We start from the raw sequence: 115,343 nt of genomic DNA on the forward strand, positions 1-115,343 counted from the left end.
TACCCCGAAAGGCCTTACCGCTCGACTTGCATGTGTTAAGCACGCCGCCAGCGTTCGTCCTGAGCCAGGATCAAACTCTCCGTAAAAGACTCTCAACCACGCAGTCCGAAAACCACGCAATCAGTTCAAAAACCAAAGAGCCAAATCACTAGCAAAAAAAACTCAACTAGCAAAACAAATGTCCCCTCACCCCAGACGGGAAGAATGAAGCAAGAAGACGTCACACCCACACCCCAAAAGGCATGAGCGCCAAAAACATTCGGCACTGACATTCATCGACACACTGTTGAGTTCTCAAAGAACACGCGCACACCATCCACCCACAGACTCACGCCTGCCAGCATCAAGGGCAACTATTCCAGCCTATCCCAGCTTGGTCTCGGAAGCAAACTTCCGACTCTTGGGGGACACGCTATGTCAGGCACTCCGTACAACCTCGTTGTCTCCAGCCTCTCGGCTCGGAGTCGGTGTCCGTGTCGCTCTGACTCGACAAAAGTTACGCGACGAGTCGCAGAACTCCAAATCGCCTGGTCAGAGGCGGTAGGTCGCGAGGAGAAGCCGTCGGGCACGGTCGAGACGCCCCGAAACTACCGACCCCGCCCTACCGCGTCGACGACCTGAGCGCGTCGCGCGCGAACCTACGAGCCCACTGCGGCGCGTCCACGTCCGTTCGCCCCAAGTAGTACATCGGCCCGTGCGCGCCGATCAGGTCGAGGAACGCGACCGTCCTCTGTCCGGCGATACGTGCGTCCATCGCCCATCCCAGCGCCGCCATCGCATGGGTGGCCAGCTCGTCCCGATGCCGAGCCGACGCAGACGACGCGAGGGCTATCAGGAACAGCGTGCCTGCGTCCTTCTCCTGCGCCTCCCTGCCGATCGGCAACCGAGCGACGCAGTGCTGCCAGAGCCCGACATGGTCGTCGGCCAGGTGGGTGCCGGCTTTCGTTCTCACCAACGTGCCTTTCAGCACGCGTACCAGCCCCAGACTCCTCGCTGCGTCGCGAAGGTCCGTCACCTGGTGATGATCGACCTCTCGCAAGCTCGTTCCATGCCAGCCGATTCCCCAGTCCAGCTCGTCGCGAATGGCCTCGACCAGCGACGGAGGTAGATAGCCTGCCCCGGTGAGTTCGACGCCTCGCTCGCCGACGCGGTGGAGGAACCAAGCGAGTTTCGACATCGCGATCTCCGCGAGTGGGATGTCGACGGAACTCTCGATGGTCAACTCACGGCGAGGCAGCAACGCGGTCAGCTGCGGAACGTCGGTCGCTCGCAACCTGCGCAGCAGTCTCGCAACCAGGGGCGACTCGGCCGCGCTCTCCGTGTCGACGGACCGCGACATGCTGAGCGCGCGCATGCGGAGGTCGACGGCACCGCGGTCGAAGGCAGCGACATCGACGCTGTCGTCGCGATCCTCGGGCAGGCACACGTTTCGACCGTCGAGACAACGGGATCGAGGGTCGTCGACGTGAAAGACGATGTCCTCGAGTTCGACGGTGTGGACCTGTCCGCCACGCGCGTCGTAGGTGTAGTCGAGCGACGCCCCGACCTCAGCCAGCACCGCGTCGATACGCAGGTGACCGTGAGCTGTGTCGTCGTCGACCATGGGGTGTCCGGAGAAGCAGTGTGTACGACGGCCGGACCACCCCATCGCCGTCTGCAGAACCGTGTGCAGTTCCGGCAGCAGCAGGTCCGACCGCACGCGAATCCGGCGCCACACGGCAGGCTCGCCGTCGCGCAGAGTCACCCGCAGGACGAACTGCGCGTCCCGCAGCGGCCGGCCGGTTCTGGCAGCGGGGCCTGCCAACTCGGCCACCGTCGAACGACTCGATGAGTCGTCGGGAAGGTCCGGCACCACCCACAGGTGCCGCGCTCGTCCGCTGCGATTCGGCATGCACCCGACACTAGCGGCGTCGGGCGACAGGCCACGGCGTCACGAGATGTCGGTGAAGAGCCCGCTGTTGATCGCGTCGATGTCGAACGCCAGCTTGTCGATCTGGTCGGCCAGAACCGTCACCGTCAACTGCACGAGAAACTGCTCGTCGACGCCGACGACGGCGTATCTCGTCGTCACGGCCAGGTCCAGTTGCTCGGCAGCGAACGACCCGCGGATGAAGCGTGCAGGCCACGGTCCGAGGTTTTCGGCCTGCGCCTCCAACTCGACCCACCCCGGCATCACGCGAGCGTCGGTGAAACTGCAGTCCAACAGCGCCTGAGCATCGACCGGTTCGGAGAGCTTGCCGACGAGGAGGACGGCATTCGGCGCGAAACCGTTCTCGACTAAGCCTGGTTCGACGAGCACCTCGGTCGCTCCCGGGAACTGGCCCACCGGTGCTGCCTGCCACCCCGCCGGCGCCGACGCGGCGATTCCCAGCGTCGCCGCGAGCACACTGTCCGACGGAGTAACGGCGATCCCGTTCACCGACAGATACTGCGCGACGGTCAAGCCGCCGGATCCGTTGCCGTCTACCTCGGTCATGCGGTGGTCTCCTCGCCGTTCCACGAATTTGGTTGCAACACAGGGTTTCACGCGCGCAAACGCACGAGTTCCTCGAGATAGAGTGCGACGCCGTCGTCGTCGTTCGATTCCAGCACACGATGCGCCACGTTCTTGATCTCGGGCATGGCATTGGCCGTCGTGAGTGGAGTTCCTGCCCATTCGAGCATCGGGAGGTCGTTGAAGGCGTCGCCGACGGCGGCGACGGACTCACGGTCGATACCCAGTTCGGTGCATAATCGCGAGAGCGCACTCGCCTTGGACACACCCGCCGCCGACATCTCGATGTACGGCGCGCCCGAATGAGTCAGCTCGACGCCGCCCACCTCGGCACTCAGGACCGTGCGATACAGGTCGACGCTCGACAGTTCGGGGTGACGCGCGACGATCTTGACCGTCGACTCCTCCTCCAGAACCGTTGTGGAGACGACCATTTCGTGTGGGTGCCGATGATGGTCGGCGAACACGCACAATGCTGCGTACCCGTGTTCGGCAACGAACGCCGTCGGCCCGACCGTCGCGAACACGACGCCCGGAACGAGCTCGCGAACTCGGGTCATCGCGGCTTCGACGGCCGAGGCGTCGATGGCCGTCGTACCGGATATGACTGGGGTGCCGTCGGACAGATCGAGAACGACCGCACCGTTGGCGCCGATCGCTTTCCCGGTGAAGCCGCAGGACCCGGCGAGTTCGTGAATGGAGTGCCTCGCGCGTGCCGTCGCCCACACGATCTCGATTCCCGACGCCCTGGCCGCGGCCATCGCATCGGCGGTACGCGTCGACACCGTCCGTTCGGAGGTGAGAAGTGTGCCGTCGAGATCGGTGGCCACGAGTTGCACAGTCACACCGACGATGATGCCAAAGACGCTCTAGCCTGGACGAGGTGAGCACTCCGAATCTGACATTGAACTCCGGAACCACGATCCCGCAGCTCGGCCTCGGCGTGTGGCAGGCCGCCGACGCCGAAACCGAACATGCCGTTCGGTACGCGCTGGACGAAGCCGGGTATCGCCACATCGACACCGCGGCCGCATACGGCAACGAGGAAGCGGTCGGCCGCGGAATCAGCACCTCGTCCGTGCCGCGCGAGGACATCTTCGTCACCACCAAACTGTGGAATGCGGATCAGGGATACGAGCCTGCCTTGGCGGCGTTCGACGTCAGCCTCGGAAAGTTGGGCCTCGACTACGTCGACCTGTATCTCATCCACTGGCCCCTGCAGAACGACGACCGACTGCTCCGCACGTGGGATGCGCTGGAGAAGATCGCCGACTCCGGTCGAGCGAAGGCCATCGGCGTGTGCAACTTCGAGCCACGCCATCTGCAGATGCTCATCGATCGCGGCGGACGGCTTCCGGCCGTCGACCAGGTCGAGTTGCATCCGCACCTCACCCAGCAGGCCATCCGCGATCTGGCAGGGCAGCACGACATCGCCGTCGAATCCTGGAGCCCACTCGGCGGCACCAGCAACTCGGGGTGGGGTAACGCGTCGAAACCCAACACACTTCTGACCGACGACGTCATCACGCGCATCGGTGAGCGACACGGAAAGTCGGCCGCCCAGGTGTTGATTCGCTGGCACCTGCAGAACGGCTTGATCGTGATCCCGAAATCCGTTCACGACGAACGTATTTCGCAGAACATCGACGTCTTCGACTTCGAACTGACCGACGAGGATCTGAGCGAGATCGCAACACTCGACGACGGCGTACGCGTCGGCGCGCATCCCGACGAGTTGAACCTCGGCGCTCCGGACTAGCGGTTCGCGCGAGGACCGGCCGCACCGGTCGCGGTGATCGACCCCTCCACGTCGAGTGATGCGCGTCACGTGCAACCCACTGCAACTCTCGACGGTTCGTGCCCGCATGGAGTGTGCTGGATCACAGCACACGGACACGAACGAGGGAGTCTTCCATGACCCAGACCATCGAACCGCCGGTTCTCGCCTTGACCCCACAGGAACGCGTCGACGCCTGGTTGGCGGATTTCGAAGCTGCGCTGGCTGCCCGCGACATCGAGCGGGCGGCCGGCAAGTTCGCTGTCGACAGCTTCTGGCGTGATCTGGTCACGTTCACCTGGAACATCAAGACGGTCGAGGGCCGAGACGGAATCGCCGACATGCTCGGCGAGCGTCTGCACGACACGGACCCCACCGGCTTCCGGACGACGGAAACCCCGGAGGAGGCCGACGGCGTCACGTCGGCGTGGATCGAGTTCGAGACCGCCACGAGCCGCGGAAAGGGCCACCTGCGTCTGAAGGGCGACGAAGGTTGGACTCTCCTGACGACCATGCAGGAGTTGAAAGGCCACGAGGAGCGTCAGGGCAGGACGCGCATCAAGGGCGCGGTGCACGGATCGAACGCCGATACCCAGAACTGGGCGGAGAAGAAGGAGATCGAGGAGAAGGAACTGGGCTACACCGTCCAGCCGTACGCGCTGATCGTCGGCGGCGGTCAGGGCGGCATCGCTCTCGGAGCGAGGTTCCGTCAACTCGGGGTGCCCGCCATCGTCGTCGACCGCGGCAACCGGCCGGGAGATCAGTGGCGCGGACGCTACAAGTCGCTCTGCCTGCACGACCCGGTGTGGTACGACCACCTGCCCTACCTGCCGTTCCCGTCGAACTGGCCGGTCTTCGCGCCGAAGGACAAGATCGGCGACTGGCTCGAGATGTACACGAAGGTCATGGAGGTTCCGTACTGGAGCCGAACCACGGCCAAGTCCGCGACGTACGACGAGAAGGCGAAGGAGTGGACCGTCGTCGTCGATCGTGACGGCGAGGAAGTCGTCCTGAAGCCGAAGCAGCTCGTGATGGCGACGGGAATGTCCGGCAAGAAGAACGTCCCGAACTTCCCGGGTATGGACATCTTCGAAGGGGAACAACACCATTCGAGCGAACACCCGGGTCCCGACGCGTATGTCGGCAAGAAGGTCGTCGTGGTCGGCTCGAACAATTCCGCGCACGACATCTGCAAAGCCCTGTACGAAACGGGCGTCGACGTGACGATGCTGCAGCGGTCGTCGACGCACATCGTCAAGTCCGATTCGCTGTGCGAAATCGCCTTGGGCGACCTGTATTCCGAGCGTGCCGTCGAATCCGGAATGACCACCGGCAAGGCGGATCTGACGTTCGCGTCGCTGCCGTACCGGATCATGCACGAATTTCAGATCCCCGTGTACCAGAAGATCGCCGAGCAGGACAAGGACTTCTACGATCGGCTCGAGAAGGCCGGGTTCCAACACGACTTCGGCGACGACGGATCCGGACTGTTCATGAAGTATCTGCGTCGCGGATCGGGCTACTACATCGACGTGGGCGCATCGGAACTCGTCGCGGACGGGAAGATCAAACTGGTTGCCGGACAGGTCGATCACCTCACGAAGAACGCGGTCGTTCTCTCCGACGGCACCGAGCTCGAGGCGGACGTCGTCGTCTACGCGACCGGCTACGGCTCGATGAACGGATGGGTCGCGGATCTGATCGACCAGGAGACCGCGGACAAGGTCGGCAAGTGCTGGGGCCTCGGCTCCGACACCACCAAGGACCCGGGTCCGTGGGAGGGCGAGCAGCGCAACATGTGGAAGCCGACGCAGCAGGAGAACCTATGGTTCCACGGCGGCAATCTGCACCAGTCGCGGCACTACTCGCTGTACCTGGCGTTGCAGATCAAGGCGCGGTACGAGGGCATCGACACCCCGGTCTACGGGCTGCAGGAAGTGCATCACCTTCGGTAGGCGGCCTCGCCCCTCGTGAGTGGGAATGCGCAGCGGGCTACGCATTCCCACTCACGACCCTTGTGCTTTCGCGATCAACGCATCCTCCGACCGCACCTGGTCCAGATTGACGACACGCGTCGGCAGGATCGACGCATACAGCCAATCCGTCGCAACCCGCACGCGCGCAGCCGCCGTCGGCAAGGCGTAGAGGTGATAGCCACGCGCCACGAACTTCGCGACCGGCCCCTTCAGCTGCACCCCCAAAGGCTTTGCGACACCGTCGAAACCACCGAGATCGGCGACGAGTCCGAGATCCTTGTGGATGTACGGCTTCGCCTTTCCGACGCCGAGGCTCGCCGCGACATTGCGCGCCGCTCTGACGCCTTGGCGTTGCGCATGCTGGGCCGTCGGCGGCGTGGGTGCCGACGGGTCGGCGGCCAGGTTGGGCACCGCGGCCGCGTCCCCCAGCGCCCAGACACCCGGGTGGCCGGGCACGGACAGGTCGGGTTCGACGACGAGGCGACCCTTCTCGGTCGGCAACCCGAGCTTCGCGATCAGCGGACTCGGCGCGACACCGGCACCCCATACGAGCGTGCGCGACGGAACGACGGTCCCGTCGGTGAGCGTCACAGTGGTCTCCGTCGCCGACTCGACGGAGACTTCCAACCGGACCTCGACGCCGCGCTCGGCCAGTACGTCCATCGCCTCCTTGCCGAGTTGCTCGCCCAGTTCGGGAAGAACGGCGGGCGCGACGTCGACGAGCAGCCAGCGCACGTCGTCGGGATCGATACTCGCCCACCGTGTTGCGATGCCTTTGATCCAATTCTGCATCTGCGCAACGAATTCCGTGCCGGTGTAGCCGGCTCCGACGGCGACGACGGTGAGTCGTTCCACGCGCTCGGCGCGACCGGCGGGCGTGTCCGGGAGTGTGTCGGCCGCGTCGAGCTGCGCCAGAACGTGGTTGCGGATGAACGTGGCTTCACTGAGAGTCTTGAGCCCGTGCGCGTTCTCGGCGACGCCGGGGATGTCGAACTGCCGCGTCACCGATCCGGGCGCGAGAATCAGCTTGTCCCACTCCAATGCAGTCTCGGACTCGCGGCCCTTCACGCTGAGCCGTCGGCCGTCGAAGTCCACGGAACCGACGTGCCCCAGCACTGTTTTCGTGCGGCGAAGCGTCTGTCTCAGGGAGACGGCGATGTCGCGGGGGTCGAGCACACCCGTCGCCACCTCGGGCAGGAGTGGGCTGTAGAGCAAATAGTCGTTCGGCGCGACGAGTGTGAGCGTCGCCCGCTCGGGTTCGAGGAGTTTCTGCAGAGTTCGGAGAGCATAGAAGCCTCCGAACCCGCCTCCCACCACGACGATCTTCGCCGGCGAGGCCGGAAGCGGTGCTGACGTGCGGTGACGCTGTCGCCATGTGCGCATGAGAAAACCATAATGCGGCTTCGCCGCACGTGCGCGCGAATGTGGCGTAGAGGGCTATACATTCGCGCGCACGTGCGGCGTCATCCACCTACCGCCTCCAACTGCGGACGAATCCTGTCGAGCGAATACTCGATCGACGCCTTGGACGGCAGATTGAATCCGACGACCGTCGCGTAGTCCTGCACCGCGAGACCGCCACCGGCCACCGCAGGCAGAGTGTCGAACCCGGGGAGCGCTTCGAGATCCGCCGCGGTGCCGCCGTTGGGCAGCATGACGACGAGGTCGGCGCTCAGCTCGTTGATCCGTTCGGGACTGAAGACGATGCGACCACCCGTGACATCGGGCGATGCAGCCAGATCGGCCGGAACGCTCATCCCGATGCTGGAGAAGACCTTCGCAGCACCGTCGTCGGGGTTCACGACCGCGACGGCCTGCTGCGTGGCGACGATGTACTGAGCCAGGACGGCGGTCTTGCCGTCGAGCCCCGGGTACTGCTCGGCGATGCCGTTCGTGAAGTCCTGTCCCTCGGCGACGATCGCCGCCGCGTCGTCCTCACGATCGAGAATCCTGCCCAGGGTTTCGATCTGCCACTGCCAGCTGTCGACCGTTGCAGCCTCGGGGAATACCGTCGGCGCGAGCTGGTTCAAACCCTCGAACGGATCCGGGGACGCGATGCCGGACACCAGAATCAGGTCCGGTGCCAGTGCGGCGATCTCCTCGGTCGGTGGGGTGGCGTCGAGCGTGTCCACCGTCGACGAGTCGAGCATCGTCGCATCCTCGGCGAGGCCGGTCTGCCACGGAAACAGCTTGCGGTCGTCGCCCTGGGAACCTGCCGAGACGTAGCCGACGGGTGTGACGTCGAATTCGGCCAACGCGTCGACCCATTGCTGCCCGAGCGCCACGATGCGTTCGGGCGTGCCCTCGATGGTCGTCGACCCCGCCACGTGCTCGACGGTGACCGTCCTCGTGTCGGTCGACGCCTCGTCCTGACTCGCGCTACTGCAGGCCACCAGGCCCGCGACGACCACACCGGCAAGCACGATCCGCGAAAGGATGCGTTTCATGCCGAGGAAGTTAGCACAGCCTAGCCTTGCATGTACTTCTTCAGCTCCATCTTCGCGATCGCGCGCTTGTGCACCTCGTCTGGCCCGTCGGCAAGCCGGAGCGTACGCACGTGGGCGTACATCATGGCCAGCGGGAAATCGTTCGAGACGCCGCCGCCGCCGTGCACCTGGATGGCCCGATCGATGATGGTGAGCGCCATTTCCGGCGCTGCGACCTTGATGGCCGCGATCTCCGTGCGCGCTTCCTTGTTGCCGACGGTGTCCATGAGATGCGCGGCCTTCAGCGTCAGCAACCGCGTCTTCTCGATGTCGATGCGCGCCTCGGCGATCCAGTCCTGAATGTTGGCGCGCGCCGCGACGGGCTTGCCGAACGTGACGCGCGACGACGCCCTTCGGCACATCAGCTCGAGCGCACGCTCGGCGACACCGATGGTGCGCATCGCGTGGTGGATGCGGCCTGGTCCGAGCCGAGCCTGGCTGATCGCGAACCCCTCGCCCGGGCCTTTCAAGACGTCTTTCGACGGCACCCGCACGTCCTCGAACAGGATTTCGGCGTGACCCTCGCGGTCCACGTAGCCGAAAACGGGGAGATTGCGGACGACGGTCACGCCCGGCGCGTCGATGGGAACCACGAGCATCGACTGTTGCCGGTGCGTCGCGGCGTCGGGGTCGGTCTTGCCCATGACGATGAGGACGCGACAATTCTTGTGCATCGCGTTGGACGCGAACCACTTTCGACCGTTGAGGATGTAGTCGTCACCGTCGAGCACCATGCTCATCTCGATGTTGGTGGCGTCGGAACTGGCGACGTCGGGTTCCGTCATCGCGAACGCGGACCGAATGGTGCCGTCCAGCAACGGCTTCAGGTACTTCTCCTTGTGCTCGTCGCTGCCGAACAAGGTGAAGACTTCCATGTTGCCGGTGTCGGGAGCGTTGCAGTTGCACGCTTCGGGCGCCAACAGACTGCGTCCCATGATCTCGGCGAGCGGCGCGTATTCGAGGTTGGTCAGACCGGGCCCCCACTCGGGGTGTGGATGGAAGAGGTTCCACAGACCACGGCGTCGCGCTTCGACCTTCAGATCCTCGAGAATCTGCGGCTGCGCGTGCGGGTCACCCGCCTCACGCATCTGTTCCTCGTAGACCGCCTCGGCCGGGTATATGTGCGAGTCCATGAACTCGAGCAGATCGGATTCGTATTTCTTTGCGCGATCGGTTCTTTCGAAGAACGACACGTGAGATCCCCTCAGTTGGTCCGGCCCATCAATGTCTTCTGGTATCGCCGCATACCGTGCAGCCACCTGTCGTAGTCGGCTCCCTTGCGGCGGTACATCTCGAGCACGTCGGTGTGCGGCAGGATCAAGAACTGTTCGGCGTCCATCGCAGCGAGCACGATCTCGGCGACGTCGGACGGCTCGAGCACTTCGCCGGCGGACAACACAGCATTGGTCGCGGCGACGCCCAGAGCGTCGCCCGAATCCTTGCCCTCGTACAGCAGCTTCGTGTTGACGCCCATCGGGCACAGGCAGCTGACGCGAATACCCTGATCGCCGTACGTGACATTCAGCCATTCAGAGAATCCCACCGCGGCGTGTTTCGTCGTCGAGTATGTGGCAGAACCGATTTGAGTCAGAAGCCCGGCTGCCGACGCGGTGCTGACGAAGTAGCCCTCACCACGTTCCAACCATTTCGGCACGAGCAACTGCGCGGCCCTGATGTGAGCGCGCACGTTGACGTCGAAGGACAGATCCCACTCGGCTTCGCTCGCGTCGAGGCCGGGCGCGCCGCTGATTCCGGCGTTGGCGAAATAGAGGTCGACGGGCCCGTAGGTGTCCTCGGCCAGCGCGATGAGCGCGGTGATGTCCTCGGTCTTCGACGCGTCGCCACCCAGGGAGACCGCGACGCCGGGGCTCGTCTCGTCGATGCGTGCGACGACGTTCGACGCGGCAGTCGGATCGATATCGGACACGATGACACGGGCGCCTTCTGCGGCCAGCCGTTCGGCAAGGGCTCCCCCGATTCCACCGCCTCCACCCGTGACGACGGCAACCTTGCCTGTAACCTTCATCACCCAGGTATATCACCCCGATCTCCGCGGTGCCTCCGCCCCACGTGCGCGCGAGCCCGCGGAGTGACACGAGCACTACGCATTCGCATGCACGTGGCGAGTGAACGCCCGGACCGCGACACTCGGATTCGGCGACCAGACCAGTGCGAGAACAGCATCCACGACCGCGTCCGAGATGGGAACCGACACCAGCCGGTCCGTGAAATCCGTGCTCATCGACCGACTGAGAACCGCGACGCCCATACCCCGCGCGGCCAGATCCGCCACCGCCGCCGGGGCGCTGGCGGCGAACGCGATGTTCGGATTCGCGCCTGTGCGCGAACAGGATTCGTCGAACACCGACCGGATTCCCGTTCCCGGCGGCAGACAGACGACGGGATATGCGCAGAGCTCGCGAACCGTGACGTCCGATCGTCCGGCCAGCGGGTGCTCCGGCGGCACGCACGCCGCAAGCCCCTCCCGGATCAGGACGAGCGATTCGAGCTCGTCGGGCGGATCGGCGGCGGTACCCACCAAGGCGACGTCCAGTGAACCGGCGAGCACACGCTCGATCAGCACATCCGAATTGTCCTCGGACAGAGACACTTCGACGCCTGGATGTTCTCGATGGAACGACGCCAACGCGTCGAACAGCGGGGTCACGGTGCACGCGGTGACCATGCCGACATCGATGCGCCCACGCACCAACAGGTTCACCTCGTCGACGCTGCGCTGCAACGACTCCGCCGACGCCAGAGCTGCCCGCGCGTGATGCACTGCCGCCTTCCCTGCGACGGTGAGCGCGGCGACCCGGCTGCGGCGGTCGATCAACTCGGCGCCGACCTCGCGTTCGAGCGCTTTGATCTGAGCACTGATGCCCGACTGGCTGATGTTGACCCGCTCCGCTGCACGCGTGAAATTGGCTTCCTCCGCGACGGCGACGAAGTACTCGAGCTGACGGAGTTCCATAAGCTCTGATTCTAGTTTCCATCGGAACAATGCGTTGGACTTCTGAAAGACGCCCTTGCAGGCTGAAGAACATGACACAGAACAAAGCAATGACCCCGGAAGACATCACGCGACTGTTCGTCGAGCGCTCGAACGCAGGCGATGCGGACGGCGTCGCCGCCCTCTACGACGAGAACGCTGTCATGGCCTACCCCGCTGGTCGGACAACGGTAGGACGGGCAGCGATCCGCGACCTGTGGGCGTCCGTGTTGGCCCACGGCCCGCATTTCGAGTACGAGGAAGGCCTCCCGACGCTCGTCCACGGCGACATCGCCCTGACGTCGACAGCCCCGAAGGACGGGGCGGGCGCCCGAGCGCAGGTCGTCAAGCGTCAGGCAGACGGCTCCTGGGTGCGCATCATCGATCAGCCGGAGTTCACCCCGACCTCGTAGGGCCATTCCGTCGGCGCTCTGACAGTATTCCTCTCCGTGATACCGCAGCGGCTGACCCGGACCATCGATGCGGTCGCGCGACGGCTGGGCCGCAGCAGCGCCGCGCTGCACGATCAGGTCCAGGACTTCGGAAGCGACACGCACCCGTGGTTCCTCGGCGCCGAGGAACGCGGTAACCCCGACACCCGCATCGCGGCATGGACCGTCGGCAACCGCGTCACGACGCTCGTCCACGGCAAGCCGTATTTCGCGGCCCTCGCCGACGCGCTGGCCGTGGCCGGAGACGGCGATCTGGTGATGTTCACCGATTGGCGCGGCGACCCCGAGCAATTCCTCACCGACGACGGCGTCACCGTGGAGGACGCGTTGGCCGACGTGGCCGGGCGCGGTGGCGTCGTCAAGGGAATGGTGTGGCGGTCGCACATCGAGACGCTCGGTTTCACGGGCCCGAAGAACCGCAAGCTCGCCCTGAAGCTCGAAGAGGCGGGCGGCGAGGTGATTCTCGATCAACGCGTGCTGGCATTGGGCAGTCATCACCAAAAGTTCGTCGTGATCCGCTACCGGGAGGCCGACCGCTCCGACCTCGCGTTCGTCGGGGGCATCGATCTAGCCCGTGCCCGACGCGACGACGCGGATCATTTCGGTGACCCCGTCAGTCGGCCGTTTCCGCCCGAATACGGGGAGATCCCGGCGTGGCACGACATTCAGGTGCAGATCGAGGGCCCGGCGGTACGCGACGTCGAAGACGTCTTCCGCGAGCGATGGGAAGACCCAGCCGCGCTGTCGCGACTGCCCTGGCATGCGATTCCCGACGCCATCCGCGGTGCGACGCGTGAGCCGTCGGACCTTCCCGAGCAGCTGCCCGCGTCGGATCCGGCGGGTTCGTGCGCGATCCAGCTGTTGCGCACGTACCCGCGTCGACGCCCGGCGTACCCGTTCGCGACGAAGGGTGAGCGCAGCACGGCCCGCGCCTACGCGAAGGCGCTGCGCCGGGCGCGACGTCTGATCTACGTCGAGGACCAGTATCTGTGGTCGGTCGACGTCGCCGAGGTGTTCGCGGCCGCGTTGCGTCGGGCGCCCGAACTGCGGTTGATCATCGTCGTGCCGAAGCATCTCGACGACGACAGCGCGATCACCATTCCGTCTGCCCTGCTGGGGCATTCGGCCGCACTCGACGTCATTCGCGACGCCGGCGCCGACCGCGTTCTCGTGCTCGATCTCGAGAACGACCGCGGCATACCGGTATACGTGCATTCGAAGGTGTGCATCGTCGACGACGTCTGGGCCGCGGTGGGTTCCGACAACTTCAATCGTCGATCGTGGACCCATGATTCGGAACTGACCGCGGCGATCGTCGACGACGAGAAGGATCCGCGCGAGCCCACCGACCCATCCGGTCTCGGTGACGGCGCCCGGGTGTTTGCACGGGACTTCCGCCTCGAACTACTCCGTGAGCATCTGGGCCGCGACGTCGGGGACGACGACGATCTCGTCGACCCCGCGTCGTGCTTCGACACCGTCGCGGCGCACGCGGATCGTCTGGACGCGTGGCACGAGAACCCGTCCGGCGGTCCGCGTCCTGCCGGGCGGCTGCGGCGTCACGACATCGACGTGCCGCCCGTGTGGCAGCAGCGTCTCGCGTCGGTGGCGTACCGGTTGTTCGTCGACCCGGACGGCCGCCCTATCGGAATGCGGTTTCGCAAGAAGTTCTAGGGCGTCTGCGGCACCCGTGCGCACATGGTTGGCACGGGGTCCAACTTTTCACGCACGGGTGCGGAGCGCCTCCACCACCCTGTCGGCCAGCGGCTTGGTCGACGCAGGGTTCTGCCCGGTGTAAAGATTCCTGTCGACGACGATGTGCGGCTCCCACGCGTCACCGGACGAGAAGCGGGCACCCGACTCGCGGAGTCTGCTTTCCAGCAGCCAGGGAGCCTTGTCGGCCAGACCTGCCTGTGTTTCCTCTTCGTCGGTGAAGCTGGTGAGCTCGTAGCCGTCGAACACCCAGGTACCGTCCTGGCGCGTGGCCGGCAGGAACGCGGCAGGTGCGTGACATACCGCGGACACGAGCTTTCCTGCGTCGAGAAGCTCGGTGATGATGGCACCGACCTGCGGCGACACCGCCAGATCCTCCATCGGTCCGTGTCCGCCCGGGACGAAGATGGCGTCGTAGTCGCCCGCCTTCTGGTCTTCGAGCACCGCGGGGCTGCGCAGCACCGAATCGACGGACTCCAAGTACTTCTTCAGCTCGTCGACCTTGGCTTCGTCACCACCGTTGGCGTCGACAGCGAGAGATCCCTCGTCGACGACGGTCGGCTTTCCACCCGGCGACGCGACCGTCACGTTCCAGCCTGCCTCGACAAATGTGCGGTGAGATGCGACGAGTTCTTCGGCCCAGAAGCCCGTCGGATGTTTCGTGCCGTCCTTCAGAGTCCACTGATCGGCGGACGTGACTGCAAAAAGTAGATTCGTCATGCCCCGTCGCATGCCCGATGACGGCATCGCCCAATCGTGCCTGGCCGAGCGCGGACGGAACGGACGTCAGCGCTCCCGCGGCACCGCGGTCGTCCGGCGTCGGACCAACGTGGGCGCCAGCACGACATCCTCGGCCTGTTCACCTGCCAACCGAGCGAGCCCGCTGTCGACGGCCGCGTCGGCCACGGCGGCGACATCGTGCGAGATCGACGTCAATTGAATGTGCGCGATTCGCGACAGACGCGAATCGTCGTATCCCACAACGGAAATATCGCCCGGCACGTCGATGCCCCGTCGTAGAAGGTGATCGAGAACTCCGGTCGCCGAGTTGTCGTTGAACGCCACGACCGCCGTCGGTACCTCACCCGACGCCAACAGCTGCCGCATTCCCTCCGCGCCTTCGGTTTCCGTCATTCCACCCGCGACGACGCGAGCGTGCTCGTCGAGGCCGTGACGTCGAATGGCCGCGAGAAATCCCTGGCGTCTGTCCTCGGCTCCCGGCGCTGCAGCTCCGTCGATGTGCGCGATGCGCCTGTGCCCCAACTGGACGAGATGGTCGACCGCCGTGCCGATGCCGGCCACGTCGTCGCCGCGGACCGATCCGATGGCGTCGACGCCGCTCGACCGCAGCAGCGCGACGACGGGAATACGCGCGTCGATCTCGGTGAGTTCCCTTGTCCCCAAGCCGGATCCGAGCAGAAGCGCCACGTCGCATCGTTCGCGCACGAGTGCTTGCACCGCACTCTCTTCGTCACGGGTCGGGGCCACCGCACTGAGCATGACGTCGTAACCATGTCGTTCCGCGGCCGTATAGACGTGTTCGACGAGGTCGCCGTGGAACGGTTGCTGCAGATCGAAGGTCACCCCGAGGAGTCGCGACTGGGTCTGCCGCAGCTTCTGTGCCCGACGGTCCGGCACGTACCCAATTCGGTCGGCGATCGCCTTGACTCGGTGCCGAGTCTCATCGCTCGCCCCGGGGACACCACGCATGACGATGGACACCAACGCGGGAGAAACGCCGGCGATGCGTGCGACGTCGGCCATCGTGGGTCTGACGCCGTCGATCTCCTCGGCCACTCGTCGTTCCTTCCTGCTCGCTCCTGGGAAACGCTAGTGGACCGAGCCGTCCCGAACATCATCCGCCGGATTCGAACATATGCACTAACAGGGTGTGGATAGATCTGTGGAAATCTCGAGGACCGTCGGCCGGAAGCTGTGGATGGGCTGGGGATGAAACCGGGGTGGTCGGGCATTCCCCCAGCACAGGGCATGTGTACAAGAATTACACCCCTGTGAGTAAAGCCGTCGGCAGGGGTGTGGACAACCGTTCAACTACGAGGCGGGCCGCTGCTGCGGATTGCCGGAGAACAACTGACTGAGCGCGACACCCCGTCATCCCATCCCGGGTGGCGGGGTGTCGCCATGCCAGGTGACCGCCTCGACAGGCAGCGATCGTTCACCACGCACGATCGCGATGGCGTCGTCGAGGTCGAGCACGATATCCGCGTCGGCGGAATCGATTTCGTTGTCGTGATGCTCGATGTCACCGTCGGCAACCAGGACGTGGAACGTCGGCTCGCTTCCGATCCGCACGTTGACCGTCCCCTTTCCGACGCGTTCCGCGATCGCACGACCGATCGGGAACGCCATCCAATGCGCGCGGACGGCATCCTTGTCGCCGCGCTCGCCCAGACGGCCCGCACCCCATTCCGAGAGTGCCCTCAGCGCCGGCCGTAGGCCCTCCCCTTCCTCGGTGAGTTCGTACACCGAGGCATTGGTGGGCGGCCCGATCAGACGCTTCGCGACGACGCCGTCCGCTTCGAGGTCACGCAGACGAGCCGCGAGAACGTCCGTGCTGATTCCCGGCAGGTCGGCGAACAGGTCGCTGTAGCGACGGGGACCGCCGCAGAGCTCGCGCACGACGAGCAAACTCCACCGATCACCGACGATGTCGAGGGTTCGGCCTATGGCGCAGTACTGCTGATAGCTCCGACGTGGCATGCTTGCCATCGTAGACGGTCACTTGGAAAATCCAAGCGAAAACTTGGGCAAACCAAGTAGGTTGGGTGACTCCACCACGGAAAGGAACCTTCATGCAGGTCAGGCAGTCGAGCAAGCTCTCCGGTGTCTCGTACGAGATTCGCGGACCCGTTGCCGAACACGCGGCTCGCCTCGAGGCCGAGGGACACCACGTGGTGAAGCTGAACACGGGCAATCCCCTCGAGTTCGGGCTGGACGCACCGCAGGAGATTCTGTCCGACATCGTGCGTATGCTCCCGACGTCGTCGGGATACTCGACGTCCAAGGGGCTGTTGCACGCGCGCCGCGCCGTCGCGCAGTACTACGAGACCCGCGGAGTCCAGGACGTCGACGTCGAGAACGTCTTCCTCGGCAACGGCGTCTCCGAACTGGTGATGATGTCGATGACGGCGCTGCTCGAAACGGGCGACGAGGTGCTCATTCCTGCGCCCGACTTTCCGCTCTGGACCGCGGCCACGACCCTCAACGGCGGGCGCGCCGTGCACTACGTGTGCGACGAGGCGTCCGACTGGTTCCCCGACGTCGACGACATCGCGTCGAAGATCACCGACCGCACGCGGGCGATCGTGCTGATCAACCCCAACAACCCGACCGGCGCCGTCTACCCCGACGAGGTCCTGCTGCAGATACTCGAACTGGCGCGCCGGCATCAGCTCGTCGTGTTCTCCGACGAGATCTACGACAAGATTCTGTACGACGGCGCCACCCACACCAGCACTGCAGCATTGGCGTCGGACGTTCTGTGCGTGACGTTCTCGGGTCTGTCCAAGGTGTATCGGAGCGCGGGTCTGCGGGCCGGATGGATGGTGCTCACCGGTGCATCCGTCGACGCGTCGAGCTACATCGAGGGACTCACGATGCTGGCCGGTCTACGTCTGTGCCCCAATGTGCCTGGACAGCAGGCTATTTCGGTCGCCATCGGCGGGCGTCAGAGCATCTACGAGTTGACTGCACCCGGCGGCCGCCTCTACGAGCAGAGCACCCAGGCGTGGAGGTCGCTCAACGACATTCCCGGTATCTCCTGCGTCAAGCCCAAGGGCGCGCTGTACGTGTTCCCGCGCATCGACCTGGACTACTACCAAATCCACGACGACGAGAAGTTCGTCCTCGATCTGTTGCTGCAGGAGAAACTGCACATCGTGCAAGGAACGGGATTCAACTGGCCGCGGCCGGATCACTTCCGCATCGTGACGCTCCCTCACGCGGACGACCTCGAAGCCATCATCGGGCGCATCGGGAAGTTCTTGGCCAACTACAAACAGTGAGCTCGGCCGGGGGCACACCAAAAAGCAAGAACCCCGGCGCGCTGGTGCGCGTCGGGGTTCTTGTCGGAGCCGCCTAAGAGAATCGAACTCTTGACCTTTTCATTACGAGTGAAATGCTCTACCGACTGAGCTAAGGCGGCGTGCCTTTCGGCGTTCGTGAGTCTAACGGAGCAACCCGCGGAAAATGAAATCGGCACGTCAGCGGGGGTTCAGCGGCCTCCGTGGCGCATCGATGGACCGCGGCATCCGATAGACAGCTGGCGTGTGCCATCCATGCTGATGGGCTGGGCGAACGTCAGCGCAGCGCCGCACCCAACTGCGCGACCATCGCGTACACCGCGAACTTGGGCTTCGAGTTGAGTGCCAGCGCTTCGCGGCAGTCGAGGATCGCCTCGATGCTCTTCAGGAGAGCCTCGGGCGACGCTCCCCTGGCCATTCGCTCGATCTGATCGGCCATGTCCGGGTGATTCAGCGTGGCCGTCGACCCGTACGACCGCGCCAACGCATCGCGGTACAGGCCGGCGAGGTCGATCAGCGCGCGGTCGAAGGAGTCACGCAGATTGCGGGTGCGCCTCGATTTCTGACGCGCCTCCAACTCCTTGATGACACCCGCCGACCCGCGTAGCGCTCCCGCCGCGCCCTTGCCGGTGCCGCCCGCACCGAGTGCCGTCCGCAGTTCTTCCATTTCGACGCCGTCGAGCGCGTCGCTGATCTCGGCAGCCTCGAGTTCGGCGGCTTTCACCATCTCCTCGGCCGCGAGGTACGCCTGATTGGGTCTCGCAGCCGCGGACGCCAGCCCCAACGCGCGCTTGCGTCGCGCACGTGCGTCTTCGTCCTTCGCGAGCCTGCGGGCCCGTCCGACGTGACCACCGCTGATCGACGCCGCCCACCGGGCCGTCTCCTCGTCGAGCTGATCGCGCGTCTGCAGTACCTGCGCAATGGCCGACGACGTCGGCGTGACGAGATGAACGTGCCTGCACCGGGACCGCAAGGTGACCGACATGTCCTCCGGATCGGTCGACGGCGCACACAGCAGAATGACCGTCCGCTCCGGCGGCTCCTCGACGACCTTCAGCAGCGCGTTCGCGGCGGCCTCACTGAGACGATCGGCATCCTCGACGACGACGATCTGCCACCGCCCGGTGCTCGGACGACGCGCGGCGATCTGCACGATGTCGCGCATCTCCTTGACGCTGATGCTCAAGCCCTGCGGGATGATGCGTCGGACATCGCCGTGGGTGCCTGCCATCGTCGTCGTACATGCGTGGCACTCGCCGCAGCCGGGCGTCCCCTCGCTGGTGCATTGCAGGGCTGCAGCGAAACACAGGGCGGCGATCGAGCGTCCGGACCCGGGAGGGCCGGTGAACAGCCAGGCGTGTGTCATCGCCGACCCGCCGTCACCGAGGCGAGCGCCGACGGCTGCACCCGTCAATTCGGCTTCGACGTCCTCTTGGCCGATCAATCGATCGAATACTCCCGCCATGGAAGGCAGCCTAGTCGGCGGGTCCGACGTCTCTTCTCCACGTCCTCGAGGAGCAGCGCGGATGTTGTGCCACAGTCACCTCGGCATCGATGGACCGCAGCAACCGTTGGACAGCTTGAATGGTCCATTCATGTTGACGGACAACATGAATGGACCATTCAAGCGAATAGCCAATGGCGGCGAGCGACCGAAGGAGCTCGCTACTCCTCGGACGCCGGCGGTGCCTTCTTCGCTGCAGCCTTCTTGGCGGGTGCCTTCTTCGCAGGCGCTTTCTTGGCCGCCGTTTTCTTCGCTGCAGCCTTCTTCGCGGGCGTCTTCTTGGCAGCCGTCTTCGTGGCCGTCTTGGTCGCGGTTGCCTTCTTGGTGGCAGCCTTCTTCGTGGCCTTCTTCTTCACCGGGCCACGAGCACGCCTGTCCGCCAACAGCTCCGACGCGCGATCGTCGGTGATGGACGCGACGTCGTCGTCCTTGCGCAGGCTGGCGTTGGTCTCGCCGTCGGTGACGTACGGACCGAAACGACCGTCCTTGATGACCATCGGCTTCTCGCTGACCGGGTCGACGCCCATCTCACGCAGCGGCGGCTTGGCCTCACCCTGACGGCCGCGACGCTTCGGCTCGGCGTAGATCTTGAGCGCCTCGTCGAGGGTCACGGAGAACAGCTGGTCTTCGTCGGCCAGCGAACGAGAGTCCGTGCCCTTCTTCAGATACGGACCGTAGCGGCCGTTCTGCGCGGTGATCTCTTCCTTCGACTCGGGGTCGACGCCGACGACACGCGGCAACGACAGCAACTTGAGTGCGTCGTCGAGCGTGATGGTCGCGAGATCCATCGATTTGAACAGCGAACCGGTACGAGGCTTCGGTCCGGCGACCTTCTTGGCGGCCTTCTTCGCAGGTGCCTTCTTGGCCGCAGCTTTCTTCACCGCGGTCTTCGTCGAACCGCCACCGTCGTCACCTGTGGGAATCGGAACGATGTCCGGTTCCGGGGCAGCAGGTTCCGGCTCCGGCTCGGGAAGGATCTCGGTGACGTACGGGCCGAATCGTCCTTCCTTGGCGACGATTTCGTGCCCGGTCAACGGATCGGCACCGAGACGACGGCCCTCCTGCGGCGTCGAGAACAGTTTCTCGGCGACGTCGATGGTCAGCTCGTCCGGCGGAAGGTCGTCGGGCAGGTTGGCGCGCTGCGAGATCGGATCCCCGTCGGGATCGTCGTCGTTTTCGATCATCCGCTCGAGGTACGGACCGTAACGGCCGACGCGAACGTGGATCTCGCGCCCCTCGGCGTCGTCGAACAGCCGGATCGAGTTGATCTCACGCGCGTCGATGTCTTCGAGGTTGGTGCCGACCATCTTCTTCAGACCACCGGATCGGGCGACCGACCCTTCGGCGCCGGTGTCGCCACCGAAATAGAAGCTCGTCAACCAGTTACCGCGACGTTCGCGGCCACCGGCGATGGCGTCGAGATCGTCCTCCATGCCTGCCGTGAAGTCGAAGTCCACGAGCCGGCCGAAGTGCGCTTCCAACAGACCGATCACCGAGAACGCGACCCACGACGGCACCAGCGCGCTACCGCGCTTGTAGACGTAGCCGCGGTCGAGGATGGTCTTGATGATCGACGAATAGGTCGACGGGCGGCCGATGCCCAGCTCTTCGAGCGTCTTGATGAGCGACGCCTCGGTGTACCGAGCGGGCGGGTTGGTCGTGTGGCCGTCGGGGTCGAGCTTGGTAGCCGTGACGGCGTGGCCCGCCTTCAACGCAGGCAGGCGCGACTCTGCGTCGTCGGACTGGCCACCGGCCTCGTCGTCGACGCTCTCGACGTACGCCTTGAGGAAGCCGGCGAACGTGATGGTGCGGCCCGACGCGGAGAAGGTGCACTCCTCGCCGGTTCCTGCGGTGCCGGTGATGCGCAGCGTCAGCGTCGTACCGCGGACATCGGCCATCTGCGACGCCACCGTGCGCTGCCAGATGAGCTCGTAGAGGCGGTACTCGTCGGTCTGCAGTGCCGAGTGCAGCTGGCCGGGAGTCTGGAAGACGTCACCGGCAGGCCTGATCGCCTCGTGAGCTTCCTGGGCGTTCTTGACCTTGCGCGTGTACTGCCTGGGCGACGGGTGGACGTATTCCGCGCCGTACAGCTCGGTTGCCTGCGCACGTGCCGCGGAGATGGCCGACTCGGACAACGTGGTCGAGTCGGTACGCATGTAGGTGATGTAGCCGTTCTCGTACAGACGCTGCGCGACGCGCATGGTCCGCTCCGAGCTGAACCGCAGCTTGCGGCCTGCCTCCTGCTGGAGGGTCGACGTCATGAACGGCGGGTACGGCTTGCGGGTGTACGGCTTGTCCTCGGCCGACGCCACCGTCAGATCGACGCCCTCGAGCGCTTCGGCCAGGCGACGTGCCCGCGACTCGTCGAGCACGGTGACGGCGTCCGACTTCAGCTTGCCGTCGGCACCGAAATCACGACCTGCGGCGACGCGTGCGCCGTCGACGTTGACCAGACGTGCCCCGAAACTGCGCGGCGACTGATCGGCACCGGCGTCGAGCGTCGCCGAGATGTCCCAGTACTCCGCGGTGCGGAACGCCATGCGATCGCGCTCGCGCTGGACGATGATCCTGGTCGCGACGGACTGCACGCGGCCTGCCGACAGCTTCGGCATGACCTTCTTCCACAGCACCGGGCTGACCTCGTAGCCGTACAGGCGATCGAGGATGCGACGGGTCTCCTGTGCGTCGACGAGGTCCTGGTCGAGCTCACGCGTGTCGGCAGCGGCCGCGAGGATCGCCGGCTTGGTGATCTCGTGGAAGACCATGCGTCGAACAGGGATCTTGGGGTTCAGGGTCTCGAGGAGATGCCACGCGATGGCCTCGCCCTCGCGGTCGGGGTCGGTGGCGAGAAAGAGCTCGTCGGCATCCTTGAGCAGGCCCTTGAGCTCGGCGACCTTCCCCTTCTTCTCCGGAGAGACGACGTAGAGCGCCTCGAAGTCGTGGTCGACGTCGACGCCGAGCCGCGCCCAGGGCTCTCCCTTGTACTTGGCCGGCACGTCGGCCGCTCCGCGCGGCAGATCTCTGATGTGACCGACCGACGCCTCGACGACATAGTTCTTGCCCAGGTAAGGGGCGATCTTCTTCGCCTTGGTCGGGGACTCGACGATGACAAGGCGGCGCGGCTCCGCAGAGCCGGTGGTGGTGCCCCCCGAGCCGTTATTCCGTGCTGCCACCTTGCTGCCGAACCTTCCTTCGTCGCGTTCCCGACAGTCGATCTGCGGGAATTGTCTACCTCATCAATCCGACAATTTTGCCGGTGCGTCTGGTAACAGAGTGGCATACGCCGTCAAAACACTGTCAGATCAGCTGCGGATTCGCCTACTCGGCACGTGGCCAGCTGGCGCGTGCGGTGTCGTTCCGGGGCGGCATTCCGACGTTCTCCACCAGCCTCGACAGACGCCGACGCCCCGTGACGCGTAGCCCCGGCATGGAACCACGAGTACCGATCAGCGTCGGAGCGATACCGGCACGCATCAGTGCCTGAGCGAGAGGCGCATGCGTGTCCGGCGCGTGCGGATCGAGGCCGAGCACGTAGCGCTCGCCGTCGGCCTCGGGACGGCCGGCAGCCAGAACCCACGCGCGGAGCTCGCGCGCGCCCGGCACCCAACCAGGAGGCATGGACTTCACCGCGCCTTTGGTCCACTGGGACGCCAGCGCGGACAACTCGGCCACGGACGCCGTCCGCACGAGGGGACGATCCTCCTCCGAGCGACCGATCTCGGCGACGAGTCCACACTCGGCGATCAGATCCGAGATGGCGTCCGCGCGCCATTCGTCGTCGACGACCACGGAGATCCGAGCACCCGCGCCCGACAGAACGACGTGACCGGTCGACGCCAGCAACCCGCTCAAGTCCGTCACCGACGGCGGCAGCGACTCGGCCGAGAAGAACGACAACTGGTTCACAGTGTGGACAGTAGGACATCGGGTCGAGTCACGACGTCCGATGCGCACGTGTCCGCACACCGAAACCGAAAGACTCTGCGATACCCACGAAACGACTCATCCCCCTCACCGCTCGGCAGAGCCGACACGTGTGAGGGGGATGAGTTTCGTCGATTCGACTCGCCGTGCAGGCGAGCGGATTCGAAATCAGACCGCGCGAACGCCGGTCGCCTGGGGCCCCTTGGTTCCCTGGCCGACCTCGAACTCGACGCGCTGGTTCTCCTCGAGGGTGCGGAAGCCGCTGCCCTGGATCTCGGAGTAGTGAACGAAAACGTCAGCGGAGCCGTCTTCTGGTGCGATGAATCCAAAGCCCTTTTCGGCGTTGAACCACTTCACAGTTCCCTGTGCCATGCTTTTCCTTCTCTTTCTAACACCGGATGCGATGGACAGCACTTACAGTCCACCGGGCCGGTTCCGACCGTTGTACTTCCTGATTTTCCCCCTCAGCAGAACCCCTGCAAGAACAGAGACCCCCTCAGGAAACGCTCCAAAAGCACAGCGCTCGCAACATCGATCCTGCGAGCGTGAAAACGAACACAGAAGCTGCGACCACGTCAAGTCAACCACGACTTGCGGTTTTCCAACAGTCGAAAATGGCAGTTTTCGCCAATTTTGTTGATCTTGAGGACCGTGACAACGCCCGTTGCATCGTTCACCGCCTCCCACCTGGGCCGACGCCCGGCCGCCACACGCCTCGAATCGGGCTGGCGATAGCATGAAAACCGCAGGTCGCGGGCCTGGCCGACGCGGCACGCAGTTTCGAGTGAGCATGGAGAGCATCAGTGACCCAACCGGATCCGTCGAACAGGGGTCATTCGAACGAATGCACCCCGAGCACGCCGGTCGATGGCGGGCAGCCCACTCCCGCTGCCGGTTACGGCCGCGCGCTTCTCGATCGTGTTCTCGCCGGCACTCCTTCGGGAGAGCAGCCACTGACACACGTCGCCGAACTCCCCGGGCGGGAAGCCCAAATAGTCGACTGGCCAACATGGTTGAAGTCCGAAGTACAAGCGACGCTGCGTGATCGTGGGATCCCACGCCCCTGGAGTCATCAGGTCCGCGCCGCAACCCTCGCCAGCGAAGGTCATCACGTTGTCCTGTCAACAGGCACAGCGTCGGGAAAGTCTCTGGCATACCAGATGCCGATTCTGACGACCCTTCTCGACGACGCGCGGGCGACCGCGTTGTACCTGGCTCCGACGAAGGCGCTCGGCGCAGATCAACTTCGCAACACCATTTCGATCACGGACGAGTTACGCGCTGATGCACCGGAACTGGCCGATGTCTTCCCCAGCGCGTACGACGGCGACACCCCGATCGAAATCCGGCAGTGGGCCCGAGCCAACGCGCGGTGGATCTTCACCAACCCCGACATGGTCCACATCGGAATCCTCGGCGCTCACGAGCGCTGGTCCCGGTTCCTGCGGAATCTGCGCTACGTCGTCGTCGACGAATGCCACTACTACCGTGGCGTCTTCGGCTCCAACGTCGCTCTGATCCTGCGGCGTCTTCGACGCGTGTGTGCGCGTTACGGCGCGTCCCCCGTCTTCGTGCTCGCCAGCGCCACCACGTCCGATCCCGGCGCCGCGGCGTCGCGTCTCGTCGGCGCCCCATGTGAGGAGGTGACCGAGGACGGGTCGCCGCACGGGCCACGGACGGTCGCACTGTGGGAACCGCCGCTACTGAAGGAGATCACCGGCGAGAACGGTGCCCCCGTACGAAGATCGGCGGGTGCAGAAGCGTCGCGCATCATGGCGGATCTCGTCGTGGAGGGCGCTCGCACACTGACTTTCGTCCGATCACGGCGCGGAGCGGAGGTCACCGCGTTGGGCACGCAGCGGTTCCTGGCCGACGTCGATCGCGACCTGCCCGCCCGCGTCGCCGCGTACCGCGCCGGGTACCTCGCGGAGGACCGTCGCAAGCTGGAATCCGATCTGTCCGACGGCACTCTTCTCGGTGTGGCGACGACCAACGCTCTCGAATTGGGTGTCGACATAGCGGGTCTCGACGCCGTGGTCGTCGCAGGTTTTCCCGGCACGGTTGCGTCGTTCTGGCAGCAGGCGGGCCGCTCGGGCCGACGCGGTGAAGGATCGCTCGTCGCGCTCGTCGCACGAGACGATCCACTCGACACGTATCTCGTGCACAATCCCGGTGCTTTGCTCGACAAGCCGATCGAGGCAACGGTCACCGACCCGACGAACCCCTACCTCCTCGGACCTCAGATACTCTGCGCTGCAGCCGAACTGCCGATCACCGCCGCGGAAGCCGACGAGTTCGACGCCGAGGCAGTACTCGCCGAACTCGTCGCAGACGGGCTGCTGCGCAAACGCCCGCACGGGTGGTTCATCACACCGGAAGGCGAGAAATACGCACCGCACTCGTCGGTGAACATTCGGGGCGGGAGCGGCACCGAGGTCGCGATCGTCGACGGCGAAACCGGACGCATGCTCGGCACCGTCGACGCCGGAAGAGCCCCTGCCACAGTCCATCCCGGCGCTGTACACATTCACCAGGGCGAATCCTTCGTCGTCGACGATCTGAATCTCGAAGACGGTCTCGCGCTGGTACATCCGGAGCAGCCAGACTGGAACACCTCTGCGCGAGAGACGACGGACATCTCGGTGACGGCCGTGCATTCGCAAGCCATGCTGGGTGAGGTGACGCTCGCGCTGGTTCAGGTGAACGTCACCCATCAGGTGATCGGGTATCTGCGTCGACTGCACTCGGGTGAGGTGCTCGATTCCGTCGAACTCGACATGCCCGAGCAGACCTTGGACACGCGCGCGGTCATGTACACGATCACGCCGGAACTGCTGATCGAGCGTGGCGTGTCGCCCGAACGCTTCCCGGGGTCGTTGCACGCGGCCGAGCATGCCGCGATCGGTCTGTTACCGCTCGTCGCGACGTGCGACCGTTGGGACATCGGCGGTGTGTCGACGGCGCTGCACCCCGACACCGGATTGCCGACGGTGTTCGTCTACGACGGGTACGACGGCGGCGCCGGATTCGCCGAACGAGGCCACCGCGCATTCCGCGACTGGCTGGAGGCGACGAGAGATGCGATCGAGTCCTGCGAATGCCGAACGGGGTGCCCCTCGTGCGTGCAATCTCCGAAGTGCGGCAACGGCAACGACCCGCTCGACAAAGCAGGCGCCATCGTGGTTCTGCAGGCGGTACTCGACGCACTTCCCACCAGGTGACGAACCCGACCCTGTGATGACGAACCACACGAGAACCGGGCCTTTCGTTGGGACCCAGCAAAGACTTTCTCCACTGCCCCACCAAATTGGTTCGAGGCTGCTGGACTAGTAGGATCGCAGAGTCGAAAGGTTCAGCACATGTCGACGGTATCGATAAGCCCCTCAGCCACCGGCCACATTCTCGACAGGGTCGGAGCGCATCATGTCGTGAGCTTCACCTACGAGATCGGTAGGGAGAAGATCAAGGAATTCGCCCGTGCCGTGCAGGACGATCACCTGACGCATTTCGACGACGGCGCCGGTCGCGAACTCGGTCACGACGGCGTCATAGCACCCGTCACGTTCGTCAGCGTCATCGGCACTGCCGTACTTCCCGAGCTGTTCGAGAACCTGCTCATCGGCTACGGCATCGGCGACATCCTGCATACCGATCAGCAGATCAAGCTCCACCGTCCGCTCCGAGCAGGCGACGTACTGTCCAGCGACCTCAGTCTCGAGTCGTTCCGGCAGTCGGGCGGCAGCGACATCATGGTCACCGCCAACGACATCACGGACGCGTCCGGTGAGCTCGTCGCCACGACGAAAACCACCTTCGTCGCGCGCACCGGCGGTAACCCGGAGAGCGAGAATTTCCAAGGTGTACTCGACGGGGTTCTGCGCCAGGGAGGGTAGGTCACGCCGGCCCCGCCCGCGCCGCGGCGGTGGCGTCGCGCACCCCGAAACGCCCGAGCGGCAACGTGATCGACACTTCCACCACGACATCCCACCCGTCGACGGTGCAGTCGACCAACGTGGCCTCCGCACGCTCGACGACGTCTGCTGCCGCGGCACACGCGTCGGCGATTCCGAGATCGAGAGCCGATGCCGCCGCGAGCGCGGACAGGTCCGCCGCCGACTGCGCCCGGTGTCGCCCGCTGATTGCGGATCCGACGTGGACGATCGCGATCACGACGACCACCAACGCCGCCACCGCCAGAGCCGCGAGGACTGTCACGCCCCCGTCGTCACGATCCATCGTCATCCGCCGATTCGATCGCCGCGACAGCCTGCGCGCTGACCGTCAACCCGGGTAGAGCCGTGTCCGCCTCGACACGCACCGTCACGAACCCGCCTGTCGAGGTGACGGTCACCCGCGCCTCGTCCGGCGCCAGATCCACCGTCGACACCGTGTCGCCACGAGCGACGAGCCGTGCCGTCTCGCGTGCCGCATCCACACATCGAACATGCAGCGAGACAGCAAGAATCGCGCCGATGCACATCACGACGACAGCGACGATGGACGCGACCGCGATCGCCGCCTCCACCGTCGCGCCGCCGTCATCGGCTACACGGACGTGTTGAGCGCCTTGTCGATGATTCCCGTCAGTGTGCCCACGATGGAATCGCCCGTCACGACGGTGTACAGAATAGCTCCGAACGCAGCGGCGGCGATGGTACCGATCGCGTATTCGGCCGTGGACATTCCGTCGTCTGCGACGGCTGCAACGACGATGCGTGCCCTCGCCTCTCGAATGATGTTCCCCAACATGGTGTTCCCCCTCCTCGTTCTCCGAGACGGCGGCCCCGTCCCGGAAGTCTGTTACCCCGGCCTTCACAGAAGACCCCCACCCAGCACGGTGCGCGCGAGCCCCACGACGACCGGAACGATGCCCAGGCACACGAACGCGGGCAGAAAACACAGCCCGAGCGGGCCGCTGATCAGCACCCCGGCGCGTTCGGTCGCGGCTGCAGCCGCATCCTCGGCTTGCGCGCGCCTCTCGTCGGCGAGTTCCGCGATACCGTCGGCCAGCGACGCACCTGACCGCGCCGATCGTCGGGCCATCCGTGCCAACGACTCGATGTCCGGCTCGGCCTCCACCGGGGCCCAGGCCGCGTCGGCGTCGGCGCCCAGGACCAGGAGATCCGCAGTGGTGCGCAATGCCGTCCCGAGAGGCTCCGGGGCGGTGTCGGCCACTGCCGCCGCAGCGGTTCCGACCGGCAACCCGCCACGAAGACACGCCGCAAGCAAGTCGAAAGTCGCTGCCACGGAGTGAGAATCGGCGACGGCCACCGGTTCGGCATCGCCCGGTGCCGGGCCGTCCTTCCCGAGACGCCCGAGAGGTGAGGTGGACGCGGGCAGGACGAGCAGCGCCGACGCGGCGCACACCGCAGCCGTCCACATCACCGGACGACCCTGCCGGTGATGGCGTCGGACCACAGCAGTCCAGCGCAGACCAGAGCCGAGCCCACGACCAGCAGCACTCCCCCGAGCCCACCGCCCAGGAGCACGCCGAGCGGTTCGGCTCCCATCAACTGCCCGAGGAGAACCCCGACGACAGGCAGACAGGCGAGCACGGTGGCCGTGGCTCGTGCGCCGGCGAGCCCGGACGTCACTCGATCGCGAAAGCGTCGGCGCGCGGATATGTCCGACCGCGCGGCGGCGAGCAAACCGGCAAGTCCGAGGCCGTATTCGTCGGCGACCTTCCACACGGTGGACAGTCGTGAAAGCTCCTTCGTCAGAACCGAATCCGTGATCGCGAGCCCTGCATGAGCATGCCCGCCGAGTCTCGCACGTCCCGCGGCCCGGCCGAATGCGACCGCCGCGTCGCCGCTGCCCTCGTCGGCAGCGGCCGCGCAGGCGAGCGCCGGATGGGATCCGACGCTCAACTCGCCGATGACGACGTCGAGACCTGCTGCGAGCGAATCGATCTCGACGCGTCGAGCGCGGTCTCGTAGGGCGCGTCGACGACGCACGACGAGAGTGCTCGCGACGACAGCGGTCGCACAGACTGCGCTGACACCGCCGACGAGATAGGTCGACACCAGGAGCGCCACCGCCCCCGATCCCACCGCGACCCTGCGCGAGATGCCGCCCGCCTTCGCGACCTCAGTCGGTCTGCGCAGCAACAACACTCGCCGTCGCGGCCCTGGCAGAACGACGACGGCCGCTGCACAGACAGCGAACGCAAGGGCGCTCATGTCGTTCTCCGTTCGACCATGGCGTCGAACAGTTCTCGGCCTCGGTCGACGTGGCCATGTACGCTCCATGCGGGAACGATGGTCACCGCGCCGTCGGCATCCGGCACGACGACGGCTATCTCGCGCAATCGGCGTGCACCGTCGTGCGCGCGATGCACGTGCAGGACGACCTGAACGGCCGCCGCGAGTTGACTGTGCAGCGCGCCGCGGTCCATACCACCCAGTGCAGCAAGGGCTTCCAGCCGCGGTGGTACCTCGGCAGGCGAATTGGCGTGAATGGTTCCGGCACCACCGTCGTGACCGGTGTTGAGTGCCGTCAACAGGTCGACGACCTCGGCGCCGCGGACCTCACCGACGACGAGTCGGTCGGGCCGCATGCGCAGCGCCTGTCGGACGAGTTGGCGGACCGTCACCTCGCCGATGCCCTCGACGTTCGGCGCGCGCGCCACCAGTCGCACCACGTGTGGATGTGCAGGCGCCAGTTCCGCGGCATCCTCGACGCAGACGATGCGCTCGGTGGGTGCTACCTCGCCGAGGAGGGCCGCGAGCATCGTCGTCTTTCCTGCACCTGTGCCCCCGACGACGAGGAACGCCAGACGCGCGGCGATCATGCGTCGCAACAGCACCAGCGCATCGGACGTGATCGCTCCGCGTGCCGCCAACGCGTCCAGACCCTGCGTCGTCGGACGCAACACGCGCAGCGACAAGCATGTGCCTCCCCGGGCGATCGGCGCGAGAACGGCGTGCAGACGAACACCGAACGTCCCGTCGCCCACTCCGGGCAACTGGCCGTCGACCCACGGCTGCGCGTCGTCCAATCGACGCCCCGCCGACAGGGCCAAACGCTGCGCGAGGCGCCGGACGGCAGCGTCGTCCGCGAATCGAACTGCACTGCGCTCCAAACCTTCTCCTCGATCCACCCACACCTCGTGCGGTGATGTGACCAGTACGTCCGCGACACGAGGATCGACCAGCAGCGTTTCGAGCGGACCCGCGCCGGTCAGTTCGGTCTGAAGCACCCGGAGAGCGTCGAGAAGATCGGTGTCTCCGATGACCCCGCCCGCTTCGATGCGCACCGCACTCGCGACGAGCGCAGGAGTGGGATCCTCCGCCGAACTCGCCAATCGCTCACGGACGCGATCGAGCAGTTCGGCAGTGACGACGGTCGTCATGCTGCCCACCGGCCACGTCGAGGCCGCCGGCCGAATGTCGCAAGGATGTCCTCGGCAGCCACGCGCAACGCCGATCGCCGTCCGAGTACGATGCCTCCACGCTCGACACGCTGGGCCAGGCCTGCGTCGGGCCGCATCGTCGCCAGCAACGGCAGCCCGAGGTTGTCGGCCACATCCACGCCGCGGATGCCACCCGGCGACGGGCCGCGCACGACGAGGCCGACGTTCGTGTTGCGCGAGGTCACGTACGCCGCGACCGTCTGGGCGCTCGCGACAGCGCCGATGTCGGCCGTCACCACGAGAACTACCAGGTCGGCCGCGTCGAGAAGCGCGTCGCTGTGCACTCCTGGATGTCGAGGAACGTCGCACACGACGAGATCGCCTGCCGTCCGACCCGCGTCGACGACGGCTTCGCACGCACGCGCGTCGATGTGGTCCGTCGCGTGACCGGCCGCCAACACCGACAGCCCGTTCACCGACGGGAGCGCACCGTGCAAGGCCTCCGCCGTGACGCGCCCGCCCTCGACGGCGAGCCCCGGCCACCGCAGTCCCTGCACGTCCTCCCAGCCGAGCAGCAGATCGAGACCACCGCCGAAGGCGTCGCCGTCGACGAGCAGCGTTCGTGTGCCGTGCGCCGCGGAGGTCGACGCGAGAGCCGCAGCGAGCGTCGACGCACCGGCTCCTCCGCGGCCACCGATCACGGCGATGGCACCGCCGTCCCCGTCGCGATCACGTGCGTGTGCGGTGAGGACACGTATCAGAGCGTGTTCGTCGTTCGGGAGGCCGAACACGCTGGTCGCACCGACCGATGTTGCGGCGCGCCAGTGTTCGACGTCGGGCTCTCCCCGGGACAGGACGACGACGCCGTCACGCCGCGGGAGCCGGCCCGAGAGCACCTCGGCCGTGTGCGCCGGGTCGAGCAACACGACGTGCGCCCGGTCCCAGTCGAGGCGCCCAGGAGGGGTCGGCCCCTCCGTCGAATCGTGCTCGTGGACAGTGCACTCCGCGGCCGCGGCGACACGAAGCGCATCCGCTCGCAGGACTGCGTCCGCGGTCAGCAGCAGGACCACCCGCGGACGCACAGTCGGTTCTTGTTCCATGAGCGAAGAGACTGCGTGATCTGCGGGCCGTCGCCAAGACTCTTTCCGAGATTGTGGATGAATTCGGGGGCTGTGGATGAATTACTGGACGGTGGTACCACTACCGGCACGAGCGCACTACCGACTGGTAAGTCCGGTTACCGCACAACAGAATCCGCACACCAGGACGAGATGACTGGGCGACACAGGGCCCGAAACAGAGGACGACCCTCGCCAGGGGGGGAGGAGGCGAGGGTCGTCGTCTAGTTCAGCCCCGGGGGGTCGGGCTGAACTCGTCCGAACCGAATCGGACTGCATCAATACTACACCCGGCCAAGGCGCTGTTTGCAAGTTCAAGTTTCATGTTTTCCACCGGTAGTTTCGCTCGAGACATCGGCGAGACACGTCAGCCCTCTATTGTGAGGACCGTGACCACCAGCGCCGGCGCCGACGACGCCGAATCACCTCGCCCTGCCGGAAGAATTGCCGCATTCTTCGACTTGGACAAGACAATTATCGCCAAGTCGAGCACGCTTGCATTCAGCAAGCCGTTCTTCGATCAAGGTCTCATCAACCGACGTGCAGTACTGAAGAGTAGCTACGCGCAGTTTCTGTTCCTCCTCTCCGGAGCAGATCACGATCAGATGGAACGGATGCGCGCTCATATCGCCGCCATGAGCGCCGGCTGGGACGTCGAGCAGATCAGGTCCATCGTCGCGGAAACGTTGCACGACATAGTCGATCCGCTGGTGTTCGCCGAGGCGACCGAACTCATCGCCGATCACAAACTGCGGGGCCACGACGTCGTCGTGGTGTCCGCGTCCGGGGAGGAGATCGTCGCCCCGATCGCGGAGATGCTGGGAGCGGACATCAGCACCGCGACGCGCATGGAAGTCGTCGATGGCCGATACAACGGGACGGTCGAGTTCTACTGCTACGGCGAAGGCAAGGTCGAAGCGATGAAGGAACTCGCCGCGGCCCGAAACTACGATTTGGCACAATGTTTCGCCTATTCGGACTCGATGACGGATCTACCGATGCTGCACGCCGTCGGACATCCGACTGCGGTCAACCCGGATCGCGCTCTGCGCAAGGAAGCGGCGACACAGGGCTGGCCCATCCTCACTTTCTCGAATCCCGTATCCTTGCGCGCCCGGATTCAGGCACCGTCGGGCACGGCCGTTGCGGCAAGTGCCGCAGTGGGTTTCGGTGCTGTGATAGCCGGTGCGGTCACCTACGGATTGCTCCGAAGAAAAGGCTGACAACCCCTTGATGTGAGCCGCACCACAGGGTAGAAAAGAAGCACGGAGAAACGGAAGGCCAAGATCGATCCGGAAGAGAAGGTTCGCTCTCCCGACCCGGACTCCCAGCACGGACATCAGGTACCCACGCGGAGCGCGCCGCTGACATGGCAGAAGCGCTGTGGGCCTGCGAGATTCGGTAGGCGGCAGCAAGAACCCTGCACCGGTTGCAGGGATGACCTCCCTCCTCACCGAACCGGCGCCGAGGCCTCGCGATCCCAGATCGCCACAGCCCACCTATGCACGCTTGGTAACCGGATAGTCCGTGCTGACGGGCGGCGACGCCGACTTTCACAGTCGGCATCGCCGCCTTTCACGTGAGCGGGTGGGCGCGGGACGAGATCAGCTCGCCGACGCGTCGGCGATCGACGTCGCTTCCGCAGCTCCGGCTTCGAGTGCGCCGCAGCACAACATGATCCAACTTCCGACGCCCGTCGCGGTGCCTGCCGAGAAACCGACTGCCCCGTCGCGGTACGCCTGGGATCGACGCATCCAGCTGACCTCGGGGACACCGAGATTGTGCGGATCGAGTCCAGACGCCGTCGCGACCAACCGCGACGCTGCACGGGCCACGATGCCGTCGGCTGTGCCGAAAGGCTTCAGCGTCAACAACTCCCCGTGCACGATCGCCGCGATGACGGGTGCGGGTGCGGACGTTCCGCCGGTGACCAGCTGGGCGAGGAGGTCGAGTCGTTCACCGATGCTGTCGCCTTCACGCGGCCGACCCAGCAGGGAGTCGTCGGTGACGAGATCGGCAGCCGCGAGTAGATGAAGTCGGGCGAGTGCCTGCAGCGGTGCTCGCTTCCACACCGCCAGCATGTTCTGCAACGCGTCGCCGTCGAGTGCCGACGCCACACGCAGCGAGCCGGCGAGGACGGGGTCGCCTTCCTCCCCTTCACGTGGGAAGTCCATGGAACCGCCCTCGAGCGCGGACGACGATCGCGCGGCGCGGACCGCGGCTTCTGCGGCGGTCGCAGGCCATCCGCGTCGATTCGTCTTGTGCCGATGCACGGCGCCCAGCGCGTCGCGGGCACGCTCGGCCGCGTCGGCGATGCCGGGGAGTTCCAGAAGCGGGGCCAGGGGGTCCGTCACGACACACGACGCTACCTGGGCAGGAGCGGAGCCTGCGGAGTGACCCGCAGGCTCCGTCCGTCTCACGCCCCGAGGGGAATGGATCCACCCGGGATGGCAGCGAGTAGACGCTGCGTGTATTCCTGCTTCGGGTTGTCGAAGACCTCGTCCGTCTTGGCCGCCTCGACGATCTCACCCGACCGCATGACGAGGACGTCGTCGGCGATCTGGCGTACGACGGCCAGGTCGTGGGTGATGAAGAGGTACGTCAGCCCCAACTCGGACTGCAGGTCGTTGAGCAGTTCCAGGATCTGGGCCTGCACCAGCACGTCGAGGGCGGATACCGCCTCGTCGCACACCACCATTTCCGGCTGCAGAGCCAACGCACGCGCGATTGCGACACGTTGACGCTGACCACCGGACAGCTCGTTCGGGAACCGCCGCATCACCGATGCGGGCAGCGAGACCTTGTCGAGCAGATCCCGTACGCGCGCTTCGCGTTCCTTCTTGGTTCCGACCCGGTGGGTACGAAGCGGTTCCTCGATGGTCCGGTAGATCGAGTACATCGGATCGAGCGACCCGTACGGGTTCTGGAAGATCGGCTGCACGCGGCGACGGAAGGCGAAGGCCTCCTTGTTGCCGAGACCTGCGACGTCGCGTCCGTCGAACTTCACGGAGCCCTCGGTCGGTTCGAGCAGGCCCAGAACCATCTGTGCGACAGTCGATTTGCCCGATCCGGACTCGCCGACGATGGCCGTCGTCGTGCCGCGCTGGACCGTGAACGACACATCCTTGACGGCTGTGAACAGCGACGACTTGAACGGACTGCCACCACGTAGCTTGAACTGCTTGGTCAGCTTGTCGACGACGAGGACCGTGCTCTTCTCCGGCTCGAACGCAGTTCCCGCTGCCGTCTCCTCGGCGGCGACCTCCTCGGCCACCTCCTTGGCGTGCTCGACGATGTCCTTGCGGGCGACCGACGACGTCAGCCGCTGCGACGCCAGGGACGGCGCCGCGGAGACCAGCTTCTTCGTGTACGGGTGCTGCGGATTCTGCAGGATCTCCAGTGCCGGACCGGATTCCACGATCCGCCCCTTGCTCATCACGACGAGGTGCTCGGCGCGCTCGGCCGCGAGGCCGAGATCGTGCGTGATGAGCAGCACGGCGGTGCCGAGGTCCTTGGTCAAGCCCTCGAGGTGATCGAGGATCTGCCGTTGGACCGTCACATCGAGTGCGGACGTCGGCTCGTCGGCGATCAACAGTTTCGGACGCGCCGACAAGCCGATCGCGATGAGCGCACGCTGACGCATACCTCCGGAGAACTCGTGTGGGTACTGGTTGACGCGCTTCTCCGACTCGGAGAGGCCCGCCTCGTCCAGCAGTTCGATCGCCCGCGCCTTCGCCGCCTTGCCCTTCGCGATGTTGTTGGCGGCCAACGCCTCCTCGATCTGGAAACCGATCTTCCACACCGGGTTGAGGTTGGACATCGGATCCTGCGGGACGAGACCGATCTGGCTTCCACGGACCTCGACGAAGTCTTTCTCCTTCGCCTGAGCGAGATCCTTCCCGTCGAACCAGATCTCGCCTGCCGTCACCTTTCCGGTACCGGGCAGCAAGTTGATGATGGAGTGCGCCGTCGTCGACTTGCCCGACCCGGACTCGCCGACGATCGCGACCGTCTGCCCCGGGTACACCGTCAGGCTGACGCCCCGAACTGCCGGCACCGGGCCGGAATTCGACTGGAACGACACCTCGAGATTCTTGATGTCCAGCAGCGGCTGCTCGATGTTCTCGGTTTCGATGCTCATCGCTTACGTGCCTTCGGGTCGAGAGCGTCGCGCAAGGCGTCGCCCATCATGATGAATCCCAGCACCGTGATCGCCAGTGCGGCAGCGGGATAGAACAGAATGGTCGATCCCTGACGGAGGGTCACCTGCGCGGCACTGATGTCACCGCCCCAGGACACCTCGGTCGGAGGGAGGCCGATACCGAGGAACGACAGCGTCGCCTCGGCGACGATGAACGTACCGAGCGAGATCGTCGTGATGACGATGATCGGCGCCATCGAATTCGGCAGCACGTGCCGAATCAGCGTGCGCACCTTCGATACTCCGAGAGCGCGCGACGCCATCACGTAGTCGTTGTTCTTCGCTGCGAGGACGGCACCTCGGGTGATACGGGCCATCTGCGGCCAACCGAACAGCGCGAGGACCAGAATCACCGTCCAGATGGTGCGGTCGGTGAACAGCTGCATCAGCACGATGGCCGCGAGGATCAGCGGCACACCGAAGAAGATGTCCGTCAGACGCGACAGCAGCGAATCGGCCCAGCCGCCGTAGAACCCTGCGAACGAACCGAACAGGACGCCGATGACGAGCACGAGGAACGTCACGCCGACGCCGGTGAGCACCGACGCGCGGGCGCCGAAGATGGTGCGGGCGTAGATGTCACAGCCCTGGCGGTCGAATCCGAAGATGTGCCCGGACTGCGGTCCCTGCATGCTGAAGTCGAGATTGCAGTAGCGCGGGTCCGTGCTGGTGAACAGACTCGGGAACGCGGCGACGACGATCACCGCGAGAATGATGACCGCCGACACGATGAAGATCGGGCGCTTGCGCAGACTGCGCCACGCGTCGCGCCAGATGCTCGACGGCGTCTCGTCGATGCTGACGGCATCGGTCTGGCTGACGTCGACGACGTCGTCCTTCTCGACGAAACGTGCTTGGCGGACTGCGCGTCCCGCCTGCGGTGTAGTTGACTCAGGCATAGCGGATCCTTGGGTCGAGCGCTGCATAGAGGAGATCGACGACGAGGTTCGCGAGGAGATACACGACGATCAGAACGGTCACGAACGAGACCACCGTCGGCGCTTCGCCCCGGATGACGGCCTGATAGATCGTGCCGCCGACACCGTTGATGTTGAAGATTCCCTCGGTGATGATCGCGCCGCCCATCAATGCGGCGAGGTCGGCGCCGAGGAACGTGACGACCGGGATGAGCGAGTTGCGGAGCACGTGCACGTTGACGACGCGGCTGCGCGACAAGCCTTTTGCCGTCGACGTGCGGACGAAGTCGGCGTTCAAGTTCTCCGCCACCGACGTCCGCGTCAGACGCACCACGTACGCGAACGACACCGCACCGAGCACGAAGGCGGGTAGCAACAGGTTCTTGAAACTCGTGTTGCCACCGACGGTGGGCGGGACGATGCCCCATTTGATGCCGATGAAGAACTGCGCGAGGAAGCCGATGACGAAGATCGGCACGGCGATGATGACGAGGCTGACGACGAGGACCGTCGAGTCGAACAACTTGCCCTTGCGCAGGCCTGCGATCAGACCGAAGCCGACGCCGAACACACCCTCGATGACGAGAGCCATCGCCGCGAGCTTGGCGGTGATCGGAAATGCTTGAACGAGAACTTCACTGACCGGGCGGCCCGAGAACGACATTCCGAAGTCGAACGTGAAAATGCCCTTCAGATACAGCAGATACTGCACGATGAACGGCTGGTCGAGGTTGTAGCGGGCACGAAGCTGGTCGGCGACGGCCGGGCTGATGGCTTTGTCTCCCGCGAGCGCTGCAATGGGGTCGCCGGGAAGCAGAAAGACCATGGCATAGATCAGAAATGTTGCCCCGATGAAGACGGGGATCATCTGAAGTAATCGGCGTCCGATGTACCAAAGCATCGGATCACCTCCTTCGAGAAAAGGCGGACGTCACCGAGACGACGTGAATTCGGGGGAAGCACACGAGCAGGGCGGTAGGTGAAGACCTACCGCCCTGCTCGGTCTCATGAGGATGGAGCTACTTCGATCAGTTCTTCTCGATCGCGTAGTAGATCGGGATACCGTCCCAGCCGATCTGAACGTTGCTCACGTTCTCGGACCAACCGCTGGCCGCGTTGCGGTACCAGTTGGGGACCGCGGGCAGGTCGTTCAGAAGAATCGACTGAGCCTGGTTGATCAGGTCCTGCGCCTTGTCCTTGTCGGTCTCGCTGGCCGACTCGCGGAGCAGACGGTCGAACTCGGGGTTCGAGTAGTCACCGTCGTTGGAGCTGCCGCCGGTCTGGTAGTTCTGCGCCAGGAAGCCGTACTGCTGCGGGTAGTCACCCTGCCAGCCCGAACGGAATGCCGTCGGGATGGTGCGGTTGGTGGCTTCGGTACGCAGCTGCGCGAACGTCGGGTACGGGGCGCCCTGCGCCTCGATACCGAGGGTGTTGCGGATGCTGTTGGTGACAGCGTCGACCCATTCCTGGTGTCCGCCATCGGAGTTGTACGCGATGGCGAACGTGCCGGACCACGGTGCGATCGCGTCGGCCCGTGCCCAGAGTTCCTTGGCGCCTTCGGGGTCGTACTCGACGTTTCCTTCGTTCTCGAGCGAGTCCGTGTATCCCTCGATGGCCGGGCTGGTGAAGTCCTTGGCCGGGGTACGGGTGTTGTTGAAGATCTGCTCGGTGATCTGGTCGCGGTTGATCGCCTTGGAGATCGCCTGACGACGCAGAACACCTTCTTCACCGCCGAAGTGCGCGAGGCGGCCCGGGATGGTGAACGTCTCGATGCTGGCCGACGGCTGGTTCACCGTGCGGTCCGGCAGGTCGGTCTCGAACGTCGTCACAGCAGAGGACGGGACGTTGTCGAGAACGTCGACGTTGTTCGACAGCAGATCCGTGTACGCGGTGTCGAGGTTGCTGTACAGGATGAAGTTGATGCCGCCGTTGACGGGCTTGCGGTTGCCGTCGTAGTCCGGGTTGGTGACCAGGTCGATGCGGACGTTGTGCTGCCATGCACCTTCCTGCGCGAACTTGTACGGGCCGTTGCCGATCGGGTTCTCGCCGAACGCAGCCATATCGGCGTAGGCGACCTCGGGCAGCGGGTAGTACGCGGCGAAACCGAGACGATCCGGGAACGCAGCTTCGGGCTGCTTCAGCTGAATCGTGAACGTCTTGTCGTCGACGACCTGGAGACCGGACATCGTCTGAACCGTCGGGTTCTCGGCCGCGACCTCGTCGTAGCCCTGGATGGGATCGAAGAACGAACCCTGAAGCTGCGCGTTGGTGGACAGCGCGCCGTAGTTCCACGCGTCGACGAAGGACTTCGCCGTGACCGGGGAGCCGTCGGTGAACGTCCAGCCGTCCTTCAGCGTGACGGTGTAGTTCTGGCCGTCGGTCGTGTCGATGGACTCGGCGACTTCGTTCTCGACGCCGCCTTCCGGCGTGTACGAGACGAGACCGGCGAAGATGGAGTCGACGACGCGTCCGCCGGTGTTCTCGCTGGTGTTGGTGGGAACGAGCGGGTTCTGCGGCTCACCGCTCCATGCGTTGACGATCGCGGAACCATCACCGGATCCACCGCCGCTGGACGAGTCACTCGACGAGCACGCTGTCACCAGCGCGGCTCCTACGACGACCGCAACCGCGGCAGTCGCGATGCGCGTTCTACGCAAAGCAAATCCTCTCTTCGGTTCGATCGCGGGTTCGCCGCGATCGACCCCATGGGCGTCACGCCCACGGAGTATGTGGGGGCGACCGCCTACCCCGCGTCGTACGCGGGGGCAACGATCTGAATACACAGGACTCTAGACACATCCTGAGATGACGATGTGAGCTCCCCCGCAAATTGCTGACTCACGAGTAACCACGCAACATGATCGAAACGTTTCGGCAACTCGTTTTCGACGCCGCACGCGCCCCTACGTTCGGACCTGCCCGACGGGACGGCCCTGAATACCGCCTACCGCGCCAAACCGACCGATCGCCGCAGATCACAGGGTTGCACGGCGCTGCAACGATGCGACCGCGCTCACATGTGACTACGCTCACTAGCGCCTGCAAGCCCGTGTTCGGTGATGTGCTGAGCGGCGAAATCGACGGACGAAAGAGAGCTATTCGAGATGACGACCAGTACCTCCGGAGCCCATGAGACCGCGTCGGATTCGTATCCGCCCTCCGCGGATTTCGCGGCTCAGGCGAACGCGACTGCGGACCTGTACACCGAGGCCGAGAAGGACCGTCTGGCGTTCTGGGCCGAGCAGGCACGCAGGCTGCACTGGCACACCCCGTTCACCGAGGTGCTCGACTGGTCCGATGCGCCCGTTGCGAAGTGGTTCGGCGACGGCGAACTCAACGTCGCCTACAACTGCGTCGACCGGCATGTGCTCGACGGGCACGGCGACCAGGTCGCGATCCACTGGGAAGGCGAGCCGGGCGATTCTCGCGATGTCACCTACTCGGATCTGCTCGCCGAGGTGTCCCAGGCCGCGAACACGTTGACCGACCTCGGACTCGTCGCCGGCGACCGCGTCGCGATCTACATGCCGATGATCCCCGAAGCGATCGTTTCCATCCTCGCGTGCGCCCGCCTCGGACTGACCCACTCGGTCGTCTTCGCCGGCTTCTCCGCCACCGCCCTGCGCTCCCGCGTCGACGACGCCGAAGCCAAACTCGTCATCACCACCGACGGCCAATGGCGACGCGGCAAGCCCGCCCCGATCAAAGCCACCGTCGACGAAGCAGTCGACGGCGCCGCCTCCATCGAGCATGTTCTGGTCGTCAAGCGCACCGACTCCGAGGTTTCCTGGACCGACGGGCGCGACCTGTGGTGGCACGACACCGTCGCCAAGGCGTCCACCGAGCACGAGGCGCAGCCGTTCCCGGCCGAGCACCCACTGTTCATCCTCTACACCTCGGGGACGACGGGTAAGCCCAAGGGCATCATCCACACCTCGGGCGGCTACCTGACGCAGACCTCGTACACCCACCACAACGTCTTCGACCACAAGGCCGGCAAGGACGTCTACTGGTGCACCGCCGACATCGGTTGGGTCACAGGGCATTCCTACATCGTGTACGGCCCGCTCTCGAACCGTGCAACTCAGGTGGTCTACGAAGGAACCCCCAATTCGCCTGACGAGCACCGGCATTGGAACGTCATCGAGAAGTACAAGGTGTCGATCTACTACACCTCCCCCACCCTTGTGCGCACATTCATGAAGTGGGGCAAGGAGATTCCCGAAGCACACGACCTGTCGACGGTCCGCCTGCTGGGTTCGGTCGGTGAACCCATCAACCCCGAAGCGTGGCGCTGGTTCCGCGACGTCGTCGGCGGCGGCACCGCACCCATCGTCGACACCTGGTGGCAGACCGAGACCGGATCGATCATGGTCTCCCCGCTCCCCGGCGTCACCTCGACCAAACCCGGCTCCGCACAGACACCGCTACCGGGCATCTCGGCGAAGATCGTCGACGACGACGCCCAGCCTCTCGGCCCCGGCGGCAACGGCTACCTCGTTCTCGACCAGCCCTGGCCGTCGATGCTCCGCGGAATCTGGGGCGACATGGATCGCTACAAGGAAACCTACTGGTCCCGCTACCCAGAGCAGGGCTGGTACTTCGCCGGTGACGGCGCCCGCTTCGACGACGACGGCGACCTGTGGGTCCTCGGCCGCGTCGACGACGTCATGAATGTCTCCGGCCACCGCATCTCCACCAGCGAGGTCGAATCCGCTCTCGTCGGGCATCACGGTGTTGCCGAGGCCGCCGTCGTCGGCGCCGCGGACGAGACCACCGGTCAGGGCATCGTGGCGTTCGTGATCCTGCGCTCCGGAGTGGAGAACACCGGCGACGACCTCATCGCTGAGCTGAAAGCCGAAGTGGCCAAGGAGATCTCACCGATCGCAAAGCCACGGGAGATTTCGATCGTTCCCGAACTGCCGAAGACCCGCTCCGGCAAGATCATGCGACGCCTCCTGCGTGACGTCGCCGAAGGCCGCGACCTCGGCGACACCTCCACGCTCGTCGACCCCGCTGTCTTCGAGGCGATCAAGAAAGGCCGCTGACGCGGCTCGTGCGTGCGAATGTATAGCCCGCTATACATTCGCACGCACGTGTGTTTACACGTTCTCGAGCTGCTGATCCCTGGTCTCCCGCATGACGATCAGCGAGATCAACGTCAGTGCGGCAACGATGGCCAGGTAGACACCGACCCAGCCGACGCCGTAGGACGACACCAGCCACGTCGCGATGAACGGCGCCACCGCGGCACCGAGGATCGACGACGTGTTGTACGCGATTCCCGATCCGGTGTAGCGCACGTTCGTCGAGAAGAGTTCGGGCAGAACGGCACTCATCGGGCCGAACGTCAGACCCATCAGTGCGAGTCCGATGCACATGAACACCAGCATCCGACCCGCGGTCGCCTCCGACGGAGCGGCGAGCCAGTTGAACGACAGACCGAACACGATGATCGCCGCCGTGATGACGATCAGCGTGGGGCGACGACCGAAGCGGTCCGCGAGCCAGCCCGCGACCGGGATGAGTGCGGCGAAGAACAGCACGGCGATCAGCTGCAGTTCGAGGAAGTCGGTGTACGGAATGGTGATCTTCGGACCGTTGACGTCGGACACCTTGCCGGTGCCGTAGCTGACCACCCACGTCGTCATGATGTAGAAGAGCGTGTACGTCGCGAGCATGACGAACGTGCCGATGATGAGCTGACGCCAGCTGGTCTTGAAGACCTCTGCGAGCGGCGTCTTGACCTTCTGTCCACGCTGGACGGCGAGCTTGAACACCGGCGTCTCCTCGAGCTTCAGACGCACGTAGAGACCGATGATCACCATGACGGCGCTGAGCAGGAACGGGATTCGCCAGCCCCACGTGAGGAACGCGTGGTCGGTGCCGGAATTGGCCGCGTCGTAACCCGTCATCATGACGATGAGCAGGAAGATGCCGTTGGCGAAGAAGAAGCCGATCGGCGCACCGAGCTGCGGGTACATAGCAGCCCAGGCGCGCTTGCCCGGCTTCGCGGTTTCCGTCGCGAGCAGTGCTGCGCCACTCCACTCGCCGCCGAGGCCGACGCCCTGCGCGAAGCGCATCAACGCCAGCAACGCGGGCGCGAGAATGCCTGCGGCTGCGTACGTCGGCAACAGTCCGATCGCGAACGTGGCGATACCCATCGTCAGCAGCGAGCCGACGAGAGTGGCCTTGCGTCCGATTCGGTCACCGAAGTGGCCGAACAGGATTGAGCCGACGGGACGAGCGACGAAAGCGAGGCCGAACGTGGCGAACGACGCCAGCAGAGCCGTCGTGTCGTTGCCAGCCGGGAAGAACAGCTTGGGGAAGACCAGAACGGCCGCGGTGGCGTAGATGTAGAAGTCGAAGAATTCGATCGACGTCCCGACCATGGAAGCAACGACGATACGAGACCGTGGTACCTCCGGTGCCGGTGCCGTGGTGCCGTCGCCGGGAACGGCGGAGGTAGTGCTCACGGTTGTGCTCCTGAAGAGAGGGTATGTACGAGTGTGCAAATTACCTGATCACAACCTGAGAAAATCAGCGGATCCCGAATATCGGGGACATGGACGGCAGCCGCCTGAGCGCTTCCGACCTGTTCGGCACTAGTGTTACGGCAGACCGGCCGAGACCAGAATCATCAGCACCAGCAAGTGGAGGGGTCGAGAAGTTGAGCGAGACCAATCGCGGCAATGGCACTGCAGGCAAGGGCACTGCATACCCGGAGGGCGTACCGAACACGATCTCGTCGATCCCTCTGTCGGACCCCGACTACCGCGCCCCGGGAACCGGCAGCATCGGCAGCCTGGTCAAGGACGCGACGACGCAGGTCTCCACTCTGGTTCGTGCCGAGGTCGAGCTCGCCAAGGCGGAGGTGACCGGTGAGATCAAGAAGGGCCTGCAGGGAAGCCTGTTCTTCATCCTCGCTCTCGCAGTCCTCATCTTCAGCGCCTTCTTCTTCTTTTTCTTCGCCGCCGAGACTCTCGACATCTGGTTGCCCCGGTGGGCTGCGTTCCTGATCGTCTTCGCCTTCATGGTTCTCGTGGCCGCGGTCCTCGCCTTCCTCGGATACCGGCGTGTGAAGAAACTGCGCAAGCCCGAGAAGACCATCGACTCGCTGAAGCAGGCGTCGACGGTTCTGCCGAACCAGCACGAGACCGCGCCCGGCATCCCCGGCTACAAGAAGTAGCGACGCACGTCGCCGGGCTCGCCGATGATCCAGCCTGATCCGTCCACCGTTCGCTTCGGTGGACCGTGGATCCACCGCGACGTTCATGCCAACGGCATCCGATTTCACGTCGTCGAGACCGCCGATGCGCCGTCGGACGCCCCGCTCGTCGTTCTTCTGCACGGCTTCGCCGATTTCTGGTGGTCGTGGCGGCATCAACTGACGGCGCTGTCGAGCGCCGGTTTTCGGGCGGTGGCCGTCGACCTGCGCGGTTACGGTGACACCGACAAACCGCCTCGCGGCTACGACGGTTGGACCCTGGCCGGTGACGTCGTCGGGCTCATTCGCGCTCTCGGCTACACCAACGCGACGCTCGTGGGACACGCCGACGGCGGTCTCGTCTGTTGGGCGACGGCCGCGCTGCATCCGCGTATGACGCGCGCGATCGGCCTGGTCGGGTCGCCGCACCCCATCGCGCTGCGGCACGGCGTCCTGCGCGACAAGGGTCAGCGACGCGCGCTGCTGCCGTTCTTCCTGCGCTATCAGGTCCCGATCGCGCCCGAGCGTGCCCTGACCAAGGACGACGGGGCTGCCGTCGAGCGCATTCTGCGAGCGCGGACCTCCGCTTCGTGGCAGAACAGCGACGAGTTCGACGACGTCGCGACGCAGATGCGATCCGCGATTCGCATCGCCGGTGCCGCGCACTGCGCGTTGGAATATCAGCGGTGGGCGTTCCGCAGCCAGTTCCGGTCCGACGGGCGCCGATTCATGCAGGCGATGGACACGACACTCGACATTCCCGTTCTGCAGATCCACGGTGAACACGATCCGTACGTGCTGCGGAAGACCGTCGCAGGCGACGCGAAGTGGGCACCGCGACGGCGTCTGCACACCGTCGTCGGCGCGGGTCACTACACGCATCAGGAAGCGCCCGACGAGGTGACGGCGGAGCTACTGGCGCTGTGCCGCGATCAGCCCTGACGCCCGCGGGAGCTGGGCGCGTGCGAAAACACTAGGACATACAAGTATTGTGCGTCTCACCGACGACAACGGGAGACGCACATGACACAGACCGTACTGATTGCGGGCGCACGCACGCCGATCGGAAAGCTTGCCGGCGCACTGGCATCGCTCAGCGCAGCGGATCTCGGCGCGCACGCGATCCGCGGCGCACTCGAGAAGGCCGGGGTCGACGCCGGATCCGTCGACGCGGTCATCATGGGCAATGTCGTACAGGCAGGTGTCGGGCCGAACCCGGCCCGCCAGGCCGCAGCAGCCGCGTCGATCCCGCTGACGACTCCTGCGATCACGATCAACAACCTGTGCCTGTCCGGACTGCAGGCCATCATCGACGGCGACCGGCTGATCAAGTCCGGTGACGCCGACATCGTCGTCGCAGGCGGCATGGAATCGATGACCAACGCGCCCTATCTCGCCCGCGGTGCACGAACCGGATTCCGTTACGGCTCGGCGTCACTCGACGATTCCCTCGACCGCGATGCCCTCATCTGCGCGTTCGACGACGTGTCCATGGGCGAGGCCACCGACCGCTACGTGAAGGGCACCGACATCGATCGCGCCGGCCAGGACGCGTTCGCCGCTCGCTCACACGAACTCGCTGCTGCGGCGACCGAGGACGGCCGGCTCGGCGACGAGATCGTGCCCGTCGAGATCAAGAGCCGCCGCGGATCGACGACGGTCTCCGACGACGAGGGCATCCGGGCCGGCACGACCGCCGAAAGTCTCGGCAAGCTGCGTCCCGCGTTCCTCGAAGACGGCACGATCACGGCCGGGTCCGCGTCGCAGCTGTCCGACGGCGCCGCCGCCGTGGTGTTGATGAGCAAGACGAAGGCCGAGGAGCTCGGCCTGGAATGGATCGCCGAGCTGGGCACGTCGGCGTTCGTCGCCGGCCCGGACACCTCGCTGCTGCACCAGCCCGCCAACGCGATCGCGAAGGCGCTCGAAAAGGATGGCGAACTGAAGGTCGGCGACCTCGACGTCGTCGAGATCAACGAGGCGTTCGCCGGTGTCGCACTCGCGTCGGTCGGTCAGCTCGGCCTGGACGCCGACAAGGTGAACATTCACGGCGGCGCGATCGCTCTCGGCCATCCCGTCGGCATGTCGGGTGCGCGCCTCGCGCTCTCGCTGGCGCATTCGCTGAAGCGCCGCGGCGGTGGCGTCGGCGCTGCGGCCCTGTGCGGCGGTGGCGGTCAGGGCAACGCGCTGATTCTCCGGGCCTGACGCCGTCGTGCGTGCGAATGTGCAGCGGGCTGTACATTCGCGCGCACGTGGGGCGTAGCCGCTACACGATGCAGGCGCCCGTGCCGACAACGTTCGAGCTGTTGACACCACTGGCCAGTTCGTCGCCGATCTCATCGGCCGTCAGCACGAATCCGGTGTCGGGGTCGTCGACGGCCGCACCGAACACCAGTCCGAGCACCTGGCCGTCCTCGGCGACGAGCGGTCCGCCGGAGTTGCCCTGACGCACCGATCCGCGGACCGTGTACACCTGACGCTCGACGGTCCCGGTTCGATAGATGTCCGGCCCTTCCAGGTTCAGGGTTTCGCGAATGCGCGCCGGACTCGCCGTGTACGGGCCACCTCCTGGGTAGCCGAGCACGATCGCGCTCTCCCCCGACACCGCAGGCTCCGGCGAGAAGTTCATGACGGGCACGTCCAGCCCGGGGACTCGCAGGATCGCGACGTCTTCTTCGGGATCGAACAGCACGACCTCGGCGTCGTAGACCGTGCCGAGCGAATCGACGGTGACGCCTTCGGTTCCGGCCACGACGTGCGCGTTGGTCATGACGACCTGCGGTGCGACGACGAATCCGGATCCTTCGAGCGCCTTCTGGCAACTCGGTGCGACACCGGAAACCTTCAGCACGCTCTGCTGCAACTGCGCGACGAGCGGGCTCGCGGCCAGGGCCGGATCCGGCTGTTCGACGTTCGCGACCGGCGTACGCCCGAACGGCCCGATGACGTCGGGTAGCCCGGACGTGTCGAGCAGCGCCGAGAATTCCTTGGGGATCCCGCGGAGCCACTGGGGTGCGACCTCGTCGACCTTGCCGAGCACCTGCGAACTGCGCACGGCAGTGGCGACCTCGGGTTGCGACGACGACGTCAGCGGTATCGCCAGTAGCCACGCCGCGGCGAGCACGGCCGCAGCCTGCAGGACCGCGCCGACGCCGCTGTCCACGGACCGGGCACCGCGCGAATGCATTCCGCTCCGGAGCGCCCGCCCGAGAACCATCCCGGACACCTCGCCGATGATGACGAGAACCACGATGAGCGCGATGCCGACGAACACGCGCAGCCTCGTCCCGTCGACGTGCTCGAGAACGTGCGGTGCGATCAGGATGCCCGCGACAGCTCCGAGAATGACGCCCAGAAAAGCCATCGCCGACGCCACCGCGCCCTGCCGCCATCCCGAACCCGCTGCGAGCAACGCGATACCGACGACGACGATGTCGACCCAGGTCCCGCCCGTCATCGTTCCAACCCTGCGCCAACGGCAGCCAAGCTCGCCTCCAGATCGCGAATGTCGGATGTGTCCCACTCGGTTTCCCAGCCCGAGACGGCCAGAAGACCCGCAAGAATACCGCCGGTGAAGCCCCAGACGAGCATCCCGTCCACGGCGAAAGCAGGGCCCTGATACCCGGCGGGGTGCCGGACCTGAAACCGATTGTCCGGGTCGAGCAGTTCGCGCAACGGCACACGGACGACGCGTTCTGCCTCGTTGGTGTCGACGACTCCGACGCGGCTCGGCGTTCTCCAGTACGCGAGCACGGGAACGACGTCGAATCGTGACGGCGGCACGTAGATTCCAGGCATCGTCGCGAGCGGTTGCACGCCGGACGGATCGAGTCCCGTCTCTTCCTGTGCTTCGCGCAATGCGGTGGCTATCGGAGACTCGTCGCCGGGATCGGTTGCACCACCGGGGAAGGCGACCTGGCCGCTGTGTTGCCGAAGCGTCGCAGCTCGTTGAGTCAACAGGACGTCGGCGTCGGCAGGCAGTCCCCCACGAGCGGTCGGATCGGCGTCGAACGCTCCACCGAAGAGCACGAGGACAGAGGCGGGACGCGTCGGCTCGGGGCCGACGGCTTTACGTTGCAGCACGGGATTGATGCCGTCGGTGTCGGTGAGGCCGCGTTCTCCCCCGGCTGCGTCGACGACGGCTTTCAACCACTGCGGCGCGGTCACCGGGCGATTCCGAGATCGGTGCGAACGGCCTCGTCGATCTCGTCGACGCTTCGGAAAGGTTGTGGCAACACTCTGGCGACATTGCCATCCGCGTCGACGAGAATCGACACCGGTAGCACGCTCGGCGCGCCGACCGCGGCTGCTATACGGCCTGCACCGTCCTGTACACCCGGAAGGCGAACGCCGTAGTCGGCGAGCTTCGTCAACCCGTTGGCCTCGTTGCGATCCTGGTGCACGGTCAGCACGGTCAGCTCGTCCGCAACCGAGTCGGCGTATTCCTGCAGGTGCGGAAGTTCCTCCTTGCACGGTCCACACCAGTACGCCCACAGGTTGATCAGAGCGGGCTTGCCCGCGAGCGCTGCACCAAGGTCGACGCGGCTGCCGTCGCCGATGCATTCGAGTTCGACACCGGCAAGCGGGCCGGACGAGACGGCCCCGGCAGAAGGCGTCGGACATGCATCCAGGGCGGCTCGTTCCCTCAGCGGCGCAAGCGCCTGCGCAGTGTCGGCGTCGCGTCGTTCCTCGGAGATCGGGGCGCCCTGCCCCGGACCGGTCGTCGTGGTCGGTTCGTCGTTCCCCCGAGGCCAGATCGCGAACACGAGCGCGGCGACGACGACCAACGCCGCGAGGGACCACCGGCCGGCAGACGCGTTCATGACCCGCTTCCGGAAGCGGGCGTCACGCCTGACCCCGAGGGTCGTTCCGCAGGCTCCACTCCTGCCAACTCGAGAAGGTGGTCCGTCTCGGGACCCTTCACCAACGCCGCCGCAGCCACCTTGTCGACGGGTCCCAGCCCGTAGGACGGGCAGTCCTTGGCCAGAACGCAGACTCCGCACGCGGGCTTGCGGGCGTGGCAGACGCGTCGGCCGTGGAAGATCACGCGGTGCGACAAATCCGTCCATTCCTTGCGCTCGATGAGCGCGCCGACCGCATGTTCGACCTTGACCGGGTCTTCTTCCTCGGTCCACTGCCACCGTCGGACGAGCCTGCCGAAATGCGTGTCGACGGTGATGCCGGGGACGTCGAAGGCATTACCGAGCACGACGTTGGCCGTCTTGCGACCGATACCGGGAAGCGTCACGAGGTCCTTCAGATTCCCGGGCACTTCGCCGTCGAACTTCTCCAGCAGCGCCGCGCCGAGACCGATCAACGAGTTCGCCTTGTTGCGATAGAAGCCCGTCGTGCGGATGTACTCCTCCAGCTCGGTTCGGTCGGCTTCCGCGTAATCGCGGGCAGTGCGATATCTCACGAACAGAGCGGGCGTCACCATGTTGACGCGTTTGTCGGTGCATTGCGCCGAGAGGATGGTCGCGACGGCGAGTTCGAGCGGTGTGGTGAAGTCGAGTTCGCAGTAGACGTGCGGAAAAGCCCGGGCCAGCTCGCGATTCATGCGGCGAGCGCGTCGCACGAGCCCCAGTCGGGTCTCCTCGCGTTTGCGCACGTCGGGACCCGAGGCGGCAGTCGATTTCACTCCACAACTGTACGGACAAGAATCGGCAACGAATCTGCCCTGTGTTCTTATCGAGACCTTTCGGGTGTTTACTGCTCGGTATGCAAGGACTCGCCGTGGTGCTCTTTCCAGTGCTCCTGATGATGTTCGCGCTCGCCATGGAGCGTGTGGAGTTCAGATTGAGCAAGCTGGGGGTTCACGAGCAGGAAGTCCAGGAGTTCCTCGATCAGGCCAGTTCGTCCGAGGTCGCGACGCTCGCGAACGAGGGCATGCCGCACGCGCTCGACCGTTTCAACAACCGCAAGCGCCGCGCGCCCGTCGTCGACGACTCCGAGGACCTGGCCGACCAACGCGCAAGCTGACCCCCGAAAACGCGTCGAACACCCTCGTTCGACGGTGAATTCTCGGTGAATGGTCCATTACGTGCGATTTCTTCACGCCGTTTCGGTGGCGCCTGCCACTCACTTCCGATCTCGGCGACGTAGACTTCACCGAGATAAATGTCATGTTTGATTACGGACATGAGTCCGGGCGTCGTGAGAGGCGCGGACTCGTGTCGCGAGAAACGCCATCGTCGGCGCGGGTGACTGGGTCGGCGACATCCCAAAAGGAGCGCAAGTGGACGACGTCCTGGCACGGGCCGGCATCTTCCAAGGAGTCGAACCCTCCGCAGTAGCGGCGCTGACCAAGCAGCTGCAGCCGGTCGACTTCCCCCGAGGACATGTGGTCTTCAACGAGGGCGAGCCCGGTGACCGGCTGTACATCATCGTCTCCGGCAAGATCAAGCTCGGACGCCGCTCCCCGGACGGACGCGAAAACCTGCTGACGATCATGGGCCCGTCGGACATGTTCGGTGAGCTGTCGATCTTCGACCCCGGCCCCCGCACGTCGACCGCGACGACGGTCACCGAGGTGCGCGCGGTCAGCATGGATCGCGACGCACTCAAGGCGTGGATCGATCAGCGTCCCGAGATCGCCGAGCAGCTGCTGCGCGTGTTGGCCCGTCGCCTGCGTCGTACCAACAACAACCTCGCCGACCTGATCTTCACGGACGTTCCCGGACGCGTCGCCAAGGCTCTGCTGCAGCTCGCTCAGCGCTTCGGCACGCAGGAAGCCGGCTCGCTGCGCGTCACGCACGACTTGACGCAGGAAGAGATCGCCCAGCTCGTCGGCGCATCGCGCGAGACCGTCAACAAGGCTCTCGCCGACTTCGCGCACCGCGGATGGCTGCGCCTCGAAGGCAAGAGCGTGCTGATCTCGGATTCCGAGCGTCTCGCTCGTCGCGCGCGCTAGTTCTCCCGTAAGTAGGTCAGCTGCGCCTTCACCGACATGCGCGCAGCTGGCCACAGCTTCTTGTCGACGTCCGCGTAGACGTGCTTGACCACCTGCATCGGCTTGGCATCGTGACCGAGCTCGTCGAGCGCCGCCTTGATCTGATCGAGCCGTTCCAGCCGGTGCTTGCGGTAGAACCGCGCCACCTCGGCAGTGTTCGCAACCTCGGCGCCGTGCCCTGGTAGCGCGATCTTGCCGTCGCCCGCGGCTTCGAGACGGTCCAGCGACGACAGGTAGTCGGCGAGCGTGCCGTCCTTCGGGTCGAGCACCGTCGTGCCGCGACCGAGGATCGTGTCGCCGGTCAGGACCGCGTCGTCGAGGACGAAGCTGAGCGAATCCGCGGTGTGCCCGGGTGTCGCCAACACGGTGATGCGAACGCCCGCAGCGTCGATCACTTCCCCGTCGGTCAGCGTCGTGCTGCCGTGAACGTACTTCTCCGACAGCGCGCGAATCGGCGCACCCGTCATCTTGTGGAACTTCTTCAGTCCGCCCGTGTGGTCCTTGTGGCGGTGGGTCACCAACACGAGCACGACGTTGCCCGTCGACGCCACCGCGTCGAGATGGTCGGTGTCCTTCGGTCCCGGATCGACGACGACGCAGTCGCCGCTCCCCGGTGCACGAAGAATCCACGTGTTGGTGCCGTCGAGCGTCATCTTGCCTGGATTGTCGGCGAGCAGAACCGCCGCGGTGTCGGTTACCTGCCGGAGCTGACCGTAGGCCGGGTGCGCGAGAGTCATAGCCGTACTTTAGGAGTATGAGAATCGGACTGGTAGGTGCAGGCCCCTGGGCGCGGTCGACGCATGGTCCCGCGCTCGCCGCGCATCCGGGCGTCGAGTTCGCCGGAGTGTGGGCGCGACGTCCCGACGCGGCTGCGGCCGTCGGAGCGCCCGTGTACGACAGTTACGACGCGTTGCTCGCCGATGTCGACGCCGTCTCGTTCGCGGTTCCGCCGGAGGTGCAGGCGCCGATGGCCGTCGCGGCAGCCGAGGCGGGCAAGCACATGCTGTTGGACAAGCCGATCGCCGCGACGCTCGACGAGGCGCGCCGGCTGGCCGACGCCGTCGGACACGCGTCGGTGCGGTCGATCGTGGCGCTGACGCGTCGGTTCGCGCCGGAGACGCGGGCATTTCTCGCGGAGACCGACGGGCGGACGTTCAGTGCCGGGTCGGGGACGTGGCTCTCGGGGGCGGTGCTGGGCGGCGAGTACTCGCTGTCCGAGTGGCGCCATCGAGACGGAGCTCTGTTCGATGTGGGACCGCACGTCTTCGATCTGCTGGACGTCGCGCTCGGTCCGATCGCCGGGGTCGCTCTGGCGCGACTCGATGCGGCGTCGGATACGTGGACCGTCGTGCTCGAGCACGACGGCGGCGCGATCAGCACCTCGTCGCTGTCACTGCGGACGCCGGTGCAGCCGTCGCTGTTTCGCGTGGAACTGAGCGGCAGCGACGGTGTCGTGTCGTTGGCGGACAGGTCGACACCCGCGACGGATTGCTTCGCGGTGCTGCTCGACGAGTTCCTGGAGTCGATCGAGTCCGGAATCGACCATCCCTGCTCGGTGCAGCGGGGTTTGCATTTGCAGAAGGTGCTCGCACACGTGAGCGCGAATACATAGAGGGCTATACATTCGCGCTCACGTGGGCCGAAGGCCCCTACACCTCGACGATCAGCTCGACCTCGACGGGCGCGTTCAGCGGCAGTTCCGCGACGCCCACCGCTGACCGGGCGTGCTTGCCCGCGTCGCCGAAGATCTCGCCGATGACGTTCGACGACCCGTTGACGACACCGGGCTGCCCGGTGAATCCAGGTGCCGACGCGACGAAGCCGACGACCTTGACGACCCGCTTGATCGCGTCGACCCCGACGAGGGCGTCGATGGCAGCCAGCGCGTTGAGGGCACAGACGCGGGCTGCCTCGGCGGCATCCTCGGCGGACACGTCGGTGCCGACCTTGCCCGTCGCGGTCAGTTCGCCTGCGACCATCGGTAGCTGTCCGGACGTGTAGACCAGCGAACCCGTCTGCACGGCCGGAATGTACGCAGCCAGAGGGGGTACGACGGACGGCAGCTCGATGCCGAGCTCGTCCAGGCGCGTCGACCAGTCAGCCATGCGTCAGACCTTCGGACGCTTGAAGTAGGCCACCAACGTGTCGCCCCCGTTGGGTCCGGACATGATGGTGACGAGTTCCCAGCCCTCGGCTCCGTAGTTGTCGAGGATCTGTTTGGTCGCGTGGATCAGGACCGGCGCGGTGAAGTATTCCCAGGTGATTCGTTCGCTCATGCGGGTGAGCCTAGTCGCATTGGCGCAGACCGCTGAGTGCACCTTACAGTCCACTCACCATGGCAAAACTGGACATCAAGGACGCGGCGTTCCACTTCCTGCGCGCGGTGAGCGGACCGACGGACATGTACGGCATCTACGTGTTCGACGCCGAGGACGCCGTCCCTCCCACGTTCGAGGCGATCGAAGCGCACGTCGTAGCGCGGCGACCGGTGGTGCCAGGCCTGAACATCGTGCTGCGTGAAGCGCCACTCGGCCTCGACTTCCCGTCGTGGGTTCCCAGTGCCGGCGACACCGCCGATCACCTGTCCGACCACGACCTCACGGGCACGTCGTGGCCCGAGTGCCAGACGCGCATCTCGTCCATTCTCGAGGTCGGTCTCGACGCGCGGGTCCGGGCCTGGCATCTGCACGTTCTCCGAGGCGTCCGCGATGTGCCGACGGTCGACGGCGCGGCGACGGTCGTCGTCCTGCAGGTCAGTCACGCGATGACCGACGGTCTCGGTCTCACCCGCATCGCGAGTGCACTGTTCGCACCTCCCGGGACACCCGACGACGTCGTCGGCGCAGCGCTACCCGGACACGCCCCTGTCCGACGGCCACGAGCACCGATACTGGCCGCGACCGCGTCGGTACTCGCGACGCCGATACGACTGGCCCGTTACGGACTTCACATTCGTTCGGCCCGAAAACGCTACGCAGCCAGTCGTTCTCAGCTGGCGCCGCCGGTACGGCCCGGACCGTCGACGCGGCTCACGGTCGATCCCACCGGCAGCCGTGCCGTCCACATCGTCCCGTTGCCCGCGTCGGCGCTGCGGGGACGCGGGGTTCCCGTCACGGCCGTGGCCCTGGCCGCCGTCGCGTCGGCGACCGAGAAGTACCTGCGCGCACACGGCGACGACATCCCCGACGTCCTCAACGCGAGTGTCCCGGTCTCCCTGGGTCCCGACATCGAATGGTCGTCGGCCAACCGGGCTCTGTCGTGCATGGTCGATCTGCACCTCGGTGAATCGGATCCGACCAAGCGGGCTCGACTGATCGCGGAATCGGTTGTCGCCGAACGCCGACGCGTCACGTCACCCGAACTGCTCGACATCGCTCGCGCGGAGGAACTTCTGCCTGCACCCGTCGTACTTGCCGCGCAGCGCCTTCGGCAACGTCGAAAGACCGTGCGTCCGACGACGTTCTGGACCCACACGAACGTCGTCAGCGTGGACCGCGGCCGCACTCGACCGATGCTCGAATTATGCGGCAGCCGTGTGACATTCACGTCGGGTACGCCGATGCTGGCCGAGAACCGCCCACTGGTGCACGGTTTCTTCGGTGGCGGCGACATCATCACCGTCGTCGTGCTCGCGTGCCCCGATGTCGTTCCCGACCACGAGAAGTACGTCGAATCGTTGATCGATTCGATCCGCGAACTGTGAGAGGGTGCCACACGTGAGTCGCCTCGACATCATCGACGCCGCATTCCACTACTCCGGTGATGCGTCGCGCGACCAATACGTCCTGCTCGCGTTCGCTCCGGCCGGGCCGACGCCCACGTTTCGTCAGATCTGCGATTTCGTCGAAGCCCGAGCGCAGCGCATTCCCGAACTGGCGCAACGCATCGTCGAAGTGCCGGGCAATCTCGATTTCCCGCGCTGGGTGTTCGACGACGCGCCGGCGCAGTCGCACGTTCACGAAATCTCGGACGCGCCGACGTGGCCGGAGTTCCGACGAGTCGTCGACCGCCTTCTCACCGACCCGGTCGACGCGACACGCGCGGCATGGCATATCCACGTCGCCCGCGAGGTGTCCGGGGTTCCGCAGACCCCCGGTAATGCCGTGGTCGTCGTGTTCCAGGTCAGTCACGCGTTGACGGACGGCCGAGGTGCGTCACGGCTCGCGCGACTGTTGTTCGCGCCGAAGCCGACCGAGACGTCCGCAGGACACGAGCCCGCTCGGACTCCGACGTCGCTTCTTCCCATCGCGATTGCCTCGGCGCTTGCTCTGCCGTTTCGGACGGCGACTGCCCGCGTCGCGGCATGGCGAGCACGTCGCGACTACGAGCGCGTGCACGGTTCGCAACCAGCACAACGCGATTCACCGCGCCCCGCGATAGCGAGCAATGCCGACCCGACTCCCGCACGCGTATCGCACGTACACGTATGTCCGCCAGATCTTTTCGCGAAGAAGTCCGTGTCGGTGACGACGCTCGGGCTGGCCGCGGTGAGCCTGGCCACGGAACGGTACCTTGCCGAAATAGGCGACGGAGCGCCCGAGAGCTTGAATTCACTTGTGCCGATGGCTGTTCCCGAGGATGCACGGTGGACCGCCGTCAACCGCATCGTCAACGGAACCGTCGATCTGCACGTGAGCATCCCCGATCTGCGGAAGCGTGCCCGCGCGATCCGCGAGTCGCTGTCGCGCGCCCGCGCCGAGATCGCAGACCCCGCTCTGCTGCGGTGGATCACCGTGGAGAACCGGATCCCCGCGCCGATTTTTCTGGCGATGAGGAAGCTGAACGCCCGACGCACGCCGCCGAACCATCGCGTTCCCGAATCGGTGCTGACGAACGTCACCGTGGTCAGCGTCGACCGAGGCGATGCAAATCTCGAGCTGTGCGGTCGCCCGGCCACCTTCACGGCCGGGTTTCCGATGCTCGGGCCTGCTCGGTCGCTCACCCACGGTTTCTACGGCCTCGGCGACGCGGTCTCGGTATGCGTCGTCGCGTGCCCCGACACGTTCCCGGACCACGAGCGCTACGCCGGGATTCTGGCCGACGCCGTCGCCGATGTTGCCGACGCAACGAGCTGAAGTGCGTTTCTGACGAGGCAGTTCGCGATTCGTCTATATGGTCGTGGTGTGGCTACATCGAGTTTCGACGGCTGGCCGGACAAGGCTGCCGCCGCGCGACTTCATTTCGTCTCGGGCAAGGGCGGCACCGGGAAGTCGACGGTCGCTGCCGCGCTGGCGTTGGCGCTCGCCGCCGACGGGCGCCGCGTCCTGCTGGTCGAGGTCGAAGGACGCCAGGGCATAGCCCAGCTGTTCGACGTTCCGCCGCTGCCGCCGACGGAGACGCGCGTGGCGTCGGCCGAGGGCGGAGGCGAGGTCTACGCGCTCGCCATCGACATCGAGACGGCGTTCCTCGAATACCTGGACATGTTCTACAACCTCGGCTTCGCCGGCCGCGCGATGCGGAAGATCGGCGCTATCGAGTTCGCGACGACCATCGCCCCCGGCCTGCGCGACGTGCTGTTGACCGGCAAGGTCAAGGAGTGCGTCATCCGCACGGACAAGGCGGGCCGGCGGGTCTACGACGAGGTCGTCGTCGACTCCCCGCCGACGGGTCGGATCGGGAATTTCCTCGACGTCACCAAAGCGATGGCAGACCTTGCGAAGGGCGGTCCGGTGCGCTCGCAGAGCGAAGGCGTCGTGCGGCTGCTGCACTCGGCCGACACCGTCGTGCACCTCGTCACGCTGCTCGAGGCGCTGCCGGTGCAGGAGACAGCCGACGCAGTGCGCGAGCTCGAAGCCGCCGACCTGCGCCTGGGCACCGTCGTCGTCAATCGCACCGAGCCTGCCTATCTCCCGGCGGACGCGCTGTCCGACGCGGCACACGGAACCGTCGACGCGGCAGCCATTCGGACCGGGCTGGAGAAGACCGGGATTTCGCTGTCCGACGACGACTTCGCGGGCCTGCTGACCGAAACCATCGAACATGCGTCGACGTTGTCCGCGCAGGTCGAGAGCGCCGCCCAGCTCGACGAGTTGGACACGGCACGCCTGCACCTTCCCATGCTCGCCGACGGCGTCGACCTCGGTGGGTTGTACGAACTGGCGGCGGAACTCAGAGAGCAGGGTGTCAAGTGACCGTTCCAAGTAAAACGGCAGTCCTCGACATCGACAGGATTCTGCGCGACGCGTCGTCGCGCATCGTCGTGGTGTGCGGGGCAGGCGGCGTCGGCAAGACGACGACGGCCGCATCGATGGCGTTGCGGGCTGCCGAGGAAGGACGCAAGGTCGTCGTGCTGACGATCGATCCGGCGCGGCGTCTCGCGCAGGCACTCGGGGTCGGTGAGCTCGACAATTCACCCCAGCCGGTGAAGCTGCCCGCCGGGGCGAAGGGCGAGCTGCACGCGATGATGCTGAACATGCGTCGCACGTTCGACGAGATGGTCATCGAGCATTCGACGCCCGAGAAGGCCGAGCAGGTGCTGGCCAACCCGTTCTATCAGACGGTTGCGTCGTCGTTCTCCGGCACGCAGGAGTACATGGCGATGGAGAAGTTGGGCCAGCTCGCCGCGGATCGGACGTGGGATCTGATCGTCGTGGACACGCCGCCGTCGCGTAACGCGCTCGACTTCCTGGACGCCCCGCAACGTCTCGGATCATTCCTCGACGGCCGGTTCATCCGGTTGCTGATGGCCCCCGGCCGCGGCCTGACACGCATGGTGACGGGCGCGATGAGCCTGGCACTACGCGGAGTGTCGACGGTGATCGGCAGCCAGATGCTGACGGACGCGTCGGCGTTCGTGCAGTCGCTGGATTCGATGTTCGGCGGCTTCCGGGAACGTGCGACGCGCACCTACCAGCTCCTGCGGGCACCCGGCACCAGTTTCATCGTGGTCGCGGCGGCGGAGCCCGACGCGCTGCGTGAGGCGGCGTTCTTCGTGGACAGGCTCAGCGGTGAGGGGATGCCGCTGGCGGGCCTCGTGCTCAATCGGACCCACCCGACGCTGTCGGCGTTGCCGGCCGATCACGCGGTCACGGCCGCGGACCAGTTGACGGACGTCGACGACGACGCAGCGGCGTTGACCGCAGCAGTTCTACGAATCCACGCTGCCCGTTCGGTGACCGCGACTCGCGAACTGCGTCTGCTCCGACGGTTCACGTCGGCGCATCCGCGAGTTCCGATCGTCGGCGTGCCGTCGTTACCGTTCGAGGTGTCGGATCTGCACGCCCTGCGTGCGGTGGCCGATCAGCTGACGCAGTCGGCCTGACCGCCGTCAGATCGCAGCTTGCTGCTGGCGCTGCGACTCGAAGAAGTCCGCCCATGATTCGACTTCGGGGTGCTGCTTGAGCAGTGCACGCCGTTGCCGTTCTGTCATCCCACCCCAGACGCCGAATTCCACCCTGTTGTCCAGTGCGTCGGCTCCGCACTGCATCAGTACAGGACAGTGCCTGCAGATCGTTGCGGCCTTACGCTGTGCCGCCCCCCTGACGAAAAGCTGGTCAGGATCCGTGCCCGAGCATCTGGCCTGGGACACCCAGGCAATTCGAGCTTCTGCTTCTTCGACATCGAGCCGCGCCGGTGCTGCTGTCGTGTGCATTTGCGGATACCCCTTTGCAATTCGAACGCCCTCGTTGGACATTCCACAAGCCCCGTACCGACGACTGCTTCACCGCTCGAAGCACACCGACTTAGGAGCTGCCCCACATTCATATGCAAGTGTTATGTGAATCACACCGTGCTCACAATTTAGGTAAAGACAGCGTCGAACGCAAGATGACAACGGCACTTTTCTGGTACGCGCGTCCCGACCAGGGCTTACTCGCATAGCTCTCCGACGGCACCTGGGACAGGGGGCGCGACACACGTACTCTGTCAGTCGTGTCAGTTGGAAAAACCGTGGCGAAGCTCGCCGGATGTTCCGCACTTGCAGGTGCTCTGTTGGCCGGCGTCATGTTCCCGTTGGCGGGAGGGTTCGGCTACGCGTCCAATCGTGCGGCCGACACCGTCGACAACGTGTCCGCCGAACTGGTCGAGGGTGCTGTTCCCGCGGTGTCGACGATGGTCGACGCCGCAGGCAATCCCATCGCCTGGTTGTACGAGCAGCGGCGATTCGAGGTGCCGAGCGACAAGATCTCCAACGAGATGAAGCTCGCCATCGTCTCCATCGAGGACAAGCGCTTCGCCGAGCACCAGGGCGTGGACTGGCAGGGCACGCTGCGCGCGTTCTTGACCAACACGACGAGCGGCCAGGTCGAGCAGGGCGCGTCGACGCTCGATCAGCAGTACGTGAAGAACTACCAGCTGCTGGTCGTCGCGAAGACCGACGCCGAGCGCCGCGCGGCGATCGAGACGACGCCTGCCCGCAAGATCCGTGAGATCCGGATGGCGCTGACGCTCGACAAGGAACTGACCAAGGACGAGATCCTGACGCGGTACCTGAACCTCGTGCCGTTCGGCAACGCGTCGTTCGGCATCCAGGACGCCGCACAGACGTACTTCGGTGTCGACGCGAGCCAGCTCGACGCCAAGCAGTCCGCGATGCTCGCCGGCATGGTGCAGTCCAGCTCCGCGCTGAATCCGTACACCAACGAGCAGGGCGTCACCGAACGACGAAACATCGTTCTGGACACGATGATCCAGAACATCCCGGACCGGGCCGACGAGTTCCGCGCCGCCAAGTCCGAGCCTCTCGGCGTCCTCCCGACGCCCAACTCGCTACCCCGGGGCTGCATCGCCGCGGGTGACCGCGGATTCTTCTGCGATTACGCACTGCAGTACCTGGCCAACGCAGGTATCAGTCGCGAGCAGATCGACAAGGGCGGATACCTCATCCGTACGACGCTCGATCCGGAGGTCCAGAACTCGACCAAAGCCGCGTTGGTGTCCAACACGAGCCCGACGGTCGACGACGTCGCGACGGTCATGAACGTCGTCGCACCGGGTCAGGATTCTCATCGCATCCTCGCGATGGGCAGTAGCCGCACGTACGGCCTCGACGCCGACGCGGACGAGACCGTGCAGGCTCAGCCGTACTCTCTCGTCGGTCACGGCGCGGGATCGATCTTCAAGGTGTTCACGACGGCAGCGGCGATGGAACGCGGCCTGGGAACGAGCGCGGTGTTGCAGGTGCCGAGACGGGCCGAGGTCAAGGGAATGGGTGACGGAGGTGCCCGCGGCTGCCCGGCTGCCACGTACTGCGTCGAGAACGCGGGTAACTACCCGGCTCAGCTGTCCGTGACCGACGCGTTGGCGCAGTCGCCGAACACCGCGTTCGTGAAGCTGATCGAGTCCGTCGGCGTCACACCGACGGTCGATATGGCGGTGCGTCTCGGGCTGCGGTCGTACGCCGACCCCAACACGTCCGGGTTCGGCGAGCAGAGCATGGCCGACATGCAGAAGTCGCAGAACCTCGGTTCGTTCACCCTCGGACCGACGTGGGTCAATCCGCTCGAGCTCTCGAACGTGGCCGCGACGCTCGCGTCCGGGGGCAAGTGGTGCCCGCCCACGCCGATCGACTCCGTGTTCGACCGTGAGGGCAAGCAGGTTCCGGTGACGCAGCAGGCCTGCGAGCAGGTCGTCGAGCCGGGTCTGGCCAACACGCTCGCGAACGCGATGAGCAAGGACGATCAGCCGGGTGGAACGTCGGCGTCGGCTGCAGGTTCGGTCGGTTGGACGCTTCCGATGGCAGGCAAGACCGGTACCACCGAGTCGCACATGTCGTCCGGATTCCTCGGGTTCACCAACCGTTACGCCGCTGCTGTGCTCACCTACGGTGACTCGCCGACGCCCGGAGAGATCTGCTCGTTCCCGCTGCGCCCGTGCGGCGACGGTAACCTGTTCGGCGGTAACGAGCCGGCCCGCACCTGGTACAACGCGATGAGTCCGGTGGCGACGAAGTTCGGTCCGGTGGAACTGCCGCCGGTGGATCAGAAGTACGTGCGAGGCTCGGCCAACGGACAGGTTCCCGACGTCACGGGTCAGTCGCAGAGTTCGGCGACGTCGACGCTGCAGGGCGCAGGCTTCCAGGTGTCGGTCGCGACCAGTGAGAGCTCGGCCTCCCGCGGGACGGTGACGTCGCAGTCACCGTCGGGTTCGGCCATTCCCGGATCGACCATCACGATCTACGTCAGCGACGGGTCGGTGCGTCAGGCTCCTGCCGCGCCCGCGGTCCCGTCCTTGCCGAACATCGAGATCCCGACCATTCCGCCGAACATTCAGATCCCGGCGATACCGGGGCTCACCGCTCCGAGGTAGGCAGCTTCGCTGCATGTGCACGGAAATACATAGCCGGCTACGTATTTCCGTGCACGTGCGCGGCTCGTCAGAGCCGATCCTTGACCGCTTTCGAGATGCGCGAGCCGTCGGCCTTGCCTGCGGCGAGCGCCGTGGCCGCTTTCATGACCTGGCCCATCTGCTTCATCGCCGGGCGCTCACCGATCTCCTCGGCAATCTGAGCGATCGCGGTGTCCGCGACGTCGGCGAGCTCGGCGTCGGTCAGCGGCGTCGGCAGGTATTCGTCGATGATCTGCGCCTCGGCGCGCTCGTTGGCCGCGAGCTCTCCGCGACCGTTCTCGGTGTAGATCTCGGCGGATTCTCCGCGCTTCTTCGACTCCTTCGCGAGCACCTTGAGCACCTGCTCGTCGGTCAGCTCGGTGGCTTCCTTACCCGAGACTTCCTCGGTCTGAATTGCGGAGAGAAGCATCCGGATCGTTGCGGTGCGGAGTTTGTCCTTCGCCTTCATGGAGGCGGTGAGATCGGATCGGAGCTGGGACTTGAGTTCGGACATGTCACAGAACGCTACGCGGGCTCTCCCCGACACCGCACGTCGATTCCCAGGCCTGACGTATCGTTGGCTGTGTGTTCGTGAACAACAGTGCTACCAACTCCAGCATTCTCGATGCCGCAGCACGTGCTCGTCGGAGCGCAGCGGAGGCACCCGTCCGGAGCGCAGCTCTCGCGACCGCGGGAGCCGCAGCACTCGGGATCGGGTATGCAACGCTCATAGAACGCAACGCATTCACGCTGCGCGAGACGTCGATGGCCGTCCTCGAACCAGGATCCTCTCCGCTGCGCGTGCTGCACATCAGCGACCTGCACATGATGCCGGGCCAGCGCATGAAACAAAACTGGCTGCGCGAATTGGACCGGCTCGAACCGGATCTCGTCGTCAACACCGGCGACAATCTGTCGCACATGCGGTCGGTACCTGCCGTCGTTCAGGCCCTCGGCCCGCTTCTCGCGCGTCCCGGCCTGTTCGTGTTCGGTAGCAACGACTACTTCGCGCCGAAGCCGAAGAACCCGCTGCTCTACTTCAAGAAGGAACACAAGCGCGTGCTGGGCGAGTCGCTGCCGTGGCGCGACCTGCGTGCCGCGTTCACCGAGCGCGGATGGCACGACGTGACGCACGTCCGTCGGGAGCTCGAGGTGGCCGGTGTCCGGATCGCGTCGGCGGGCGTCGACGATCCGCATCTGAAGCGCGACCGCTACGACACCATCGCCGGTCAGCCCAATCCGCTGGCAGATCTGCGCCTGGGCATCACGCACTCCCCCGAGCCGCGTGTCCTCGACCGTTTCGCCGAGGACGGCTACGACCTGGTTCTCGCGGGCCACACGCACGGCGGTCAGCTGTGCCTGCCGTTCTACGGCGCGCTCGTCACCAACTGCCAGCTCGACCGCTCGCGGGTCAAGGGTCCGTCGAAGTGGGGCGCCCACACCCAGCTGCACGTCTCGGCCGGCATCGGCACGTCCCCGTGGGCTCCCGCGCGCTTCTGCTGCAGGCCCGAAGCGACACTGTTGACGCTCACTCCGGCCCCGAGAAAGGGCGGAAAAACCGGGTCCGACGAGGGCGTTTCGCGTTCCGAGGCAGTCGTACGCTAGACTTCTGCACGCGGTACACGGGGTGTGGCGCAGCTTGGTAGCGCGCTTCGTTCGGGACGAAGAGGTCGTGGGTTCGAATCCCGCCACCCCGACAGTGAAACCCCCGGCTCTCATCGAGAGCCGGGGGTTTTCTGCTTCACGGGAACGCCGTCAGAGACCCCGGTCGATGAGGTCGAGAATCTCGTCGCTCGTCGCGGCGTGGATTCGGTCGACGGTCGCGTCCGGAGTCGGACCGAGGTCCGCGAGCAGAGCCGAAAGCCGTTCCGCGATCTCCGCCCGAGACTCTTCGCTCACCTCGGAGACCGCGGCGCGCAGGCGTTCGACGTCGGCGAGCGCGGCCGTCACGGGATCGGGCATCAGTTCGCTTCGGAGAAATTCGGCCACGGCGCGTGAGCTGGGATGGTCGAACACCACTGTCGGAGGCAGCCTGAGGCCCGTCGTCGCGCCGAGCTGGTTGCGCAGCGCGACCGCGGCGAGCGAATCGAATCCGAGTTCCTTGAACGCCTGATCCGGGTCCACCGACTCCGCTGTCTCGTACCCGAGGACGGTCGCGGCGGCAGCGCGGACGAGATCGAGCATCAGGTGCCGTTGTTCCGGGACGGTCCGCTCGGCCAGCGTCTCCGCCCACGCGTCGGGCCCGCTGCCATGGACATCCGACGCCACCTGCGGTGCGCGCACCTGGCGCACGAGGCCGCGGAACAGCGGTGGAACCTCGAGCACGGAACGGTCGAGACGCACCGCGGCCACAACCGGTTCTCCCGACGCCACCGCACTGTCGAACAGCGCGAGCCCCTCGGATTCTCGGAGCGCGATCATCCCGGTTCGCGACGCCCTGGCGCGGTCGATCGGACCGAGCTCGGCCGTCATCGTGCTCAGGGGCGCCCACATGCCCCATTGGATCGACGTCGCAGGCAGGCCGTCCCGGTGCCGACGCAGGGCGAGCGCGTCGAGGAACGTGTTGGCGGCGGCATAGTTTCCTTGACCGGGAGCGCCGAGAACGCCTGCGAGCGAGGAGAACAGCACGAAGGCCTGCACGTCCATGCCCTCGGTCAGCCGGTGCAGATTCCACGCTGCGTCAGCTTTCGGCCGCAGCACGGCGTCGAGCTTCCCCGCGGTCAGGGAGGACAGGGTCGCGTCGTCGACGACGCCTGCCGCATGGACGACGGCCGTCAGCGGATGGTCGGCACTGACCGCATCGAGCAGTGCCGCTGCGGCCTCGAAGTCCGCGACGTCGCACGCGATGATGTCGACATCGGCACCCGCGGACGTCAGTTCGCGGCGCAGATCCTCGGCGGTGTCCGCTTTCGGCCCGCGCCTGCTGGTCAGGATCAGATGCCGGACGCCGTATTTCTCCACGAGGTGGCGGGCGACGAGCGTTCCCAAAGTACCTGTACCACCAGTGATCAGAACCGTGCCGTCTCGGTCCAACACTGTGTCCGATGGCCGTTCCACGGCGTCCAGGCGGCGCATCCGAGGTGCGAACAACGCACCTTCTCGCACGGCCACCTGGGGCTCCCCCATCGCGACGGCCACCTCGACCACCGCGTCCAGGTCGGAGACGTCGTCGACGTCGAGCAGCACAGTGCGACCGGGGTTTTCGTTCTGCGCGGACCCGACGAGACCCCATACTGCGGCCGCGGCGGGATCCACCCGGTCGTCGGGTTCCACGGCCATGGCGCCACGAGTGACGACGACCAGTGGTCCATCCGTATTCGTCATGTCCTCCTGGAGTTCCGTCAGCACACGCGCGCACTGTGCATGCGCGGATTCGACGTCGGCAGTGCTCGCGATCATCAGACGCCGCGAACCGCGTTCGCGCACAGTTGCAGTCGACTCCACCGGGATCCACACCGTGTGATGCAGCCGCCGCGCAGCGCCGACGCGACCATCCTCGGGTGCGACGCGGACAGCGACGACGGTGAGAACCGGCTCTCCGTCGTCGGCGTGCAGACGAAGTCCTTCGGCGGTGCGCGAGACGGTCACGGTACCGACGCCTGTCTTACCGAGAGCAATTCCGGTCAGCTCCGTCGGCGACTCACCGACCGCATCGAGCGCGCCCTGCAGAAGCAACGGATGAACGCCGTAACCGTCTGCGTCGATCCCGTCGTCGAGCGTCACGGCGAACGCGTCCGCCGAGTCGGTGTCGTGCTGAACCACGTTCACGACATCCACGAGAGTGCCTGTTGCGTGCACGGTCTCGGCCGTCGACAGCGTAACCGTGCGGGAACCGTCGTCGTCCGCGGGCACGACGACGACGCGGATGCTCACGGTTCCGGACGCCGGAAACTCGACAGGCTCGTGAAGGGCGAGTGTGCGAATACTGTCGAATCCGACGGTTCCCGCTGCATGCAGCATCAGCTCGACGATCACCGCGGGCAGAAGGGTACGGTCGTCGACGAGCCACGGATCTCGTTGCAGCGACAGCTGTCCGGTGAACACCACCGTGCCGTCGTCCAGTTCGAGCTGGGTTCCGAGCAGCGGGTGGCCTGCGTCGTTCAGGCCCAGATCGGCGGGTTCACCGGCGAACCCGCGCGCCGGGGTCGGCCAGAACGATCGCCGCTGAAACGCGTACGTGGGCAATGCGACTCGGGTGCACCCCGGGAGCACGGCGTCCCAGTCGATCGACGCACCCCACACGAAGGACGACGCCAACGCCCGCATCAAGTCGTGTGGTTCGTCGTCCGTAGGCAGGGTTGCGATCGCGTTCGGCACGACCTCTGCCGCGAGGGCTGTCAGCACCGATCCCGGCCCGACCTCGATCACCGTCGTGACGCCGAGTTCGTCCAGAGCACGCATGCCGTCGTGGAAGCGAACGGGTTCTCGGACGTGCCGCGCCCAGTAGTTCGGTCCCGCGACATCCCCGACTCGGCCGGTCACGTTGGACACCAACGGAATCGACGGCATGCGCAGGGAAAGTCCGGCCGCCGTCCGGCCGAAGTCGTCCAGGACCGGATCCATCAGCGAAGAATGAAACGCGCGTTCGACGCGTAAGCGCGTGACAGTGATGTCCTTCTCTTTCAATTCGTCTGCCACCGAATCGATCTCGCGCACCGGGCCTGCCAGCACGATCGACTGGACCCCGTTGATCCCCGCGACGTCGACGCGGCCGTCCACGATCGCGTCGAGGTCCTCGGCCCGCGCCCGCACGGCGATCATCGCACCCGGCTCGGTCGACTGCATCGCCTTGCCTCGGGCGGTGACCAGCGCGGCCGCGTCGGGCAGGTCGAGCACACCGCTCGCACAGGCCGCCGTGATCTCACCGATCGAATGACCGATCAGACAGTCCGGCGCGAGTCCCCACGATCGCAGCAGCGCATACACCGCGGATTCGACGGCGAACAAAGCAGGTTGGGTGAATTCGGTCCGGTCCAACAGGCCCGCGTCCGATCCCCACATGACCTCCCGCACCGGCATGTCGAGATGCTCGTCGAGTGCGTCGCAGACGTCGTCCAGCGCGGCTGCGAACACCGGAAACGTCTCGTACAACCGCGCGCCCATGCCGAGTCGTTGCGCGCCCTGGCCGGTGAACATCATCGCCGACTTGCCACGTATCCGACTGCCCTCCAGCACATTCGACGCGGCGGTGCCCGCGGCGACGCTCGCGAGACCCGAGCGCAGGTCCGCGAGGTCGTCACCGACGATCGCCGCCCGATGGACGAACGCAGGTCGCCCGGTGGCGAGCGTGTACGCGATGTCTGCAGGCGACGGAGAATCCTCTGTCTCGAGGAACTGCATCAGATTGGCCGCCTGGGCTCGCATCGCGTCGACTGTCTTTCCGGACAGAACCCACACGAGCGGGGCCGCTGTCGACGTCTCGGCAGGCGAGAAGTTCGGTGGCTGTTCGAGAATCATGTGCGCGTTCGTGCCGCTGATACCGAACGACGACACTCCCGCGCGCCGCGGCCTACCGTTCGACGGCCAGGGCACCTCTTCACCGAGCAACCGCACGTCTCCGGCGGTCCAGTCGACGACGCGAGTCGGTGTGTCACCGTACAGACTCCGCGGTAGCGTGCCGTGACGCATCGCCATCACCATCTTGATCACTCCGGCGATGCCGGCCGCCGCCTGGGTGTGTCCGATGTTCGACTTGATCGAACCAAGCCACAACGGGTCGTCGCGTCGGTCCTGGCCGTACGTGGCGATCAGCGCCTGCGCCTCGATCGGGTCGCCGAGTGTCGTTCCGGTTCCGTGCGCTTCGACCGCGTCGATATCAGCGGGTGTGAGACGCGCATCGGCCAGTGCCTGTCGGATGACGCGTTCCTGCGACGGCCCGTTCGGTGCCGTCAGCCCGTTCGATGCCCCGTCCTGGTTGACGGCCGATCCCCGGACGACGGCAAGCACCGGATGGCCGTTGCGACGGGCGTCGTCGAGACGCTCGAGCACCACCATTGCCGAGCCCTCGCTCAGCCCGGTCCCATCTGCTCTGTCGGAGAACGGTTTACAGTGCCCGTCCGCGGCGAGACCACGTTGCCTGCTGAACTCGACGAGCACACCCGGCGTCGCCATCACGGTCGCGCCGCCCGCGAGCGCGAGAGAGCATTCACCGTCGCGCAAAGCCCGTGACGCCAGGTGCATCGCGACGAGCGACGACGAACAGGCGGTGTCGACGGTGACCGCCGGTCCGGTGAAACCGAGTGTGTACGAGATTCGACCGGACGCCACGCTGTTACTGGTGCCGGTCATCAGATAACCCTCGGCATCGACGTTGCGCTGGCTCATCAGGTGAAAGCCGTAGTCGCTGCCCATCATTCCGACGAACACGCCGGTATCCTCGAGACCGGGAGCATCCGGCGGGATGCCTGCACTCTCCAGCGCTTCCCACGCTCGTTCGAGCAGTTGACGGTGCTGCGGGTCCATCGCGACGGCCTCGCGCGGACTGATCCCGAAGAAGGCGGCGTCGAATTCGTCTGCGTCGTACAGGAACCCGCCCTCCTTCATGTACGTCGTGCCCGGCTTCGCCGGATCGGGGTCGTAGACGTCGTCGAGAATCCACCCTCGGTTGTCCGGGTACGGGCCGGCGACGTTCCGCCCGTCGCGGACGAGCCTCCATAAATCCTCAGGCTCGGCCACCCCTCCCGGGTAGCGACATGCCATACCGACGATCGCGATCGGGATGTCGTCCCGTCGCGAACGTGTCTCCTGCGGAACGCTTGTGGAGATGCCGAGCACCTGTGCCTCGAGCTCGCGGGCGAGCGCGTCGGCGGTCGGGTGGTCGAACACCACCGTCGCGGCGAGCGTGACGCCGGTGGCCGACGCCAGGTCGTTGCGTAGCTGCACGGCCGTCAGCGAGTCGAACCCGAGGTTCTTGAACGCGCGTTCGGGGTCGATGTCCTCTTTGCCCTCGTGCCCCAGCACTGCGGCTACGTGCGTCGTGACGAGGTCGAGCACCCGTAGATGACGGGCGTCGGCATCGAGCGAGGCGAGCTCCTCGGCCAATCCGGTCGGAGACTCGGTCGCCGCGGTGCGACGGCGCAGTCCGAGTATTCGGCGCAGGATCGGCGGCGCAGCGCCCGACGCGGCGGTGCGCTTGGACAGGCGCAGCGGGGCGATCAGCGGGCGGTCCACCGCGAGTGCGGCGTCGAACAGCGCGAGCCCGGACGCCTGGTCGATGGTGTCCATACCCACGCGGTGCAGACGGCTCAGATCCGTCTCGCTCAGATGCGACGTCATCGCGCTCGGTGTGTCCCACAGTCCCCACGCCATCGCGACGGCAGGCAGACCACGGGCTCGGCGATGCTGGGCAAGGCCGTCGAGGAACACGTTGGCTGCCGCATAGTTCGCTTGTCCTGCTGCGCCGAGAATGCCTGCGGCAGAGGAGAACAGCACGAACGCCTGCAGATCCCTGTCCTTCGTCAGATCGTGTAGATTCCACGCGCCGTCGACCTTGGGACGCATCACGCGGTCGAGCTGCTCGCCGGTCAGGGCCTGGGCGGTGGCGTCGTCGAGCACGCCCGCCGCATGGATCACCCCGACCAGGTCGTCGATGCCGTCGAGCATCGCGGCGACGGCATCTCGATCGGCGACATCACAGGCGACGACGCGTACCTCGGCGTCGGGGATGTCCGGTGCGAGACGGTGCTCGTGCCGACCGACCAGCACCAGCTTCCCGACTCCGTACTTCTCGACGAGATGCCGGGCGACGAGGGAGCCGATCGTTCCCGTTCCGCCGGTGATCAACACCGTTCCGTCCGGCCCGAAGGCAGTGGGTACGGCGTCGTCGACGACGGACTGCGACGCCAGCATCGGGGCCAGCAGGACGCCGCCGCGCATTGCGAGCTGACTTTCGTTGCAGGACAACGCTGCCGACAGGACCGATTCGTCCGGATCGCCGTCCAGGTCCACCATCGTGATCCGATCGGGATGCTCGTGCTGCACCGCACTGATCAGCCCCCAGACAGGCGCCATCGCCACGTCGTCGATCGAGTCGGTGTCCCGGGCGCACACCGCCTGCAGTGTCGTGATCAGAAGTTCGGTCCCGGCCAGTCCGTCGTCGCGGAGCCACTCCTGTACCGCCGACAGTGCGGCGTGGACGCTGTCGTGCGCCCTGGTGGGTGTGTCGTCACCGTCGACCGCGCGCAGATCCAGTCGAAGAACACGGCCGCCTGCATCTCCCCCGGCCAACGCGTCGAACAGATCGATGGACTGTCGCACAGCCGCATTCGTCATCCCGACCGGTAGCCACTCCACGCGGTAAAGGCTGCCCGTCGTGCCGAGCGTCGGTGCGGTGTCGGTGATGGGTCGTAGCGTCAGGCTGCCGACGGTCAGAACCGGTTGCCCTGTGACGTCGTACACCGCCACCCGGTACCGTTCCGGCCCGATCGGCATGACGTGAACCCTGGCCGCGGTGGCACCCTCGGCGTGCAACCGCACGTCGTTCCACGCGAACGGCAATCGGACACCGGGGGCGGGGGCGGGAGTGGAGCCTGCAGGAACGACCTGGGGAGGAGTGGTGCCTGTCGTCGCCTCGGCTAGCGCGATGACGTGCAGCGTAGCGTCGAGCAGTGCAGGGTGAATTCCGTACCCGGCGACCGCGTCGGCGGCGTCGTCCGCGTTCAGCACCACATCCCCGAACAACTCGTCGCCGCGTCGCCACGCACGACGCAGCCCTCGGAACAGCGGGCCGTACTCGTAGCCTGTCGTGTCGAGGGCGTCGTACATGCCGTCGATGTCGACCGGGTCGGCGTCGGGTGGCCAGGGCTGTTCGTTCCCGTCGTAGAACGTCGTTCCAGCGCTCATCGTTCCGGTCGCATGCATCGTCCACGGATGGTCCGACGACGCGGTGACGGGTCGTGAATGCACCGCAACGGTCGACGACCCGCTACCCAAGTCACCCTGCACGGATACCTGCACCGCGACCTCGCCGTCGGCCGGGACGACGAGGGGCACCGCGACGACCAGGTCGTCGATCCGGTCGCACCCGACGCGTTGGCCCACATGCAACGCCAGTTCGACGAACGCCGTGCCGGGAAGCAGAAGTGTGCCGTTCACGCCATGGTCCGCGAGCCACGGAAGTCGGTGCGACGACAGCACTCCGGTCGCGACGACGCCACTCCCGTCACCGAGAACCATCGAGGCAGCCAGCATCGGATGCCCACCCGGATCCACACCGGCCGACGTCACGTCCCCGTCGGGCACGACGGCATCGAGCCAGAAGCGGCGGTGCTGAAACGCGTAGGTGGGGAGATCGATCCATTCGTGCGTCCCGCGACGCGCCCAGTCGATCTTGTCGAAATCGATGTCGATGCCGTTCACATGCGCTTCGGCGAGTGCGGATGTGAACCGACGCAGACCTGCGCGGTCGCGTCGCAGTGTGCCGATCGCTTTACCGGAGACACCTGCCGAGTCCAGGGTTTCCTGCAGCGCCGCGGTCAGGATCGGGTGCGGCGCGACTTCGACGAACTGGCGGTACCCCTGTGCTGCAAGGGTTCTCACCGCATCGTCGAATCGGACGGTGTGGCGGAGGTTGCGATACCAGTACTGCCCGCCCAACTCGGCGCCGTCGACGACCCCGCCTGTCACGGACGAGACGAACGGGATGGCGCTCCGCACGGGCATCACCGATGCCAACGCGGCCTGGATCGGCTCGCGCAGATTCGACACGTCCGCGTGGTGCGACGCGTAGTCGACCGCGAGTCGTTTGGCCTGGATGCCTCGGCTCTGCCACTCCGCGACGAGCGTGTCGAGCTCGTCACCGTGCCCGGACACCACCGTGGCCGTCGGTCCGTTGACGGCCGCGACTTCCACACTGGACGAACGTCTTTCGAGATCGGACCGCACGTCGACGGCCGGCAGCGCCACCGAGGCCATCCCTCCACGCCGGTCTGCGGACGAGAAGATCACCGCGCTGCGTGCCGCGACCACCAGGGCCGCGTCGGGAAGAGTGAGGGCGCCCGCCACGTGGGCCGCAGCGATCTCACCTTGCGAATGCCCCACCACCGCAGCAGGTTCGACGCCGTAGGACTGCCACATCCGAGCCAACGACACCATGACGGCGAAGAGAGCGGGCTGGACGACGTCGACGCGATCGAGCAATTCTGCGTCGTTCAACGCATCGAGAACCGAGACGGTCATGTAGGGCTGTAGTGCTTCTGCACAGTCGTGCATCGCGGCGGCGAACACCGCGGACGATTCGATCAATTCGGTTGCCATTCCGACCCATTGGGCGCCTTGACCGGAGAAGACGAACACGGGCCGGTCACCTGCGTCGTGCGCAGCGCCGAGAACGAGGCTCGGGTGCGGGTCACCGCGCGCCAACGCGTCGAGGCCACCGAGTAGCTCGTCGGTCGTGGTGCCCACCAGCCCAGCTCGCCGATCGAAGCGGGCGCGGCCGTGGATCAGCGATGCCGCCACAGCCGCCGGGTCGTGATCGGGCCCGACTGCTGCGCGCAACCGGGCAGCTTGATCGCGCAGTGCCGCGTCGGTGTGTCCGGACAGTACCCAGGCGACAGGGTCGTCGGACGTCTCGCCGGACACGGCGTCGACAGCGGGAGGTTCTTCGAGGACCACGTGCGCATTGGTGCCGCTGATGCCGAACGACGACACCGCTGCCCGACGCGGCCTGCCGGTCTCGGGCCAGGGCACGGGTTCTTCGAGAAGCCTCACTCCACCGGACGACCAGTCGACGTGCGGCGTCGGCGCGTCGACGTGCAGCGTCCGGGGCAGCACACCGTGCCGCATCGCCATGATCATCTTGATGACGCCCGCGGCACCCGCTGCGGCCTGTGTGTGTCCGAGGTTCGATTTGACCGACCCGAGCCACAACGGGCTCTCGCGGCGGGTGCGGCCGTAGGTGGCGAGGAGGGCCTGCGCTTCGATCGGATCGCCCAGCGTCGTTCCGGTGCCGTGTGCTTCGACGACGTCGACGTCCTCCGGTCGAAGCTCGGCGCCCGCGAGCGCCTGCGCGATGACGCGTTGTTGCGCTTGCCCGTTCGGTGCGGTCAGTCCGTTGCTCGCGCCGTCCTGGTTCACCGAACTACCGCGCACGACGGCGAGTATCCGACGACCGTGGCGCTTCGCGTCGGACAGCCGCTCGAGAGCGATCATCGCCGCGCCCTCGCCCCACGCGGTGCCGTCGGCAGCTGCGGAGAACGCCTTGCATCTGCCGTCACGCGCGAGGCCGCGCTGGCGGCTGAACTCGACGAACACGGCAGGCGTCGCCATGATCGTCGCGCCGCCCGCGAGCGCGAGTGCGCAGTCACCGCTGCGTAACGCCTGTGCCGCCAGATGCAGGGACACGAGCGACGACGAGCACGCAGTGTCGACGGTGACGGCGGGCCCGGTGAGTCCGAGGCTGTACGCGATACGGCCCGACGCGACGCTCATCGCGTTGCCGGTGATGAAGTAGCCCTGTAGTTCCTCGGGTGGCATTCCGCCGACGCGCGAGGCGTAGTCGATGCCGGACAATCCGGTGAACACGCCGACCTGTCGGCCGTGCACCGATCTGGGGTCTATGCCCGCATGTTCGAGGGTCTCCCAGCTGGTTTCGAGCAGCGCGCGTTGCTGCGGATCCATCGCGAGGGCTTCGCGTGGCGAGATGCCGAACACCTCGGGGTCGAAGCCGGCGGGATCGTCGAGGAAGCTGCCGCGCACGGTGTACGTCGTGCCACCGTGCTCGCCTGTCGGGTCGTACAGCGCCGACGACGGCCATCCGCGGTCGTCGGGGAAGTCGGAGACGGTGTCGCGACCCGATTCGACAAGGCGCCACAGGTCGTCGGGTGATCGAACTCCGCCAGGGAATCGGCATCCGAGGCCGATGACGGCGATCGGTTCGCGGGTCGCGTCCTCGGCGTCGCGCAGCTTCTCCCGGGCTTGGTACAGCTCGGCGGTGACCTTCTTCAGATAGTCCAGCAGCGTCGTTCGATCGGCCACGTCGCCCTCCCACACCGACAGCCGTGGACCTCCCCCGATAGTCCCCGAATTCTCGAAGAATCGAGTCTATCCGCGGGAGTCGGCGACGACGGCCGGAACGGGAAAAGCCGCGAGCGACCCGTGCGTGCGAATGTATAGAGGGCTACACATTCGCACGCACGTGCAGCTATGCCGACGCGTTACGCAGCTTCTCGAGCAGCGGCCCGGCCGCCTCGGCCAAGAACCGCTCCTGCGTCTCCCCGCCGACCTGTACGAGCGCGATGTCGGTGAACCCTGCCTCCCAGTACGGCTTGACCGCGTCGACGATGGCGTCCAGATCCGGACCGCACGGAATGGTCTCGGCCACGTCTTCCTTGCGGACGAACTGCGTCGCCCCTGCGAAGCCTGCGGTCGTCGGCAGGTCGGCGTTGACGGCCCATCCACCGGCGAACCAGCGGAACTTGTCGTGCGCCCGCTCGATGGCCGCGTCCTTGTCCGGGTCCCACGAGATCGGAATCTGACCGATGGTGCGCGACGGCCCGTCGTGGTGATCGGCCCATCCCTTGACCAGATCGGGGTTCGGCTCGACGGCGATGAGGTGGTCGGCGTAGGCCGCGAACCGCTCGATCGACTTCTCGCCGGACACCGCGATGCCGATGGGGACACCGTTCTCGGGCAGGTCCCAGATCCGGGCGGAGTCGACGCAGAAGTGCTTCCCCTCGTAGGTGACGAGGCCGCCGGCGTGGAGCTTCTCGATGATCTCCAGCGCCTCGACGAACATGTCCTGACGCTTGTCGATGGACGGCCATCCCTCACCGACGACGTGCTCGTTGAGGTTCTCACCCGTGCCGAGGCCGAGCGTGAAGCGGCCGTCGGCGAGGATCTGCAGCGTCGCAGCCTTCTGGGCGACGACGGCTGGGTGATACCGAATGATCGGGCACGTCACGTACGTCATCAGTTCGACGCGTTCGGTGGCCTGCGCGACGGCTCCCAGCGTGGTCCAGACATAGGGCGCGTGCCCCATCGAGGACAGCCACGGCGAGTAGTGGTCGCTGGCGACCTCGAAGTCGAAGCCGACGTTCTCGGCTTCGACGGCGTACTTCACCAGGTCTTTGGGCCCGGCCTGCTCGGTCATCAGTGTGTAGCCGAAATTGGTCATGCCGTCTCTCCTAAATCGTTGCTACGGAACCGGAGTCGACCCGGTAGTTCGAACCGTTGACGAAACTCGCGCGATCGGAACACAGGAACACGACGACCGATGCCACTTCGTCGGGCTCGCCGCGTCGGCCCAATTCCATGAACGGGCGTTCTTCGGCGAGGAAGCCCTCGATGGCGCCCTCGCGGTCGGTGCCTTCTTCTTCGGCTCGCTTGTCCATCATCGCGTCGGTCATCGGCGTGTGGATGAACGCCGGTGACACGGCGTTGACGAGCAATCCTTCCGACGCGTAACTGCGCGAAAGTCCCTTCGACAGCGCAAGTACGCCCGCTTTGGCTGCGCAGTAGGGCAATTCGTCGTCGTACGGCTGCACGGCGTCCTCGGACGTGAGCAGCACGATGCGGCCCCAGCCGCCGCGTCGCAACGCGGGAAGGAACGCGCGCAGCAACCTCACCGGCCCCATGAGGTCGATGTCGATGGTGCTGGCCCACCCCTCTTCGTCGATTTCGTGGAACAGTCCTTGTGCGCCGGTGACTCCCGACGATTGCACCAGAATGTCGATGTCGCCGACGGCTTTCTGCACGTTCGCCGCCAGGTCCTCGACCTCGGCGGTCTTGGTCACGTCTGCCGGAAAGGCGAACAAGCGACCTTCGGGCGCGTCGAGTTCGTTCTTCGCTTCCTCCAGTTTGTTCGGATCACGATCGCTCATGACGACGGTGGCGCCTTCTTCGAGAAGTAATTTCGCAGTGTGCCAACCGATTCCGGAATCGGCGCCGGTGACGAGCGCGGTCCGTCCTTCGATACCCAGGTCCATCAGATTCTCTGCTCCGATCGAAAAGTAGCTAGTTCGAACTTGCGTCGTGCTCGTGCGCGATGGTCAGCGCTGCGTTCACGAGTGCGAGGTGGCTGAGCCCTTGCGGGAAGTTACCCAGGAACGACCCATCCGAAGCATCGATCATCTCGCTGTACAGACCGACGTCGTTGGACAGCTCGACCAGCTGATCCATCAGCGCCTTCGCCTCGTCGACGCGGCCGACGCACGACAACGCGGACACTCGCCAGAACGCACACGCGACGAAGGTGGCCTCTTCCTTGTCGACGCCGCTGTAGCGATAGAGCAGCGGGCCGACGCCGAGTTCGTCGCCGAGCGCGTCGATGGTCGACGACAGGCGTTCGCCGCGGTCGTAATTCATCTCTGCCGCAAGGAGAACGGACGCGTCGAGACTGTTCGAGCCCGGGTAGGCCATGTACGCCTGCCGTTCGTCCGACCAGCACTCGTTCTCGATGAAGTCCCGGATGCGTTCCTTCTCCGCCCGCCACCGGTCCGGCACGCCGGGGATCTGTCCCAGCTCGGCGAGGTGCACAGCGCAGTCGAGCGCCTGCCAGCATCCGAGCTTAGAGTTGGTGTAGTGGTGTTCCTCCTCCAACTCCCAGATTCCCGCGTCGCGACGCTGCCAGGAGTCGCACGCCTCGTCGGCGATGCTCGCCAACAGGCGTCCGGTGTCGGCGTCGAGAATGTTGCCGCCGTCGACGTAGAGGCGAACGATGGAGAACAGATCACCGAATATGCCCAGCTGCAACTGATCGGCTGCTCGGTTGCCGTTCACGACGGGTCCGATTCCGCGCCATCCGGGTATGTCCGGCTTCTCGGTTCCGCCGGGAGCGTCTCCGCCGAGGGTGTAGAACACGCCGACGAGGGGGTCGTTGGCACGAATCACCTTCAGCAGCCAAGCAACTGCACCGTGCACTTCCTCGCGCATCCCGAATCTCAACATCGCGCGGATCGTGTACGCGGTATCGCGAACCCAGGCATAGCGGTAGTCCCAGTTCTTGCCTCCGGTCCTGTTCTCCGGAAGTGACGTCGTCGCCGCGGCCGCGATGGCCCCGGACGGCGCGTGCAGCAACAGCTTCAGAGCGAGCGCACTGCGTTCGACATGATCGGTCCACGGCCCGTCGTAGGAGAACTCCTCGGACCAGACGCGCCAATTGCCGATGGTCCGATCCACGCGCTCGGCCACCTTGACCGGCTCGGGCAGGTGCAGCGGCTCGTTCTCGGTTGCGACGAGCCCGACGAGATGCCGTGAGTCCGGCGAGGTGGTGAAAGTGCCTCCGACGCTCTGCGATTCGATCGTCACGTCGTCGGCGTTCAATGTTCGCATCGCCATCGTCACGCCGTCCGCGCGGAGCACCGTCCCGTAGGCGGTGTCGTATGCCCACGGCGACGTCATTCCCATCATCGTGCCGGGAGCCACGCGCCACCGCATCTCGACCGCTCCGTCGATTCCATCGACCCGACGGGCCAGCTCGACCCACGGAAGACGGCCTGCCACACCGGTATTGAGCGAATCGAGGACGCGCACCGATCCGCTGCGAGTCGTGTAGACCGTCGACAACACGTTGGTGCCGTCGACGAAATCGCGCTCGACGGTGAAGTCCTCCGCCGGCGCCAGCGCGAAACAGCCGCCGTGCTCGGCGTCGAGCAGCGCCGCGAACGGGGGAGGCGAATCGAGGTTGGGAAGTGGAAGCCAGTCGATCCGGCCGTCGTCGGCGATCATCGCGACGGTGCGCCCGTCGCCGATTGCCGCGTAGTTCTCGATGCCTGTGTAGCCCTGCTGACGACTCATGCGTCGATCAGTCTCCCGATGGGGCTGTCGCTCAACTTCTCGATCAGATCGGCGGGGTCGTCGTACACGTCTTCTGCTCCGGCAGCGCGCAATTCGGCGTCGGGGACACCACCGCACCGGACCGCGAGACATGTGACACCCGCCGCGCGAGACGCCTTCATGTCCCACACGCTGTCGCCGACCAGGACTGCGTTCTCGGCCGGAATTCCCGCACGCTGCAACGCCACGTCGACGAGTTCCGGGCTCGGCTTCGCGTCTTCGGCATCCTCCGACGACGTCACCACGGACACGATGTCCTCGACGTCGAGAAGGTCACGCAGTGTCGCGAGCTCCGATTCGGGTGCCGACGTCGCGAGCACGACGGTCAGTCCCTCGTCCTCGATCCGCTGCAGCAGTTCGCGCGCACCGGGAAGAATCTGCAGACGGCCACTGGCGTCGCTGTAGTAGTCGCTGTGCAGGTCCTTCGCTTCGAGCGCCACGGCGCTGTCGGACGCCCCGACCAGTGCTTCGAGCAGTTTGTCTCCGTCCATGCCGATGCATCGGTGGATCCTCCAGGACGGTACGGCCACACCCGCGTCCGCGAACGCCCTCGACCACGTGTCGACGTGCACGTAGTTGGAGTCCACGAGTGTGCCGTCGATGTCGAACAGAACTGCGCCGGGACGTGAAGTCATGGCACCGAACTACCCACCGGTTTGTTCCACGAAACAAATCGACGAAGGGGACCCCTCGAACGAGGAGTCCCCTTCTACCGTGAAACGACAGGTCAGACCTGCGCCTGCCACATCCAGTGCAGCTGCTCGAGGCGAGCGGTGATGGCGATGAGCAGGTCCTGCGTCACCGGATCCGCGGCCTCGGTGTCGGCGATGCGTCCACGCAGCCGATCGACGACGGCAGCGAGGTTGTCGACGACGGCGGCCGTCACCTCGTCGTCCTTCGTCCATCCGGTGCCGAAGCCCTTGGTGCCTGCGGTTGCCGACACCGTCTCGGAGCGGCCGTCAGGACTGACACCGATCGCGGTGGCGCGCTCGGCTGCCTCGTCGGTGAAATCACGTGCCGCAGTGACCAACTCGTCGAGAGCGAGGTGCACGGATCGGAAGTTCTTTCCGATCACGTTCCAGTGCGCCTGCTTGGCGATGAGCGAGAGATCGATCAGGTCGACGACGGTGCCCTGCAAGGCATCTCCGGCAATTTTCTGCTGTCCGGCGTCGAGGGTGCTGGTGATGGGGTTGGTCATCTCTTACCTCCTGTTGGTGAGAGGATCATACTTTTTCGGCTTCGTCACCGGGGGTGGTAGGCGACTGGCTCGTGGTGGGGGCCGCGTCGGACTGCCCTGCGCGGACACCCTCCTCGACCTTCTTGCCGAGATCGGCGTCGACGTTGCGCCAGTATTCGAAGACCCTCTGCAGAACCGGCTCGGTCACTCCGTTGAGTGCGTGTCCGATGATGTTTGACGCCAGGCGTTCTCGTTGCGCGTCGTCCATGACCTCGCGAACGAGGATGCCCGCCTGGACGAAATCGCCGTCCTCGGGGTGTTCGACGTACCCGGTGCGCACGAATCGCGGTTCGAAGTCCCAGGATCCGTCGTTGCCGTACTTCGCGCTGTCCGCATGCGGTCCGCCGTACGAGTTCGGCGCGTAGACCGGCGTCTCGGGAGAGTTGAACGCGTACCGCATCGACCCCTCCTTCGAGTAGGTGTTCACCGGCGACTTCGGCGCGTTGACCGGCAGCTGCGCGTAGTTGGTTCCGATGCGGTATCGGTGCGCGTCGGCGTAGGAGAAGATCCGGCCGAGCAGCATCTTGTCGGGGCTGGCAGCGATGCCTGGCACGAGGTTCGACGGCTCGAACGAGCTCTGCTCGATCTGCGCGTGGAAGTTCTCCGGGTTGCGGTTCAGCGTCAGCTTGCCGACCTTGATCTTCGGGTAGTCCTTCTGCGACCAGACCTTCGTCAGATCGAAGGGGTTGTACCGATAGTTCTCCGCGTCGTCGTACGGCATGACCTGAATGTAGAAGTCCCAGCTCGGGAAGTTGCCTTCCTTGATGGCGCCGAACAGATCCTGACGGTGGTTGTCGGGCGACGTACCCGCCAGCTCGTCGGCCTTCTCCTGCGTCAGGAAGTCGATGCCCTGGTTGGTCTTGAAGTGGAACTTGACCCAGAAACGCTCGTCGGATGCGTTGATGAACTGGTATGTGTGCGAACCGAACCCGTCCATGTGACGGTAGCTGCGCGGGATACCGCGATCACCCATCAGCCACGTCACCTGGTGCGCCGATTCGGGAGAGAGCGTCCAGAAGTCCCACTGCATGTTGTGGTCGCGCAGACCGGAATCGGGCATGCGCTTCTGGCTTCGGATGAAGTCCTGGAACTTGATGGGGTCCTTGACGAAGAACACCGGCGTGTTGTTGCCGACGAGGTCCCAGTTGCCCTCGGTTGTGTAGAACTTGAGCGCGAAACCCCTTGGGTCACGCCAGGTGTCGGGGCTACCCTGCTCGCCTGCCACCGTCGAGAACCGTGCCAGTGCCTCGGTCGTCACACCCTTCTGCAGGGCCGCGGCCTTCGTGTACTGCGAGATGTCCTCTGTGATCTCGAGAACGCCGAACGCGCCCGAACCCTTGGCGTGCACCACTCGCTCGGGCACACGCTCACGGTTGAACTGCGCCATCTTCTCGATCAGGTAGTGATCGTGGAGCAGAATCGGCCCCTGCGTGCCTGCGGTCAGCGACTGGTCGTCGCTGGGAACCGGAATGCCGGAGTTGGTGGTCGTGGGGTTGGTCATGTCTGCATGCCTCCTGGTCGGTTGGCTGGGCGCCTTCCGAGGGGCTGGCTCGGAAGGCAAGAACAGTGCATGGAACTACGGGGTACCGGTAACCGAAACGTTCGCTGCGGAAGCACGCGCTGCCGAGACACACTCGGAACACAGCCCCCAGAACACGATTTCGGCTTCCTCGACGACGAATCCCTGGGAATCCGACGGGTCGAGGCACGGCGCCGCGCCGATCGCGCAATCGACGTCGACCACTTTCTGACAACTTCTACACACGAGGTGGTGATGGTTGTCGCCTATCCGGGTCTCGTACAGCGCAGGAGATCCGGCCGGCTCGATGCGTCGCAACAGACCGGCTTTCACACACGCGCGGAGCACGTCGTAGACCGCCTGCGTCGACACCGAACCGGTTTCGGCCCGTACCACCGCTGCCACGTCGTCGGCATCCGAATGCGGCCGGGCTGCGACTGCATTCAGGACTGCCACACGCGGACCGGTGACACGGAGACCGACGCTGCGCAGCAGCGCGGCCGGATCCGTGGTCACGGCGTCCTTGGGCATGCATTCGAGTATGCCGCTTTTCTGGAATTAGTCAAGAAAGCGGGGAGCCTGTCAGTCCTCCGGTACCGTGACCAGGCGCGATGGGCCCGTCGTCATCTTCCCCGACACGATCTGCAGACCCAGATGCGTGCCCGACTTCAGCCACGAGCCCAGCGTCGGGCCCTGCGCGTCGACCGTCACGCGGCACAGCCGCGCCTTGCCGGTCAGACGGGAGCCCGCGATCAGGAACTCGTCGTCGACGGGTTGCGAGAACCCGATTCCGCCCTTCATCGGGAACGTCGGGCCGCGTCTCGACGCCGTGGTGGCCACCGACCAGTCCGGCCCCTCGGCGCGCGACTCCCCCAGCACGTCACCGTCGAAATCGGCGAGGACCTTCGGCAGTTGCCAGTGCGTTCTGCCGCCGTGCACGGAGCGATCGGAGTCGACGGCGATGAACGGCACCGCCAACCGAGGAAGCTTTCCGTGTCCACCGCCCGGGCGTCGCAGCGTCGGGCTTGCGAGGATCTCGCGGTAGGGGCCGACGGGAGAACTCGCGTAGTCCACGACCATCGCGACCGTCACCGGCAGCGAAGCCTCGGGCAGCAGTTCCCGTCCCGCGGCGGTCGCACGATGCCACCAGATCGTCGCCCGAACTTCCGCAGGCCACGGCGGCGGCGGACTGTCGGGCCAGTCGCCGTGGTCGGCTTCGGACTCGATCACGCTCCACATGACGACCCTCCCTGCAGCAGTGGGAGTCTCAGCGCACCCGGTGCGGCAGCCGGCACGACGGGCCGCGTCGGCGCCGTCGGGGCGACCTCGCGGTACGGCGTCCCGACGGCAGGACGCGCATCCTGCTCGCCCTTGTTCGGCCACAGCCCCATCGCACGCTCGGCCTGCGCCGTGATCGTCAGCGACGGATTGACTCCGAGGTTCGCACTGACCGCCGACCCGTCGACGACATGGAGCCCCTCGTAGCCGTACACGCGATGGTAGGCGTCGACGACGCCACGCTCGGCGGAATCCCCGATCGCACACCCGCCCAGGAAATGGGCCGTCATCGGGATGTTCACGATCTCGGCGATCGACCCACCCGGATCACCGTCGATCTTGTCGGCGAGCAGTCGAATTGCCTCGTGGCCCTGCGGAATCCACTGCGGCGGCGGATCTCCCGCACCCGGTCGGCTCGTCAGACGCCGACCGAACCAGCCCTTCTTCGAGCCGAGTTCGAGCGAATTGTCGTCGGTCTGCATGACGAGTGCGATGACGGTGCGTTCTGACCATCGGCGCACCGACAGGCTACGGACTGCGGCGCCGGGATGCCGCAGCGCGACGCCGAGCGTCTTGAGAATTCGTGGCGTCCTTCCGCCGCCGTCGCTCAGGACGGTCTGGAGAAGTCCGATCGCGTTGCTGCCCTTGCCGTATCGCACCGGCTCGATGTGCGTGTGATCGTCGGGATGGAACGACGACGTGATCGCCACACCCTCGGTGTAGTCGACGTCGCGTCCGCGCGCGGTTGCAGCGAGCACAGCCTCGGAGTTGGTGCGGACGAGACTGCCGATGCGATCGGACAGACACGGCAGCTGTCCCGTTTCCTTCATGGCCAACAAGAGCTTCTGCGTGCCGTAGGTGCCGGCCGCGAACACGACCTGGTCGGCCGTCAGCACCTTTTCCGCTCGACGCACCTTGCCGCCGGTACGACGCGTCACGACCTCGTAGCCGCCGTTCTCTGCCGGCCTGACGGCGGTGACCGTCGTCAGCGGATGCACCTCTGCCCCAGCTTGTTCGGCGAGGTAGAGGTAGTTCTTGACGAGCGTGTTCTTCGCGCCGACGCGGCATCCCGTCATGCACGAACCGCACTCGGTGCACCCGGTCCGCGTCGGGCCGACACCGCCGAAGAACGGATCAGGCGACGTCTTGCCCGCGTCGCCGAAGAACACACCGACCGGCGTGCTGGTGAACGTCTCGCCGACGCCCATGTCCTCGGCCACCTCTTTCATGACCTTGTCCGACCGCGTGATCGTCGGATTGGTCGTGACGCCGAGCATGCGCTTGGCCTGGTCGTAGTACGGCGCCAGTTCGCGCTGCCAGTCGGTGATGTGGCCCCACTGCGGGTCCTCGAAGAACCGTTTCGGCGGCTGGTACAGCGTGTTCGCGTAGTTCAGCGAACCGCCGCCGACGCCGGCTCCCGCCATGACCAGCACATCCGGCAGCAGGTGGATCCGCTGCACGCCGTAGCAGCCGAGGGCGGGCGCCCAGAGGTACTTCCGCAGACGCCAGCTGGTTTTCGGCAACTCGTCGTCGGCGAACCGTCGGCCCGATTCGAGAACGCCGACACGATAGCCCTTCTCGGTCGCACGCAGCGCCGCGACGCTTCCGCCGAAACCGGATCCGATGATCAGAACGTCGTAATCGCTCATACCGTCGCACCTTTCGAGGCGGGGATCGTTGTGTACTCGTCGACGTCGAACGTGCGGGTCGAGTTGCGGAAGGTGAACGTGTAGGTCGGCCACATCACCGGGTTACGGCCCTCCGAGTCGAGGTACCAGCTCGAGCACCCGCCTGCGTTCCATACGGTTCCGGACAGTGAGTCGTGAATCCACGAGTTGTACTGCACCTGCGACTGTTTCATGACGTCGATGACCGCGATGTCGTGCCGACGCATCTGCTGCAGCGCCGACACCAGGTAGTTGGCTTGAGACTCGAGCATGTAGACGATGGAGCTGTGTCCCAGGTTGGTGTTGGGTCCGTACATGAGGAACAGGTTCGGGAACCCGTGTACGGTCGTTCCGCGGTAGGCGTTCGGGCTGCCACCCCAGACCTCGGCGAGCGTACGGCCGTCGACGCCTCGAAGCGTGTGCGACACAGGCGGTTCGGTCGGAGTGAACCCGGTCGCGAAGATGATGGTGTCGACGTCGTACTCGTTGCCTCGGGCGTCGGTCACCGAGTTCTCCCCGATGGCGGCGAGGCCACTGTCGACGAGGTCGACGTCGTCGCGGTCCAGCGTCGACAGCCAATCGTTCGACAGCAGCATACGTTTGCAGCCGATCATGAAGTCCGGTGTCAGCGCGGCGCGTTTGACCGGGTTCTTGACCTGCCTGCGCAGATGCATCTTGGCGACGTTCGAGACCAGCGGAAGGATGCCCGGGTGGTGCGCCAGGGCGCTGACGTAGGCCTCGCGATAGCCGTAGATCGCGCCGCGAACCGCCTTCTGCGTTGCCGGGAAGCGTCGGTACAGCGCCTTTTCCAGCCTGCCGAGCGTGCGGTCCAGACGCGGAACGACCCACGCGGGCGTGCGCTGGAACACCGTGAGACGCTGTGCGCGGTCGACGATTTCGGGCACGAACTGCACCGCCGACGCCCCGGTGCCGATCACCGCGACACGGCGACCCGTCAGATCGTGCTCGTGATTCCATGTCGCCGAATGGAACATCGTGCCGGTGAACTTCTCGATCCCGGGCACGTTCGGAAATTTCGGAGTCGACAATGCGCCTGTGGCGGCGACGAGAACCGTGGCCGTGACCGTTCCGTGCGACGTTTCCGCGGTCCACCGCTGCGTAACCGAATCCCATGTCGCCGACAGCAGTTCACATCCCGTGACGATGCGTCGCCGCAGTCCCAGCGAGTCGACGACGCCGCGCAGGTACCGGTAGATCTCCGGCTGACGGGCGAACGTGTGGGTCCAGTCGGGGCTCGGAGCAAACGAGAACGAGTACAACGACGTCGGCACATCGCACGCGCACCCCGGATAGGTGTTGTCGCGCCACGTACCACCGACGTCGTCGGCACGCTCGATGACGAGGATGTCCGCGCTCGGGTCGTCGTCGAGAATCCGTGCTGCAGCGGCGATTCCGGCGAATCCGGCACCCACGACGAGTACCTGGACCGACTCCGGCAACGTTCCTTCGATTGCAGTCACTGCATCACCTTGTCTTCCCATGCCGGCAGAAGCCGGGCACGTAGAGTGGCGTCGGATTCGGGGGTTCGGAACAGAGCGGACACGGCAAGTCCGCGGGCCAACTCGACACTGAGTTCGATCGATTCCCGGGTCATACGGCTGCCCATGATCGCTGTCGCGCCGCCCATGATGGCGTCGGAGACGCGGCGTTCGAGCGGGACCATCGCCGCATGCAACGCCGGATCGGTTCGCGCTGCGACCCACAGTTCGAGCGCCGCGTAGAACAGCGGGCCGGAGAACGCGTCGCTCAGCACCTCGAGGCCGCGTTCAGGATCCGGTTCGGTCGCGAGAATCTCGGCGAGTCGCTTGTCGACGAGATGGCCGACCGCGGCGGTGACCAGCGCTTCCTTGGTCGGAAAGTGGTGCAGCTGGGCGCCGCGGGACACGCCTGCGCGTCGGGCGATCTCCTGGGTGCTGGTCTTCGCGAAGCCCAGCTCGACGAGGCAGTCGATCGCCGCGTCGAGCAGTTTGGCCTGCGTGCCTGCCGCCCGTTCCGCCTGGGTGCGCCGCGGAGGTGCTTCGGTGCTGTGGGTCACAGGAACGACGATAACGCGAAAACAACAAACAGTCCAGACTGCTTTTTAGTGCGGCTGCGCCATCCGTGCGCGGATAGTTGGCCCAAAGTGCAACCAAGCACGCACGGGTGCGTCAGCGCACGACCCGAAAACGCTGCATCATCTCGTGGTCCTCGTGGTCCAGCATGTGGCAATGCCACATGTAGCCCCGCAACTCACCGCCGCCGCTCCCATGGCCACCCATGTCGTGCCCACTCATCTCGTGCCCACCCGCCGGCGCGGAAAATGTTGCGTCCGGGTCGAATCCGAGCTCGTCGGCCGTCAGGAAGCGCACCAGTATCCGCGTCACCGTGCCCGGATACGTGTTGACGGTGTCCTTCGCACCCGCCTCCCATGCCGCAGGTGGCGCCAGCGGACCCGTCATGTATCGCTCGACGTCGGGCGCCCACCTGACGCCGACGTTCGGTCGCGGATTGTCCCGGGTGTACGCGTTCAGGTCGATCGGCGCCCTGCCCACCGTCCGGAAGTGCACCAGATGCAGGTGGATCGGATGCGGCTCGACCGTCGTGTTGACGATGCTCCACTGTTCGACGGTGCCCTGAGCAGGCATTTCGATGTCCGGCGAGTCGTAGAACAGGTTGTTCAGGTTCATCATCGGCGTCTCGAGAGACAATCCGGTCGACGGTTGATTGACGGTCACCGTGCGCTGCACCGTCGGCGTCGGAGGTGGCGGCAGCAGCGCCGGTTGCCCCTTGCCGCCGCGGTACATCGTCATGACGTCACCGACGAACCCTCGTCCGGACGCCACCCTGAACTGACAGAACAGCGGCATCGGCACCGCACCCAACGACGCGGCCTGCGCGGGCGGCGGCTCGTCGTTGCGTAGCTCGACGACCTCGCCCGGCTGCAGAGCTCCGAAATCCACGAGCACGTCGACGCGTTCCGCCGGCGCCAGTCGGACGCTGTCGGCCAGGACGGGCGCGTCGAGCAATCCGGCATCGTTTCCGATCACCCAGAACCGAATCCCGTTGGACAGGAACAGATTCCACACCGAGTACGACCCGGCGTTGACGATCCGGAACCTGTACAACCCGCGCGCGACCTCCATCGTCGGCCAGATCTTTCCGTTGACGACGCCGACGTCTCCGGTGCCGCCGCCTTCCCATCTTCCCTGTGGCACAGTGACGTTCGTTCGAATGCTCATGCTCCCGTCGGGATTCATGATCTTTTCCTGCAGTATCAGAGGTATCTCGAACTCACCCGACGGCAACCCGAGCGCATTGTCCGGCCCGCCGGTGTCGTATCGGTCTCGAACGAGATGCATGCCCGCGAGACCGGCGTAGACGTTGATGCGCGTGATCGACATCGCGTGATCGTGGTACCACAGTCCGGCCGCCTCGTTCAGCCCCGGAAAGCTCTGTGTGAGCGACACTCCCGGATAGACCAACATCTCGGAGTGTCCGTCGCTGGCAGGCGGGGTGATGCTGCCGTGCAGGTGCAGCGACGTCGGCGTCATGTGTCGGTCGTGCTCGCTCATCGCGTGCAGCGACATATCCATGTCCGCGGCAAGCGGATTGCCCTGCGTCGTGTTGGTGTACTGCAGCGTCCAGGGTTGCCCTTGGACACTCTCGACGGTCGGGCCCAGATAGTCGAGTCCGCCGTACCCGAAGGTCGGAGCCGGCGGCAGATCGGCATGGAAGGAGTGGGCGCTGCTGTGCGCGTCGAGTGCGAGAGTCGTCCCGCTGACGACGGGGAGCCGGGGCAGCTCGTCGGCGAAGGGCCGCAGCGGCGGGGAATGGAACAGCAGCGGGCTGTGGCCGCCGAAGATGTCCTGAGCTCCGGCACTTCGAACGGCCGGGACCAGTGCCGCGGCAGTGCCGAACGCGGCCAGGCGGAGAGCAGTTCTGCGCGAAATTCCGTCCACACGCACCCCCTATGGCGACCACAGTAGGCGCCTGGCGGCGCTCGTGAGCAGAAATGCGTAGCCCACTACACATTTCTGCTCACGAGCGGCGAAGCCGTCTAGACGAGCAGCTCCGCGATCTGAATGGTGTTCAGGGCAGCACCCTTGCGCAGGTTGTCGCCGGAGACGAAGAGAGCAAGTCCGCGACCCTCGGGGACACCCGGGTCCTGACGGATGCGGCCGACGAGCGACGCATCCTTGCCTGCAGCCTCGAGCGGCGTCGGGACGTCGACGAGAGAAACACCGGGTGCCGACGCCAGCAGCTCGCGCGCACGCTCGACCGACAGCGGACTGCCGAACTCCGCGTTGATCGACAGCGAGTGGCCGGTGAAGACCGGGACACGCACACACGTACCGCTGACCAGCAGGTCGGGGAGCCCGAGGATCTTGCGCGACTCGTTGCGCAGCTTCTGGTCCTCGTCGGTCTCGCCGCTGCCGTCGTCGACGAGCGATCCGGCCAACGGCAGGACGTTGAACGCGATCGGCGCGACGTACTTGTTCGGTGCCGGGAAGTCGACTGCGCTTCCGTCGTGCACCAGCTTCTCCGCGTCACCGATGACGGCACGTGCCTGCGTCGCGAGTTCCTCGACGCCTGCCAGCCCGCTACCGGAGACGGCCTGGTAGCTGGAGACGATCAGACGCTGCAGGCCCGCCTCGTCGTGCAGCACCTTGAGCACCGGCATCGCGGCCATCGTGGTGCAGTTCGGGTTGGCGATGATGCCCTTGGGCGGGTTCTTCGCGTCCTGCGGGTTCACTTCGCTGACGACGAGGGGAACCTCGGGGTCCTTTCGGAAGGCCGACGAGTTGTCGATGACGACGGCGCCTGCCTCGGCGAAGCGCGGTGCCTGCTCGCGAGACAGCGTGGCGCCCGCCGAGAACAGAGCGATGTCGATGCCGCTGAGATCGGCGGTCGACGCGTCCTCGACTATGATCTCCTCGCCGCGGAACGGCAGCTTCTTGCCCGCCGAACGCGCCGACGCGAAGAAGCGCACGGTGTCGGCCGGAAAGTTGCGCTCCTCCAACAGGGTGCGCATGACGGCACCGACCTGGCCGGTCGCGCCTACGACTGCAACTACTGTCATCGTCCTGTACCTCCGTGTACGACGGCTTCTTCCTCGGCGCCGAGGTCGAATGCCTCGTGCAGTACGCGGACTGCGTCGTCGAGCTGAGTATCACTGACCAGCACGGAGATTCGGATCTCCGACGTGCTGATGAGATCGATGTTGACGCCTGCGGCGGCAAGCGACTCGCAGAACGTCGCGGTGACGCCGGGGTGGCTCTTCATGCCTGCGCCGACGAGCGACACCTTGCCGATGTGATCGTCGTAGAGCACCTGCGCGAAGCCGATCTCGGACTGCAGCTTCGTCAGCTTCTCGACGGCCGTGGGGCCGTCGGCCTTCGGGCAGGTGAAGGTGATGTCGGTCTTTCCGGTGTCGACCTTGGAGACACCCTGCAGCACCATGTCGATGTTGATCTCGGAGTCGGCGACGGCACGGAAGATCTTGGCCGCGTAGCCCGGGGAGTCCGGGATGCCGACGACGGTGACCTTGGCTTCGCTTCGATCGTGCGCGACGCCGGTGAGAATGGCTTCTTCCACTGGGATGTCCTCCATAGAGCCGGAAACGACGGTTCCGGGTTTCGTGGTGTACGACGAGCGAACGTGTACGGGAACGTTGTAACGACGTGCGTATTCGACGCAGCGCAGCATGAGCACCTTCGCTCCGCACGCGGCCATCTCCAGCATCTCCTCGAACGAGACGGTGTCGAGGTGGCGAGCGTTGGGAACGATGCGCGGATCGGCGGTGAAGATGCCGTCGACGTCGGTGTAGATCTCGCAGACGTCGGCGTTCAACGCCGCGGCCAGGGCGACGGCCGTCGTGTCCGAGCCGCCGCGTCCGAGCGTCGTGACGTCCTTGCTGTCCTGGCTGACGCCCTGGAAGCCGGCGACGAGAACGATCGATCCCTCGTCGAGCGCGTCGCGCACGCGGCCCGGGGTGACGTCGATGATCTTGGCGTTGCCGTGCACGCTGGTGGTGACGACGCCCGCCTGGGAGCCGGTGAAGGATCGCGCTTCGGCGCCGAGCGAATGGATCGCCATGGCGACGAGGGCGTTGGAAATCCGCTCACCCGACGTCAGCAGCATGTCCATCTCGCGCGCCGGGGGCGCCGGGCAGACCTGTTCGGCCAGGTCGAGGAGTTCGTCGGTGGTATCACCCATGGCGGAGACGACGACTACGACGTCGTTGCCCGCCTTCTTGGTCTCGACGATTCGTTCAGCAACGCGTCGGATGCGTTCGGCGGTAGCCACCGACGATCCACCGTACTTCTGGACGATGAGAGCCACGCGTGTGTACCTCCGCTGTTATCGCTGGTTCAAGGCAGTGATCGACGAACACCTTACCGGTGGGCGTGCCGAGGGTGACGGTCGCTACCTGGGACATCCCTGTTCGCCTGGGCTCTAGCATGTGTTCGAGTGAACGGTCTGACACTGCCTCCGCGGCCCAGTGCGCGGCGCATGCTGTTCGGTCTGCCGTCGGCCGGACGCAAATGGCCGGGTGGCGTCAGAGCCGCGGTGGCCTTCGGGATTCCGGCGTCGATCGCGTGGCTTCTCGGTCACCAGGACGCGGTACTTCTGGTCGTCGCCGGGAGCTTCGCGGTGATCTACGGCGAGGGCAAACCGTATCGAGCCAGGTGGCGGGTCGTATCGACTGCGGGAGCCGCACTCGTCACGTCGGTGTTCGTCGGCGCGTCCGCCGGAACGATCGAGGTCAGCATGGTTCCGGTTTTCGTGCTGGCGCTCATCGCAGCGATCGCCGTCTACGTCGTGGCTGCGCTGCGCATCGGGATCCCGGGCGCATTCTTCTTCGTGCTGGTGTGCGCGGTGTCGTCGTATCTCCCGAGCGCCCACATCTCGCCGACGACGGCCGCAGCCTGGGCCGCGGCAGGTGCCGTCACCGCCGCCGTCGTCTCGATGACGGCCATGCTGTGGTCACCTCGTGCGCCCGAGCGCCAGGCCGTCGCGGCGGCAGTCACCGCCGTCGACAGTTACCTGGAGGATCCGAGCGCCAGAAGAATCGCCGGCTCGCGGTTGCACGCGGCCTGGAAAGCGGTCTACGACGCCGGTCTCCCCGGCCGATCGCCGCGACCCGCCCTCGTCGAGACGTTGTTCGACGCCCAACACCGCTTCGCCGCGGCGATGCGAACGGGTGACGACCTCGAGCCGGTGAGCGACACACTCCCGCTCGACCGCCCGAGCGTCCGCTACCGGCTTGCACGGTCGCTCGACCGTCGATCTCACGCCGTCGCCACGTCGGTCCGCGTGTTCGGCGCCGCCGTCGTCGCCGGTGGATCGGCCGTCGCGCTGGGATTGCCGAGGCCGGACTGGGCGGTACTCGGCGCTGTTCTCGTTCTTCAGCAAGGTCCGGACAGGATCCACGGCAGCTACCGCGGTCTGCTGCGGTTGGGTGGCACCGTGCTCGGCGTCGCGGTGTTCGCCGGGCTGCAACTCGCGCCGGTTCACGGCGCCGGGGTCATCCTGGTCGTGATGGCACTGCAGTTCTTCATCGAGGTGTCGGTGCCTCGCAACTACGGCCTCGCCGTCGTGTTCATCACGCCGCTCGCACTGACGATCGGCACGCTGTCGCACCCGGACTTCTCGACCGGTGCCGTCGTCGTGGACCGAATCGTCGAGACGTTCCTGGGCGTCGCCGTCGCGTTCGCCGCGCTGTGGGGAGCGCAGAGACATGCTTTCCGACGCGCACTCGGGTGGTCCGACGGGCGGGTGCTCGAACTGTCCCGCCGTCTCACGCAGTGCCTGTCGACGTCACGTCCGTCGGATCCGGTGTGCATGGAACTTCGCCGCGATCTGCAGTTCGAATTGATCAACTCGGCGCTCGCGGGGGCGGAGGCCGCGCACAACGACCGTCGCTGGACGGAAGCGCGGTGGGGACGGCACGTCGAGGTCGATCGCCTCGGGTACGAATTGCTCGCCCATTGCGCGGTAGGGTCGGAAGACGTCCCGGGCGTCGCATCGGACGACTGGCTCACCAGAATCGACGATCTCGACTCCACCCGGAAACAGCACGAGCGGTTTGATCGAGGCCGGGAATCGAAACCTCCGGGTCGGTAAAGCGTACGTTTCCCGACGGCCACTCCCACCCGACGGCTCGAAACAATCGGCGCCGGAAGACCTTCTCGGTTCACCGACCCGAATCCGACTGAACGGTAATACTATTGGCGGGTCCGCCAACGAGGTACGGACCAAGCTCACCGTGTCGGGCCATCGGCACTCCATCGGCCCGCGTGCGCCATACCGTCGGGAGGGTCGATCGGATGACCGCGTTGCCTTGTGCTGTGCCGCATCTACGATGCCGGGTCCCCGCGCGTCCCGGGGCCACCATCCGTCGCGGCCGGCTGATCGAGTCACTGGACGTCGCAGTCGCGGAGCCGGGCACAGTCACGTTGCTCACGGCCCCAGCGGGTTCCGGCAAGACGACGCTGCTCGTCGACTGGTTGGCCGATGCTCCCGCCGCGACGGACACGGCCGTCGCGTGGGTGTCCGTCGACGAGACGGACAATTCGCTCGCGACTCTTCGATCGTGCGTGGTGTCGGCGTTGATGCAGAGCGGATCGAGTCGGGTCGCCGATGCCGTTGCGGAACTACCCGCACCGGGCGAACCCGGGTACGACGACTTCAGCGCACTGCTGTTCGCTGCGCTCGACGGCGTCGACGTCCCGGTCGTGCTCGTTCTCGACGACGCGCATCTTCTGCACGACCCCGACGTTCTCGTCGCACTGGGCAACTTCCTGCACTGGCCGCCCCGCGGACTGCGCACGGTCGTCGCGGGCCGATACGAACCGCCACTCGCTCTGCAGAAGCTCAGACTCGACGGACGTGTGCGCGACATCGGTTCGGTCGACATCGCCTTCACGAGAGCCGAAGCCGACACGATGTTCGCGGATGCAGGAATTCTTCTGAGCAGCAATGCTTTCGACGCAGTGATCGAACGAACGCAGGGATGGGCAGCCGGCCTGCGGATGGCCGCGATGACACTCGCCGACAGCCCCGACCCCGGTTCGACGGTCGATCGGTTCACCGGCTCGCAGCACAGCGTCGCGGACTATCTCGTCAGCGAGGTTCTCGAAGGCCTGACGCCAGCGGTCCGCCGGTTCCTCGTCGAGACATCGGTTCCCGCGTGGTTCACCGTCGATCTCGCGGAACGACTGACCGGCAGCCTCGAGGTCCGGCAGACACTGGACATGCTGTTGGCACGCAACTTCCTCATCGAGGAGACTCCGGGGCCGACACCGACCTATCGCTATCACCCCCTCATGCGCGAGTACCTGCGCGCGGAGATGTATCGATGGGGCGTCGAACAGGTCAGGAATCTCGAAACCGTTGCATCACAATGGTTCACGGCGTCGAAACAGCCACTGCAGGCACTGGAACACAGCATGCATTCGGGCGACGGGCCCGCGGTCGTCGCGACGTTGACGACGTCCGGGCTCGATCTCGTCCTCGAAGGGCATTCCGACGTCATCCTGCAAGCCCTCGAGCACGGGCCACGCGCCGTCGCGGAATCAGCGTACGGTCGATTGCTCGGTGCCGCAGCACATTTGACGGTCGGTGACACCGCGCCTGCGATGTCGACCCTCGCGGCACTTCGCGGCCAGGCCACCGACGGCCGCGTCGACGACCGTTCGGAGCTGCTGCATCGCACTCTCGAGGTGCAGGCGGCGATGCAGACCGGGAACATCGGTGCTGCACTCGACAAGCTCGAAATACTCGACATCGGCCGGGCGGACGACCCAGGGCTCGACGCCTTCACACTGGCGACCGCGGGCATCGCGCGGATGTATCTCGACCGAACGACCGAGGCCCGGAAGCTGTTGTCCGACGCCACCGCCAACGCCCGCGCGGGCCGGCTGCACCGGACTGCACTGATGTGCATGACCGCTGCGGCCGCCGTCGAACTGCTGGGGGGCCACCTCGACGACGCGCTGCGGGGCTCCCGCGCCGCCGTCGACCACGCACGCCGTCATGCGATCGGTGACACCGAGATCGCCGACGCCGCACTGTCGCTCGCGGCCGTCGTCGCGCATCTGCGGATGGACGCCGTCACACATTCGACGACGCTGTGGGCCTCCATCGGTTTCGCGACGGAACCTGCTGTCGCCGAGTACGGTCGCCGTGCCGCGAGTGCGCTCGGAACCCGTACCGATGCGCACGGAGTCCCGAAGGTCGGACGGGAATGGATCGAGTACGAACGGCCCGTCATTCCGGGACTCGAAGCACTACTCGTTCCGGTCGTGCAGCAGAAGTACTTCGCGGCGGGCGAGTCGCTGTGGGCCACAGAACTCGTCGGTGTGACGTCGAGGCGGCTCGGCCGGACCGGCGAGATCTCTCTCCTCGCCGCCGACGTCCATCGCCGTGCGGGCCGACTCGATGCTGCCGAATCCGAACTCGCCGCGGTCGTCGACGGCTCGCGACGATGCGTCAGTCCCGTCACGCTGATCCGAGCACTGCTCGCGGCGTCGTCGATCGCGCTCACCCGCCGCAATCCGACGAAGTCGTTCCAGCTCGCCACGCGCGCGCTCGCGCTGGCGGAGCCGGAACGGATTCTGCGCCCGTTCGCCGAGGCCGGGCAGAACGTGCGCGACGTCCTGACGCGTAACCACGGCCGGTTCGGTCGGCTCGAAGCGTTCGCCGACGCGGCCCGCACCGCCATTCCGCACCGGCACCCCGACGTCGAACCCCGGTCGTCGACGACGCTCACTCCGCGCGAACTCGAACTCCTGCGGGAGCTGCCGTCGTGGCGAACCGCCGAGCAGATAGCGTCGGACCACTTCGTCTCGGTCAACACCATCAAGACGCACCTACGCGGCATCTATCGCAAGCTCGAGGTGCGGTCGCGGCGGGACGCGATCGCTGCTGCGCACGAGCTGGGTTTGCTGTAGCTCGTGCGCGCGGCGAAGCCGCTTATCACCATCTGCGGGTGATGACCCGACGCTCTGCTACCAGGCATTCTTGGAAGCGACACTCGAAGTGCGGATCCGAGAAGGAGCGGCACCATGGCGCAGCAGGCCGACGCCTTTCCAGGAGGGGTCCGTTACGAATTCGTCGTCGAAGGTTCGTTGTCCGAACGCGCGATGGCCGCGTTCCCGGACTTGGCCGTCTCCCCGATTCCGCAGCCCTACACCCGCCTGTTCGGTCCGTTGGACGACGAGACCGCACTCCGCGGAATGTTGGCTCGCTTCGACGCTCTCGGCCTCACGCTCGTCGAGCTCAGGCGGCTTCCGGACTGATCTGCGAACCAACCCGGCCGTCGGAGGCTTGTGGCCGGTAGTACACTCGCAGACATGCAGCGCGCGCTTCTTCTTGATCGCCGCGACGGGGTCTGATCCAGACTGGCTTCCCGTCGCGGGGTTTCATCGCGCCGGTCGATCATCAATTCAGCCAGAACTCGGAGATGAGACCATGTCACCAGCTGACGCATTCACGTCCGGATCGCGCACCATCACCCCGCCGTCGCGCCCCGCGCCCAGCGACCAGCCTGTGTGGAACACACAGAAGAACTCGTCGATGCCGACGTACCGTTACCGCCCGTTCGCGGAAGAGGTAGAGCCCGTCACGCTCCCCGACCGCACGTGGCCCGACAAGGTCACCGACCGTGCACCCCAGTGGTGCGCCGTCGACCTGCGTGACGGCAATCAGGCGCTGATCGACCCGATGAGCCCGGCGCGCAAGCGTCGCATGTTCGATCTGCTCGTCCGCATGGGCTACAAGCAGATCGAGGTCGGATTTCCGTCCGCCAGCCAGACCGACTTCGATTTCGTTCGCGAGATCATCGAAGACGGGGCCATTCCCGACGACGTGACCATCCAGGTCCTGACGCAGTGTCGCCCCGAGCTGATCGAGCGCACCTACCTGGCCTGTGAGGGCGCACGCAACGTCATCGTGCACTTCTACAACTCGACGTCGATCCTGCAGCGTCGCGTCGTGTTCAAGGCCGACCGCGACGTCATCAAGAAGATCGCGACCGACGGCGCACGCAAGTGCCTCGAGGTCGCCGCGAACTACCCCGACACCGATTGGCGCTACGAGTACTCGCCCGAGTCGTACACCGGCACCGAGCTCGCGTACGCCAAGGAGGTGTGCGACGCCGTCGTCGACATCATCGATCCGACGCCCGAGAAGCCGATCATCCTCAACCTGCCCGCCACGGTCGAGATGGCGACGCCGAACGTCTACGCGGACTCCATCGAGTGGATGAGCCGCAATCTGAACCGTCGCGACAGCATCATTCTGTCGCTGCACCCGCACAACGACCGCGGAACCGGTGTCGCCGCAGCCGAACTCGGCTACCAGGCAGGCGCCGACCGTATCGAGGGATGCCTGTTCGGCAACGGCGAGCGCACCGGCAATGTATGCCTGGTGACGCTGGGCCTGAACATGTTCACGCGCGGTATCGACCCGCAGATCGACTTCTCCAACATCGACGAGATCCGCCGCACCGTCGAATACTGCAACCAGCTGCCGGTGCACGAGCGGCACCCCTACGGCGGCGATCTGGTCTACACCGCGTTCTCCGGCAGCCACCAGGACGCCGTCAACAAGGGCCTCGACGCGATGAAAGTTGCTGCGGACGAGCAGGATTCGGACGTCGACGACATCCTGTGGCAGGTTCCGTACCTGCCGATCGACCCGAAGGACGTCGGACGCACGTACGAAGCCGTCATCCGCGTCAACTCGCAGTCGGGCAAGGGCGGCGTCGCCTACATCATGAAGTCCGATCACGGTCTCGCGCTGCCGCGTCGACTGCAGATCGAGTTCTCGCAGGCCGTTCAGCGCATCACCGACGGTGAGGGCGGCGAGGTGTCGCCGAAGGAGATGTGGGACGTCTTCGCCGACGAGTACCTGAGCCCGATCCGCCCGCTCGAGCGCATCAAGCAGAAGGTCATCGCAGCCGAAACCGACGGTGGCACCGACCAGATCGTCGCGACGGTGAAGATCGACGGCGTCGAACAGGACATCAACGGCCACGGCAACGGACCGCTCGCTGCCTTCGTCGACGCCCTCTCCACCGTCGGCTACGACATCGGCGTCCTCGACTACTCCGAGCACGCCATGTCGGCGGGCGACGACGCCCAGGCCGCCGCGTACGTAGAAGCCTCGGTCACCGGACCCGACGGCGATGCCGTCACCGTCTGGGGCGTCGGCATCGCGACCTCCATCACGACGGCGTCTCTGCGCGCAGTCGTCTCGGCGGTCAACCGCGCGCTGAAGTAAGCACCACCTCGCCGCACTCCCGCACGGTTGATCATCGCCGATCGACGATGCGGGAGTGTCGGGCGAAGAGCGAGACCCCGACAGTGAGGACCGCTACCGCGACCATCGCGGCGACTGTTCGGCCGTAGCCGGTGAGCAGCTGCTCGACGGCCGCATCCGAGATCTCGCTGATCGTGCCGGCGAACACGTACTTTCGTAGTTCCAGGGGAAGTGCACTGGTCACGACGGAGAGAATCACTGCGGTACCGACGACGAATCCACTCGTCTGAAGCAACAGTCGCATGGCGTTTGCGATGCCGAGCCGTTCGTCGGGCAGGTCGCCCATGATCGCGGTCGCATTGGACGGCATGAACAGGCCGGAACCGAATCCGGCTATTGCCAACCCCACGAGGAGCACCCAGAGCGGCATTCGCCCGGTTGTTCCCACGAACAGTACGACGAGCGCCACCACGGTGACGACATTGCCGATCACGGCAAGCGTCGACGCCGAGACGATGCGCTGCAGCGGACCCGAACTCAGCGATGCCGTCAACGCGGCGACCGCCACTGGCAACACCATCACTCCCGCGACGAGTGGTGTGACACCCGAAACCGCCTGGAAATACAGTGCCATCAACAGAACGACGCCACTTTGCGAGATCGAGTTGAGAAAAGACGCGAGCAGCCCGAACCCGAACGGCCAGTGCTTGAACAATTGAATGTCGATCAACGGATCGTCCACGGACTTCTCGAACCACAGGAACAGTGGGACGATCGTTGCGCTGATCAACAGCCCGCCGACGACGAGTGGGTGGGACCATCCGAGCGATGTGGCCTGAGACAGCGCCGCTAGACCACACGTCAGAGCAACGAGAATCATGGCGTTGCCACGCAGATCGAGCGAGTACGAACGACCGGTACGCGGCGTGGGTTTCAGTGCGACGAACCCCCAGATCAGACACATGATTCCGATCGGGACGTTGAACCAGAAGACCCACTGCCAACCAGCCTGCTGGGCGAGCAGACCGCCGAGTGTCGGTCCGCACAACTGAGCGATGGAGAACGACGCGAGGTATATGCCCATGCCCTCGCCGAGGCGCCGGCGGGGAAAAGCGGCGGTGACGAGAGCCGCGCTGTTGGTCAGTAACATCGCGCCGCCCGCAGCCTGGATCACCCGAAATCCCACCAGCCACCAGGCATTGGGGGCGAGCCCGCACGCAACGCTGCCCACGGTGTAGAACGCAAGACCGGTGAGGTACATCGTCCTGCGTCCGAACATGTCCGCCATACGCCCGAATGCCACCAACAACACGGTGTTGGTGAGCATGTAGGCGAGAAGAATCCAGCTGGCGGCGAGGCTGCTGGCGTCGAAATGCCTTGCAACAGTCGGCAGTGCGACATTCAGCGCACTCCCCGACATGCCGATGACCATGCTGGCGAACGCCACAACACTGAGCGTCCGCCACGCATCGCGCATGACGTCGCGTTCGGATCGCGCTGTGTCGTGCGAGCATTCTGCGTCGGTGTCCGGTCTCGCGGTCATCGTTGTCGATCCTGTTCCGACACCTGCCCCTCGGGCTGCTCCTCGTCCAGGAACGTCAGCATTGCCTGTACCGAACTGTGCGCTGCCTTGACCACGTCCGGGTGCTCCAGATGCGGATACATCCGCTCGACCATCACCGGGACGGCCGAGTATCCCTGGCTCCGGAGGCCGTCGACCTGATGAATTCTTCTGAGCCGCGCGTCGATTCGACGCTTGACCGCGGCTGCGAGATCCGGGAGGACCGGGCCGTGCCCCGGGAGGACCGACACTGTGTTCGTCGAACCGATTCGTTCGAGCGCGCGGAGACTGTCGAGCATGCTCCGCAGCAGCTTCGGATGTACGACGGGAGAACCTGCGCCCAACACCGTGTCACCGGTGAACACCACCCTGTCGTCGGGCAGATGGACACACAACGAATCCCGAGTGTGCCCAGGAGTCGATACGATGTTTGCGGCCACCGCACCCGCGAGCGTCAGCCGGTCACCGTCGTGCGCGGTGGGGGCGCCGTCCGGCCGGCGAGCGGCGATGACAGCCGCACCCGTTTCGCCCACGAGCGACGCCAGCGCACCGGCATGATCGTCGTGCCCGTGCGTCAGAACAACTTCCGTCACTATGCGGTCACCGATTGTGGCACGAAGCGCCTCCCCATGACGCCCGTCGTCCGGGCCAGGATCGATCACCGCACAGGTTGCCGCCGACGGGTCCCCCACTATCCAGGTATTGGTGCCCTCGAATGTCCACGCGCCGGCGTTCGGCGCGAGCAACCACTCGACTCGCGGCGCCACCCGCACCGCAACGCCTACCTGGGGAACTTCAGTTCTCGATGTCAACATGGCAACCTCTCTAGAAGGTACTTCTAGAATGCTACTCGAATATTTGACGTAAGTCGCTACCCGAAGTCACGAAAGTTGTTCCCGCAGAGCATCGATGGCCCGCGGCAACCGTCTATCGGATGCCACGGGCCATCGATGCCACGAACTCAGGCGTCAGTTCGCCGCGATCCGCCGTATCAAGTCGCACATGATGTCGGCGACGACGTTCGCCTGCCGCTTGGTTTTGCAGTTCAGCACTACTTCCCTCGCAGACTCGACGATGATGTCAGTCAGCACCCCGAGCGTGATGCGGTGCTCACTGTCGTTCCCGGGGCCGAGAAGCGCCGAGTTCTGGCGAATCCACTCGATTCGGTTGTCTCGCCGTAGTTTTTCGAACCCAGGCGGTCCATCCGTGTCGACGAAGACCAGGGCGACGTCCCGACGCTGCCAACTTCCCGCAAGGTAAGCGCGGGCACCGATACAGAACAGTTCCAGGGGGTCCGTCGTACCCGAACGGCGTTGCTCGAGAACTGCGGCACGAACCTGTTCGAGATGTGCGGAGTTGTGTCGATCCCACAGCGCGCTGAACAGTTCCGCTTTACCACCGAAGTGGTGGTAGAGGCTTCCCGTGCTCGACCCTGCTTTCTCCACGATCTCGGAGATGTTGGCGTTCAAGAAACCAGCTTCCGCGAACACTGTCTGCGCGGCGTCGAGCAACTTTCTCTGCGTCTCACCGGTCTTGGCCCACTGCCATGTCGTCGGCGACGAATCTCTGTCGGTCACGAAATCCCCCGCGCCCACTTTACGTACCACATCGGAAGAGCGTAATTCTAGAATTGAGACGCGGTCAAGCCGGGAAGGGCTGCCCCGGCTATGCCGCACCGAGAACAAGGGTCGCCCCTGCCGCGAACATGCCACCATTGCCCTGTACGAGGCTCGTTCGAACACCGTCCACCTGGGCTGGAGCATCCCCGCGCAACTGCCGGACCGATTCGAGAATCGCGAACATCCCGTACATCCCGGTGTGCGTATAGGACAGACCACCGCCGTTGGTGTTGACCGGCAACGATCCACCTGGCGACGTATGCCCCTCACGCACGAATTCGCCGGCTTCCCCGCGCCCCACGAACCCGAGATCTTCCAATCCGTACAGCGGAAGATGGGCGAAGGCGTCGTAGATCATGACGTGGTCTATGTCCGACGGTGACAGACCCGCCGATCGGAACGCGGCAGCCCCCGACTTTTTGAATCCCTTGAAAGAGGTGAAGTCCTCCATCATCGATATTCCTGGCCCTTCGTATCCTTCCCCGGTGCCGAGGATCTCGACGGTCGGGACGTCGAGATCACGCGCCCGGTCCACGGTCGTCAGGACGAGTGCTCCACCACCGTCGGTGACCAGGCAGCATTCGAGTAGATGGAACGGCCACGCGATGACCGGTGAATTCTGCACGTCGTCGACGGTGATCGGGTCGCGGAACTTCGCCCTGGGGTTCATACTCGCCCACTTGCGCTGCGCAACAGCCACATCGGCGAGATGTCGCGCCTGCGTGCCCGTCTCCTTCATGAACCGCAGGAATGGCAGCGTGAATCGACTCGGCGGTCCCGTGACTCCGTACGGCGCCTCGAATTGGCCTGGCAACGACGCCGCATCCGGTGCGTACGCGGGCGCACCGACTCTCGACCGGCCGGATTCGCCGTGGGTAATCAATACGACCGAACACTGACCGGTGCTCAACGCGGCAACCGCATGACGGACGTGCGTCAGAAATGACGTCCCACCGACACTCGTCGTATCCATCCATTGTGGTTCGATGCCGAGGCTGTGAGCCACCGACAGCGGCCCCGGCATCGAGACCCCTGCGATGCCGTCGACATCTTTCGGGTGTAGTCCACAGTCTGCCAACGCATTTCGTGCTGCTTCGATGTGCAACCCGAGTGTCGACCGGTGCGGCAGCGTCCCGATCTCGTCCGTCTCGGCCGCGCCGACGATCACGACACCGGTACTCACGACGCACTCCCGGCAGGCCCGAACACGGGAACTTTCATGTCACCGCGTTCTTCGAAGCGGACGACGAGATCGAGGTCGAGCGGCAACAGATCGGGATCGGGTTCGACGCCTACGATGTTGGTCATCATGCGTGGTCCTTCCTCCAGTTCGACTACGGCGACGACGTAGGGCCCCTCGTCCTCGAATCCTGGTCCTGGGCGGTGTTCGATGACGTAGCTGTACAGCGACGCACGCCCCGAACATTCGATCCATTCGACGTTGCCGGAATTGCATGCGGGGCAGAAATCCCGGGGATAGAAGTACGCGGTTCTGCAGTCCAGGCAACGTTGCACCACCAGTCGCTCCGCCGCAGCCTCGGCCCAGTAGAACGCCGTCTCCGGAGTGGGTTTCGGTGCGAGTTTGCGGAGCGTCTTCTTCGGCTTCACCTCGGCGGACGAGGGCACCGTGGAACTTGTCATCTGTATCTCTTCTCGTAGTGCTAGTAGGGCAGGGCAGCCGATGCCGCTGTACCTATGCGGCCCTGTTCGTCGTGGAGGGCGCACACGGATACCGCAACGCCGTTGTCGACCGCGTGGTCGAGATTCTCGAAGCCGATCCACTCGCCGATCGGGAGCCGGCTCAGGTACAGCGTCACGTCGGCGTTGATGAAGTTCAGACTCTTCGCCCCCATGTTTGTGAAGGGGCTTACCCAATCCGCCGCCATCGCCGCGATCTCGAAGGGCGTGTCACCGATACCTTCGAGCAGCCGGCACGTCTCACGAAACCAGGAGAATTTTCGGCCGTCTTCCGACGGTTCCAGCCGTCGCACCTCTCCGAAGTGCCTGGGCGCCTGCCTCACGGGCGGCGACACCGATTCCGGTGCCGGAGCGCGATATTCGACGGGCGACCAGGCCACAGGAGTCGATTCAGCTCCAGCGAGCAATGCCTGCACACTCGCCGACGCCACGGGCATGCCGTCGACGGATGCCTGGACTTCCACGATCCTGACGCGTCGGCCCGCTCGTCGTACGTACGTCGTGATGTCGATCGGCCCCATCGGAATGGGGCGGAACAGATCGGTTGTCATTCGAGCCGGGTGGAATCCATCGGCGAGGTGTTCCCGTTCCACTTCCCGCGCCATCAGCCCGGAAACGAGGCGCCCGTGAACGAGATTCTCGGACCACGGACTTCGGGCATGCGGCCGCGGTTCGTAGCGTCCGTCGCCGCCGTCGAAGAACGGCGCCTTGGTGTCCGGCCGTGACACAGCCGCTTCCCGAACCGTGGCGGTCATCGGACGGTCACCGTTCCGCGGTCGAGGACCACGGTGTCGTCCGACGTGGTCACCCGGAAACGTATGCCGTCGGTGGTGTCCCAGATCGACACCGTCAACTCCTGACCGGGGAACACCGGCTTGGTGAACCGTCCCGACATCGACTGCAGTCGCGTCGGGTCGGAACCGCAGAGCTCGTGCAGCAGCACCCTCCCGGTGACGCCGTACGTGCACAGTCCGTGAAGGATCGGTGACCGGAATCCTGCGCGCGCAGCGAACGAAGGATCCGAGTGCAAGGGGTTGCGATCACCGGAAAGGCGGTACAGCAGAGCCTGTTCCGGACGCGTCGCGTAGGTCAGCTTGGAATCAGGCGCGGTGTTCGGCATCGGCGCGTCGCCGGTGCGGTCTCCGGTACTGCCGACCGATTCACCCCGGATGAAGACCGACGAGCGCGACGACGCGACGAGCTCACCGGTTGCGGAGTCGACTGCGGTCGCCTCGGTGACCACGAGCGCTCCACTTCCCCTGTCCTGCATCGACGTCACGGTCGATCTCACCTGAACGTCACCGTCGACGGGCAGCAGCCCGGTGGTCTCGAAGGCTTGCTCTGCGTGTACGAGCATCGCGGGATCGAAGGTTCCCAGTGATCGCCCGGACCGTGCTTGTGTGGCCAGTACCGCGAACGTCGGCAGGACCTGCTGCGCGACGTCCGCGGAGTTCTCGGTTACGAACGACAATTCGTCCAGAGACGAGTCCTGCCCGGCACCGACACCCACCGCGTACAGCAGGGCATCCTTCGACGACCACGTCCGCTGCACGGGATTGCTCGGCACCCCGACGACGCCGAGATCGAGGGCCATCAGGACACCTTCTCCGGTACGAGCCCGTTCATCGCCGCGTTACCTGCCGCCTCGGCGACCAGGCGCGGCACCACCTCGCCGAGTTCGCCGGGTTCGAACCTCGCACCCTTGTCGAAACTCGGGCCTGCGCTCCACCCCTCGGCGACACTGATGTGTCCTCCGCGCACGTTGAACACACGGCCGGTGATGTCGCGCGACTGTTCGCTTCCCAGCCAGACCACGAGCGGTGCGATATTGTCCGCTGCCGACGGATCGAAATCGCCTGGTGCGGGCGCCTTCCGGCCGACGTTGCCGCCCAGGTTTTCGGTCATCCGAGTCAGCGCTGCGGGCGCGACCGCGTTGACGGTCACCCCATAGCGGGCGAGTTCCATCGACGCGATGATCGACAGGCTCGCGATACCGGCCTTCGCTGCGCCGTAGTTCCCCTGACCGACGTTTCCGTAGATGCCCGACGACGACGTCGTGTTGATCACGCGCGCGTCGACGGCAGCACCGGATTTGGACCGCTCCTTCCAGTAGCGCGATGCGTGGCGCAGGGGCATGAACGTCCCACGCAGATGGACGCGGATGACGTCGTCCCACTCTGCGGCGGTCATGTTCGTGATCATTCGGTCCCGCAGGATTCCCGCGTTGTTGACCAAGACGTGCAGGTCGCCGTAGTGCTCGACGGTTTCCTCGATCAGTCGCCTCGCACCGTCCTCGTCGGACACGTCCGTGCCGTCGACCCGCGCCGTGCCTCCGGCTGCGCGAATGAGGTCGACGACCTCTCCCGCAGGCCCGTCGGCCGTCCCGGACCCGTCGACGTCGGCGCCGATGTCGTTGACGACGACGGTCGCGCCTTCGCGTGCGAACTCCAGTGCATGACCTCGTCCGATGCCGCGGCCCGCGCCGGTGACGATGACGACTCTGCCCTCACAAATTCCGCTCATCGCGATACCTCTTCTTCGTCGGTCGGGCTCCACGTGATGAGCGCATCGAGCGCCTCACAGTGCGATCCGCTCACCATCAGGGGATTGATCTCCAGCGCCTGCAGTCGATGGCCAAGGCCGTATGCGACGTCGGCAATGCGTTTGACCTGGGCCGCCAACGCGTCGAGATCCACTGGGGCGGTACCGCGCGCACCCTTCAGCAGTGTGATGCCGCGCAGCCCGTCGATCGCCTGCCGCACGTCGTCGTGGGACACGGGCAGGACCCGAATCGCAGCGTCCGCCAACACCTCGACCCACACACCGCCCAACCCGACCGCGAGAGTCAGCCCCCACACGGGGTCTCGCACCACACCGACGAGCATCTCGATTCCGTCCATGCTTCGGTGCGGCTGCACGATGGTCGCGATTCCCGTCGAGCCCATCTTCTGCAACGCAGTGGTCACCGAGTCGAACGCATCCCGGACGTCGTCGGCGTTGTGCAGGTTCAGACGGACGCCTCCGACTTCGCTCTTGTGGCCGAGGTTCTCGGCGACCGCCTTCAGTACGACCGGGTAGCCGAACGCGTCGGCGTGCGAGACTGCCTCGTCGGCCGTCGTCGCCAGTTCCGTCGGAACCACCGGCACACCATGCTCGCGCAGCAACCTTCCGGCCGCGTATTCGGTCCACATGCCCGTCGGCTCACGATCGAGGGAAACAGACCCGGTCTCGGGACTCGGGATGTCGTCGCCGGCGAAGTTGCGCTGGATCGCCGCCCATCGGACGGCGTTGCCCAATGCCGTGATTCCGTGCTCGATTCCGCCGAGGACGTGTGGGAAATCGGTCGCCGCAGCAATCGACCTGCCGTGATCGGTCACATCGGTGAGCACCGTGCTCAGCACGACCGTGGGAACGGCCGTTGCCTTGATGTTCTTCGCCGAGTCGCCGTACGCGGCGAGTGCCGACTCGGGGTCGGCGGCGGGGACGCGCGGCAACTCCGACAGCAGGACTGTGAAATCGACCTCGGGATCCTGGGCGACCACCGCCAGTGAGCGTCGCATGAGGGTTCGATCGATGACCACGTACCCGGTGACGTCGAGTGGGTTCTGCACGGTGGCGAAGTCCGGGACGATGTCCTGTAGTTGTCGAGTGGTGTCGTCGGAGAACGCCGGCAGTTCGAGTCCTTCGTCCTCGGCACGGTCGGCGATGATCTCCGACGCTCCGCCCGACGGCGTCACGACGCCCATCCGCGGTCCCGGCAGGCCGCCGCCGAGGCTGGCCATCAATCCGGCCGTCAAGATCAGATCCTCGAGCGAGCGAACCCTGATGACGCCCATCTGTTCGAAAGCGGCGTCGATGACCGCATTGTCGCCGACGAGCGCGCCGGTGTGGGCCAGTGCCGCACGGGCACCGAGCGCGCTACGCCCGATCTTCAGCGCAACTATCGGCTTGCCCGCAGCGAGCGCACGCCGGGCGATTCGCCGAAACTCGTGCGGGTCGCGCACGGATTCGAGGAACAGGGCGATGACCGATGTGTTGGGATCGTCGACCAGGTATTCCATCACGTCCGTCACGGACATCATCGACTCGTTGCCCATGGCCGTCAGGAAACTGAGTCCGACGTTCCTGGCCTGCGCAAACTGCAGAACCGAGCTGGCGAGCGCTCCGCTCTGCAGCACGAACCCGACGGACCCGGTCAGGAGGGGACGCCCGATCGGCAACCCGTAGGGCGTGATCTTCTCCGCGGCATTGATGAATCCGTTGCCGTTGGGCCCCAGCACCGTCAGGCCGCTCGCGCGGGAGAATGCAACGATCTCGTCCTCCAGCGCCTTTCCTTCGGCACCGGTCTCGCCGAATCCCGATGTCAGGATCACGGCTGCCCGTACGCCATGTTCCACTGCCGTTTGCAGGGTGGACAGCACCACTGTCGTCGGGACCATGACGAATATCAGGTCCACCACATCCGGCAGATCCGCGAGGCTGGGATACGTGCGTTCTCCGTGGACAACCGAACTGGAACGGTTGACCAGATACGTCTCGCCCGCGAAACCGCTGTCCTTGATGTTCTGAAATGTGTTGAGAGACCATGGCGATTTGTCCGTCGCCCCGATCAGTGCGATCGAGCGGGGCTCGAACAAAGCGCGTAGATCGAGGGCCTCGATTGTCGGGTTGGTCATGAATTCTCGTCCTGTCGTCGACTCGCGCTGTTGCGTTCCAGCATCTCTGGCGTCAGTGGCCGAAGCCGTCGGAATTGACATATCCCTTGATGAGATTGCGTGCGATGGTGCGACGCTGAATCTCGTCGGTGCCTTCGAAGATCCGCAGGAGTCGCAGCTCGCGGTACCACCGTTCGATCGGGAGTTCCTTCGTGTAGCCCATGCCGCCGTGGATCTGGAGGACACGATCGACGACGTTGTTGGCCATGATCGAACCGTGCAGCTTGGCCACCGACGACGCATGCCTGGCGTCGACGCCCTGTGCGACCATCCATGCCGCGCGCAACGTCAGGAGCTTCGTCGATTCGATCTCGACGTGCGAGTCAGCGATCTGCCACTGGATAGCCTGATACTCGGCGATCGGATGCCCCATCGACACGCGGTTCTTCGAGTGCTCGATCGCCATGTCCAGAAGACGTTCGGCGGAGCCGATCGCTCGGGCGGGGATCATGTAGCGGCCCTGGCCGATCCAGCTCATTGCGAGCTCGAATCCCTTGCCCACTTCACCGAGCACGTTGCTCTCGGGGACACGGACGTCGACGAAGGACAGTGCTGCCGGACCCCACTGCCCCATCGTCGGAATCGGTGCGGAAGTCCAGCCCATGTCGCGGTCGACGATGAAGCACGTAACGCCTCCGTTGGCTCCCTTCTCCTTGTCGGTCACGGCGAAAACCATGACGAAGTCGGCTTCGTTGCCGCCGGTGATGAAGATTTTCTCGCCGTTGATGACCCAGTCGGAACCGTCCTTGACCGCGCGGGTCTTGATGCTCCGTGCGTCGGATCCTGCGCCGGGTTCGGTGATCGCGAAGCACGATCGTCGCTCACCCTCGATCGTCGGAATCAGATACTGCTGCTTCTGCTCGTCGTTGGCTCCGTAGAGAATGTTGTCCGCCGAACCACCGAAGGAGAACGGCACGAAGGTCCGACCTGCTTCGGCAGCGATGATCGCGCTCATCACCGGCCCCAGATCGGCCCCTCCGTACTCCTCGGGGGTGTTGATACCCCAGAATCCCGACTTGCGCGCCTTCGTCCGCAGCGCCTTGATGTCCTCGGGCGGTAGGCCGGGCCGGCCCTCACGCTCGTTCCGAAGCACCTCGCTCTCGAGCGGAATCACCTCCTTCTCGAGGAATGCGCGCACCGACTTGCGCATCAATTCTTCTTCTTCGTTCAATGCAAAATCGACCATGTCTTGCACGTCCCTTCCGGGTCCACGGGGATGAGAATGGAGGCGGGATCGAATCATATTCTAGAACTTCGATCTAGATGGACAGTGGACGATTGCCTGCCTCTTGTCAAGCCCGCACCGCCCGATTTCTCGAGATCGGCGCGGAGCCTTGACACGGCAAATGTTTTAGAACATCCTTCTAGAAATCGCTCCAGGGCGCCGGGCGCGACGTATCGAAGAAGCCCCTCTCGGGCAGAGTCACAGTCGATTTCGCCGCTCGAAGGGCGCCTCCCCTCGACCCATTCGGAGGTCATCACATGTCGTACCGCTCGATTCTCGGACGCGCAGCTGTACTCGCCACCGTCTGCGCCGTCTCGGTAGCATGCGCCGGCATCGACCAGCGGACTTTCGACATCGATGCGCTCGATCGTGACGCGACGGTGATATACGGGCAGATCGTCGTGCCCAGCAGCCTCGATCCCCATCGCGGAGTTACTGAAAACGACCTACCGTTACTGACGGTGATCTACGATCGGATCACTGACGTCGACACCGACGGCAACCCGATACCGATGCTGGCCGAGAGCTGGGAGTTGGACGACGAGAATTCCTCATTCATCCTGAACATGCGTGCGGGAGCTACATTTTCGGACGGCACCCCGGTCGACGCCGCTGCGGTCAAGGCGAATATCGACAGAATCCTCACCGATCCGCAGTCCACGATCAAATCTCAGATCGACAAGACCATAGGGTCGGTCGACGTACTCGACGAGAGAACCGTTCGACTCAACCTCGTCGGGCCTGGCGGTTCGCTACCGACGTTGCTCGCGTCACGCCCCGGAATGCTCGTGTCGCCTGCCGCGCTAGGCAACACCGACCTCGACCAGAAGCCAGTCGGCGCAGGCGCTTTCACGATGACGAGCAGCATTCCCGGCACCGAATACCACTTCGACCGCAGGCCCGACTACTGGGACGACGACGCCTACCGCTTCAGCAAGCTCACCTTCCTCATACAGCTCGACACCGCAACGCGCATGAACTCGCTGCAGGCAGGCGAGTCGACGATGACCGGCGTAGTCGGGCCGCAGAAGGAAGAAGCGAAAGCGGGTGGACTGCAGGTGTTCACCTCCGACGGCGCGAGCACCAGCATGGCGCGAATTTCGCTGAACACCGCGAGAAGTGAGTTCGGCGAGAAGGCTGTACGTCAGGCCATGAATCTCGCCATCGACCGAGCTGCCATATCGCGAGTCCTGTACTCGGGCGACTGCGTTCCTGGTGCGCAACCGTACCCGGAGGGCTACTTCGCACACAGCGACGCGCTCGACGACAGCGGATGGTCGGACTACGACCCCGACCGCGCCCGCGAACTGCTCGCCGACGCAGGCCTCGCCGACGGCTTCACGTTCACCGCCGCGGTTCCGAGCCTGTCCATCTACCAGAACAACGCCCAGGTCGTGCAGCAGAACCTGGCCGACATCGGCATCGACATGCGCATCGAGGTCATGGACGCAACTCAGGCCAGAGCACGATTCGTCACTGGGGAGGCGGACGCCCTCGTCGGCCAGTACGGCGGCGGTACTGACCCTGGCCTCTACGTGTCCTCCGCATACCTTCCCACCGGAGGCGACAACCCCGGAAAGTTGACCACCGAGCGGATGGGCGAGTTGTACGCCGCGACCGCGCGCAGCACCGACGTCGAGGAACGCAAGGCAGCGTACGAAGACCTCCTGGCCGAGGCATTCGAGATGGGTCCGGCTCAGATTGTTCTCTGTCACTCGGTGGCCTCGGTCGCAAGCCAGGGAAACGTCGGAAACTACGTCTTCTACAAGACCGGCGGTACGGGCCTCAGAACGTTGGACGTGAGCAAGTGAAACCCACCGAACAAGGATGAGGTGTTCCAATTGTGTTGATATTTATGGTCAAACGGTTGTTGGCTGCCGTTCCAGTGCTCATTCTCGTCACCATTCTCAGTTTTTCGATGATCCACTTGATCCCAGGCGACGCCGCGGTGGTCGCGGCAGGTGAGAACGCGTCGGCCGAGCAGATCGCCGCGACCAGGGCCCAACTCGGGCTCGATCAGAACATCGTCGTTCAATACTTCAGCTGGGTCGGAAACCTGCTGACCGGCGATCTGGGCACCTCGCTGCTCAGCAGCCACCGCAACATCGACGCAATCCTCGAAGCTCTACCCGTCACTTTGTCTCTCGCGTTCGTCGCGCTGTCGTGGTCGCTGGTGTTCGGAGTCGTCGTCGGCGTGTTCGCGGGACTACGACAGGGCACGTGGATCGACCGAACCCTCACGAGTCTGACCACCCTCGGCATCTCGATGCCGAGCTTCTGGCTCGGTCTGTTGTTCGTCACGTTCTTCTCGTTGCAGTTCCGACTCTTCCCCGCAACCGGGTACGCGCCTCTCAGCGACGGCATCGCTGCATGGTTCTCTCACCTCGTGCTGCCCGCCCTCGCACTGGGTACCGTCACAGCTGCCGAGATCGCCAGGCAGTCCCGGGCTGGTGTCATCGACGTTCTGGAACGGGACTACATCCGCACGGCCACCGCAAAAGGTCTGCCGCGCTGGAAGGTGATCGTCAAACACACGTCGAAGAATGCGGCCGTGCCGGTCGTCACCGTGTTCGGTCTCCAGGCTGCCGCGCTCATCGGTGGCGCGGTGATCATCGAGCAGGTGTTCGGCATGCCGGGGCTCGGATCCGTCGCTCTCAAGGCGATCCTCGAACGTGATTTCCCCGTCATCCAGGCATTCGTCGTCGTGATCACGCTGTTCGTCCTCGTGATCAACCTGCTCGTGGACATCTCGTACGCGTACTTCAATCCGAAAGCCAGGACATCATGACGATCAAGCCTCTCTCGTCGCCTCTGGACAACGCTCGACGTCAGCTCGAATCCTCGGCGAAGACCACCAGCACCCGGCAGGCTCCACCATCACCTGGTCGTCTCTTCGTCCGGCGAATCCTCAAGTCCCGCACCAACATTGCGTGCCTCATCTTTCTCGGTCTCCTCGGCGTCGTCGCCATCGCTGCACCGTGGATCGCGCCGTACGATCCCGCCTACCAGAAACTGGCGTCCGCGTTCCTACCCCTGTTCTCCGATGGTCACATCCTCGGCACCGACCAGCTCGGGCGAGACACGCTGAGCCGGCTCATCTATGCCACTCAGATTTCCCTCGTCGCGCCGCTCATCGCCGTTGGATTCGCGGCGGTGACCGGGCTACCGCTCGGACTTCTTGCTGGATATCTGGGAGGCAAGTTCGACTGGATCACCGGACGAATCGCCGACGCCCTGATCGCCCTTCCTGCGCTCGTGCTCGCTCTGGCGATCATCGCGATCTTCGGGCCCGGCCTCCTCAACGCGATGCTGGCGGTAGGCGCCGCATCCGCACCTCGCCTGTTCCGCGTCGTGCGAGGATCAACCATCAACGTACGGGAGGAGACGTACATCGAAGCAAGCAAGGTAGTCGGGTGCTCGACGCCTCGCACCGTGTTGATGCACGTACTACCGAACGTGAGATCACCACTGCTGGTGCAGATCACGTTGATGCTGTCGCTCGCCCTGTTGGCCGAGGCCGGCCTGAGCTTCCTCGGACTCGGCGTCCAACCACCCACCGCGAGTTGGGGATCGATGCTCCGCAGCGCGTTCGACAACCGATTCCAGAGCCCGTGGATGGTCGTCCCGCCGGGATTGGCGATCATGCTCACCATCCTGTCCCTGAATCTGCTGGGCGACGGCATCCGCGACGCGGTCGGCCAGGAACGGAGAAAGTCGTGAACCTTCTGTCGATCGACGACCTGCAAGTGGAATTTCGCACCGAAGCAGGCTGGACGCCGGTAGTGACCGGCGCGCATCTCGACCTTGCAGCGGGTGGCACTCGTGCGCTCGTCGGCGAATCCGGTTCCGGCAAAACTGTGACCGCACTGTCGATACTCGGCCTACTTCCGAAGCACAACAGTAGAGTCACGCGCGGCACCATCGACTTCGCGGGTGAGAATCTCTTGGACGCGGACGATGCCCGAATGCGCTCCATCCGCGGCCGTGAGATCGCGATGATCTTCCAGGAACCCATGACCAGTCTCAACCCGGTCTTCACCGTCGGCGAGCAGATCGCGGAGACGGTCCGCGCGCACATGGGAAGTTCACGAAAGCAGGCATGGGCCAGGGCGATCGAGGTGCTGGACCTCGTCGGAATTCCGGCCGCAGCACGCCGGGCAAAGGACTATCCCCACAGCTTCAGCGGTGGCATGCGGCAGCGCGCGATGATCGCGATGTCGATCGCATGTGATCCCAAACTGCTGATCGCCGACGAGCCTACGACAGCGCTCGACGTCACCGTGCAAGCCGGTGTGCTGCAACTACTTCGACGATTGCAGTCGGAACTCGGCACTGCGGTGCTGCTGGTGACACACGACCTCGGCGTCGTCGCGGACTTCTGCGACGAGGTCACCGTCATGTACGCCGGAGAACCCGTCGAGACTGCACATGCCGACCACTTGTTCGCGGAACCGCTGCATCCCTACACAGCTGGGCTCCTCGAATCGCTACCGCAACGCATCGCACCGGGGGATGATCTGGTCGCGATCCCGGGCATGGTCCCTCGGCCCGAGCAGATGCCGTCGGGATGCCGCTTCTCGCCCCGGTGTCGACATTCCGTCGCGGGCACGTGCGACGGTCGGCATCCCGAACTGATCGAAATCCGATCGGACCGCAGCACCCGGTGTGTTCGCGTCGCCGACCACGATCTGACGGGCCTGCTCCCTGCGTTGCCCATCGAGGCAGTTCCGGCCCGCAGCACCATCGATTCGGCAGACCTGGAGGCGTCGCTGTGACCACTCTCGAGAAGAACGTCGTCACCAAGCCCGTGTTGCTCGACGTACAGCACTTGTCCAAGTCCTTCGTGCGTTCGCGCGACGTACTGGGGCGTCCCCGTGAGACCGTCCGAGCAGTGCGGGACATCAGCGTCGGTATCCGTGCCGGTGAGACGCTCGGCATCGTCGGCGAATCGGGTTCGGGCAAGTCGACACTCGGTCGTTCGATCCTGCGGCTCGAGAACCCGGAAGAAGGGTCCGTCTTGTATCAGGGCAAAGATCTGCTGGCGTTGGGCCGGCGAGAACTTCGGCGCACTCGTCGGGACCTGCAGATGATTTTCCAGGACCCGTACGCATCGCTCGATCCGACCAAGACCGTAGGCAACGCGATTTCGGAGCCGCTGCGGATCTACGACAGGGCCTCGCGCGCAGACCACGACGATCAAGTGGCCGAACTACTGACCAAGGTAGGACTGCGAACCGAATTCGCGATGCGGTATCCCGGCGAGATGTCCGGCGGGCAACGCCAACGCGTTGCCATCGCACGTGCTCTCGCGCTCGATCCGAAGGTGATCGTCGCCGACGAGGCCGTGTCCGCACTCGACGTATCGACGCAGTCGGAAGTCATCAACCTACTCGTCCACCTCAACAAGGAATTCGACCTCACGTGTCTGTTCATCTCGCACAACCTGGGCGTAGTGCGGCATATCAGTGATCGAATCGCAGTCATGTACCTCGGTCGAATCGTCGAAATCGGCTCTGCGGCAGAGGTTTACGACTCACCACGCCACCCGTACACGAAAGCACTCCTGTCCGCGATTCCGGTTCCTGACCCGGTTATCCAACGTGCACGCTCCAAAACCATTCTCGAGGGCGATTCGCCGGACCCGGCGCATCCACCGACCGGCTGCGCCTTCGCATCGCGATGCCCATACGCCCAGGAGGTCTGCACTCGCATCGAACCGAACCTCGAGCGACGCGACAACGGGTCCGTGTCCGCTTGCCATTTCGCCGATTCGATTATCCGAGAGAAGGACTCGGTCGCTTGACACCAGAGGGGTCCCGCGCTCGATCAGCGCGGGGCCCTTCTGATTCCACCGCCCCCGGGGTGCTAGGTGCCGAGCAGCGAGGCTTTCGCCTTCGCGAATTCGGCGTCGTCGAGAATTCCTTGGTCGCGCAGGTCCGCGAGTTTCTGGATCTTGCCGACGAGGTCGTCTCCCGTATCGGGTGAGGGAGCCTGTCGGGGCGGCTGCTGCGGCTGCTCGCGCTCCTGCCTGCGACGGTTCATCATGTTGTTGGTCGCGTTGGCAGTTCCGGCGACCACCGCCGTGCGCGCCACCGTTCCGAGGAGTCCCGGCCTGCCCACGCGGCCGCGTCCGAATACCATCGCCTGCCTCCTACACCAGTGCTGCCGCGAGCGCGACTTCGACTGTTTCCCTGGGGATCTGGACGTGAAGCGCCACATCTCCTCCGGCTTCGCGCGACGCATGCGACAGCGTGCGCGCCCATGTCTGCTCGTAGACGAGTATCGCCGCCGATGTGCCCGGCTCGAGTGTGCCCCGTACGACGTCGAGGTCCTCGTCGCTGATCAGAGCTTTCGCCTCGAGCGAGAGTATTTCGAGACCGACGTCGTCGAGCGCCTCGTCGACATCGACCTGCCGCAGTGATCCGTCGAGACTGCGGCCGATGAACACGAGATCGAGCAGCGTGATCACACGCTGCTCGACGACCTGCGCCAGCGCGGCGACGACGGCGGGGTCGGCTCGATCGCCGGGAAACGTCACCACGAGAACGCCCACCGGACCCACGTCGAACATCGTCTCGTTCATCGTCACGATGCTTCTCCGCGCCCTGCGCCTGCGCATCATCCGGCGCGGGTGAATTCACCTGTTTCGGATGATGATCAAGTTGCGCGTCCGAGCCACGATGAGCTGTCTGGATTCACTATCAGCGGAATGGAGCAGCAAGCCGTGGACTCGTTCTGGGATTTTCTCTGGTTGGTAATCGTGAGTTTCGCGTTCGTGGCCTACCTGATGGTGCTGTTCTCGATCATCGGGGACCTGTTCCGCGACCACAAGACGTCGGGATGGGTCAAGGCGATCTGGATCTTCTTCCTCATCGTTGCGCCCTTCTTGACCGCGCTGATCTACATCATCGTCAAGGGCGGCGACATGACGAAACGGCAGGTGGCCGCCGTCCAGCACGCGAAAGACGAGCAGGACCAATACATCAAGCAGGTGGCAGGCCGTACGTCCGCCGAGGAGATCGCGCACGCGAAGACACTCCTCGACAACGGCACCATCTCGCAGGAGGAGTTCTCACAGCTGAAGGAGAAAGCTCTTCGCTGACGCTCAGAGCATGTGCACGAAAATACATGGACGGCTACGGATTTCCGTGCACACGCGCAGCCTCCGCCTCGAACGCCTCCACCACCGCCCTCACGGCCGGCAGCTCGCGAGCACGGGGTCGCGTCGCGAGTTCGTAGATCCTGCCTGCTCGCACTCCTGACAGTGGAATACGCACGAGCGCAGGATGTACGACGGCATATCGCGGCAGTAGAGCGACCCCGTGGCCTCGCGCCACCAATTCCTCGGTGACCCGGAAGTCGTTGATACGCTGGACCACACGAGGCTGCACCCCGGTTGCCGCGGCGACGGACAGCAACACGTCGTCGACCGGGAAACCGCCACGGACGCTGATCCAGTGCTCGTCGGCGAGTTCGCGCAGATCGACCGACTGCCTCGACGCCAACGAATGACTCGGCGGGAGCACGAGGTCGATCGGCTCACGCATCAGGGATTCCACTTCGATGCGCGCGGCAGCGGTTGCCGGTGCTCGATCGTCGCGATGGGTGAGTACGACGTCGTAGTCGGCAAGCAGCGCCGGCACCGACGAGGCGGGTAGGTCCTCGTCACGCGCAACCACTCGTGTCCCGCTGTCTCGCAGGCGGTCCAGAACCCCCGGCAGCAACAGAGCGGCACCGGACGGAAACAGCGCGACGCGCACGCGCCCTTTCGGTGACGCACTGTACGACTCCATTTCGGCCGTCGCTCGACGCAAGGCCCCGAGGACCTCGTCGGCCCGAAGGACGAGGGCATGGCCGGCGTCGGTGAGGCGGAGTCTGCGCCCGTCGGGTTCCAGCAACGCGACCCCTGCCTCCTTCGAGAGCAGTTTGAGTTGCTGGGACACGGCCGACGGCGTCAAAGACAATGCGACTGCGACGGCACCGACGGTTCCGCGGTCGGCAAGTTCGCGCAGTATTCGCAGGCGCTCGACGTTCATGTAGCGAATCTTAAGTGTCGGTGTCGCAATATTCGATTGTGCTGACACGTGGGTAGACCTGACGATGAACGAGTGAACACCCGCGACCGCTGCCTCGGTATCCTTGTCGCCGTCCTGTGGGGCCTGAATTTCCTGGCCATACGCGTCGGGCTCGATCAGTTCCCTCCATTCTTCTTCAACGCTCTGCGATTCCTCGTCATCGCAGTACCGGTGCTGCTCTTCGTTCGTCCGCCGAAGGTCCCGATCAAGTGGCTGCTGCTCTATGGCGTGGGCTTCGGGGTTCTTCAGTTCGCGTTCCTGTTCAGCGCGATGAACGCGGGGATGCCGACCGGGCTCGCGTCGCTGGTCCTGCAGTCGTCGGCGCCGTTCACGGTCGTCCTCGGC

At 65.5% G+C, this 115,343-nt stretch carries 97 protein-coding genes, 2 tRNA genes and 1 rRNA gene (1 of these 100 running past the window's edge); 33 read left to right on the forward strand and 67 right to left on the reverse strand.

Translation table 11 applies throughout. The annotated features are described in order from the left end of the window. From RhoFasB10_RS06430 to RhoFasB10_RS06445, 4 genes are all read right to left on the reverse strand, one after another. A 16S ribosomal RNA gene (locus tag RhoFasB10_RS06430) occupies nucleotides 1-86 on the reverse strand; the annotation flags it as partial. A gap of 515 nt (nucleotides 87-601) precedes the next feature. Next, nucleotides 602-1,891: a plasmid pRiA4b ORF-3 family protein gene (locus RhoFasB10_RS06435; RefSeq protein ID WP_167675661.1), complete on the reverse strand. Its 1,290-nt coding sequence runs from the start codon at nucleotides 1,889-1,891 to the stop codon at nucleotides 602-604. A gap of 39 nt (nucleotides 1,892-1,930) precedes the next feature. Next, a complete protein-coding gene (locus RhoFasB10_RS06440) occupies nucleotides 1,931-2,476 on the reverse strand; it encodes an LpqN/LpqT family lipoprotein (protein ID WP_167675663.1) in 546 nt (181 codons plus the stop codon). 47 nt (nucleotides 2,477-2,523) lie between these two features. Beyond that, nucleotides 2,524-3,339, reverse strand: a complete 816-nt coding sequence (locus tag RhoFasB10_RS06445) for an HAD family hydrolase (RefSeq protein ID WP_346764360.1) — start codon at nucleotides 3,337-3,339, stop codon at nucleotides 2,524-2,526. 38 nt (nucleotides 3,340-3,377) lie between these two features. Between RhoFasB10_RS06445 and RhoFasB10_RS06450 the strand changes: the two genes are divergently transcribed. Together RhoFasB10_RS06450 and RhoFasB10_RS06455 are read left to right on the forward strand one after the other, a co-directional pair. Next, nucleotides 3,378-4,253, forward strand: coding sequence for an aldo/keto reductase (locus RhoFasB10_RS06450; protein ID WP_068426516.1), 876 nt, complete (start codon nucleotides 3,378-3,380; stop codon nucleotides 4,251-4,253). Nucleotides 4,254-4,408: 155 nt separating this feature from the next. After that, on the forward strand, nucleotides 4,409-6,226 hold the full coding sequence (locus tag RhoFasB10_RS06455; RefSeq protein ID WP_068426522.1) for an NAD(P)/FAD-dependent oxidoreductase: 1,818 nt from the start codon (nucleotides 4,409-4,411) through the stop codon (nucleotides 6,224-6,226). A gap of 51 nt (nucleotides 6,227-6,277) precedes the next feature. Here the strand turns inward: RhoFasB10_RS06455 and RhoFasB10_RS06460 are convergent, their stop codons facing one another. The 5 genes from RhoFasB10_RS06460 to RhoFasB10_RS06480 all read right to left on the reverse strand — a co-directional run bounded on the left by RhoFasB10_RS06460 (nucleotide 6,278) and on the right by RhoFasB10_RS06480 (nucleotide 11,707). After that, nucleotides 6,278-7,630 (reverse strand): NAD(P)/FAD-dependent oxidoreductase, encoded by a 1,353-nt coding sequence (locus RhoFasB10_RS06460; RefSeq protein ID WP_167675665.1) that lies wholly within the window; start codon nucleotides 7,628-7,630, stop codon nucleotides 6,278-6,280. Nucleotides 7,631-7,710: 80 nt separating this feature from the next. After that, nucleotides 7,711-8,694 carry an ABC transporter substrate-binding protein gene (locus RhoFasB10_RS06465; RefSeq protein WP_084423773.1) on the reverse strand — a complete coding sequence of 328 codons (984 nt, stop codon included), beginning with the start codon at nucleotides 8,692-8,694 and terminating at the stop codon, nucleotides 7,711-7,713. Nucleotides 8,695-8,714: 20 nt separating this feature from the next. Further along, nucleotides 8,715-9,926, reverse strand: a complete 1,212-nt coding sequence (locus tag RhoFasB10_RS06470) for an acyl-CoA dehydrogenase family protein (RefSeq protein WP_068426528.1) — start codon at nucleotides 9,924-9,926, stop codon at nucleotides 8,715-8,717. 11 nt (nucleotides 9,927-9,937) lie between these two features. Beyond that, nucleotides 9,938-10,759, reverse strand: coding sequence for an SDR family NAD(P)-dependent oxidoreductase (locus RhoFasB10_RS06475; protein ID WP_167675785.1), 822 nt, complete (start codon nucleotides 10,757-10,759; stop codon nucleotides 9,938-9,940). 75 nt (nucleotides 10,760-10,834) lie between these two features. Beyond that, nucleotides 10,835-11,707, reverse strand: a complete 873-nt coding sequence (locus tag RhoFasB10_RS06480; protein ID WP_068426534.1) for a LysR substrate-binding domain-containing protein — start codon at nucleotides 11,705-11,707, stop codon at nucleotides 10,835-10,837. Nucleotides 11,708-11,778: 71 nt separating this feature from the next. On the opposite strand from RhoFasB10_RS06480, the gene RhoFasB10_RS06485 reads away from it, so the two are divergent. Both RhoFasB10_RS06485 and RhoFasB10_RS06490 read left to right on the forward strand, forming a co-directional pair. Then, nucleotides 11,779-12,138, forward strand: coding sequence for a nuclear transport factor 2 family protein (locus RhoFasB10_RS06485; RefSeq protein WP_068426537.1), 360 nt, complete (start codon nucleotides 11,779-11,781; stop codon nucleotides 12,136-12,138). A 36-nt stretch (nucleotides 12,139-12,174) separates the two neighbouring features. Continuing rightward, complete coding sequence (locus tag RhoFasB10_RS06490) at nucleotides 12,175-13,851, forward strand: phospholipase D-like domain-containing protein (RefSeq protein ID WP_068426540.1); 1,677 nt, start codon at nucleotides 12,175-12,177, stop codon at nucleotides 13,849-13,851. A 48-nt stretch (nucleotides 13,852-13,899) separates the two neighbouring features. Here the strand turns inward: RhoFasB10_RS06490 and RhoFasB10_RS06495 are convergent, their stop codons facing one another. The 3 genes from RhoFasB10_RS06495 to RhoFasB10_RS06505 all read right to left on the reverse strand — a co-directional run bounded on the left by RhoFasB10_RS06495 (nucleotide 13,900) and on the right by RhoFasB10_RS06505 (nucleotide 16,611). After that, the gene (locus RhoFasB10_RS06495) at nucleotides 13,900-14,610 is read right to left on the reverse strand and encodes a type 1 glutamine amidotransferase domain-containing protein (protein WP_167675667.1); all 711 of its coding nucleotides are present in this window, start codon (nucleotides 14,608-14,610) and stop codon (nucleotides 13,900-13,902) included. A gap of 66 nt (nucleotides 14,611-14,676) precedes the next feature. Further along, the gene (locus tag RhoFasB10_RS06500; protein WP_068426687.1) at nucleotides 14,677-15,654 is read right to left on the reverse strand and encodes a LacI family DNA-binding transcriptional regulator; all 978 of its coding nucleotides are present in this window, start codon (nucleotides 15,652-15,654) and stop codon (nucleotides 14,677-14,679) included. Between the two features lie 348 nt (nucleotides 15,655-16,002). Continuing rightward, on the reverse strand, nucleotides 16,003-16,611 hold the full coding sequence (locus RhoFasB10_RS06505; RefSeq protein ID WP_167675669.1) for a helix-turn-helix domain-containing protein: 609 nt from the start codon (nucleotides 16,609-16,611) through the stop codon (nucleotides 16,003-16,005). A 92-nt stretch (nucleotides 16,612-16,703) separates the two neighbouring features. On the opposite strand from RhoFasB10_RS06505, the gene RhoFasB10_RS06510 reads away from it, so the two are divergent. Further along, nucleotides 16,704-17,915 (forward strand): pyridoxal phosphate-dependent aminotransferase, encoded by a 1,212-nt coding sequence (locus tag RhoFasB10_RS06510; protein WP_167675671.1) that lies wholly within the window; start codon nucleotides 16,704-16,706, stop codon nucleotides 17,913-17,915. A 67-nt stretch (nucleotides 17,916-17,982) separates the two neighbouring features. Here RhoFasB10_RS06510 and RhoFasB10_RS06515 read toward each other — a convergent pair. From RhoFasB10_RS06515 to RhoFasB10_RS06535, 5 genes are all read right to left on the reverse strand, one after another. After that, nucleotides 17,983-18,055, reverse strand: a tRNA-Thr gene (locus RhoFasB10_RS06515). Nucleotides 18,056-18,210: 155 nt separating this feature from the next. Next, on the reverse strand, nucleotides 18,211-19,398 hold the full coding sequence (locus tag RhoFasB10_RS06520; RefSeq protein WP_068426548.1) for a DNA polymerase III subunit delta': 1,188 nt from the start codon (nucleotides 19,396-19,398) through the stop codon (nucleotides 18,211-18,213). A gap of 200 nt (nucleotides 19,399-19,598) precedes the next feature. Further along, entirely contained in the window at nucleotides 19,599-22,610 is a 3,012-nt protein-coding gene (topA, locus tag RhoFasB10_RS06525) for a type I DNA topoisomerase (RefSeq protein WP_068426550.1), read from the reverse strand. Nucleotides 22,611-22,755: 145 nt separating this feature from the next. Next, nucleotides 22,756-23,343, reverse strand: coding sequence for a hypothetical protein (locus RhoFasB10_RS06530; protein ID WP_167675673.1), 588 nt, complete (start codon nucleotides 23,341-23,343; stop codon nucleotides 22,756-22,758). A 186-nt stretch (nucleotides 23,344-23,529) separates the two neighbouring features. Continuing rightward, entirely contained in the window at nucleotides 23,530-23,733 is a 204-nt protein-coding gene (locus tag RhoFasB10_RS06535; protein ID WP_005248460.1) for a cold-shock protein, read from the reverse strand. 581 nt (nucleotides 23,734-24,314) lie between these two features. Here RhoFasB10_RS06535 and RhoFasB10_RS06540 point away from each other — a divergent pair. Then, nucleotides 24,315-26,582, forward strand: a complete 2,268-nt coding sequence (locus RhoFasB10_RS06540) for a DEAD/DEAH box helicase (RefSeq protein WP_068426688.1) — start codon at nucleotides 24,315-24,317, stop codon at nucleotides 26,580-26,582. Nucleotides 26,583-26,720: 138 nt separating this feature from the next. Beyond that, nucleotides 26,721-27,254, forward strand: a complete 534-nt coding sequence (locus tag RhoFasB10_RS06545) for a MaoC family dehydratase N-terminal domain-containing protein (protein WP_068426555.1) — start codon at nucleotides 26,721-26,723, stop codon at nucleotides 27,252-27,254. 1 nt (nucleotide 27,255) lies between these two features. Here the strand turns inward: RhoFasB10_RS06545 and RhoFasB10_RS06550 are convergent, their stop codons facing one another. The 7 genes from RhoFasB10_RS06550 to ssd form a co-directional block, all read right to left on the reverse strand. Further along, nucleotides 27,256-27,603, reverse strand: coding sequence for an Rv3654c family TadE-like protein (locus tag RhoFasB10_RS06550; protein WP_068426557.1), 348 nt, complete (start codon nucleotides 27,601-27,603; stop codon nucleotides 27,256-27,258). Next, nucleotides 27,587-27,886, reverse strand: a complete 300-nt coding sequence (locus RhoFasB10_RS06555) for a TadE family type IV pilus minor pilin (protein ID WP_068426559.1) — start codon at nucleotides 27,884-27,886, stop codon at nucleotides 27,587-27,589. The genes RhoFasB10_RS06550 and RhoFasB10_RS06555 overlap by 17 nt, the downstream gene beginning before the upstream one ends. A 20-nt stretch (nucleotides 27,887-27,906) precedes the next feature. After that, entirely contained in the window at nucleotides 27,907-28,110 is a 204-nt protein-coding gene (locus RhoFasB10_RS06560; RefSeq protein ID WP_068426563.1) for a DUF4244 domain-containing protein, read from the reverse strand. A gap of 63 nt (nucleotides 28,111-28,173) precedes the next feature. Then, a complete protein-coding gene (locus RhoFasB10_RS06565) occupies nucleotides 28,174-28,743 on the reverse strand; it encodes a type II secretion system F family protein (protein ID WP_068426564.1) in 570 nt (189 codons plus the stop codon). Further along, nucleotides 28,743-29,540, reverse strand: coding sequence for a type II secretion system F family protein (locus tag RhoFasB10_RS06570; protein ID WP_068426565.1), 798 nt, complete (start codon nucleotides 29,538-29,540; stop codon nucleotides 28,743-28,745). Before RhoFasB10_RS06570 ends, RhoFasB10_RS06565 begins: the two co-directional genes overlap by 1 nt. Then, the gene (locus RhoFasB10_RS06575) at nucleotides 29,537-30,712 is read right to left on the reverse strand and encodes a TadA family conjugal transfer-associated ATPase (RefSeq protein WP_084423775.1); all 1,176 of its coding nucleotides are present in this window, start codon (nucleotides 30,710-30,712) and stop codon (nucleotides 29,537-29,539) included. Before RhoFasB10_RS06575 ends, RhoFasB10_RS06570 begins: the two co-directional genes overlap by 4 nt. Next, a complete protein-coding gene (gene ssd, locus RhoFasB10_RS06580) occupies nucleotides 30,709-31,812 on the reverse strand; it encodes a septum site-determining protein Ssd (protein ID WP_167675675.1) in 1,104 nt (367 codons plus the stop codon). Before ssd ends, RhoFasB10_RS06575 begins: the two co-directional genes overlap by 4 nt. Before the next feature lie 407 nt (nucleotides 31,813-32,219). Here ssd and RhoFasB10_RS06585 point away from each other — a divergent pair, with 407 nt between their 5' ends. Next, complete coding sequence (locus RhoFasB10_RS06585) at nucleotides 32,220-33,053, forward strand: HAD-IB family hydrolase (RefSeq protein ID WP_068426691.1); 834 nt, start codon at nucleotides 32,220-32,222, stop codon at nucleotides 33,051-33,053. A 381-nt stretch (nucleotides 33,054-33,434) separates the two neighbouring features. On the opposite strand, the gene RhoFasB10_RS06590 is transcribed toward RhoFasB10_RS06585, so the two are convergent. The 5 genes from RhoFasB10_RS06590 to RhoFasB10_RS06610 form a co-directional block, all read right to left on the reverse strand. Next, nucleotides 33,435-34,184, reverse strand: a complete 750-nt coding sequence (locus tag RhoFasB10_RS06590; protein WP_068426574.1) for an oxidoreductase — start codon at nucleotides 34,182-34,184, stop codon at nucleotides 33,435-33,437. Nucleotides 34,185-34,246: 62 nt separating this feature from the next. Further along, nucleotides 34,247-35,971, reverse strand: coding sequence for an ABC transporter ATP-binding protein (locus RhoFasB10_RS06595; RefSeq protein ID WP_068426576.1), 1,725 nt, complete (start codon nucleotides 35,969-35,971; stop codon nucleotides 34,247-34,249). Next, nucleotides 35,968-36,930, reverse strand: coding sequence for an ABC transporter permease (locus RhoFasB10_RS06600; RefSeq protein WP_068426578.1), 963 nt, complete (start codon nucleotides 36,928-36,930; stop codon nucleotides 35,968-35,970). Before RhoFasB10_RS06600 ends, RhoFasB10_RS06595 begins: the two co-directional genes overlap by 4 nt. Next, nucleotides 36,923-37,849, reverse strand: coding sequence for an ABC transporter permease (locus tag RhoFasB10_RS06605; RefSeq protein WP_068426581.1), 927 nt, complete (start codon nucleotides 37,847-37,849; stop codon nucleotides 36,923-36,925). The genes RhoFasB10_RS06600 and RhoFasB10_RS06605 overlap by 8 nt, the downstream gene beginning before the upstream one ends. Before the next feature lie 127 nt (nucleotides 37,850-37,976). Further along, on the reverse strand, nucleotides 37,977-39,605 hold the full coding sequence (locus tag RhoFasB10_RS06610) for an ABC transporter substrate-binding protein (protein ID WP_114330464.1): 1,629 nt from the start codon (nucleotides 39,603-39,605) through the stop codon (nucleotides 37,977-37,979). Between the two features lie 447 nt (nucleotides 39,606-40,052). Here RhoFasB10_RS06610 and acs point away from each other — a divergent pair, with 447 nt between their 5' ends. Further along, a complete protein-coding gene (gene acs, locus RhoFasB10_RS06615; protein ID WP_167675677.1) occupies nucleotides 40,053-41,996 on the forward strand; it encodes an acetate--CoA ligase in 1,944 nt (647 codons plus the stop codon). A 54-nt stretch (nucleotides 41,997-42,050) separates the two neighbouring features. Here the strand turns inward: acs and RhoFasB10_RS06620 are convergent, their stop codons facing one another. Continuing rightward, entirely contained in the window at nucleotides 42,051-43,424 is a 1,374-nt protein-coding gene (locus RhoFasB10_RS06620; RefSeq protein WP_243636750.1) for an MFS transporter, read from the reverse strand. A 194-nt stretch (nucleotides 43,425-43,618) separates the two neighbouring features. Between RhoFasB10_RS06620 and RhoFasB10_RS06625 the strand changes: the two genes are divergently transcribed. From RhoFasB10_RS06625 to RhoFasB10_RS06635, 3 genes are all read left to right on the forward strand, one after another. Beyond that, nucleotides 43,619-44,137: a phage holin family protein gene (locus RhoFasB10_RS06625; RefSeq protein ID WP_240930942.1), complete on the forward strand. Its 519-nt coding sequence runs from the start codon at nucleotides 43,619-43,621 to the stop codon at nucleotides 44,135-44,137. Between the two features lie 24 nt (nucleotides 44,138-44,161). Then, on the forward strand, nucleotides 44,162-45,097 hold the full coding sequence (locus RhoFasB10_RS06630; RefSeq protein ID WP_068426593.1) for an alpha/beta hydrolase: 936 nt from the start codon (nucleotides 44,162-44,164) through the stop codon (nucleotides 45,095-45,097). 81 nt (nucleotides 45,098-45,178) lie between these two features. Then, nucleotides 45,179-46,357 carry an acetyl-CoA C-acyltransferase gene (locus RhoFasB10_RS06635; RefSeq protein WP_167675681.1) on the forward strand — a complete coding sequence of 393 codons (1,179 nt, stop codon included), beginning with the start codon at nucleotides 45,179-45,181 and terminating at the stop codon, nucleotides 46,355-46,357. 61 nt (nucleotides 46,358-46,418) lie between these two features. Here RhoFasB10_RS06635 and RhoFasB10_RS06640 read toward each other — a convergent pair whose 3' ends face one another. Genes RhoFasB10_RS06640 through nth form a run of 4 tightly spaced genes read right to left on the reverse strand, consistent with a single transcriptional unit; the run spans nucleotide 46,419 to nucleotide 49,709 of the window. Beyond that, nucleotides 46,419-47,609 carry a MarP family serine protease gene (locus RhoFasB10_RS06640; RefSeq protein WP_167675683.1) on the reverse strand — a complete coding sequence of 397 codons (1,191 nt, stop codon included), beginning with the start codon at nucleotides 47,607-47,609 and terminating at the stop codon, nucleotides 46,419-46,421. Next, nucleotides 47,606-48,301: a CoA pyrophosphatase gene (locus RhoFasB10_RS06645; RefSeq protein WP_068426694.1), complete on the reverse strand. Its 696-nt coding sequence runs from the start codon at nucleotides 48,299-48,301 to the stop codon at nucleotides 47,606-47,608. Before RhoFasB10_RS06645 ends, RhoFasB10_RS06640 begins: the two co-directional genes overlap by 4 nt. 14 nt (nucleotides 48,302-48,315) lie before the next feature. After that, the gene (locus RhoFasB10_RS06650; protein WP_068426606.1) at nucleotides 48,316-48,975 is read right to left on the reverse strand and encodes a TlpA disulfide reductase family protein; all 660 of its coding nucleotides are present in this window, start codon (nucleotides 48,973-48,975) and stop codon (nucleotides 48,316-48,318) included. Then, nucleotides 48,972-49,709 (reverse strand): endonuclease III, encoded by a 738-nt coding sequence (gene nth / locus RhoFasB10_RS06655; protein WP_240930947.1) that lies wholly within the window; start codon nucleotides 49,707-49,709, stop codon nucleotides 48,972-48,974. Before nth ends, RhoFasB10_RS06650 begins: the two co-directional genes overlap by 4 nt. Nucleotides 49,710-49,870: 161 nt before the next feature. Here nth and RhoFasB10_RS06660 point away from each other — a divergent pair, with 161 nt between their 5' ends. Then, nucleotides 49,871-50,131, forward strand: a complete 261-nt coding sequence (locus RhoFasB10_RS06660) for a hypothetical protein (protein ID WP_068426612.1) — start codon at nucleotides 49,871-49,873, stop codon at nucleotides 50,129-50,131. 256 nt (nucleotides 50,132-50,387) lie between these two features. Continuing rightward, the gene (locus tag RhoFasB10_RS06665) at nucleotides 50,388-51,062 is read left to right on the forward strand and encodes a Crp/Fnr family transcriptional regulator (RefSeq protein ID WP_019662947.1); all 675 of its coding nucleotides are present in this window, start codon (nucleotides 50,388-50,390) and stop codon (nucleotides 51,060-51,062) included. On the opposite strand, the gene RhoFasB10_RS06670 is transcribed toward RhoFasB10_RS06665, so the two are convergent. Then, the gene (locus tag RhoFasB10_RS06670; protein WP_068426615.1) at nucleotides 51,059-51,838 is read right to left on the reverse strand and encodes an MBL fold metallo-hydrolase; all 780 of its coding nucleotides are present in this window, start codon (nucleotides 51,836-51,838) and stop codon (nucleotides 51,059-51,061) included. The two genes, RhoFasB10_RS06665 and RhoFasB10_RS06670, sit on opposite strands and share 4 nt — an antisense overlap. A gap of 17 nt (nucleotides 51,839-51,855) precedes the next feature. On the opposite strand from RhoFasB10_RS06670, the gene RhoFasB10_RS06675 reads away from it, so the two are divergent. Further along, nucleotides 51,856-52,713, forward strand: a complete 858-nt coding sequence (locus RhoFasB10_RS06675) for a Gfo/Idh/MocA family oxidoreductase (protein ID WP_068426622.1) — start codon at nucleotides 51,856-51,858, stop codon at nucleotides 52,711-52,713. 37 nt (nucleotides 52,714-52,750) lie between these two features. Here RhoFasB10_RS06675 and RhoFasB10_RS06680 read toward each other — a convergent pair whose 3' ends face one another. Continuing rightward, nucleotides 52,751-53,206 carry a RidA family protein gene (locus tag RhoFasB10_RS06680; protein WP_068426624.1) on the reverse strand — a complete coding sequence of 152 codons (456 nt, stop codon included), beginning with the start codon at nucleotides 53,204-53,206 and terminating at the stop codon, nucleotides 52,751-52,753. Nucleotides 53,207-53,209: 3 nt separating this feature from the next. Continuing rightward, nucleotides 53,210-53,377 carry a DUF4177 domain-containing protein gene (locus RhoFasB10_RS06685; protein ID WP_114330453.1) on the reverse strand — a complete coding sequence of 56 codons (168 nt, stop codon included), beginning with the start codon at nucleotides 53,375-53,377 and terminating at the stop codon, nucleotides 53,210-53,212. A 59-nt stretch (nucleotides 53,378-53,436) separates the two neighbouring features. Between RhoFasB10_RS06685 and RhoFasB10_RS06690 the strand changes: the two genes are divergently transcribed. From RhoFasB10_RS06690 to RhoFasB10_RS06705, 4 genes are read left to right on the forward strand one after another with little or no spacing between them, the layout of a single operon-like run. Continuing rightward, the gene (locus tag RhoFasB10_RS06690; RefSeq protein WP_167675685.1) at nucleotides 53,437-54,804 is read left to right on the forward strand and encodes a WS/DGAT domain-containing protein; all 1,368 of its coding nucleotides are present in this window, start codon (nucleotides 53,437-53,439) and stop codon (nucleotides 54,802-54,804) included. A 13-nt stretch (nucleotides 54,805-54,817) separates the two neighbouring features. Further along, nucleotides 54,818-56,176: a wax ester/triacylglycerol synthase domain-containing protein gene (locus RhoFasB10_RS26785; protein ID WP_068426632.1), complete on the forward strand. Its 1,359-nt coding sequence runs from the start codon at nucleotides 54,818-54,820 to the stop codon at nucleotides 56,174-56,176. A 48-nt stretch (nucleotides 56,177-56,224) separates the two neighbouring features. Then, nucleotides 56,225-57,232, forward strand: a complete 1,008-nt coding sequence (locus RhoFasB10_RS06700) for an ArsA-related P-loop ATPase (RefSeq protein ID WP_068426634.1) — start codon at nucleotides 56,225-56,227, stop codon at nucleotides 57,230-57,232. After that, nucleotides 57,229-58,362, forward strand: a complete 1,134-nt coding sequence (locus RhoFasB10_RS06705; protein ID WP_068426635.1) for an ArsA family ATPase — start codon at nucleotides 57,229-57,231, stop codon at nucleotides 58,360-58,362. The genes RhoFasB10_RS06700 and RhoFasB10_RS06705 overlap by 4 nt, the downstream gene beginning before the upstream one ends. Before the next feature lie 6 nt (nucleotides 58,363-58,368). Here RhoFasB10_RS06705 and RhoFasB10_RS06710 read toward each other — a convergent pair whose 3' ends face one another. Further along, on the reverse strand, nucleotides 58,369-58,692 hold the full coding sequence (locus tag RhoFasB10_RS06710) for a WhiB family transcriptional regulator (protein ID WP_068426636.1): 324 nt from the start codon (nucleotides 58,690-58,692) through the stop codon (nucleotides 58,369-58,371). Between the two features lie 299 nt (nucleotides 58,693-58,991). Between RhoFasB10_RS06710 and RhoFasB10_RS06715 the strand changes: the two genes are divergently transcribed. Continuing rightward, a complete protein-coding gene (locus RhoFasB10_RS06715) occupies nucleotides 58,992-61,349 on the forward strand; it encodes a penicillin-binding protein (protein WP_068426639.1) in 2,358 nt (785 codons plus the stop codon). A 67-nt stretch (nucleotides 61,350-61,416) separates the two neighbouring features. On the opposite strand, the gene RhoFasB10_RS06720 is transcribed toward RhoFasB10_RS06715, so the two are convergent. Next, nucleotides 61,417-61,881: a GatB/YqeY domain-containing protein gene (locus RhoFasB10_RS06720; protein WP_068426643.1), complete on the reverse strand. Its 465-nt coding sequence runs from the start codon at nucleotides 61,879-61,881 to the stop codon at nucleotides 61,417-61,419. Between the two features lie 104 nt (nucleotides 61,882-61,985). Between RhoFasB10_RS06720 and RhoFasB10_RS06725 the strand changes: the two genes are divergently transcribed. Next, the gene (locus tag RhoFasB10_RS06725) at nucleotides 61,986-62,972 is read left to right on the forward strand and encodes a metallophosphoesterase (protein ID WP_068426697.1); all 987 of its coding nucleotides are present in this window, start codon (nucleotides 61,986-61,988) and stop codon (nucleotides 62,970-62,972) included. Nucleotides 62,973-62,990: 18 nt separating this feature from the next. Then, nucleotides 62,991-63,064: transfer RNA gene (locus RhoFasB10_RS06730), tRNA-Pro, on the forward strand. Nucleotides 63,065-63,122: 58 nt separating this feature from the next. Here the strand turns inward: RhoFasB10_RS06730 and RhoFasB10_RS06735 are convergent. From RhoFasB10_RS06735 to RhoFasB10_RS06805, 15 genes are all read right to left on the reverse strand, one after another. Then, complete coding sequence (locus RhoFasB10_RS06735; RefSeq protein ID WP_167675687.1) at nucleotides 63,123-73,340, reverse strand: type I polyketide synthase; 10,218 nt, start codon at nucleotides 73,338-73,340, stop codon at nucleotides 63,123-63,125. A 166-nt stretch (nucleotides 73,341-73,506) separates the two neighbouring features. Next, on the reverse strand, nucleotides 73,507-74,478 hold the full coding sequence (locus RhoFasB10_RS06740) for an LLM class F420-dependent oxidoreductase (protein WP_167675689.1): 972 nt from the start codon (nucleotides 74,476-74,478) through the stop codon (nucleotides 73,507-73,509). A gap of 10 nt (nucleotides 74,479-74,488) precedes the next feature. Next, nucleotides 74,489-75,289, reverse strand: a complete 801-nt coding sequence (locus RhoFasB10_RS06745; protein WP_167675691.1) for an SDR family oxidoreductase — start codon at nucleotides 75,287-75,289, stop codon at nucleotides 74,489-74,491. Nucleotides 75,290-75,317: 28 nt separating this feature from the next. Further along, entirely contained in the window at nucleotides 75,318-77,099 is a 1,782-nt protein-coding gene (locus RhoFasB10_RS06750) for a glycoside hydrolase family 15 protein (protein WP_167675693.1), read from the reverse strand. After that, nucleotides 77,096-77,773, reverse strand: a complete 678-nt coding sequence (locus RhoFasB10_RS06755) for an HAD family hydrolase (protein WP_167675695.1) — start codon at nucleotides 77,771-77,773, stop codon at nucleotides 77,096-77,098. The genes RhoFasB10_RS06750 and RhoFasB10_RS06755 overlap by 4 nt, the downstream gene beginning before the upstream one ends. Nucleotides 77,774-77,865: 92 nt before the next feature. Next, nucleotides 77,866-78,336: a DNA starvation/stationary phase protection protein gene (locus RhoFasB10_RS06760; protein ID WP_068426653.1), complete on the reverse strand. Its 471-nt coding sequence runs from the start codon at nucleotides 78,334-78,336 to the stop codon at nucleotides 77,866-77,868. Between the two features lie 25 nt (nucleotides 78,337-78,361). Next, nucleotides 78,362-79,876 carry a catalase gene (locus RhoFasB10_RS06765; protein WP_167675697.1) on the reverse strand — a complete coding sequence of 505 codons (1,515 nt, stop codon included), beginning with the start codon at nucleotides 79,874-79,876 and terminating at the stop codon, nucleotides 78,362-78,364. Between the two features lie 75 nt (nucleotides 79,877-79,951). Then, nucleotides 79,952-80,425, reverse strand: coding sequence for a Fur family transcriptional regulator (locus RhoFasB10_RS06770; RefSeq protein WP_167675699.1), 474 nt, complete (start codon nucleotides 80,423-80,425; stop codon nucleotides 79,952-79,954). Nucleotides 80,426-80,476: 51 nt separating this feature from the next. Beyond that, nucleotides 80,477-81,133, reverse strand: a complete 657-nt coding sequence (locus tag RhoFasB10_RS06775; RefSeq protein WP_167675701.1) for an acetoacetate decarboxylase family protein — start codon at nucleotides 81,131-81,133, stop codon at nucleotides 80,477-80,479. Beyond that, entirely contained in the window at nucleotides 81,121-82,821 is a 1,701-nt protein-coding gene (locus tag RhoFasB10_RS06780) for a GMC family oxidoreductase (protein WP_167675704.1), read from the reverse strand. Before RhoFasB10_RS06780 ends, RhoFasB10_RS06775 begins: the two co-directional genes overlap by 13 nt. Further along, a complete protein-coding gene (locus RhoFasB10_RS06785; protein ID WP_308115130.1) occupies nucleotides 82,818-84,320 on the reverse strand; it encodes an NAD(P)/FAD-dependent oxidoreductase in 1,503 nt (500 codons plus the stop codon). The genes RhoFasB10_RS06780 and RhoFasB10_RS06785 overlap by 4 nt, the downstream gene beginning before the upstream one ends. Then, complete coding sequence (locus RhoFasB10_RS06790; protein WP_068426668.1) at nucleotides 84,317-84,895, reverse strand: TetR/AcrR family transcriptional regulator; 579 nt, start codon at nucleotides 84,893-84,895, stop codon at nucleotides 84,317-84,319. Before RhoFasB10_RS06790 ends, RhoFasB10_RS06785 begins: the two co-directional genes overlap by 4 nt. A gap of 112 nt (nucleotides 84,896-85,007) precedes the next feature. After that, a complete protein-coding gene (locus RhoFasB10_RS06795; protein WP_167675707.1) occupies nucleotides 85,008-86,798 on the reverse strand; it encodes a multicopper oxidase domain-containing protein in 1,791 nt (596 codons plus the stop codon). A 98-nt stretch (nucleotides 86,799-86,896) separates the two neighbouring features. Then, entirely contained in the window at nucleotides 86,897-87,919 is a 1,023-nt protein-coding gene (locus RhoFasB10_RS06800) for an aspartate-semialdehyde dehydrogenase (protein ID WP_068426676.1), read from the reverse strand. Then, nucleotides 87,916-89,181, reverse strand: coding sequence for an aspartate kinase (locus tag RhoFasB10_RS06805; protein ID WP_068426679.1), 1,266 nt, complete (start codon nucleotides 89,179-89,181; stop codon nucleotides 87,916-87,918). The genes RhoFasB10_RS06800 and RhoFasB10_RS06805 overlap by 4 nt, the downstream gene beginning before the upstream one ends. 129 nt (nucleotides 89,182-89,310) lie before the next feature. Here RhoFasB10_RS06805 and RhoFasB10_RS06810 point away from each other — a divergent pair, with 129 nt between their 5' ends. From RhoFasB10_RS06810 to leuA, 4 genes are all read left to right on the forward strand, one after another. Beyond that, on the forward strand, nucleotides 89,311-90,966 hold the full coding sequence (locus tag RhoFasB10_RS06810) for an FUSC family protein (RefSeq protein WP_167675709.1): 1,656 nt from the start codon (nucleotides 89,311-89,313) through the stop codon (nucleotides 90,964-90,966). Nucleotides 90,967-91,169: 203 nt separating this feature from the next. Beyond that, entirely contained in the window at nucleotides 91,170-93,794 is a 2,625-nt protein-coding gene (locus tag RhoFasB10_RS06815) for a LuxR C-terminal-related transcriptional regulator (protein ID WP_068426683.1), read from the forward strand. Nucleotides 93,795-93,908: 114 nt separating this feature from the next. Continuing rightward, a complete protein-coding gene (locus RhoFasB10_RS06820) occupies nucleotides 93,909-94,142 on the forward strand; it encodes a hypothetical protein (RefSeq protein ID WP_167675711.1) in 234 nt (77 codons plus the stop codon). Between the two features lie 172 nt (nucleotides 94,143-94,314). Next, nucleotides 94,315-96,126, forward strand: a complete 1,812-nt coding sequence (gene leuA / locus RhoFasB10_RS06825) for a 2-isopropylmalate synthase (protein ID WP_068423641.1) — start codon at nucleotides 94,315-94,317, stop codon at nucleotides 96,124-96,126. A 31-nt stretch (nucleotides 96,127-96,157) separates the two neighbouring features. Here the strand turns inward: leuA and RhoFasB10_RS06830 are convergent, their stop codons facing one another. The 10 genes from RhoFasB10_RS06830 to RhoFasB10_RS06875 form a co-directional block, all read right to left on the reverse strand. Next, the gene (locus RhoFasB10_RS06830; protein WP_167675713.1) at nucleotides 96,158-97,648 is read right to left on the reverse strand and encodes an MFS transporter; all 1,491 of its coding nucleotides are present in this window, start codon (nucleotides 97,646-97,648) and stop codon (nucleotides 96,158-96,160) included. Beyond that, nucleotides 97,645-98,481, reverse strand: coding sequence for an MBL fold metallo-hydrolase (locus RhoFasB10_RS06835; RefSeq protein ID WP_167675715.1), 837 nt, complete (start codon nucleotides 98,479-98,481; stop codon nucleotides 97,645-97,647). Before RhoFasB10_RS06835 ends, RhoFasB10_RS06830 begins: the two co-directional genes overlap by 4 nt. Nucleotides 98,482-98,634: 153 nt before the next feature. Then, nucleotides 98,635-99,243 carry a TetR/AcrR family transcriptional regulator gene (locus RhoFasB10_RS06840; protein ID WP_167675717.1) on the reverse strand — a complete coding sequence of 203 codons (609 nt, stop codon included), beginning with the start codon at nucleotides 99,241-99,243 and terminating at the stop codon, nucleotides 98,635-98,637. An 88-nt stretch (nucleotides 99,244-99,331) separates the two neighbouring features. Continuing rightward, a complete protein-coding gene (locus RhoFasB10_RS06845; RefSeq protein ID WP_167675719.1) occupies nucleotides 99,332-100,468 on the reverse strand; it encodes a thiolase in 1,137 nt (378 codons plus the stop codon). Continuing rightward, nucleotides 100,465-100,926 carry a Zn-ribbon domain-containing OB-fold protein gene (locus RhoFasB10_RS06850; protein ID WP_167675722.1) on the reverse strand — a complete coding sequence of 154 codons (462 nt, stop codon included), beginning with the start codon at nucleotides 100,924-100,926 and terminating at the stop codon, nucleotides 100,465-100,467. The genes RhoFasB10_RS06845 and RhoFasB10_RS06850 overlap by 4 nt, the downstream gene beginning before the upstream one ends. A gap of 20 nt (nucleotides 100,927-100,946) precedes the next feature. Continuing rightward, entirely contained in the window at nucleotides 100,947-101,738 is a 792-nt protein-coding gene (locus tag RhoFasB10_RS06855) for an acyl-CoA thioesterase domain-containing protein (protein WP_167675724.1), read from the reverse strand. Then, on the reverse strand, nucleotides 101,735-102,577 hold the full coding sequence (locus RhoFasB10_RS06860) for a MaoC/PaaZ C-terminal domain-containing protein (RefSeq protein WP_167675726.1): 843 nt from the start codon (nucleotides 102,575-102,577) through the stop codon (nucleotides 101,735-101,737). The genes RhoFasB10_RS06855 and RhoFasB10_RS06860 overlap by 4 nt, the downstream gene beginning before the upstream one ends. Then, nucleotides 102,577-103,506, reverse strand: coding sequence for an SDR family oxidoreductase (locus tag RhoFasB10_RS06865; RefSeq protein ID WP_167675728.1), 930 nt, complete (start codon nucleotides 103,504-103,506; stop codon nucleotides 102,577-102,579). The genes RhoFasB10_RS06860 and RhoFasB10_RS06865 overlap by 1 nt, the downstream gene beginning before the upstream one ends. Continuing rightward, on the reverse strand, nucleotides 103,503-105,659 hold the full coding sequence (locus tag RhoFasB10_RS06870; protein ID WP_167675730.1) for an acetate--CoA ligase family protein: 2,157 nt from the start codon (nucleotides 105,657-105,659) through the stop codon (nucleotides 103,503-103,505). The genes RhoFasB10_RS06865 and RhoFasB10_RS06870 overlap by 4 nt, the downstream gene beginning before the upstream one ends. A 52-nt stretch (nucleotides 105,660-105,711) precedes the next feature. Then, the gene (locus RhoFasB10_RS06875) at nucleotides 105,712-106,884 is read right to left on the reverse strand and encodes an acyl-CoA dehydrogenase family protein (RefSeq protein WP_167675732.1); all 1,173 of its coding nucleotides are present in this window, start codon (nucleotides 106,882-106,884) and stop codon (nucleotides 105,712-105,714) included. A gap of 296 nt (nucleotides 106,885-107,180) precedes the next feature. On the opposite strand from RhoFasB10_RS06875, the gene RhoFasB10_RS06880 reads away from it, so the two are divergent. The 5 genes from RhoFasB10_RS06880 to RhoFasB10_RS06900 are packed head-to-tail and all read left to right on the forward strand — an operon-like array spanning nucleotide 107,181 to nucleotide 112,726. Continuing rightward, nucleotides 107,181-108,734, forward strand: a complete 1,554-nt coding sequence (locus RhoFasB10_RS06880) for an ABC transporter substrate-binding protein (RefSeq protein WP_167675734.1) — start codon at nucleotides 107,181-107,183, stop codon at nucleotides 108,732-108,734. A 44-nt stretch (nucleotides 108,735-108,778) separates the two neighbouring features. Beyond that, on the forward strand, nucleotides 108,779-109,711 hold the full coding sequence (locus tag RhoFasB10_RS06885; RefSeq protein ID WP_167675736.1) for an ABC transporter permease: 933 nt from the start codon (nucleotides 108,779-108,781) through the stop codon (nucleotides 109,709-109,711). Beyond that, complete coding sequence (locus RhoFasB10_RS06890; protein WP_167675738.1) at nucleotides 109,708-110,643, forward strand: ABC transporter permease; 936 nt, start codon at nucleotides 109,708-109,710, stop codon at nucleotides 110,641-110,643. The genes RhoFasB10_RS06885 and RhoFasB10_RS06890 overlap by 4 nt, the downstream gene beginning before the upstream one ends. Continuing rightward, nucleotides 110,640-111,698 carry an ABC transporter ATP-binding protein gene (locus RhoFasB10_RS06895; protein ID WP_167675740.1) on the forward strand — a complete coding sequence of 353 codons (1,059 nt, stop codon included), beginning with the start codon at nucleotides 110,640-110,642 and terminating at the stop codon, nucleotides 111,696-111,698. Before RhoFasB10_RS06890 ends, RhoFasB10_RS06895 begins: the two co-directional genes overlap by 4 nt. Beyond that, nucleotides 111,695-112,726 carry an oligopeptide/dipeptide ABC transporter ATP-binding protein gene (locus RhoFasB10_RS06900; protein WP_167675742.1) on the forward strand — a complete coding sequence of 344 codons (1,032 nt, stop codon included), beginning with the start codon at nucleotides 111,695-111,697 and terminating at the stop codon, nucleotides 112,724-112,726. Before RhoFasB10_RS06895 ends, RhoFasB10_RS06900 begins: the two co-directional genes overlap by 4 nt. Before the next feature lie 62 nt (nucleotides 112,727-112,788). Here the strand turns inward: RhoFasB10_RS06900 and RhoFasB10_RS06905 are convergent, their stop codons facing one another. Further along, nucleotides 112,789-113,064, reverse strand: a complete 276-nt coding sequence (locus RhoFasB10_RS06905; RefSeq protein WP_068423494.1) for an SHOCT domain-containing protein — start codon at nucleotides 113,062-113,064, stop codon at nucleotides 112,789-112,791. 10 nt (nucleotides 113,065-113,074) lie between these two features. Continuing rightward, the gene (locus tag RhoFasB10_RS06910; RefSeq protein ID WP_167675788.1) at nucleotides 113,075-113,506 is read right to left on the reverse strand and encodes a DUF6325 family protein; all 432 of its coding nucleotides are present in this window, start codon (nucleotides 113,504-113,506) and stop codon (nucleotides 113,075-113,077) included. 126 nt (nucleotides 113,507-113,632) lie between these two features. Between RhoFasB10_RS06910 and RhoFasB10_RS06915 the strand changes: the two genes are divergently transcribed. Next, a complete protein-coding gene (locus RhoFasB10_RS06915; RefSeq protein ID WP_068423496.1) occupies nucleotides 113,633-114,025 on the forward strand; it encodes an SHOCT domain-containing protein in 393 nt (130 codons plus the stop codon). A 34-nt stretch (nucleotides 114,026-114,059) separates the two neighbouring features. Here the strand turns inward: RhoFasB10_RS06915 and RhoFasB10_RS06920 are convergent, their stop codons facing one another. After that, complete coding sequence (locus RhoFasB10_RS06920; protein ID WP_068423498.1) at nucleotides 114,060-114,959, reverse strand: LysR family transcriptional regulator; 900 nt, start codon at nucleotides 114,957-114,959, stop codon at nucleotides 114,060-114,062. A 72-nt stretch (nucleotides 114,960-115,031) separates the two neighbouring features. On the opposite strand from RhoFasB10_RS06920, the gene RhoFasB10_RS06925 reads away from it, so the two are divergent. Continuing rightward, a protein-coding gene (locus RhoFasB10_RS06925) for an EamA family transporter (RefSeq protein WP_167675744.1) crosses the window boundary here: on the forward strand, nucleotides 115,032-115,343 show its beginning. 621 nt of this gene lie beyond the right edge of the window; only the first 312 of its 933 coding nucleotides appear in the window; its start codon is at nucleotides 115,032-115,034; its stop codon lies off the right edge, out of view.

It is taken from the genome of Rhodococcus sp. B10 (assembly GCF_011770055.1).
Taxonomy (GTDB): Bacteria; Actinomycetota; Actinomycetes; order Mycobacteriales; family Mycobacteriaceae; genus Rhodococcoides; species Rhodococcoides kyotonensis_B.

Bases quoted from the DNA above. Each gene is read 5' to 3' on its own strand.
- RhoFasB10_RS06435 (WP_167675661.1), bottom strand. From the start codon at position 1,891: ATGCCGAATCGCAGCGGACGAGCGCGGCACCTGTGGGTGGTGCCGGAC.
- RhoFasB10_RS06440 (WP_167675663.1), bottom strand. From the start codon at position 2,476: ATGACCGAGGTAGACGGCAACGGATCCGGCGGCTTGACCGTCGCGCAG.
- RhoFasB10_RS06455 (WP_068426522.1), top strand. From the start codon at position 4,409: ATGACCCAGACCATCGAACCGCCGGTTCTCGCCTTGACCCCACAGGAA.
- RhoFasB10_RS06460 (WP_167675665.1), bottom strand. From the start codon at position 7,630: ATGCGCACATGGCGACAGCGTCACCGCACGTCAGCACCGCTTCCGGCC.
- RhoFasB10_RS06465 (WP_084423773.1), bottom strand. From the start codon at position 8,694: ATGAAACGCATCCTTTCGCGGATCGTGCTTGCCGGTGTGGTCGTCGCG.
- RhoFasB10_RS06475 (WP_167675785.1), bottom strand. From the start codon at position 10,759: ATGAAGGTTACAGGCAAGGTTGCCGTCGTCACGGGTGGAGGCGGTGGA.
- RhoFasB10_RS06480 (WP_068426534.1), bottom strand. From the start codon at position 11,707: ATGGAACTCCGTCAGCTCGAGTACTTCGTCGCCGTCGCGGAGGAAGCC.
- RhoFasB10_RS06485 (WP_068426537.1), top strand. From the start codon at position 11,779: ATGACACAGAACAAAGCAATGACCCCGGAAGACATCACGCGACTGTTC.
- RhoFasB10_RS06495 (WP_167675667.1), bottom strand. From the start codon at position 14,610: ATGACGAATCTACTTTTTGCAGTCACGTCCGCCGATCAGTGGACTCTG.
- RhoFasB10_RS06500 (WP_068426687.1), bottom strand. From the start codon at position 15,654: ATGGCCGACGTCGCACGCATCGCCGGCGTTTCTCCCGCGTTGGTGTCC.
- RhoFasB10_RS06505 (WP_167675669.1), bottom strand. From the start codon at position 16,611: ATGCCACGTCGGAGCTATCAGCAGTACTGCGCCATAGGCCGAACCCTC.
- RhoFasB10_RS06510 (WP_167675671.1), top strand. From the start codon at position 16,704: ATGCAGGTCAGGCAGTCGAGCAAGCTCTCCGGTGTCTCGTACGAGATT.
- RhoFasB10_RS06520 (WP_068426548.1), bottom strand. From the start codon at position 19,398: ATGGCGGGAGTATTCGATCGATTGATCGGCCAAGAGGACGTCGAAGCC.
- RhoFasB10_RS06535 (WP_005248460.1), bottom strand. From the start codon at position 23,733: ATGGCACAGGGAACTGTGAAGTGGTTCAACGCCGAAAAGGGCTTTGGA.
- RhoFasB10_RS06545 (WP_068426555.1), top strand. From the start codon at position 26,721: ATGTCGACGGTATCGATAAGCCCCTCAGCCACCGGCCACATTCTCGAC.
- RhoFasB10_RS06550 (WP_068426557.1), bottom strand. From the start codon at position 27,603: ATGACGATGGATCGTGACGACGGGGGCGTGACAGTCCTCGCGGCTCTG.
- RhoFasB10_RS06560 (WP_068426563.1), bottom strand. From the start codon at position 28,110: ATGTTGGGGAACATCATTCGAGAGGCGAGGGCACGCATCGTCGTTGCA.
- RhoFasB10_RS06565 (WP_068426564.1), bottom strand. From the start codon at position 28,743: ATGTGGACGGCTGCGGTGTGCGCCGCGTCGGCGCTGCTCGTCCTGCCC.
- RhoFasB10_RS06570 (WP_068426565.1), bottom strand. From the start codon at position 29,540: ATGAGCGCCCTTGCGTTCGCTGTCTGTGCAGCGGCCGTCGTCGTTCTG.
- RhoFasB10_RS06575 (WP_084423775.1), bottom strand. From the start codon at position 30,712: ATGACGACCGTCGTCACTGCCGAACTGCTCGATCGCGTCCGTGAGCGA.
- ssd (WP_167675675.1), bottom strand. From the start codon at position 31,812: ATGGAACAAGAACCGACTGTGCGTCCGCGGGTGGTCCTGCTGCTGACC.
- RhoFasB10_RS06595 (WP_068426576.1), bottom strand. From the start codon at position 35,971: ATGAGCATCGAAACCGAGAACATCGAGCAGCCGCTGCTGGACATCAAG.
- RhoFasB10_RS06600 (WP_068426578.1), bottom strand. From the start codon at position 36,930: ATGCCTGAGTCAACTACACCGCAGGCGGGACGCGCAGTCCGCCAAGCA.
- RhoFasB10_RS06605 (WP_068426581.1), bottom strand. From the start codon at position 37,849: ATGCTTTGGTACATCGGACGCCGATTACTTCAGATGATCCCCGTCTTC.
- acs (WP_167675677.1), top strand. From the start codon at position 40,053: ATGACGACCAGTACCTCCGGAGCCCATGAGACCGCGTCGGATTCGTAT.
- RhoFasB10_RS06630 (WP_068426593.1), top strand. From the start codon at position 44,162: ATGATCCAGCCTGATCCGTCCACCGTTCGCTTCGGTGGACCGTGGATC.
- RhoFasB10_RS06635 (WP_167675681.1), top strand. From the start codon at position 45,179: ATGACACAGACCGTACTGATTGCGGGCGCACGCACGCCGATCGGAAAG.
- RhoFasB10_RS06640 (WP_167675683.1), bottom strand. From the start codon at position 47,609: ATGACGGGCGGGACCTGGGTCGACATCGTCGTCGTCGGTATCGCGTTG.
- RhoFasB10_RS06650 (WP_068426606.1), bottom strand. From the start codon at position 48,975: ATGAACGCGTCTGCCGGCCGGTGGTCCCTCGCGGCGTTGGTCGTCGTC.
- nth (WP_240930947.1), bottom strand. From the start codon at position 49,709: ATGAATCGCGAGCTGGCCCGGGCTTTTCCGCACGTCTACTGCGAACTC.
- RhoFasB10_RS06660 (WP_068426612.1), top strand. From the start codon at position 49,871: ATGCAAGGACTCGCCGTGGTGCTCTTTCCAGTGCTCCTGATGATGTTC.
- RhoFasB10_RS06670 (WP_068426615.1), bottom strand. From the start codon at position 51,838: ATGACTCTCGCGCACCCGGCCTACGGTCAGCTCCGGCAGGTAACCGAC.
- RhoFasB10_RS06675 (WP_068426622.1), top strand. From the start codon at position 51,856: ATGAGAATCGGACTGGTAGGTGCAGGCCCCTGGGCGCGGTCGACGCAT.
- RhoFasB10_RS06680 (WP_068426624.1), bottom strand. From the start codon at position 53,206: ATGGCTGACTGGTCGACGCGCCTGGACGAGCTCGGCATCGAGCTGCCG.
- RhoFasB10_RS06685 (WP_114330453.1), bottom strand. From the start codon at position 53,377: ATGAGCGAACGAATCACCTGGGAATACTTCACCGCGCCGGTCCTGATC.
- RhoFasB10_RS06690 (WP_167675685.1), top strand. From the start codon at position 53,437: ATGGCAAAACTGGACATCAAGGACGCGGCGTTCCACTTCCTGCGCGCG.
- RhoFasB10_RS06710 (WP_068426636.1), bottom strand. From the start codon at position 58,692: ATGCACACGACAGCAGCACCGGCGCGGCTCGATGTCGAAGAAGCAGAA.
- RhoFasB10_RS06720 (WP_068426643.1), bottom strand. From the start codon at position 61,881: ATGTCCGAACTCAAGTCCCAGCTCCGATCCGATCTCACCGCCTCCATG.
- RhoFasB10_RS06740 (WP_167675689.1), bottom strand. From the start codon at position 74,478: ATGACCAATTTCGGCTACACACTGATGACCGAGCAGGCCGGGCCCAAA.
- RhoFasB10_RS06745 (WP_167675691.1), bottom strand. From the start codon at position 75,289: ATGGACCTGGGTATCGAAGGACGGACCGCGCTCGTCACCGGCGCCGAT.
- RhoFasB10_RS06750 (WP_167675693.1), bottom strand. From the start codon at position 77,099: ATGAGTCGTCAGCAGGGCTACACAGGCATCGAGAACTACGCGGCAATC.
- RhoFasB10_RS06755 (WP_167675695.1), bottom strand. From the start codon at position 77,773: ATGACTTCACGTCCCGGCGCAGTTCTGTTCGACATCGACGGCACACTC.
- RhoFasB10_RS06760 (WP_068426653.1), bottom strand. From the start codon at position 78,336: ATGACCAACCCCATCACCAGCACCCTCGACGCCGGACAGCAGAAAATT.
- RhoFasB10_RS06765 (WP_167675697.1), bottom strand. From the start codon at position 79,876: ATGACCAACCCCACGACCACCAACTCCGGCATTCCGGTTCCCAGCGAC.
- RhoFasB10_RS06770 (WP_167675699.1), bottom strand. From the start codon at position 80,425: ATGCCCAAGGACGCCGTGACCACGGATCCGGCCGCGCTGCTGCGCAGC.
- RhoFasB10_RS06775 (WP_167675701.1), bottom strand. From the start codon at position 81,133: ATGTGGAGCGTGATCGAGTCCGAAGCCGACCACGGCGACTGGCCCGAC.
- RhoFasB10_RS06780 (WP_167675704.1), bottom strand. From the start codon at position 82,821: ATGAGCGATTACGACGTTCTGATCATCGGATCCGGTTTCGGCGGAAGC.
- RhoFasB10_RS06800 (WP_068426676.1), bottom strand. From the start codon at position 87,919: ATGACAGTAGTTGCAGTCGTAGGCGCGACCGGCCAGGTCGGTGCCGTC.
- RhoFasB10_RS06815 (WP_068426683.1), top strand. From the start codon at position 91,170: ATGACCGCGTTGCCTTGTGCTGTGCCGCATCTACGATGCCGGGTCCCC.
- RhoFasB10_RS06820 (WP_167675711.1), top strand. From the start codon at position 93,909: ATGGCGCAGCAGGCCGACGCCTTTCCAGGAGGGGTCCGTTACGAATTC.
- leuA (WP_068423641.1), top strand. From the start codon at position 94,315: ATGTCACCAGCTGACGCATTCACGTCCGGATCGCGCACCATCACCCCG.
- RhoFasB10_RS06830 (WP_167675713.1), bottom strand. From the start codon at position 97,648: ATGACCGCGAGACCGGACACCGACGCAGAATGCTCGCACGACACAGCG.
- RhoFasB10_RS06835 (WP_167675715.1), bottom strand. From the start codon at position 98,481: ATGTTGACATCGAGAACTGAAGTTCCCCAGGTAGGCGTTGCGGTGCGG.
- RhoFasB10_RS06850 (WP_167675722.1), bottom strand. From the start codon at position 100,926: ATGACAAGTTCCACGGTGCCCTCGTCCGCCGAGGTGAAGCCGAAGAAG.
- RhoFasB10_RS06855 (WP_167675724.1), bottom strand. From the start codon at position 101,738: ATGACCGCCACGGTTCGGGAAGCGGCTGTGTCACGGCCGGACACCAAG.
- RhoFasB10_RS06860 (WP_167675726.1), bottom strand. From the start codon at position 102,577: ATGGCCCTCGATCTCGGCGTCGTCGGGGTGCCGAGCAATCCCGTGCAG.
- RhoFasB10_RS06865 (WP_167675728.1), bottom strand. From the start codon at position 103,506: ATGAGCGGAATTTGTGAGGGCAGAGTCGTCATCGTCACCGGCGCGGGC.
- RhoFasB10_RS06870 (WP_167675730.1), bottom strand. From the start codon at position 105,659: ATGACCAACCCGACAATCGAGGCCCTCGATCTACGCGCTTTGTTCGAG.
- RhoFasB10_RS06875 (WP_167675732.1), bottom strand. From the start codon at position 106,884: ATGGTCGATTTTGCATTGAACGAAGAAGAAGAATTGATGCGCAAGTCG.
- RhoFasB10_RS06880 (WP_167675734.1), top strand. From the start codon at position 107,181: ATGTCGTACCGCTCGATTCTCGGACGCGCAGCTGTACTCGCCACCGTC.
- RhoFasB10_RS06885 (WP_167675736.1), top strand. From the start codon at position 108,779: ATGGTCAAACGGTTGTTGGCTGCCGTTCCAGTGCTCATTCTCGTCACC.
- RhoFasB10_RS06890 (WP_167675738.1), top strand. From the start codon at position 109,708: ATGACGATCAAGCCTCTCTCGTCGCCTCTGGACAACGCTCGACGTCAG.
- RhoFasB10_RS06905 (WP_068423494.1), bottom strand. From the start codon at position 113,064: ATGGTATTCGGACGCGGCCGCGTGGGCAGGCCGGGACTCCTCGGAACG.
- RhoFasB10_RS06910 (WP_167675788.1), bottom strand. From the start codon at position 113,506: ATGAACGAGACGATGTTCGACGTGGGTCCGGTGGGCGTTCTCGTGGTG.
- RhoFasB10_RS06915 (WP_068423496.1), top strand. From the start codon at position 113,633: ATGGAGCAGCAAGCCGTGGACTCGTTCTGGGATTTTCTCTGGTTGGTA.
- RhoFasB10_RS06920 (WP_068423498.1), bottom strand. From the start codon at position 114,959: ATGAACGTCGAGCGCCTGCGAATACTGCGCGAACTTGCCGACCGCGGA.